99 protein-coding genes and 1 tRNA gene (1 of these 100 only partly in view) are annotated in these 114,632 nt (G+C 43.9%); 64 read left to right on the forward strand and 36 right to left on the reverse strand.

What is annotated here, in order from left to right; genetic code table 11:
• Both F8C76_RS16110 and F8C76_RS16115 read left to right on the forward strand, forming a co-directional pair.
• Nucleotides 1-626, forward strand: partial view of a response regulator transcription factor gene (locus F8C76_RS16110; protein WP_152132643.1) — the 3' portion only. The gene continues 109 nt to the left of window position 1, outside the view; 626 of the gene's 735 nt are visible here — the last part of the coding sequence; its start codon lies off the left edge, out of view; its stop codon occupies nt 624-626.
• A 65-nt stretch (nt 627-691) separates the two neighbouring features.
• On the forward strand, nt 692-3,016 hold the full coding sequence (locus F8C76_RS16115) for a TonB-dependent receptor domain-containing protein (protein WP_170284048.1): 2,325 nt from the start codon (nt 692-694) through the stop codon (nt 3,014-3,016).
• Between the two features lie 4 nt (nt 3,017-3,020).
• On the opposite strand, the gene F8C76_RS16120 is transcribed toward F8C76_RS16115, so the two are convergent.
• Complete coding sequence (locus F8C76_RS16120) at nt 3,021-4,469, reverse strand: pyridoxal phosphate-dependent decarboxylase family protein (RefSeq protein WP_152132913.1); 1,449 nt, start codon at nt 4,467-4,469, stop codon at nt 3,021-3,023.
• A gap of 192 nt (nt 4,470-4,661) precedes the next feature.
• On the opposite strand from F8C76_RS16120, the gene F8C76_RS16125 reads away from it, so the two are divergent.
• The 3 genes from F8C76_RS16125 to F8C76_RS16135 all read left to right on the forward strand — a co-directional run bounded on the left by F8C76_RS16125 (nt 4,662) and on the right by F8C76_RS16135 (nt 6,050).
• Nucleotides 4,662-4,895 carry a thioredoxin family protein gene (locus F8C76_RS16125; RefSeq protein WP_129654711.1) on the forward strand — a complete coding sequence of 78 codons (234 nt, stop codon included), beginning with the start codon at nt 4,662-4,664 and terminating at the stop codon, nt 4,893-4,895.
• A gap of 124 nt (nt 4,896-5,019) precedes the next feature.
• Nucleotides 5,020-5,631: a MarR family winged helix-turn-helix transcriptional regulator gene (locus tag F8C76_RS16130; protein WP_152132645.1), complete on the forward strand. Its 612-nt coding sequence runs from the start codon at nt 5,020-5,022 to the stop codon at nt 5,629-5,631.
• A 2-nt stretch (nt 5,632-5,633) separates the two neighbouring features.
• The gene (locus F8C76_RS16135) at nt 5,634-6,050 is read left to right on the forward strand and encodes a group III truncated hemoglobin (RefSeq protein WP_152132646.1); all 417 of its coding nucleotides are present in this window, start codon (nt 5,634-5,636) and stop codon (nt 6,048-6,050) included.
• Here the strand turns inward: F8C76_RS16135 and gldA are convergent.
• Nucleotides 6,047-6,940 carry a gliding motility-associated ABC transporter ATP-binding subunit GldA gene (gldA, locus tag F8C76_RS16140; protein WP_152132647.1) on the reverse strand — a complete coding sequence of 298 codons (894 nt, stop codon included), beginning with the start codon at nt 6,938-6,940 and terminating at the stop codon, nt 6,047-6,049. The two genes, F8C76_RS16135 and gldA, sit on opposite strands and share 4 nt — an antisense overlap.
• 373 nt (nt 6,941-7,313) lie before the next feature.
• Between gldA and F8C76_RS16145 the strand changes: the two genes are divergently transcribed.
• The 4 genes from F8C76_RS16145 to F8C76_RS16160 are packed head-to-tail and all read left to right on the forward strand — an operon-like array spanning nt 7,314 to nt 11,237.
• A complete protein-coding gene (locus F8C76_RS16145; RefSeq protein WP_152132648.1) occupies nt 7,314-8,144 on the forward strand; it encodes a prephenate dehydratase in 831 nt (276 codons plus the stop codon).
• Nucleotides 8,141-9,283 (forward strand): pyridoxal phosphate-dependent aminotransferase, encoded by a 1,143-nt coding sequence (locus F8C76_RS16150; RefSeq protein WP_152132649.1) that lies wholly within the window; start codon nt 8,141-8,143, stop codon nt 9,281-9,283. The genes F8C76_RS16145 and F8C76_RS16150 overlap by 4 nt, the downstream gene beginning before the upstream one ends.
• A 3-nt stretch (nt 9,284-9,286) precedes the next feature.
• Nucleotides 9,287-10,153, forward strand: coding sequence for a prephenate dehydrogenase (locus F8C76_RS16155; protein WP_152132650.1), 867 nt, complete (start codon nt 9,287-9,289; stop codon nt 10,151-10,153).
• A 1-nt stretch (nt 10,154) separates the two neighbouring features.
• Entirely contained in the window at nt 10,155-11,237 is a 1,083-nt protein-coding gene (locus tag F8C76_RS16160) for a bifunctional 3-deoxy-7-phosphoheptulonate synthase/chorismate mutase type II (protein ID WP_129654692.1), read from the forward strand.
• Nucleotides 11,238-11,312: 75 nt separating this feature from the next.
• On the opposite strand, the gene F8C76_RS16165 is transcribed toward F8C76_RS16160, so the two are convergent.
• Entirely contained in the window at nt 11,313-11,753 is a 441-nt protein-coding gene (locus F8C76_RS16165; RefSeq protein WP_129654689.1) for a hypothetical protein, read from the reverse strand.
• A 93-nt stretch (nt 11,754-11,846) separates the two neighbouring features.
• Between F8C76_RS16165 and rsgA the strand changes: the two genes are divergently transcribed.
• The 10 genes from rsgA to F8C76_RS16215 all read left to right on the forward strand — a co-directional run bounded on the left by rsgA (nt 11,847) and on the right by F8C76_RS16215 (nt 24,263).
• Nucleotides 11,847-12,797: a ribosome small subunit-dependent GTPase A gene (rsgA, locus tag F8C76_RS16170; protein ID WP_152132651.1), complete on the forward strand. Its 951-nt coding sequence runs from the start codon at nt 11,847-11,849 to the stop codon at nt 12,795-12,797.
• Nucleotides 12,797-13,249 carry a D-aminoacyl-tRNA deacylase gene (gene dtd / locus F8C76_RS16175; protein ID WP_152132652.1) on the forward strand — a complete coding sequence of 151 codons (453 nt, stop codon included), beginning with the start codon at nt 12,797-12,799 and terminating at the stop codon, nt 13,247-13,249. The genes rsgA and dtd overlap by 1 nt, the downstream gene beginning before the upstream one ends.
• An 81-nt stretch (nt 13,250-13,330) precedes the next feature.
• Nucleotides 13,331-15,238 (forward strand): DUF3857 domain-containing transglutaminase family protein, encoded by a 1,908-nt coding sequence (locus F8C76_RS16180; protein WP_152132653.1) that lies wholly within the window; start codon nt 13,331-13,333, stop codon nt 15,236-15,238.
• Nucleotides 15,235-17,175: a transglutaminase family protein gene (locus F8C76_RS16185; protein ID WP_152132654.1), complete on the forward strand. Its 1,941-nt coding sequence runs from the start codon at nt 15,235-15,237 to the stop codon at nt 17,173-17,175. Before F8C76_RS16180 ends, F8C76_RS16185 begins: the two co-directional genes overlap by 4 nt.
• A gap of 8 nt (nt 17,176-17,183) precedes the next feature.
• Entirely contained in the window at nt 17,184-19,148 is a 1,965-nt protein-coding gene (locus tag F8C76_RS16190; protein WP_152132655.1) for a DUF3858 domain-containing protein, read from the forward strand.
• Nucleotides 19,149-19,205: 57 nt separating this feature from the next.
• Nucleotides 19,206-19,532, forward strand: a complete 327-nt coding sequence (locus tag F8C76_RS16195) for a nucleotide pyrophosphohydrolase (protein ID WP_129654675.1) — start codon at nt 19,206-19,208, stop codon at nt 19,530-19,532.
• A 70-nt stretch (nt 19,533-19,602) separates the two neighbouring features.
• Nucleotides 19,603-20,832 (forward strand): 3-phosphoshikimate 1-carboxyvinyltransferase, encoded by a 1,230-nt coding sequence (locus tag F8C76_RS16200; protein WP_152132656.1) that lies wholly within the window; start codon nt 19,603-19,605, stop codon nt 20,830-20,832.
• 86 nt (nt 20,833-20,918) lie between these two features.
• Complete coding sequence (queA, locus tag F8C76_RS16205) at nt 20,919-21,968, forward strand: tRNA preQ1(34) S-adenosylmethionine ribosyltransferase-isomerase QueA (RefSeq protein WP_116217355.1); 1,050 nt, start codon at nt 20,919-20,921, stop codon at nt 21,966-21,968.
• Between the two features lie 76 nt (nt 21,969-22,044).
• A complete protein-coding gene (gene rlmN / locus F8C76_RS16210) occupies nt 22,045-23,085 on the forward strand; it encodes a dual-specificity RNA methyltransferase RlmN (protein WP_152132657.1) in 1,041 nt (346 codons plus the stop codon).
• 203 nt (nt 23,086-23,288) lie between these two features.
• Nucleotides 23,289-24,263 (forward strand): polyprenyl synthetase family protein, encoded by a 975-nt coding sequence (locus F8C76_RS16215; RefSeq protein ID WP_129654669.1) that lies wholly within the window; start codon nt 23,289-23,291, stop codon nt 24,261-24,263.
• 108 nt (nt 24,264-24,371) lie between these two features.
• Here F8C76_RS16215 and F8C76_RS16220 read toward each other — a convergent pair whose 3' ends face one another.
• Both F8C76_RS16220 and F8C76_RS16225 read right to left on the reverse strand, forming a co-directional pair.
• Nucleotides 24,372-24,620 carry a zinc-ribbon domain-containing protein gene (locus tag F8C76_RS16220; RefSeq protein WP_152132658.1) on the reverse strand — a complete coding sequence of 83 codons (249 nt, stop codon included), beginning with the start codon at nt 24,618-24,620 and terminating at the stop codon, nt 24,372-24,374.
• A 48-nt stretch (nt 24,621-24,668) separates the two neighbouring features.
• Entirely contained in the window at nt 24,669-25,007 is a 339-nt protein-coding gene (locus F8C76_RS16225) for a 7(1) septoil knot domain-containing protein (protein WP_211372160.1), read from the reverse strand.
• Between the two features lie 105 nt (nt 25,008-25,112).
• Here F8C76_RS16225 and F8C76_RS16230 point away from each other — a divergent pair, with 105 nt between their 5' ends.
• Nucleotides 25,113-25,742 carry a 2OG-Fe(II) oxygenase gene (locus F8C76_RS16230; RefSeq protein ID WP_249042438.1) on the forward strand — a complete coding sequence of 210 codons (630 nt, stop codon included), beginning with the start codon at nt 25,113-25,115 and terminating at the stop codon, nt 25,740-25,742.
• Between the two features lie 5 nt (nt 25,743-25,747).
• On the opposite strand, the gene F8C76_RS16235 is transcribed toward F8C76_RS16230, so the two are convergent.
• Together F8C76_RS16235 and F8C76_RS16240 are read right to left on the reverse strand one after the other, a co-directional pair.
• Nucleotides 25,748-26,056, reverse strand: coding sequence for a phosphoribosylpyrophosphate synthetase (locus F8C76_RS16235; RefSeq protein ID WP_152132659.1), 309 nt, complete (start codon nt 26,054-26,056; stop codon nt 25,748-25,750).
• A gap of 9 nt (nt 26,057-26,065) precedes the next feature.
• Nucleotides 26,066-26,596 carry a flavodoxin domain-containing protein gene (locus F8C76_RS16240; protein ID WP_152132660.1) on the reverse strand — a complete coding sequence of 177 codons (531 nt, stop codon included), beginning with the start codon at nt 26,594-26,596 and terminating at the stop codon, nt 26,066-26,068.
• A 168-nt stretch (nt 26,597-26,764) separates the two neighbouring features.
• On the opposite strand from F8C76_RS16240, the gene dnaG reads away from it, so the two are divergent.
• Nucleotides 26,765-28,738, forward strand: a complete 1,974-nt coding sequence (gene dnaG / locus F8C76_RS16245; RefSeq protein ID WP_152132661.1) for a DNA primase — start codon at nt 26,765-26,767, stop codon at nt 28,736-28,738.
• Nucleotides 28,739-28,799: 61 nt separating this feature from the next.
• Here dnaG and F8C76_RS16250 read toward each other — a convergent pair whose 3' ends face one another.
• Both F8C76_RS16250 and nadE read right to left on the reverse strand, forming a co-directional pair.
• Complete coding sequence (locus tag F8C76_RS16250) at nt 28,800-29,429, reverse strand: response regulator (protein WP_129654660.1); 630 nt, start codon at nt 29,427-29,429, stop codon at nt 28,800-28,802.
• 166 nt (nt 29,430-29,595) lie between these two features.
• On the reverse strand, nt 29,596-30,384 hold the full coding sequence (gene nadE, locus F8C76_RS16255; protein WP_152132662.1) for an NAD(+) synthase: 789 nt from the start codon (nt 30,382-30,384) through the stop codon (nt 29,596-29,598).
• A 65-nt stretch (nt 30,385-30,449) separates the two neighbouring features.
• Between nadE and gldB the strand changes: the two genes are divergently transcribed.
• Both gldB and gldC read left to right on the forward strand, forming a co-directional pair.
• The gene (gene gldB / locus F8C76_RS16260; RefSeq protein WP_152132663.1) at nt 30,450-31,427 is read left to right on the forward strand and encodes a gliding motility lipoprotein GldB; all 978 of its coding nucleotides are present in this window, start codon (nt 30,450-30,452) and stop codon (nt 31,425-31,427) included.
• The gene (gene gldC, locus F8C76_RS16265) at nt 31,428-31,760 is read left to right on the forward strand and encodes a gliding motility protein GldC (protein WP_129654656.1); all 333 of its coding nucleotides are present in this window, start codon (nt 31,428-31,430) and stop codon (nt 31,758-31,760) included. It abuts the gene before it with no gap.
• A 3-nt stretch (nt 31,761-31,763) separates the two neighbouring features.
• On the opposite strand, the gene F8C76_RS16270 is transcribed toward gldC, so the two are convergent.
• On the reverse strand, nt 31,764-32,264 hold the full coding sequence (locus F8C76_RS16270) for a hypothetical protein (protein WP_152132664.1): 501 nt from the start codon (nt 32,262-32,264) through the stop codon (nt 31,764-31,766).
• Between the two features lie 83 nt (nt 32,265-32,347).
• Between F8C76_RS16270 and F8C76_RS16275 the strand changes: the two genes are divergently transcribed.
• The gene (locus F8C76_RS16275) at nt 32,348-32,734 is read left to right on the forward strand and encodes a GTPase (RefSeq protein ID WP_152132665.1); all 387 of its coding nucleotides are present in this window, start codon (nt 32,348-32,350) and stop codon (nt 32,732-32,734) included.
• Nucleotides 32,735-32,761: 27 nt separating this feature from the next.
• Here the strand turns inward: F8C76_RS16275 and F8C76_RS16280 are convergent, their stop codons facing one another.
• From F8C76_RS16280 to F8C76_RS16290, 3 genes are all read right to left on the reverse strand, one after another.
• Nucleotides 32,762-33,487 (reverse strand): pirin family protein, encoded by a 726-nt coding sequence (locus F8C76_RS16280; RefSeq protein WP_152132666.1) that lies wholly within the window; start codon nt 33,485-33,487, stop codon nt 32,762-32,764.
• A gap of 103 nt (nt 33,488-33,590) precedes the next feature.
• Nucleotides 33,591-34,205: a ribosome biogenesis GTP-binding protein YihA/YsxC gene (yihA, locus tag F8C76_RS16285; protein WP_152132667.1), complete on the reverse strand. Its 615-nt coding sequence runs from the start codon at nt 34,203-34,205 to the stop codon at nt 33,591-33,593.
• 2 nt (nt 34,206-34,207) lie between these two features.
• Entirely contained in the window at nt 34,208-34,972 is a 765-nt protein-coding gene (locus tag F8C76_RS16290; RefSeq protein ID WP_152132668.1) for an alpha/beta fold hydrolase, read from the reverse strand.
• A 261-nt stretch (nt 34,973-35,233) separates the two neighbouring features.
• Between F8C76_RS16290 and mraZ the strand changes: the two genes are divergently transcribed.
• From mraZ to F8C76_RS16370, 16 genes are all read left to right on the forward strand, one after another.
• A complete protein-coding gene (mraZ, locus tag F8C76_RS16295) occupies nt 35,234-35,689 on the forward strand; it encodes a division/cell wall cluster transcriptional repressor MraZ (RefSeq protein ID WP_129654650.1) in 456 nt (151 codons plus the stop codon).
• Complete coding sequence (gene rsmH, locus F8C76_RS16300) at nt 35,682-36,584, forward strand: 16S rRNA (cytosine(1402)-N(4))-methyltransferase RsmH (protein ID WP_152132669.1); 903 nt, start codon at nt 35,682-35,684, stop codon at nt 36,582-36,584. Before mraZ ends, rsmH begins: the two co-directional genes overlap by 8 nt.
• A gap of 89 nt (nt 36,585-36,673) precedes the next feature.
• Nucleotides 36,674-36,991, forward strand: a complete 318-nt coding sequence (locus tag F8C76_RS16305; RefSeq protein WP_152132670.1) for an FtsL-like putative cell division protein — start codon at nt 36,674-36,676, stop codon at nt 36,989-36,991.
• 4 nt (nt 36,992-36,995) lie between these two features.
• A complete protein-coding gene (locus tag F8C76_RS16310) occupies nt 36,996-39,005 on the forward strand; it encodes a PASTA domain-containing penicillin-binding protein (protein ID WP_152132671.1) in 2,010 nt (669 codons plus the stop codon).
• The gene (locus tag F8C76_RS16315) at nt 39,002-40,462 is read left to right on the forward strand and encodes a UDP-N-acetylmuramoyl-L-alanyl-D-glutamate--2,6-diaminopimelate ligase (RefSeq protein ID WP_152132672.1); all 1,461 of its coding nucleotides are present in this window, start codon (nt 39,002-39,004) and stop codon (nt 40,460-40,462) included. Before F8C76_RS16310 ends, F8C76_RS16315 begins: the two co-directional genes overlap by 4 nt.
• A gap of 10 nt (nt 40,463-40,472) precedes the next feature.
• Nucleotides 40,473-41,693: a phospho-N-acetylmuramoyl-pentapeptide-transferase gene (gene mraY / locus F8C76_RS16320; protein WP_152132673.1), complete on the forward strand. Its 1,221-nt coding sequence runs from the start codon at nt 40,473-40,475 to the stop codon at nt 41,691-41,693.
• Nucleotides 41,694-43,028, forward strand: coding sequence for a UDP-N-acetylmuramoyl-L-alanine--D-glutamate ligase (murD, locus tag F8C76_RS16325; protein ID WP_152132674.1), 1,335 nt, complete (start codon nt 41,694-41,696; stop codon nt 43,026-43,028). It begins immediately after the preceding gene.
• Nucleotides 43,029-43,031: 3 nt separating this feature from the next.
• Nucleotides 43,032-44,237, forward strand: coding sequence for an FtsW/RodA/SpoVE family cell cycle protein (locus tag F8C76_RS16330; protein ID WP_152132675.1), 1,206 nt, complete (start codon nt 43,032-43,034; stop codon nt 44,235-44,237).
• The gene (gene murG, locus F8C76_RS16335; RefSeq protein WP_152132676.1) at nt 44,224-45,312 is read left to right on the forward strand and encodes an undecaprenyldiphospho-muramoylpentapeptide beta-N-acetylglucosaminyltransferase; all 1,089 of its coding nucleotides are present in this window, start codon (nt 44,224-44,226) and stop codon (nt 45,310-45,312) included. The genes F8C76_RS16330 and murG overlap by 14 nt, the downstream gene beginning before the upstream one ends.
• The gene (gene murC, locus F8C76_RS16340) at nt 45,309-46,658 is read left to right on the forward strand and encodes a UDP-N-acetylmuramate--L-alanine ligase (RefSeq protein WP_152132677.1); all 1,350 of its coding nucleotides are present in this window, start codon (nt 45,309-45,311) and stop codon (nt 46,656-46,658) included. The genes murG and murC overlap by 4 nt, the downstream gene beginning before the upstream one ends.
• A 25-nt stretch (nt 46,659-46,683) precedes the next feature.
• Nucleotides 46,684-47,367: a cell division protein FtsQ/DivIB gene (locus tag F8C76_RS16345; RefSeq protein ID WP_500683482.1), complete on the forward strand. Its 684-nt coding sequence runs from the start codon at nt 46,684-46,686 to the stop codon at nt 47,365-47,367.
• 3 nt (nt 47,368-47,370) lie between these two features.
• Entirely contained in the window at nt 47,371-48,696 is a 1,326-nt protein-coding gene (gene ftsA / locus F8C76_RS16350) for a cell division protein FtsA (protein WP_129654642.1), read from the forward strand.
• A 26-nt stretch (nt 48,697-48,722) separates the two neighbouring features.
• Nucleotides 48,723-50,687 carry a cell division protein FtsZ gene (gene ftsZ / locus F8C76_RS16355; protein ID WP_152132678.1) on the forward strand — a complete coding sequence of 655 codons (1,965 nt, stop codon included), beginning with the start codon at nt 48,723-48,725 and terminating at the stop codon, nt 50,685-50,687.
• Nucleotides 50,688-50,789: 102 nt separating this feature from the next.
• On the forward strand, nt 50,790-51,242 hold the full coding sequence (locus tag F8C76_RS16360; protein WP_152132679.1) for a GatB/YqeY domain-containing protein: 453 nt from the start codon (nt 50,790-50,792) through the stop codon (nt 51,240-51,242).
• A 7-nt stretch (nt 51,243-51,249) separates the two neighbouring features.
• Nucleotides 51,250-51,323 (forward strand) — tRNA-Arg (locus F8C76_RS16365).
• Nucleotides 51,324-51,517: 194 nt separating this feature from the next.
• Nucleotides 51,518-53,233: an FAD-dependent oxidoreductase gene (locus F8C76_RS16370; RefSeq protein WP_152132680.1), complete on the forward strand. Its 1,716-nt coding sequence runs from the start codon at nt 51,518-51,520 to the stop codon at nt 53,231-53,233.
• Between the two features lie 19 nt (nt 53,234-53,252).
• Here the strand turns inward: F8C76_RS16370 and F8C76_RS16375 are convergent, their stop codons facing one another.
• Both F8C76_RS16375 and F8C76_RS16380 read right to left on the reverse strand, forming a co-directional pair.
• Complete coding sequence (locus tag F8C76_RS16375; RefSeq protein ID WP_152132681.1) at nt 53,253-54,329, reverse strand: zinc-binding dehydrogenase; 1,077 nt, start codon at nt 54,327-54,329, stop codon at nt 53,253-53,255.
• 12 nt (nt 54,330-54,341) lie between these two features.
• A complete protein-coding gene (locus F8C76_RS16380) occupies nt 54,342-54,923 on the reverse strand; it encodes a helix-turn-helix domain-containing protein (RefSeq protein ID WP_152132682.1) in 582 nt (193 codons plus the stop codon).
• A 169-nt stretch (nt 54,924-55,092) separates the two neighbouring features.
• Between F8C76_RS16380 and F8C76_RS16385 the strand changes: the two genes are divergently transcribed.
• The 9 genes from F8C76_RS16385 to F8C76_RS16425 all read left to right on the forward strand — a co-directional run bounded on the left by F8C76_RS16385 (nt 55,093) and on the right by F8C76_RS16425 (nt 68,476).
• Nucleotides 55,093-56,364 carry a DUF5690 family protein gene (locus tag F8C76_RS16385; RefSeq protein ID WP_152132683.1) on the forward strand — a complete coding sequence of 424 codons (1,272 nt, stop codon included), beginning with the start codon at nt 55,093-55,095 and terminating at the stop codon, nt 56,362-56,364.
• A gap of 176 nt (nt 56,365-56,540) precedes the next feature.
• Entirely contained in the window at nt 56,541-57,452 is a 912-nt protein-coding gene (locus F8C76_RS16390; protein ID WP_170284049.1) for a metallophosphoesterase family protein, read from the forward strand.
• A gap of 200 nt (nt 57,453-57,652) precedes the next feature.
• On the forward strand, nt 57,653-59,710 hold the full coding sequence (locus F8C76_RS16395) for a glycoside hydrolase family 20 zincin-like fold domain-containing protein (protein WP_152132685.1): 2,058 nt from the start codon (nt 57,653-57,655) through the stop codon (nt 59,708-59,710).
• Nucleotides 59,711-59,872: 162 nt separating this feature from the next.
• Nucleotides 59,873-60,403: an RNA polymerase sigma-70 factor gene (locus tag F8C76_RS16400; RefSeq protein WP_152132686.1), complete on the forward strand. Its 531-nt coding sequence runs from the start codon at nt 59,873-59,875 to the stop codon at nt 60,401-60,403.
• 83 nt (nt 60,404-60,486) lie between these two features.
• Nucleotides 60,487-61,485: a FecR family protein gene (locus F8C76_RS16405; RefSeq protein ID WP_152132687.1), complete on the forward strand. Its 999-nt coding sequence runs from the start codon at nt 60,487-60,489 to the stop codon at nt 61,483-61,485.
• A 178-nt stretch (nt 61,486-61,663) separates the two neighbouring features.
• Complete coding sequence (locus F8C76_RS16410) at nt 61,664-65,113, forward strand: SusC/RagA family TonB-linked outer membrane protein (RefSeq protein ID WP_249042439.1); 3,450 nt, start codon at nt 61,664-61,666, stop codon at nt 65,111-65,113.
• 18 nt (nt 65,114-65,131) lie between these two features.
• Complete coding sequence (locus F8C76_RS16415; RefSeq protein WP_152132689.1) at nt 65,132-66,520, forward strand: RagB/SusD family nutrient uptake outer membrane protein; 1,389 nt, start codon at nt 65,132-65,134, stop codon at nt 66,518-66,520.
• Between the two features lie 23 nt (nt 66,521-66,543).
• Nucleotides 66,544-67,506, forward strand: a complete 963-nt coding sequence (locus F8C76_RS16420; protein ID WP_249042440.1) for a glycerophosphodiester phosphodiesterase family protein — start codon at nt 66,544-66,546, stop codon at nt 67,504-67,506.
• A gap of 13 nt (nt 67,507-67,519) precedes the next feature.
• Nucleotides 67,520-68,476, forward strand: coding sequence for a glycerophosphodiester phosphodiesterase family protein (locus tag F8C76_RS16425; protein ID WP_249042441.1), 957 nt, complete (start codon nt 67,520-67,522; stop codon nt 68,474-68,476).
• Between the two features lie 153 nt (nt 68,477-68,629).
• Here the strand turns inward: F8C76_RS16425 and F8C76_RS16430 are convergent, their stop codons facing one another.
• The 9 genes from F8C76_RS16430 to F8C76_RS16470 all read right to left on the reverse strand — a co-directional run bounded on the left by F8C76_RS16430 (nt 68,630) and on the right by F8C76_RS16470 (nt 82,438).
• Complete coding sequence (locus tag F8C76_RS16430; protein ID WP_152132690.1) at nt 68,630-69,958, reverse strand: Gfo/Idh/MocA family protein; 1,329 nt, start codon at nt 69,956-69,958, stop codon at nt 68,630-68,632.
• Nucleotides 69,959-69,986: 28 nt separating this feature from the next.
• Entirely contained in the window at nt 69,987-70,943 is a 957-nt protein-coding gene (locus tag F8C76_RS16435; RefSeq protein WP_152132691.1) for a formylglycine-generating enzyme family protein, read from the reverse strand.
• 11 nt (nt 70,944-70,954) lie between these two features.
• On the reverse strand, nt 70,955-71,881 hold the full coding sequence (locus F8C76_RS16440; protein ID WP_152132692.1) for a hydroxypyruvate isomerase family protein: 927 nt from the start codon (nt 71,879-71,881) through the stop codon (nt 70,955-70,957).
• 323 nt (nt 71,882-72,204) lie between these two features.
• A complete protein-coding gene (locus F8C76_RS16445) occupies nt 72,205-72,543 on the reverse strand; it encodes an SdrD B-like domain-containing protein (protein ID WP_116217402.1) in 339 nt (112 codons plus the stop codon).
• 26 nt (nt 72,544-72,569) lie between these two features.
• Entirely contained in the window at nt 72,570-74,564 is a 1,995-nt protein-coding gene (locus tag F8C76_RS16450; RefSeq protein ID WP_152132693.1) for a SusD/RagB family nutrient-binding outer membrane lipoprotein, read from the reverse strand.
• 15 nt (nt 74,565-74,579) lie between these two features.
• On the reverse strand, nt 74,580-78,161 hold the full coding sequence (locus F8C76_RS16455; RefSeq protein ID WP_170284050.1) for a SusC/RagA family TonB-linked outer membrane protein: 3,582 nt from the start codon (nt 78,159-78,161) through the stop codon (nt 74,580-74,582).
• 203 nt (nt 78,162-78,364) lie between these two features.
• Nucleotides 78,365-79,513: a FecR family protein gene (locus tag F8C76_RS16460; protein WP_152132695.1), complete on the reverse strand. Its 1,149-nt coding sequence runs from the start codon at nt 79,511-79,513 to the stop codon at nt 78,365-78,367.
• 133 nt (nt 79,514-79,646) lie between these two features.
• Nucleotides 79,647-80,228 (reverse strand): RNA polymerase sigma-70 factor, encoded by a 582-nt coding sequence (locus F8C76_RS16465; protein WP_129654586.1) that lies wholly within the window; start codon nt 80,226-80,228, stop codon nt 79,647-79,649.
• A 272-nt stretch (nt 80,229-80,500) separates the two neighbouring features.
• Nucleotides 80,501-82,438: a peptide-N-glycosidase F-related protein gene (locus F8C76_RS16470; protein ID WP_152132696.1), complete on the reverse strand. Its 1,938-nt coding sequence runs from the start codon at nt 82,436-82,438 to the stop codon at nt 80,501-80,503.
• A 321-nt stretch (nt 82,439-82,759) separates the two neighbouring features.
• On the opposite strand from F8C76_RS16470, the gene F8C76_RS16475 reads away from it, so the two are divergent.
• The 3 genes from F8C76_RS16475 to F8C76_RS16485 all read left to right on the forward strand — a co-directional run bounded on the left by F8C76_RS16475 (nt 82,760) and on the right by F8C76_RS16485 (nt 89,493).
• On the forward strand, nt 82,760-84,280 hold the full coding sequence (locus tag F8C76_RS16475; RefSeq protein WP_211372161.1) for an arylsulfatase: 1,521 nt from the start codon (nt 82,760-82,762) through the stop codon (nt 84,278-84,280).
• A 479-nt stretch (nt 84,281-84,759) separates the two neighbouring features.
• Nucleotides 84,760-88,029 (forward strand): SusC/RagA family TonB-linked outer membrane protein, encoded by a 3,270-nt coding sequence (locus F8C76_RS16480; RefSeq protein WP_152132698.1) that lies wholly within the window; start codon nt 84,760-84,762, stop codon nt 88,027-88,029.
• 12 nt (nt 88,030-88,041) lie between these two features.
• Nucleotides 88,042-89,493 (forward strand): SusD/RagB family nutrient-binding outer membrane lipoprotein, encoded by a 1,452-nt coding sequence (locus F8C76_RS16485; RefSeq protein ID WP_152132699.1) that lies wholly within the window; start codon nt 88,042-88,044, stop codon nt 89,491-89,493.
• 83 nt (nt 89,494-89,576) lie between these two features.
• On the opposite strand, the gene F8C76_RS16490 is transcribed toward F8C76_RS16485, so the two are convergent.
• Nucleotides 89,577-90,614, reverse strand: coding sequence for a helix-turn-helix domain-containing protein (locus tag F8C76_RS16490; RefSeq protein WP_165357415.1), 1,038 nt, complete (start codon nt 90,612-90,614; stop codon nt 89,577-89,579).
• A gap of 126 nt (nt 90,615-90,740) precedes the next feature.
• On the opposite strand from F8C76_RS16490, the gene F8C76_RS16495 reads away from it, so the two are divergent.
• The 9 genes from F8C76_RS16495 to F8C76_RS16535 all read left to right on the forward strand — a co-directional run bounded on the left by F8C76_RS16495 (nt 90,741) and on the right by F8C76_RS16535 (nt 97,917).
• A complete protein-coding gene (locus F8C76_RS16495) occupies nt 90,741-91,850 on the forward strand; it encodes a DUF2911 domain-containing protein (protein ID WP_170284051.1) in 1,110 nt (369 codons plus the stop codon).
• A gap of 25 nt (nt 91,851-91,875) precedes the next feature.
• A complete protein-coding gene (locus F8C76_RS16500) occupies nt 91,876-92,436 on the forward strand; it encodes a hypothetical protein (protein ID WP_249042442.1) in 561 nt (186 codons plus the stop codon).
• A gap of 134 nt (nt 92,437-92,570) precedes the next feature.
• Nucleotides 92,571-93,593, forward strand: coding sequence for a sensor histidine kinase (locus F8C76_RS16505; protein ID WP_152132701.1), 1,023 nt, complete (start codon nt 92,571-92,573; stop codon nt 93,591-93,593).
• Entirely contained in the window at nt 93,590-94,345 is a 756-nt protein-coding gene (locus F8C76_RS16510) for a LytR/AlgR family response regulator transcription factor (protein WP_152132702.1), read from the forward strand. Before F8C76_RS16505 ends, F8C76_RS16510 begins: the two co-directional genes overlap by 4 nt.
• Before the next feature lie 127 nt (nt 94,346-94,472).
• On the forward strand, nt 94,473-94,919 hold the full coding sequence (locus F8C76_RS16515; RefSeq protein ID WP_152132703.1) for a YHS domain-containing (seleno)protein: 447 nt from the start codon (nt 94,473-94,475) through the stop codon (nt 94,917-94,919).
• Nucleotides 94,920-95,025: 106 nt separating this feature from the next.
• Entirely contained in the window at nt 95,026-95,679 is a 654-nt protein-coding gene (locus tag F8C76_RS16520) for a LysE family transporter (protein ID WP_152132704.1), read from the forward strand.
• Between the two features lie 2 nt (nt 95,680-95,681).
• Nucleotides 95,682-96,167: a DinB family protein gene (locus F8C76_RS16525; protein ID WP_152132705.1), complete on the forward strand. Its 486-nt coding sequence runs from the start codon at nt 95,682-95,684 to the stop codon at nt 96,165-96,167.
• On the forward strand, nt 96,155-96,877 hold the full coding sequence (locus F8C76_RS16530) for an NRDE family protein (RefSeq protein ID WP_152132706.1): 723 nt from the start codon (nt 96,155-96,157) through the stop codon (nt 96,875-96,877). The genes F8C76_RS16525 and F8C76_RS16530 overlap by 13 nt, the downstream gene beginning before the upstream one ends.
• Nucleotides 96,874-97,917 (forward strand): ATP-grasp domain-containing protein, encoded by a 1,044-nt coding sequence (locus F8C76_RS16535; RefSeq protein ID WP_152132707.1) that lies wholly within the window; start codon nt 96,874-96,876, stop codon nt 97,915-97,917. The genes F8C76_RS16530 and F8C76_RS16535 overlap by 4 nt, the downstream gene beginning before the upstream one ends.
• Before the next feature lies 1 nt (nt 97,918).
• On the opposite strand, the gene F8C76_RS16540 is transcribed toward F8C76_RS16535, so the two are convergent.
• The 3 genes from F8C76_RS16540 to F8C76_RS16550 form a co-directional block, all read right to left on the reverse strand.
• Nucleotides 97,919-98,905 carry a YpdA family putative bacillithiol disulfide reductase gene (locus tag F8C76_RS16540; protein WP_152132708.1) on the reverse strand — a complete coding sequence of 329 codons (987 nt, stop codon included), beginning with the start codon at nt 98,903-98,905 and terminating at the stop codon, nt 97,919-97,921.
• Nucleotides 98,905-99,564, reverse strand: a complete 660-nt coding sequence (rpe, locus tag F8C76_RS16545) for a ribulose-phosphate 3-epimerase (protein WP_152132709.1) — start codon at nt 99,562-99,564, stop codon at nt 98,905-98,907. Before rpe ends, F8C76_RS16540 begins: the two co-directional genes overlap by 1 nt.
• Before the next feature lie 67 nt (nt 99,565-99,631).
• A complete protein-coding gene (locus F8C76_RS16550) occupies nt 99,632-101,848 on the reverse strand; it encodes a DUF5916 domain-containing protein (RefSeq protein WP_152132710.1) in 2,217 nt (738 codons plus the stop codon).
• A gap of 64 nt (nt 101,849-101,912) precedes the next feature.
• Between F8C76_RS16550 and F8C76_RS19025 the strand changes: the two genes are divergently transcribed.
• Nucleotides 101,913-102,035: a hypothetical protein gene (locus tag F8C76_RS19025; RefSeq protein WP_283016258.1), complete on the forward strand. Its 123-nt coding sequence runs from the start codon at nt 101,913-101,915 to the stop codon at nt 102,033-102,035.
• Nucleotides 102,036-102,058: 23 nt separating this feature from the next.
• On the opposite strand, the gene F8C76_RS16555 is transcribed toward F8C76_RS19025, so the two are convergent.
• From F8C76_RS16555 to rpsO, 5 genes are all read right to left on the reverse strand, one after another.
• Nucleotides 102,059-102,805, reverse strand: coding sequence for a LytR/AlgR family response regulator transcription factor (locus F8C76_RS16555; protein ID WP_152132711.1), 747 nt, complete (start codon nt 102,803-102,805; stop codon nt 102,059-102,061).
• Nucleotides 102,798-103,877: a sensor histidine kinase gene (locus F8C76_RS16560; RefSeq protein WP_152132712.1), complete on the reverse strand. Its 1,080-nt coding sequence runs from the start codon at nt 103,875-103,877 to the stop codon at nt 102,798-102,800. The genes F8C76_RS16555 and F8C76_RS16560 overlap by 8 nt, the downstream gene beginning before the upstream one ends.
• Before the next feature lie 320 nt (nt 103,878-104,197).
• Nucleotides 104,198-105,061: a sigma-70 family RNA polymerase sigma factor gene (locus F8C76_RS16565; RefSeq protein WP_072878578.1), complete on the reverse strand. Its 864-nt coding sequence runs from the start codon at nt 105,059-105,061 to the stop codon at nt 104,198-104,200.
• A 163-nt stretch (nt 105,062-105,224) separates the two neighbouring features.
• Nucleotides 105,225-107,462 carry a polyribonucleotide nucleotidyltransferase gene (locus F8C76_RS16570; protein ID WP_152132713.1) on the reverse strand — a complete coding sequence of 746 codons (2,238 nt, stop codon included), beginning with the start codon at nt 107,460-107,462 and terminating at the stop codon, nt 105,225-105,227.
• Nucleotides 107,463-107,678: 216 nt separating this feature from the next.
• The gene (gene rpsO, locus F8C76_RS16575) at nt 107,679-107,948 is read right to left on the reverse strand and encodes a 30S ribosomal protein S15 (protein WP_129654566.1); all 270 of its coding nucleotides are present in this window, start codon (nt 107,946-107,948) and stop codon (nt 107,679-107,681) included.
• Nucleotides 107,949-108,124: 176 nt separating this feature from the next.
• Here rpsO and F8C76_RS16580 point away from each other — a divergent pair, with 176 nt between their 5' ends.
• The gene (locus F8C76_RS16580) at nt 108,125-109,000 is read left to right on the forward strand and encodes a hypothetical protein (protein ID WP_152132714.1); all 876 of its coding nucleotides are present in this window, start codon (nt 108,125-108,127) and stop codon (nt 108,998-109,000) included.
• A gap of 137 nt (nt 109,001-109,137) precedes the next feature.
• Here the strand turns inward: F8C76_RS16580 and accD are convergent, their stop codons facing one another.
• The 3 genes from accD to tamL form a co-directional block, all read right to left on the reverse strand.
• Nucleotides 109,138-109,998 carry an acetyl-CoA carboxylase, carboxyltransferase subunit beta gene (gene accD, locus F8C76_RS16585; RefSeq protein WP_152132715.1) on the reverse strand — a complete coding sequence of 287 codons (861 nt, stop codon included), beginning with the start codon at nt 109,996-109,998 and terminating at the stop codon, nt 109,138-109,140.
• A gap of 28 nt (nt 109,999-110,026) precedes the next feature.
• Nucleotides 110,027-111,094 (reverse strand): class II fructose-bisphosphate aldolase, encoded by a 1,068-nt coding sequence (fbaA, locus tag F8C76_RS16590; RefSeq protein WP_152132716.1) that lies wholly within the window; start codon nt 111,092-111,094, stop codon nt 110,027-110,029.
• A 61-nt stretch (nt 111,095-111,155) separates the two neighbouring features.
• On the reverse strand, nt 111,156-113,699 hold the full coding sequence (gene tamL / locus F8C76_RS16595) for a translocation and assembly module lipoprotein TamL (protein ID WP_313847409.1): 2,544 nt from the start codon (nt 113,697-113,699) through the stop codon (nt 111,156-111,158).
• A gap of 72 nt (nt 113,700-113,771) precedes the next feature.
• Between tamL and F8C76_RS16600 the strand changes: the two genes are divergently transcribed.
• Entirely contained in the window at nt 113,772-114,488 is a 717-nt protein-coding gene (locus tag F8C76_RS16600) for a TrmH family RNA methyltransferase (RefSeq protein WP_152132718.1), read from the forward strand.
• Nucleotides 114,489-114,632 lie beyond the last annotated feature (144 nt).

Raw genomic sequence — 114,632 nt, forward strand, 5'->3', positions numbered from 1 at the left:
TGGAAAAGGATAGCCTTTCGGATGGGTTAAGTGCCCAAGAATGGAAAAAGTTCAAGTATTTTGAGGACCAGTTGGAGGCTTCTACCTTATCAGCCAAGGAAAAAGAAAACCAATTGGCAGGATATGCCCGGGATTCCCTAAATATTTTAAAAGTAAAACTGGTCGCCATCAAGGTTCTGGATCAAAAGAATCTTTTGGATAGGGATATTGCAGAAAACCTAACATATTATACCTCATTGCTTGCAGATTTTAGGGAAAGCGATATTGCATCAATGGAATACCGCTTCCTTGAAGAGAAATTGGCCTACCTTAATCAGAATGCCCTTGGACGGGAACTATACTGGAGCAGGGGATTGAATGTGGGCCTTGCTTTACTGGTTCTTTTTCTAGGCTTGGCCCTGTGGTTCCAGTATTCGAAGCGGAAAAAAGGGGCCACTCCCCAATTGAGCAAGCAGGAGACTTTGGTACATGGCCTCATTGTGCAGGGCAAGAGCAACAAAGAAATTGCCAACGAACTGTTCATCAGCTTGAGTACCGTTAAAAGTCATATTACCAGTATTTATGGCAAGCTCAATGTGGCCGGAAGACAAGAACTTCTAAAAAATAGTACGGGTACTAGCACCTAATCCATACCCTATTTTCTTTACATCAAATCTTTTGCAAGCTTTTTTTGTCGCAAAAACAAATGGTGTTGAAACATGCAATTTGGTGGGTGCTTCTTGGGGTACAATTCGTACAAGGTCAAGAACAGCTTTCCCTAAAGGGAAAGGTATTTGATGGAAACAAGGTCCAGGTCGATATTGGGGATGTATTGCTTTTGGTTCCCGAAAGTAAGGAGTTGGTGTTTTATACTACCTTGGTCCGAGGGGGATTTGTGTTCAAGGAGGTGCCCAAAGGAGAGTACCTATTGAAAATCTCCGCGTTGGGATATGCCACATTTTCCAAAAGGTATGTGCTCCATGCTTCTTTGGAAGTATCGATTCAACTTGAGGAAGAGACCACTGACTTGGAAAATGTCGAAGTGGTGGCCACCAAGAATCCGATTACCAATACTAATGGAAATTTTAAGATCGATGTTCAAAACCCTGTTTTTTCCACTATGGCGGATCCGTTGGAGGTATTGATGAAGCTTCCCAATATTCAGGTTTCCCCAGACAGGGAATCCATTTCGGTCCTTATGAAAGGAACACCCTTGATTTATATGGGCAACCAAAGAATCAGCTTTGGAGAGTTTGCTGCTTTGTCGGTGGACTCCATTGAAAGTATCGAGCTCATAAACAATCCTTCGCCAAAGTATGAAGCTGAGGGGCGGGCGGTGATTTTGATTCAGCTTAGGAAAAATAATGACAAGGGTACCACAGTTACGTTAGGTGAAACGATTTCCTTCAGACAAAACACCAACAACTATATCAGCACCAACGGAAACCATTCAAACGGGAAATGGAACCTTCGGGGAAACCTTAATTACAATACCATTGGCCAATGGGAGAGCAATACCTTTGCGTTTGCCATTCCTGCGGAGAATATCCGTTCCGATTATTTGGTCCTCATCCCGGATAACAAGCGGATGCAAATGAACAGTGGATTGGGATTCTATTATCCCATCAATACCAACGATTATATTTCTTTGAGTGCCATTTTTCGCCGTCAAACTGATGATGCAGGTTTTGAAACCAGCACTTTTCTTCAAAATGGGAGTGAAACGAATGAAATCACGTCTGAAACGGAGAATGACAACCGAAGGGATTATTTTACTGCCAACTTCAATTTCAACAAAAGACTTAGTGAAAATTTGAACCTTTTTACCGGAATCCAATATTCGTCTTTTGATCAAAAACTGCAAACGGATATTGCAAACAACTACAACAAAGAAGGCTTGGTACTGAACCAAACCAGAAACCAGGATTATAAAATTGAATCCTTGGCGGCCCGTTTGGATTTTGAACAGGTCATTTCCGATAACGTACAGCTTGACTTTGGTGCAAGTTGGAATGAGGCGATGGCGGATGCGTTCAGTCAGATTACACAATATGAATCACTCAATGAGGACGTTGCCGGCTACGATTATAAAGAAAGCCTCTATGCGATGTATGCAAACACCACTTCAAGTTTTGGGGAGAAGTTCAAGGTCAACCTAGGAGCCAGGGTGGAGTATAATCAAGTTGAGGGCCAGCTTGAAAAGGACCTGAAACCTTTGATTGAACGTGAAAACACCCGGATTTTTCCCAAAGTGGGTTTGAATTTCACCTTAGACAGCACCAAAACCCTTTCGTTGAACTACTCCAGAAACATCAATCGACCCAATTTTTCCCAAACCAGTTCGGTGAGGGTGTTCATAAACCCCTTTTTGGAAGCCGGGAACAATGTGGATTTAATACCTGCGATTACCAATGAAATTTCCACTAACTTTCAGATTGGGAACACATCTATTTTTGGAGGTATCTACACGAATAAGAACCCCAGATATTTTATGATCGGGTACCAGGAAAATGATACAGTTGCCCTGCTGGCCGAGAACAATCTGGAAGAAGAATCCGGTTATTATGTTGGATTGACAGTGCCTTTTTCCCATAAAATTTGGTCTTCCACAAATTCGGTAAGTATGACCTATAACAAGATCAAGGATTCATCTGCCGTGTTCACCAAGGCCAAACCCTATCTGTATGTCTACACCAACCAACAGTTGAGGGTAGCGAAAGATACCGTTGTTTCTTTGGGAGGGTATGCTTTGACCCAACGGAAAGAGGGTATCATTGAAAGAAATGGAATGGTGGTGTTGAACGCCTCTTTGACCACCACTTTATTTAAAAAGCTCCAATGTGCCCTGAGGTTCAATGACATTACCAAGGCCATGAATTATGGAGAAAGCTATTCCATCAACGGAGTGGAGGCCCATGGAACCTATTATGTTGACGGGCGCGAAATGGCAGTGGCCCTAAAATATAGCTTTGGCGGAACTACATCCAATACATTCAAAAACAAGGATGTGGATGAGAATCTGGATAGAATCAACTAAGATCCTATCCTTTTGCCAATTTTTCCTCTATTTCTGTAGCAAAGCTGCTGCAGAGTTCCAAGGTTTCCTTCACATCATCCAAGGTGGTTCTGGGATTGATCAAACACATCCGCAATACCACCTGTCCGTGTAGGATGGTGGTGACCAGCAAAGCCTTTCTGGAGGACACCACTTTTTCAGAAATGTATTGGTTGATGCTGTCCAATTCCTTGTCGGTATAATTTTTGGAAATAGGGTTGTACCTAAAATTGATGACCGCCAAAGTGGCCGGGAAAACCACTTCCCAACGTTTGCTCTTGCGTAAAATGCCTTCGGTGGCCTCGGCAAGTTCAATGTTGTAGGTGATGGCATTGCGGAATTCTTGGAGGCCAAAAGTTTTTAGGGACATGTAAAATTTGAGTGCCCTAAACCTTCGGGTCAACTGGATGCCGTGATCGTAAAAGTTGATCTCGGAAGTGTTCCCCTCAATGTCCCTCAAGTATTCCGGTTTTTCGGTAAAGGTGTGGCTCAGGTATTTGTGGTTGCGAACCAATAAACAGCCCATTTCATAGGGTTGATAGAACCATTTGTGGGGGTCTACGGTAAGCGAATCTGCTTTTTCGATGCCCTTCATCATTGATTTTCCTGTTTTTGATAAAATAGCTGCCGCGCCGTAAGCACCGTCTATATGGAACCAGATATCTTCTTTTTTGCAGATATTGGCCAGTTCGGAAAGGGGATCCACAGTGCCCGTATTGGTAGTCCCCGAAGTGGCGATCAGGCAGAAGGGCATCAACCCTTCCAATCGGTCCTTGGCAATACAGTTCTTCAGTTTGTTGACCGAAAATTTAAACTCACTGTCCGTGGGAATAATACGGATCTGTTCCTTTTTGAATCCCAATACGCGAATGGCCTTGATGTTGGAGGAGTGGGCCTGGTCCGAGAGATAAATGATGGCTTTGGAAAAATCATCCCCACATTTGATTCTTCGGGCAGTGGTCAGGGCCGTTAGATTGGCCATGGAGCCCCCACTGGTGAAAATACCACCTCCTTTTTTCTTCGGAAAGCCAAATATCTTCAGCAACCATTGAATGGTAACGATTTCCAACTCCGCTGCAGCCGGTGAGGCTGCCCATCCCCCGGAGAAGATATTATATCCTGTAGCAAGGGTATCGGCCATGGCGCTGATATAATTGCTGGGACCGGGAACAAAGGAATAGGATTTGGGGTGCGACATGAGCGTGCTCTTCGTCATAACCTTTTCCAGTACAAAATTGAGCACTTGGGTGGGGTCTGTTCCCATTTCGGGCGCTTCTTCCAAAAAAAGGGAGTCCATTTCTTCCCGGGACCCAAGAGCCACGGGTAGTTTTTGTTTTTGGGTATCGTGGTGCTCCACTATGGCATCGATAATCTGATAGCCATAGGAGGTCATTTCTTCTTTCGTAAGTTCCAATTGGGAACGATTCTTCTTCATGAGGTTGCTTTTGTTTCCAACCGCAAAAGTACCATATTTTGATTGGGAAGCTAATTTCAAGGAGCGTGGTTTGCGTGTAAGGCCATCCATTAGTATTGGGATAAAAACAAAAAAGTGTGGTAAAAAATTATTTAATAAGGAATCCTAATTATATTTGTATTGCAATAATGCGTTAACCTAAATAAAAGTACAATGCAAAAACCAATTTTTTATCATGCAGGCTGTCCAGTTTGTGTTGGGGCAGAAAGTGAACTTATTGATTTAGTGGGAATTGAAAACCTTGAAATTGTCCATTTGGGCGAAAAGAAGGAGCAAATATCCGCTGCGGAGGATTTTGGTGTGAAGTCAGTTCCTGCCTTGGTAACTTCCAACGGTCATGTGCTTCATATCAACTATGGAGCTTCTTTGGAAGATGTAAAAGCATAACCGAATTTTATGTAGTTAGGAATCCTTATTTTTATTTTTGATGAGATTTAATTAAAACCCATACTACATTTAATTAGGAATGCTAACTTTGCCTGTCGGTTGTTTTCGGCAGGCATGGTTTCTTATGAAAAAAAGTGTTTTTGATCCCGAGTATCAGCAACAAGACCTCTCCAGCAAAATTATTGTTGGTTTGGAACGGGTTTCCCAAGCTTTTAAGGTATTGCTCTGGGAAAAGGCGAAGCAATTGGGGTTGAGTCCCATTCAGATCCAAATCCTAATTTTTGTCGCGTATCATAAATCGGCCTATACTAATGTTAGTTTTTTGGCCAAGGAATTCAACGTGACCAAACCTACCATAAGCGATGCCATTAAGGTTCTGGAGAAAAAAGGGTTGATCATAAAGGATACTTCTTCTTCGGATAGCCGTAGTTATTCCATTTTCTTGTCGGACCAGGGAAAAAATGTGGTTGCGGGAACCGAGGATTTTGCCCAGCCATTGGCTTCGCAATTGAAGCATGTGGCCGCTGGAGAGAAGGAAGCCTTGTTCAAAACCTTGGGCAATCTCATTTATCAATTGAATCAACAGGGTATTCTAACGGTCCAACGTACTTGTTTTGCCTGTACATTTTATACCAAAGATGGTACAGGTCATTACTGTCGCTTATTGGAGCGAAAGTTGCGTCACACGGACATTCGGTTGGATTGCAATGAATTTGAGGGAAAACCAGAATCTTGACCATGGAAAGAAAGGATATTGAGAATAGGGAGGATGTTTCAACATTGGTGCACCGTTTCTATGAGAAGGTTCGCGCCGACACCGAGATAGGCCATTTTTTCAATACGACCATTACGGACTGGCCCGAACATATGGAGAAGCTGACCGATTTTTGGGAGACCAATCTATTCTTCGTTCAAAAATACAGGGGAAATCCATTGCTGGTGCATGCCGAGTTGGACAAGGATAAAGGATATACCATTACGGATTATCACTTTGGGATATGGCTACGCCATTGGATCGCTACTTTGGATACGTATTTTATTGGGCCGAATACGGAGAAGGCCAAGCAGCGGGCCAGAAACATCAGTGTTCGTATGTTCATCACCATTTTTGAACAACGAAAAAGGGACGGGGTCCTAGATCAATCCAACGATTAGCGGGTCAATTCCGTGAACAGACTTTCCAGATTTTTGTTCTTTCGGCTAAGCTGCAACGTTTTGAGCTGATTGTCGTGGGCAAAATCGAATACCGCAGGGCGCATATCGGTTGAAGTGCCAAAGCTGATTTCATAGACAAAGCCTCCCACATTACGTACTTTGGAAACGTGGGGCAGGCGATTGAGCAGTTGTTCCTCCACACGAAAATCGAACTCTACCTCAATGATCTGTTCTTCAGCTTCGCGAAGTTCCTCCAATTTCTTATCCGCAACAAGTTCCCCTTTGTTGATAATGATGACGCGATCACAGACCGCTTCCACCTCTTTCATGATATGGGTGGATAGGAGAATGGTCTTTTCCTTTCCAATGTCCCGGATCAGTTTTCGAATCTCTATCAATTGATTGGGGTCCAAACCGGTGGTAGGTTCGTCCAAGATCAAAACCTCTGGGTTGTGCAATAATGCAGCGGCCAATCCCACACGTTGGCGGTACCCTTTGGAAAGCTGACCAATTTTCTTGTGGGCCTCAGGGGTCAATCCTGTTTGTTCAATAACTTCCTGTATCGTATTCTTGGATACTTGGTATACATCGGCATTAAAAGATAGGTACTCCTTTACATACATTTCCAGATAGAGTGGGTTGTGCTCTGGAAGGTATCCTATGCTTTTTTGCACATCGGTTTCCGATTTCAGTACATCAAAACCGTTTACTTCGGCGTCTCCGCTGTCCGGTTTATAATAGGTGGTCAAGATGCGCATCATAGTGGATTTTCCCGCACCGTTTGGTCCCAAGAACCCTACAATCTCACCTTTTTTAATGGAGAAGGACACATTGTTCAAGGCTTTTTGTGGGCCAAAGCTTTTGGAAATGTTCTGAACAGTGATGGACATGCTACGCTATTTAAGCCTCAAAAATACATTTTTAGACGTTTCCATAAGAGGTAGTCCACTTTTTTTGAAGCCAGTTTTGTGCAAACCATCCAAACCGAAAAAAATAGAATTTGTCAAAAAATGAAGCTTTTTTTAAATCGAAATGCAACAAAAAATCATATTTCAAAAAAAATCGAAAAAAAATGAAGCTTTGCTGTTGGTTTTGGTTTGAATGCCTATATTAGCCCCATATTTATCACAAATGACAACAACGTATTTCTGGAACCGTTTTTATTTTTACTTCTTTTTTCAGGGAGGAACGGGACTATTGTAGATACGCTTAAAGTATATTAACATGATAAAGTCCCGATAAAATCGGGGCTTTTTTTTTGCCATGGGTTTAAAAGTAGCCATTCAGGGAATTAAGGGATCCAACCATCATCAGGTGGCCAAGGATTTTTTTGGGGACGACATTGAATTGTTGGAGTGTCTTTCCTTTGATGCCGTAATAGATCATTTAAAGGATGGTACGGCGGACAAAGGGGTTATGGCCATAGAGAACTCCATAGCGGGGTCTATCATACCAAATTATAATTTGGTGTACCACAATAATATGCACATTATTGGAGAACACTATCTGAGCATACACCATAATCTTATGGTGCTCAAAGGTGGTTCCATGGAAGATATCAAGGAAGTACACTCGCATCCGATGGCTTTGTTGCAGTGCAAGGAGTTTTTTAAGGAGTACCCCCAAATAAAACTGGTGGAAAGTGTGGATACCGCGGAAACCGCAAAACGGATCAAGGAAGGACAATTGTCCCATATTGCTGCCATTGCGCCAAAAATGGCGGCAGACCTTTATGATCTGGACATTATTGCTTCTGAAATCCAGACGATAAAAAATAACGCTACCCGTTTTATCATCCTGAAAAAGAAAAACAAAGTGTTGCCCAAGGAGGAAATCAACAAAGCTTCGCTGCGGTTCATAACCGATCACAAGCGAGGCAGTTTGGCCACAGTGTTGAATGTCATGAGCGATTGCAACTTAAACCTTACCAAGATTCAATCCCTACCCGTGATAGAGACCCCATGGAAGTACGCTTTTTTTGTGGATGTCACTTTTGAGAAGTATGGGCACTTTGCCAAGGCAAAGTCGTTGTTGGATATCATGTCCGAGGACTTTAGGGTCTTGGGCGAATATAAAAATGCATTGTTGGTATGATCACGGCAAATAGACTGAATAGTGTACAGGAATACTACTTCTCAAGAAAATTAAGGGAGGTAAGGGAACTTATGGCCCAAGGGAAGCCTATTATAAACATGGGTATTGGAAGTCCAGATTTGGCGCCATCACCAGAGGTGCTGACCACCTTAAGGGATTCCATAACAGATGCTGGTGCGCACCAATACCAAAGTTATCAGGGCTTGCCGGAACTCAGGGCTGCCATTGCTGCGTTCTATCAGCAAAAATTTGGGGTGAGTATAGATCCGGCCAATGGGGTATTGCCTTTAATGGGATCCAAGGAAGGAATCATGCACATCAGTATGGCATTCTTGAATGTGGGCGATGAGGTATTGTTGCCCAATCCGGGATACCCTACCTATGGTTCGGTGACCCGGTTGGTGGAAGCCGTTCCAAGAACCTATGATCTTTCCGAAGAGAATGGTTGGTTTCCAGACCTTGAGGCGCTTTCCAAAGAAGATTTGTCCAAAGTAAAGCTGATGTGGGTGAGTTATCCACATATGCCCACCGGGGCTACGGCCACCATGGAGCAGTTGAAGTCCTTGATTGAATTTGCCAAGACGAACGATATTTTATTGGTCAATGACAATCCGTACAGTTTTGTATTGTCCAGTAACCCCACCAGCATTTTATCCATAGAAGGGGCCTTGGATTGCACCTTGGAACTGAACAGTTTGAGCAAAACATTCAACATGGCCGGATGGCGTGTAGGAATGGTGTTGGGAAGTCCGGAGAATATCAATGCGGTGCTCAAAGTAAAGAGCAATATGGACTCCGGCATGTTCTACGGTATTCAAAAAGGGGCCATAGCGGCGTTGCAGAGTGGTCCGGAATGGTTCGCGGACTTGGACAAGGTATATACCGAAAGACGAAAGCTCATGTTCCAACTGGCAGACAAATTGGGTTGTGAGTATAGCGAAGATGCAGTGGGTATGTTCGTGTGGTGCAAACTACCGGAAGGTGCTCCATCTTCGGAAACATTTGTGGATGAAGTGTTGTATGACAAAAACATCTTTATAGCTCCAGGTACCATATTTGGGAGCAATGGAGAGGGATATATCCGTTTTTCACTTTGTGTGAAAGAGGAAAAAATAAAAGAAGCCATAGAAAGATTTTAAGAAATGAACGTAGTCGTCATAGGAATAGGGTTGATCGGAGGTTCTTTTGCCAAAGATGTGAAGCAATTGTTTCCAGAGGCCCATATTATTGGGATTGATAAAAACAGTTCTCATTTGGATGAGGCCTTGGAACTAAACCTTATTGATGAAAAAGGGGATTATGGGGTTTTGGCTTCTGCCGATGTGGTCTATGTGAGCATTCCTGTGAACGCCTTGGTACACGAATTGCCTAAGATTTTGGATGCCGTGGGAGACGAGACGGTGGTCATGGATGCGGGATCCACCAAACGCCTGATCTGCGAATCGGTTGCGGAACACCCCAAGCGGAGAAATTATATGGCATGCCATCCCATTGCGGGAACGGAATTTTCGGGACCTTCCGCGGCCATAAACGGTTTGTACGAAGGAAAGACCAATATTATATGTGAGGTTGAGAAAACGGCCTTCAAGCTTCAGGAAAAGGCATTGGACATTTTTCAAAAAATGCAAATGCGCATCAGGTACATGAATCCAGAGGCCCATGACAAGCACATTGCCTATGTATCGCATTTGTCACATATCAGCTCATTTATGTTGGGAAAGACTGTAATTGAGAAAGAAAAGAACGAGCGTGATATTTTTGACATGGCGGGAAGTGGTTTTGAGAGCACGGTGCGTTTGGCCAAAAGTTCGCCGGACATGTGGACCCCCATTTTTGAACAGAACAGGGACAATGTGGTAGAAACTTTGGAGGAGTACATCCAAAACCTTGAAAATTTTAAACAACTCCTTTTGGACCAAGAGTATGGAAAGGTGCATACGGAGATGAGCAATACAAATAAGATAAAACAGATATTAAAAGGAATTCCACTCACAAAAAACAGAACTTAGTATGGAAAACAGTAAGCAAATGAGGAAATGGTTGGATGACATGAACCTATCGCATCCATTGGTGATTGCAGGTCCCTGCAGTGCCGAAACCGAAGAACAGGTGCTGAAGATTGCGCATGAACTTAAGGATACGGATGTAAATTACTTTCGTTCCGGTATTTGGAAACCAAGAACCCGTCCCGGGAATTTTGAAGGTGTTGGGGCCATTGGATTGAAGTGGTTGCAAAAAGTAAAGGAGGAAACCGGTTTAAAAACCGCTACCGAAGTGGCCAACAAAGCCCATGTTGATTTGGCTTTGGAACATGATATTGACCTATTGTGGATCGGCGCGCGATCTACGGTAAGCCCTTTCATCGTCCAAGAAATTGCCGACGCCCTTAAGGGTACGGATAAAATTGTTTTGGTCAAGAACCCTGTAAACCCAGACCTTTCCCTTTGGTTGGGAGCTGTGGAGCGTCTGTATTCGGCCGATATTAAAAATTTGGGGGTGATCCACCGTGGATTCTCAACCTACGAAAAAACCAAGTACAGAAACATTCCGGAATGGCAGTTGGCCATTGAACTTCAGACCAAGTTTCCTGATCTACCTATCATCAACGACCCTAGCCACATTACCGGTAACAGGGATATGATTTTTGATGTGTCGCAAACTGCGTTGGATTTGAATTTTGACGGTTTGATCATTGAGACCCATTACGATCCGGACAATGCATGGAGTGATGCCGCTCAACAGGTAACCCCAAAAACCTTGATACAGATCATGAAAGATTTGCGCATCAGAAAGGAGACCGATGAGGAAGCGGAATACAACAACAACTTGAGCAACCTAAGGGCCCAGATTGATATTTTGGACAACCAATTGGTAGACCTTTTGGGCAAGCGTATGAAAGTTTCCGATGGTATTGGTGCCTTGAAGAAGCAGAAAAACGTGGCCGTACTTCAAAGTAATCGATGGAATGCCATTTTGGGCAACATGATCTTGGAAGGGGAGCAACGTGGATTGAGCGAGGAATTTGTCTTGAAAATGTTCAAGGCCATTCACCAAGAATCCATCAACCACCAAGAGAAGATCATCAATTCTTAGGTAAGGAAAAAGTGATCATGAAAAAAGGCCCAACATTTGTTGGGCCTTTTTCTTTGAACAGAATATGTCCTGGTATTATTTCCTGAAGATGTAACGGGTAATGAAGATACCTTGACCATCACCTTTTCCTCCTTCACTTTCCACGCCACTTACCACAAAGGCAAGTTCCCAGCCATTGGCAATCATATCGTTGATCATGGAAGTGATCACGGCATCATTGGCGGCAATGTTCTGAAAGCGGATTCCTCCCAAGTTGTAGAAGTTCAGCAATTTGGTTTCCTCAAAATTCTTTACCCGGATATCGCCTCGGTCTGATTTGTTTCGGGTATTGTCTTCTTCGGTCTGTACACTGGTGTACTCCCTATAATCCTTGTCTTCCAATGCGTTGATGATCCTAGATCTACCCAAACCATTGGGTACAATGGATTCTACACTGGTAATTACCTTGTATTCTTGGGCATTCATGCTGCACAGGGAAACCAAGGCAATCGCAACGGTAAAAAAGATTTTTTTCATAATGGATACGAGATTGATTGTTAAAACTGTAGACAAAGATATACGCACAAAAACAAGGATTATTGTTTCTTTGCAGGGAAATATGAACAAATAGTGAACGGAACTGTCTATAAATCTACCGGAAGTTGGTACACCGTGAAAGCGGAGGATGGGGCTTTTTATGAGTGTAGGATCAAGGGCAAGTTTCGGACCCAAAACATAAAAAGTACCAATCCCATTGCGGTGGGGGACCATGTTACCTTTAATTTGGAAAATATTGGGGATGAAACCGTGGGTGTGATTTCTGAAATAGGGGAGCGGAAGAACTACATCATTCGAAAGTCGGTGAAACTCTCCAAGCAAACCCACATCATAGCGGCCAATCTGGACCAAGTTTTCTTATTGATCACCCTGAACAACCCCACTACCTTTACCAGTTTTATAGATCGTTTTTTGGTTACGGCCGAGGCATATGACATCCCCGTGGTACTTTTGTTCAATAAGATGGATGTTTATGACTCCGATGAGGTGGCAGAGATGAAGTATTTGATGGATCTGTATCGGAAAATTGGGTACCTCTGTGTTGAACTTGCCGCCAAGGAAGGAAAGAATGTTGACTTGGTAAAGGATTTGATGAAAGATAAAACCAGTATGTTCTCTGGCCACTCCGGGGTGGGAAAATCCACTTTGGTCAATGCTTTGGAACCTGGACTTCGGTTAAAGACTGCGGAAATATCAGAGCAACATCTTCAGGGGCAGCACACTACTACTTTTGCGGAAATGTACGACTTGTCGTTTGGGGCAAGGATTATTGATACGCCCGGAATAAAGGGATTTGGTATTGTGGATATGGAACCTGACGAGATTGGCGACTATTTTCCCGAGTTTTTTGAGCTCAAATCCCAATGCAAGTTCAATAATTGTCTGCATATGGATGAACCCAAATGTGCCATAAAGCAAGCCTTGGAGAATGACCAAATTGCTTGGAGCAGATATAGAAGTTACGTACAGATGATCACCGGGGAAGAAGAAAATTACAGAACGGATAACTACAGGGAACGTTAATGAGAGCGGTTATACAACGCGTGTCCAGCGCAAGTGTCACGGTAGATGGAGAAAAAACAGCAAGTATAGGCCAAGGTCTTCTGGTGCTGTTGGGTATAGAAGATGCCGATGGCAAGGAGGACATTGAATGGCTATCCAAGAAAATGGTCAATCTCCGGATTTTCAATGATGATGATCAAGTCATGAATCGCTCCGTTCTGGATGTTGGGGGAGAGGTCATTGTGGTAAGTCAGTTTACCTTGCACGCCTTGACCAAAAAAGGCAACAGACCCTCTTATATCAAAGCCTCCAAGCCTGATGTGGCCATTCCCATCTATGAAGCTTTTGTGAAAAGACTGGAGCAGGACCTTGGGAAAGAGGTAGGTACGGGTATTTTTGGCGCGGACATGAAGGTGGAGCTTCTAAACAACGGTCCCGTGACCATCCTTATAGATACAAAGAACAGGGAATAACGATCTTTTGTCGATTTAGGTTTCCATTTTTGTAAGAAATTGGTCATATTGCTATAGTAATATAACCGATCAACCTCATCAATGCGTGTTCTTTTCCAATGCCTTCTGATTCTTAGTGTCCATTTTTCGTTTTCCCAAAACTATAGCTATCATACTATTCCAGCAGAGCTGATGGAGAATGCTGATGCGGTGGCCCGGCTTGATGAGATTGACATCCGAATTGAGGCCATGGATAAGATGACCTATACAGAGAAAAAAGTGGTCACGGTGCTTAACAAATCTGGCGATGCTTTTGCCAGAACACGGGCGTTTTATGATAAGGAGAAAAAAATCAAGAAAATTGAAGCCGTGGTCTATGATGCTTCAGGAAATGAGATTCAACGGATCAAGCGTAGGGATTTTAATGATATAGCCGCAGTGGACGGCTTTTCCCTTTATTTGGACGATAGATTGCTATATTATCGATATGTGCCCGTTCAATACCCATATACATTGGAATTTAGTTATGAGGTTGAAACTTCGGATACGGGCATTTTGCCTCCATGGTATTTTTTGTCGGGATATGATATCAGTGTGGAGGAAAGTAGATATGCGATCAGTTACGTTTCCAATGGTTTGAAGCCGATTATAGAGGAATCAAATCTTGTCGATATCACTGTTGAGAAGGATGAAAGTCAGGGAAAAATAAGTTATATGGCCAAAAACATCCCGGCCTTGACGGCAGAAAGCCTTAGCCCGTCTTTCACTGCCATATGTCCAAAATTATCGGTAAGGTTACCCAATTTTCATTATAAGGGTTTCGACGCCAAGGTGGATAATTGGAATGATTTGGGACTCTGGATTCAAACGGAGCTTTTGTCCGGTCGTACAACCCTGGAAGATGCCACGATACAAAAGGTAAGAGGGCTTGTGGAAGGGGTGGATGACGATATCGAAAAGGCAAAGATCGTCTACCAATACATGCAGGACAATACGAGATATATCAGTGTGCAGATAGGAATAGGAGGCTTTCAACCTATTAGTGCCATTGAGGTGGATAGGGTAAAATATGGCGATTGTAAAGGGCTTTCCAATTATACCATGGCCTTGTTAAAGGCTGTTGGGGTGGAATCGTACTATACCGTGGTGGAGGCAGGGGGAACCAAGGTCGATTTCAAGGAAGATTTTGCAGATCTTTCCCAAGGGAACCATGCCATTGTTGCCATTCCCTACCAAGGAGAATATTATTGGATAGATTGCACATCCCAGGTACATCCTTTTGGATTTATCGGGGACTTTACCGATGATAGAAAAGTTTTGATCGTAAAGCCCGGTGGTGGGGAAATTGTTACCACTACTTCCTATGTAAATGAAGAAAACCTGATGCGGATGAATTCCACCTATACAATTCAGGAGGACCTTTCCCTTGAGGCCGATGTCACCATTGAAACCATGGGGGTTCGTTACGACAACCATTTTGGTTTGGAGGGGAATAAGAGGGAGGATGTCATGGAATACTACAAAAACTTTTGGGGCAACATCAATGGGTTGTCCATCACTGATTTTAGTTTCGAAAACAATAAGGATGATGTGGTCTTTACGGAAAAAGTACAGTTAAAGGCCCACGATTTTGTGTCAAAGAACGGAGATGATTATTTATTGACTTTGAACGTGTTGGATAACAGTTCTTTTATTCCTCCCAGGTATCGGAACAGAAAACATTCATTTGTGATCCAACGGGGATATTTGGATGAGGATGAGTTTACGATCCAATTGCCCAAGAACTTCGCATTCACTTTTTTGCCGGAGAAATACAAGGAGGAGACCAAATTTGGAACCTATGAAGTTGAGGTCGTAAAAAAGAGCGATACGGAGTTACTTTACAAGAGAAAGTTTCTCATAAAAAAAGGCAATTATCCCAAAGAGGAGTATAACAAGTATAGATCTTTTAGAAGGACCATTGCCAAAATGGACAACCAAAAAATTGTTTTAAAACGTCAAGACCTATGATACGAAAAATCGCGTTACTGATTGCCTTGGTTTCGGTCTGTGTGCAAGGACAGGAACTGAAATTTGGTAAAATTTCCAAGGAAGAACTTATGGAAGCCACCCATCCCAAGGATACATCGGCAGCTGCCGCTTATCTATTAAAGAAGAGGGAATCTTACTATACCTATAACAGTGCGGTGGGGCTTAATTTGGTAACGGAGGTGCATGAGCGAATAAAAATATATAATGCGGATGGGTTTGATTACGCGACAAAGACCATTGATCTTTACGAAAGTGGGGCGTCGGATGAAAAGGCCACTTCCATCAAGGGGTATACCTATACCTTGGAAGGGGGTAAGGTTGTTGAGACCAAGCTGGACAAAGGCAGCATCTTTAAATCCCAACAATCAAAAAATAGGAACCAGGTTAAGTTTACCATGCCCAATGTAAAAGCGGGTTCTGTTGTGGAATATCAATATAGGATAACATCACCCTTTGTTCAGAATATAGATGAGTTCGTGTTTCAACATTCCATTCCCATTAAAAAATTGGAGGCCGAAATGAGGATCTTGGAATACTTTAAGTTTAACCAAAGACAGAAGGGCTTCCTTCCCCTTGTTCCAAAAGTGGATAAAATCAGGGATGCCGGGTTGGGCATGGAAGTGACAAAGGTTACCTATGGCTTACAGGATGTTCCGGCTCTAAAAGATGAAAAGTTTGTTCCCAACATTACCAATTTTAGGTCTGGAGTCACCTTTGAGATCATGTCCTTGGAAATACCCGGGTCTACCTACGATGTATATTCCAAAACATGGGATGATGTGGCCAGGACGGTGTATGAAAACAGCTCTTTTGGCGATGAGATGAAACGAAGCAACTATTTTGAGGAAGAGCTCAATATGGTCCTTCAAGGCGCCAGTGAACCTCAGGAAAAGGCCAAAAGGATATTGGCATTTGTCAAGGAAAAAGTAAAATGGAATTCCTTTGTAGGGTACACTTCCGATGAAGGAACCAGAAAGGCATACAAGGAGGGAACGGGAAACAGTGCGGACATCAACCTGATGCTGGTATCCATGCTCAACCATGCCAATATTCCGGCATACCCCGTTTTGGTGAGCACGCGCGACAATGGGATTCCCTTGTTTCCAACCCTTCAGGGGTACAACTATGTAGTGGCAGTGGGCAAAATAGATGGGGAATATCATTTGTTCGATGCCACCAATGTTTTCACCACCATGGACGTATTGCCCACCAGGACACTGAACTGGTTTGGACGAATTATTTCGGAAAATGGAAACTCTGAAGAAATTGACCTTATGCCCAGAAAAAGCTCCATGGATGCCATAATTATGACTGTTGACCTTAACGATGACGGTTCCGTGGATGCCAAGTGTAGACAGCAGTATACCAATCACAATGCATTGCTGTTCAGGAATTTGTACAATGGAGGTACAGAGGAGACATTTCTGGGGAATCTGGAAAAGGAATTGGGAGATATAGAGATTTCCGACTATGATTTGCAGAACAATCTGGATTTGGACAAGCCCGTGGTTCAGAATTTCAACTTTTTTAAGGAAGATGCCTTTGAATCCATTTCAGGAAAATTGTATCTCTCGCCCATGTTTCATTTGGCCGTAAGTGAGAATCCCTTTAAGTCGGAGGAAAGGGAGTATCCAATAGATTATGGATTTCCTTGGCAAGACCGATACATGATCACCATTAACATTCCCGAAGGATATAAGGTGGAGCACTTACCTGAACCCGTGGCCATGGCATTGCCCGATAATTTGGGACAATTCAAGTACAATATATCCTCTAACCAGGATTTTATAAATGTTCGTGTTGAACTGAGCATGAATACGGCCGTTTTTCCGCCAAATTATTATTTGGGACTTAAAGAGTTTTATCGTCAAGTAGTTGAAAAGGAATCGGAAAAAGTGGTTCTCTCAAGGATTTGATCTGTCCAATGTTGTATAAGAGGGTGGCTTTATGGGTGGTACTTAGCCTTCCGGGGCTGCTCTTTGCCCAGCAGACAAATGAGTTTGGGATATTGGACCAGTTCGAAAAAGACTTTAAGTCTTACGAGAAGGATACCACCGCCGCTGCCATCTATCTCTATGAAAAAGGTGAAAACTATTTTGAGGCGAGGCAAGGGTATATTTGGTTGATCACAACCTACCATGCAAAAAAGAAGATACTTAAGAAACAAGGTTTTGACGAGGCAGAGATCATCATCCCGTACTACCGTGCCAAGGCGGGGAGGGAAAGAGTCAATGCGATAAAGGCAATCACCCACAACGGGAATAGAAAACAAGTGGTTGCCAGCGACAAGATTTTCGATCTGGATGTGAACGAACGGCTATCCCAAATAAAATTCACTTTCCCAAGTGTAGAGGTGGGTTCGGTTTTGGAGTATAGCTATGAAATCCAATCTCCTTTTTTCTATAATCTTTCGGGCTGGGAATTCCAAAGTGCGATTCCAAAACTGTACTCAGAGTATAATGCCAAAATCCCCGGGAACTTTAAATACAATAGATCCTTGATTGGCGAAATAGGTCTGGATGTAAACGATGCCACTATCAAGAAGAGTTGCTTTAGTGTGCCGGGTATTTCCCAAAGGGCGGATTGTGAGGTGTTGAAGTATGTGATGAAAGATGTACCTGCTTTTAAAGAAGATGAAGAATACATGCTTTCTTCGGATAACTACAGGTCCACGCTGGAGTTTGAGCTGTCGGAATACGTATCATTGGATGGTATCAAACAAAAGTTTACCAAGACTTGGAGGGATGTGGATAAGGAGTTCAGGACCGATAAGGATATTGGCGGACAATTAAGGAAGAAGAATTTCTTTGAAAAAAATGTTTCACTGGATCTGATCATTGGAGGTGAAAGTGATTTGGAAAAGGCTAAAAACATCTATAGGTTCGTTAAGGAGCACTATACCTGGAACAACAAATACAGCATTTTTAGGAACAATAATGTAAAGGATGCCTTTGATAGGAGAACAGGAAATGTGGCGGAAATCAACATTACCCTTATCAATCTGCTCAATGCTGCCGATGTAAAGACAGACCTCATGGTACTTTCTACCCGATCCCATGGTTTGCCCAAACGTAACCATCCGGTACTGTCCAATTTCAACTATGTTGTGGCCAAGACCACCATTGATGGAAAGGAATACCTGTTGGATGCCACCGAGAAGGAAATGCCCTTTGGGATGCTGCCCTATCGCTGTTTAAACTATTATGGAAGGGTCATGGATCTGGATGGGGAAAGTTATTGGTACGACATCCTTCCGGAAAAAAACAACAGTCGAAGCATACAGGTCAAGACGGAATTGAAAGATGGTAAGGCTGTGGGGACATTGGATGATATCACCATGGGCTATGAGGCCTTTTTTAAACGAGACCAGGTAGCCAAGACCTCTGAAGAAAAATACCTGGGAGAAATGGAAAGGGAGTTGGATGATGATTTTGTCATTCAAACCTATGAAACCAATTCGGAAAAGTCGGATGAGAGAACTTTAGTGGAACATTTTGAGTTTGAGTTGCGGAACATCAACATGGATGCCACTGTTTTTCTCAACCCTTTTTTGGTCCGTTTTTTTGCCGCCAATCCTTTCAAATCGGAACAGCGGTACTACCCAATTGATTTTGGTTTCCTAAGAAATTATAGGTACATGGCAAACATAAAGATTCCTGAGGGGTACAGGGTTAAGGAGTTTCCAGAGGTGGTTAACTTGGCCTTGCCGGACCAAAGTGCCTTGCTTCGGTTTGAGTGCAAGGAATATCAAGGGGTGATCAACGTATATTTCAACTTTAAGCTCAATTCAACACAATACAACAGTGAAGGTTATGCTTACATAAAAAAGTTTTTCGAAAGGGCGGTAAATGTGCAGAACCAAAGCTACTTGGTGTTGGAAAAACTATAGGATTAGCCCAGAGCGTATTAAATTTGTACCAGATTTGGTAACCTAAATAACATCAACGTGGATATACAAAATGCGCAATTGGCCGTAGACGAATGGATCAAGAACCATGGAGTGCGTTATTTTAACGAGCTCACCAACATGGCCCAGCTCACCGAAGAGGTGGGGGAAGTGGCCCGGATCATAGCCCGGCGCTATGGGGAACAAAGTGAAAAGGAATCCGATAAGGCCAAGGACCTTGGGGAAGAATTGGCCGATGTACTTTTTGTGGTCCTTTGCCTAGCCAACCAAACAGGCATTGATCTTCAGGAGGCTTTTGATAAAAAATTGGAGATAAAGACCAAACGGGACCACGATCGTCACCAAAACAACAAAAAGCTTAAATAAAGTTGTCCTGCTAAACGGCCATTAGGTGCGTTTTTTCTAGTTTTGGACTTTCTATCAAACCACAATTATCTTGAGACTCCAACTTTCCGCTCCGCAAGACAAAAAACTGCAAAAAACCATTCAGATAACGGGTTCCAAAAGTGAGACCAACCGATCACTATTGCTACAGGCTCTGTTTCCCAATGTAAGGATTGAAAACCTTTCCAATTCCGATGATGGTCAGGTCATGCAAGAAGGATTAAAGAAGACAAGCGGGGAGGTCGACATTCACCACGCAGGCACCGCCATGCGTTTTTTAACAGGTTATTTTGCTTCGCAAGAAGGCAAAGAGGTTATTTTGACAGGTTCCCAACGTATGCAGGAGCGTCCCATCAAGGTTTTGGTGGAGGCCCTCAGAAATTTGGGCGCCCGTATCGAATATGTAAAGGAAGAAGGGTATCCGCCCATAAAAATTTCTGGAAAAAAATTGGACAAAGACAAGGTTTCCTTGCCGGCCAATATTAGTAGCCAGTATATTTCATCCCTACTTTTAATTGCCCCCAGTCTTAAAAATGGACTGGAGTTGGAGCTTGTGGGGAAGATCACTTCCGTACCCTATATCAAAATGACGCTGTCCCTTTTGGAGCAGATAGGGGTTAGCACGTCCTTTGAGGGAAACACCATCAAGGTAGAGCCCAAAGAAGCCGTCCGGGACACCACCCTTGTGGTGGAATCGGATTGGAGCTCGGCCAGCTATTTTTATAGTATTGTGGCCCTTTGTGAAGTGGGTACAACCATCCAATTGTCATCCTACAAAAAGAATTCGTTGCAGGGCGATAGTGTCATGGCGGAAGTTTATAAAGATTTTGGGGTGGAGACTACCTTTGGTGACCACACCATCACCTTGACAAAAACAACCGATGAGATTCCTGAAAAGGTGGAGTATAATCTATCCAATGCCCCGGATACCGCCCAAACCATCTCTGTTACCTGTTTGGGATTGGGAATAGGGTGCCATCTTACAGGATTGCATACCCTCCCCATAAAAGAAACCGACCGTTTGGCGGCCATGCAAACCGAGTTGACAAAATTTGGGGCAAAAGTGGAGATTGATGCCGAGAGCTTAACGTTGCAACCTACTTCAATTTTGAAATCCGGTGTTGCGGTAGATACGTATAACGATCACAGAATGGCCATGGCCTTTGGTCCCTTGGCGGTTAAAACTTCCTTTAGGGTCAATGATGCCGAGGTGGTTTCAAAGTCCTACCCTGATTTTTGGAACGACCTATCCACCCTAGGTTTTGGGGTTGCCGAAGTGTAATGGGCATTTAATCACCAAATTACTTGACATCCCCCTACACGAGGTTGTATATTTGCCCCTCTTAAAAAAATCGAAAAAAAGCTTAGATGAAATTATCAAACTTCAACTTTGAATTACCCAAGGAATTATTGGCCGAGTATCCTGCTGAAAACAGGGATGAATCCAAACTTATGGTAGTTCATAGGGACACTGGAAAAATTGAACACAAAATGTTTAAGGACCTTATCGATTATTTTGATGAAGGTGATGTAATGGTCTTGAACAATACCAAGGTGTTTCCAGCACGACTTTATGGAAACAAGGAGAAGACCGGTGCCCGTATTGAAGTTTTCTTGCTCAGGGAGCTTAACCAAGAACAACGGTTGTGGGATGTTTTGGTAGATCCGGCCAGAAAGATTAGAATTGGGAACAAGCTCTATTTTGGTGAAGATGAAAGTTTGGTGGCAGAGGTCATCGACAATACAACTTCCAGAGGGAGAACGTTACGTTTCCTTTATGATGGTTCATATACCGATTTCAGGAGAAAACTCCGTGAGTTGGGCGAAACACCACTTCCCAAATACATCAAAAGAAATGTTGAGCCAGAGGACGAGGAGCGATATCAGACCATCTATGCCAAATATGAAGGAGCCGTTGCGGCACCTACTGCCGGATTGCACTTTTCCAAGCACTTGTTGAAGCGTTTGGAGATCAAGGGAATCGATTTTGCCGAAGTGACCCTTCACGTTGGTTTGGGAACTTTTAACCCAGTTGAGGTAGAGGATTTATCCAAGCACAAGATGGACAGTGAGGAGTTGGTCATCGATGAAAAAGCCACCGAAGTGGTAAATTCGGCCAAGGATGATAAGAAGAAAGTATGTGCTGTGGGTACTACGGTAATGCGGGCCTTGGAGAGTGCCGTTTCCTCTGAGCACACCCTGAATACTTTTGAGGGATGGACCAACAAGTTCATTTTCCCTCCTTACGATTTTAGTATAGCCAATTGCATGATCACCAACTTCCATTTGCCAAAGTCGACCTTGTTGATGATGGTATCTGCGTTTGCGGGTCATGACCTGATAAAGAAAGCATACAAGCAGGCCATTTTGGAAGGGTACCGTTTTTACTCTTATGGGGATGCCATGCTTATCCTTTAGGATAAAACTTTAAATAGATAAGAATCCCGTTCGGTTCAACGACCAGCGGGATTTTTTTCTTGATTATCTTTAAACTGTGGAAACAAAGAAGAAAGACATACGGGCCTTGACCAAGGAGCAACTGCGGAATTTTTTCGTGGAGTGCGGCGATAAAGCTTTCCGGGGCAACCAAGTGTATGAGTGGCTCTGGCAGAAATCGGCGCACACCTTTGATGCCATGACCAATGTTTCCAAAGAAACCCGGCAAATGTTGGAGGAGCACTTTGTGATCAATCACATCAGGGTGGACCAAATGCAGCGAAGTTCCGACGGGACCATAAAAAATGCCGTGCGCCTTCATGATGGTTTGGTGGTGGAATCCGTTCTTATTCCCACGGAGACCCGTACCACGGCCTGTGTGTCCAGCCAGGTGGGATGTAGTTTGGACTGTAGGTTCTGCGCCACGGCACGGATGAAACGCATGCGAAACCTCAATCCGGATGAAATCTACGATCAAGTGGTGGCCATAGACAATGAAAGCCGATTGTATTTTGATCGCCCCTTGAGCAATATTGTTTTTATGGGAATGGGGGAACCCCTCATGAACTACAATAATGTGTTGAAGGCCATTGATATGATCACTTCACCAGAAGGATTGGGCATGTCCCCAAAGAGAATTACGGTTTCCACATCGGGGGTTCCCAAGATGATTAAGAAAATGGCCGATGAGGAGGTGAAGTTTGGTCTGGCGGTTTCCCTACATTCCGCCATTGATGAGGTTAGAACCTCCATAATGCCTTTCAATGCCACATTTTCTTTGGCCGATTTAAGGGAGGCTTTGGAATATTGGTACGGTAAGACTAAAAGCAGGATTACTTACGAATATGTGGTCTGGGAGGGCATCAACGACACTCAGGAAGCTGTGGATGCCTTGGTCAAGTTTTGCAGGTTCGCACCATCTAAAGTCAACCTGATTGAATACAACCCCATTGATGATGGTGAATTCCAACAAGCATCAAGTGCCGCGGTGGATATGTACCAACGCACTTTGGAAAAAAATGGAATTACCGTTACCGTGCGCAGGTCAAGAGGCAAGGATATTGATGCTGCCTGCGGACAGTTGGCCAATAAGGCGTAGTTTTAGATGCCCGATGCCCGATGCCCGATGCCCGATGCCCGATGCCCGATGCCCGATGCCCGATGCCCGATTTCTGACGATTAACTATCATCCAATCATCGAGCATTTGGTTCATCTGTCCTAAAACTTACTCCTTCCTATGACCAACTCTGGCATTTTCGCTACTTTTAGGGTTTTAAATCAAATTCGCCAAACCTAACGCATTGAAAATCGTTTCTCAGATTAGGGAACCCATTGAAGATGAGATGGAACTTTTCGAGGAAAAGTTTCTGAAATCCATGTCATCCAAGGTGGCTTTGTTCAATAGGATCACGTATTACATTGTCAATAGAAAAGGTAAGCAAATGCGGCCCATGTTTGTCTTCCTTACCGCAAAATTACTCAATGGTGAAGTCAATGAAAGGACCTATTGCGGGGCATCCATCATTGAGTTGATCCATACGGCCAGTTTGGTCCATGATGATGTGGTGGACGATAGCAACAAAAGGCGTGGTTTTTTCTCCATAAATGCCTTGTGGAAAAACAAGATTGCTGTTTTGGTGGGCGATTTTCTATTTTCCAAAGGACTTTTGGTAGCCTTGGAAAATAAGGATTACGATTTACTTCATATTATTTCCAATGCGGTTCGGGATATGAGCGAAGGAGAGCTCCTTCAAATTGAGAAAGCTCGACTTTTGGATATCACCGAGGAGGTCTACTACGATATCATTCGCCAAAAAACAGCCACCTTGATCGCAGCCTGTTGCAGTATGGGAGCCTGTTCCGTCCGCCCAGATTCTGAAGAAGTGGAAACTTTCCGGAAGTTTGGAGAGTTATGTGGTATGGCGTTCCAAATTAAAGACGACCTCTTTGATTACGGTGCGGAAAAGATCGGAAAACCCACAGGTATCGATATCAAGGAACAAAAAATGACCCTGCCATTGATTTATGCCCTTAACCAAAGCGATAAGGAAAAGAGAAGTTGGCTCATCAACTCCATTAAAAAGCACAACAAGGACAAGAAAAGGGTGAAAGAGGTCATTGCCTACGTGAAGGAAATGGGTGGTTTGGAATATGCCGTGGAGAAAATGTTGGAGTTTAAGGATCAAGCCCTTGCTTTGCTGGACAATTATCCTGATTCAGATTACAAAGCATCTCTCACCTTGATGGTGAACTACGTTGTGGACCGTAAAAAGTAGTGTTCGTATCAGGGGACGAGTTCAAGCTCAAATTCAAGTTCATTCAGTTGTCAGTTCGAGCGCGGTCGAGAACGATAAAATAAGCTTTACACGATTTTCCAAGAGCCTCTATGTTGAAGATGTCAATGCCTGTTCTATCTCAGGGGTAAACTCTTCTTTGTAATAGACCCGTTTACAATGTGAGCATTCTGCATAACTGGTATTGTTTATGGTAAAAACGGGAATCCAGAATACATGGGCCTGATTGGACTGGCGTACAGCGGTCAAAGTACCGGTTTGATGGCAGTGTGGACAAGCCACGTGATGTAGGGTCTTGGCTTCCTTTTTTCCTGACTTTGTTCCGAAGAAAAGAATCATACAATCTATTTTGTATTGCAAAGATACCGTGTTTGCTTTACTCGTGTATCAATAGGTCAATTTCATTTTTAGGGAATTGTTACGCCAACCGACCCTATAATCTGAGCCAACAAAGAACACCTTCAAATCGGCTTGATATTCCCTGTCGACCATGAAAATGGTAAAATCAGCCTGATACTCCCTGTCGGTAAAATACCAAAGCCCCTCGTTACCGCGTACTTTGTAGTCCCGATCCACTTTATAAACCAAAAGATCGGCTTTGTAGTCTCGGTCCACTTCAAAAACATTGTAGTCAGCTTGATAATCTGCATTGGTTTGGAAAACCCTTTGAGACATAAGGCTTTGTGATAGAAATAGTAGGGCAAGAAGAGCTAGGGTATTTTTCATAATCACCTTTTTTTAATGGAATGATTTGTTTGAAATCAAATACCTTACCAATAATTGATTTTCCGTTTTTAAATATTTTCTACATTCGCGGACAGTTTTGAAAAATTGGAAGCCTATCACAGCGTAGAGAATTGGTTGTCCTGGATGGATGATATCTCTGATAAGGATTATGTGATTATTGATCGTTTTCTTCGGGATGAGCTTTATTCCGGGATTCGGTCATTTTTTCTCTCCAAGTTGCCCAATTTTAAGGAAGCGGGGATTGGAACCGACACCGATAACCAGATAGATAGCAACATACGGGGCGACTTCACTTATTGGTTGGACCGAAAAAGAGATGTGCAACTTGAACCTTTTTGGAACGTGGTGGATGAGATATTGCACATGTTCAACCGCTACTGTTTTTTGAGTCTTTCCGGATACGAATTCCATTTGGCCCATTACCCATCTGGTGGGCATTACGATAAACATTTAGATCAGTTTGAAAACCGGAACAACCGGATGATCTCCGTGGTGATTTATCTCAATGAAGGTTGGCAAAACGGGGATGGGGGAGAATTGGAGATTTTTGATAAAGATGGGTCTAGCTTTTTGGTGGAACCTGTGGCCGGTCGTTGCGTGATGTTCAAAAGTGCCGAGGTTCCCCATGCGGTGCTTCAATCCCACAAAAGCAGATTTAGCTTAACCGGATGGCTATTGTACCAGCCTTCGGCCTTGGGACAGTTTTTTGGGTAGATCGATTACTTTTCTTGACAGGGTATTTTTTGGATCAAATCCACATTTTGGTTATGCTCCGCACTGTTGGACATGACCAAGGTGCCATGAATGCCATCCTTGGCCCTTATGGCAAAAACCGTGGCTTGATCACTGGGGTTGGTCATACCTTCAAAACGATACGATGCCAAAATGATCAGTTCGTTGGGCTGATATTCCTTTTTGGAGTATAGGGCCTTGATACAATCGTCCTTGGCTTCAAAGTCTTCTTTATAACCCTGTTGAGTCAAGGTGTTCACGGCTTCGGAAAGGGTGTCAAAATTATAGTTGTCCATAACGTTAAGTTAATCAATATCATTGATAAATCCCAAAATGGTCGTTTTCACTTTACCCCAATCCGTATACTCGTGGTCTTTGTCGGTGTCAGTGGCACCGCCCTGTTTCTTGGCGATCATGCGCATGATCAATTTTTTGAAATAATCATATTGGGTATAGCGCAATGCCCCAGCAATCTGCCAAACGGTTCTGGTTTGCCAACCGGTCTGTTCCAAAAAATCCTTGGAAATCTTTTTGGCTTCCTCATGCTCTTCCGGAATGTTGGAAGCCACGGCCATGCTTACCGAGAAAAAGGCACTTGGTTTACCGTTCAGTATATCCACATGGTTGATAATGTATTGTTTGGTGGCATTGTTGTATTTGTGCATATGGATGGAACTACCCACAAAAACCACATCAAAATTGGAAGGAGCGGGTGGTTCTTCCATGGCATTGGAAATGGTAACATGGTGTCCGGCTTCTTGGAGGACTTCTTCCATAAATCGGGCAATCTTTCGGGTCTGCCCTTCAATGGTCCCATATATGATCAAGATTTTCATGACTGTGTTGTTTTTTATTGTGATGCCCCAAAGTCACGAAAATAATCCGATGTAGTCTATGATAATGGTCAGGATGGGGATGATACCTTTAAGATGCGAAATCTTAGAGTGCAATTGGCCAAGATTTTGTTTTTTAGCTACCTTTAAAGGCTGCAAAGAAGAATTCCATTGATTTCAAAAACCACCATAGATCAGGTATACGAAACGTCTCGGCTAGAGGAAGTAATCGGGGATTTTGTACAGTTGAAAAAATCAGGATCCAATTTTAAGGGATTGAGTCCCTTTACCGATGAGCGCACCCCCAGTTTTATGGTGAGTCCCGTAAAACAGATATGGAAAGACTTTAGTAGTGGGAAAGGAGGTAATGTGGTGGCCTTTCTCATGGAGCACGAACACTTTACCTACCCTGAGGCCATTAAATACCTGGCCAAGAAATACAACATAGAGATAGAGGAAACCGAGCAGACCGATGAGCAAAAAGAGCAGGCCAATGAGCGGGAAAGCATGTATCTGGTCTCGGAATATGCCCAAAAGTATTTTTCCCAGACCCTGTGGGATAGTGAACCGGGAAAAGCCATAGGTCTAAGCTATTTTAAGGAGCGCGGTTTTACCGATGAGACCATAAAAAAATTCGGATTGGGCTATAGTTTGGACCAGTGGGAAGCGTTTACCCAATCGGCATTGGATGAAGGGTATCAACTGGAATTTTTGGAGAAGACCGGTTTGACCATAGTAAAGGAACAGGCTGGGGGAGAGACCAAAAAGTTCGATCGGTTCAAAGGAAGGGTCATGTTTCCCATCCATTCCATGAGTGGCAGGGTGCTGGGATTTGGCGGTCGTATCCTTACCAATGATAAAAAGGCGGCCAAATACCTTAATTCCCCAGAAAGTGAGATTTATCACAAGAGCAAGGTGCTTTATGGGATTTACTTTGCCAAGCAGGCGATAGCCAAGGAAGACAATTGTTTTTTGGTGGAAGGCTATACCGATGTCATCCAGATGTACCAACGTGGGGTGGAAAATGTGGTGTCTTCCAGTGGAACGGCCCTTACTCCGGAACAGATTCGGTTGATCAATAGGCTTACCAAGAACATTACCGTACTTTTTGATGGTGATGCGGCAGGTTTGCGGGCTTCGCTTCGCGGAATAGACTTGATCTTGGAGCAAGGCATGGACGTTAAGGTCTGCACCTTCCCGGATGGGGAAGACCCTGATAGTTTTGCCAAGAACAATACGTATGAGGATTTGGTACTCTATTTGGAAGAGAATGCCAAGGATTTTATACAGTTCAAAACTTCGATTTTGGCCAAGGAAGCGGCCAACGATCCCATAAAGCGGGCCGATACGGTCAGGGATATTGTGAACAGCATCAGTAAGATACCCGATCGTATTAAAAAGGAGATTTACATTCAGGAATGTGCCAAGATGATGGAGATTTCGGAGGCTGTCCTTTACAACACCTTGGCCCAGATTGATAAAAAAGAGGCGACCGACGTCAATAAAAAACTCAAACAAGAGCAAAAAGCCTTTCAAGTGGTCAAAAATGACCCTGTAGTGGAAAAGGTGGATGTGCAATATGAGCTGGAGCGAAAAATCATCGAGATGCTATTGCTTTACGGAAACCAAAAGCAAGAGTTTGAGGACTTGGTATTAAAAGAGAACGAGGAAGGAGAGCTGGTCTTGGAACCCGAAGTCGTTGAGGCCAAAGTGTATGAAAAGGTCTATTTGGACCTTCAAGAGGACGAGATTGAACTCACCAATGCACAGTTTAGGGCCATCTATTACAAACTTATTGAAAGCCTGAACGAGAATGATGATTTTGCGGTCAATACCTTTTTGTCCGAGTTGGATCAGGAAATCATTTCTGAAGTGTCTTCCATTTTAATGGAAGAAGAACAATATGTCCTGCACGATTGGGAGCGAAAGGACATCTATCCAAAAGAAAAGCAATCCGGGGTTGCACAGCTGGTGGGGGAGACCATCTTGACCTTACGCTGCAACCTTATAAAAAACCGGATACAGAAATTGCAGGAACACACCCAGGACAACAATGGGGATAACAGCGAAGTTCTGGAAGAAATCATGAACTACCTACAATTGAACAAACTTCTGAACGCCAAACTGAATAGGGTACTGTCCTAAAAAAGAAATCCCGGACAAAATGCCCGGGATTTACCAGCTTTAGTTTGTTTGGGTTGGTTATTTAATAAAGTTCTAAAGCTTTTGCTTGTTGTAGTAGATCCACCAAGTTGTCCACATTTAACTTCTTCATTAAACGGGCCTTATAGGTGCTTACCGTTTTTTCATTGAGGTTGAGCCCTTCAGCTACCTCTTTGTTGCGTTTTCCACTGGCCAAAAGCTTTAATACCTCAACTTCCCTGGATGATAGCTTCCTAAAGAACCTTCTTGGTTTTTGGGTGCCCTCATCAAAGGCAAGGCGCTGGGCAAGTTCATTGGTGATGAACATATTGCCTTCACTCACCTTTTTTACAGCTGAGATGATGTAGTCCAAATCGGCAGTTTTGGACAAATAACCAAATGCACCGGCACGGATGGTGCTCAGGGCGTAGACATCCTCAGATTGTCCACTGTACATTAGGGTCTTAATGTCGGGGAACTCCAATTTCATTTTTCTTAGGGTGGCAATTCCATTGATTTCAGGAATATCCATTTCCAGCATCACCACATCGGGGGTAACTTTGGCAAGTGTCTCAAATAATTCAGAGGTTGTGGAAACGTCTGCAATGATCTCTATATCTTGACTGGATTCAAGCACTTGCTTAATGCCAAGTCTGACAATCGGGTGATTATCAGCAATCAATACTTTTATCATTTGGTTTGAGTTTAGTATAATTAATTAGTTGGTTAGTGACTAATTTACCTACATGGTATGGCAGGCAAGATAACAATTTGATGACGTAAAACTGTAATTTTTTTCTTAAAACCATAGAATTTCTATGGTTTTTTTCGTCTTAATTTGGGATTTTATGGTCAAAAGGTCATTTCAGGTCGCTTGGAATCTCACAAATGGGTATAGGAATCATCTTATGTTTATTTGCGGTATTGAACCTTTTATAAATGGTGAAAACCTCTTTTTCCCTACCAGAGAAATCAGCTGCTGTTTTTCCTTGGTCATCCATTTTCATGGCCCATTCCAATTCGGGATATGACGCGCCTATTTGGTCCTCATCGGTTCGGCTATCTCCCCAAAGACCATCGGTAGGCGCTGCTTCCATAATATCTTGGTTCACCCCAAGTACTCGTCCCAATTCATAGACTTCGGTCTTTACCAAATCGGCAATAGGGCTCAAATCTACCCCTCCGTCACCGTATTTGGTGTAAAAACCTACTCCAAAATCCTCTACTTTGTTTCCGGTGCCAGCAACCAAGTAGCCTTCCAGTGCCGCAAAATAGTATAACGTGGTCATCCGAAGTCGCGCACGGGTATTGGCAAGCGACATAAAGCGCTCTTCTTCATTTTCAACTTTTGGGAATGCATTGACGAGGCTATCAAAGACAGGGGTCAGGTTTACCGGTTGGCGGGATACATTGGAGAAATTCTCCATAAGCCAGTCAATATGCCGATCCGCACGGGTAACTTGGTTTTCACCTTGGTGGATGGGCATTTCCAAACACAAAAGATCAAGACCTGTTTTGGCACATAGGGTAGAGGTCACAGCCGAGTCTATTCCTCCAGAAACCCCGATCACAAAACCTTTGCATTTGGCATTTATGGCATATTCTCTAAGCCAATCTACTATATGGTCTATTACCTTTTCTGTTTGCATATCCTATTTTAAAATTCTATAAATTACCTTTGTGCCCTGTAAATTTAAACGCTGTTGCCTTAAAAATGAAGCGCTTGCCTAAATACTTTCTTTTTTACATTTTGTGTGGTTCCCTTTTTTTAATGTTGGGGTGCGAGGAAACTGATAAACGGGAGGATGAAATTGCCCAAATTCCTGTTGATCTTGAGGTATTTCGGTTTGATCGCGAATTTGCCGAAGCGAAGCCCCAAGATATCCCGGGGTTAAAATCCAAATATCCGTACTTGTTCCCTGAACAGTTTCCGGATAGCATATGGGTGGCCAAGTTGACCGATACCCTTCAGGTTGAGCTTTCAGGGGAAGTGGATAAGGCATTTGGGGATTTTGGGCAGGAGTCGGAAGATTTGGAAGGACTTTTTAAGCACATTAAATATTATTTTCCCAATGTTGGGGTGCCTAAGGTGGTGACCCTTACTTCGGATGTTCGGTACAATGACCGTATCATTCTCACGGATACCCTTTTGCTGATTGGTTTGGACAATTATTTGGGGAAGGACCATCATTTTTATGGAGGCATTCAGCGGTATATTGCAGAAGGACTCGATAAAAAATTCCTGACTTCGGATGTGGCCAGTGCCTTTGCCAAGAAGGTGCTCAACTATCCCAGAAACCGAAGTTTTCTGTCGCGAATGGTGTATTATGGGAAGGAGCTATATCTGAAGGATAGATTATTGCCTTCCATTACCGATGCACAAAAAATAGGATATTCCCCAGAAGAAATGGATTGGGCCAAGGCCAATGAGGAACAAATGTGGAAGTATTTTGTGGAGCGCGAACTGCTTTACAGTACCGATTCACAATTGGATAGAAAGTTTTTGGACCCGGCACCCTTTTCCAAATTCGGTCTGGAGTTGGACAATGAGTCGCCAGGTCGTTTGGGGCGGTATATGGGATGGCAGATCGTGAGAGCGTTTATGGAGAAGAATCCTGTCGGTCTGCAACAACTTTTGGATATGCCGGCCGATGAAATATTGAAAAAATCAAATTACAAACCCAGAAAATAAATGGCAGTAGAACATACTTCGGAAATAAAATTGACGGTAGGATTGGATGAGAACAGGGTTCCCGAGGAGCTCAGATGGTCGGCGCAGGACGGTGGTGTGGAAAATGAGGAGGCCAAAGCCATGATGTTGTCCGTTTGGGATAGTAAAAACCAAGAATCGTTAAAGATCGATCTTTGGACCAAGGATATGCCGGTGGATGAGATGAAACTGTTTTTCCATCAAACTTTGGTGACCATGGCGGATACCTTCATGAAAGCTACGCAAGATGAAAAAATGACGGCGACCATGAAGGATTTTTGCGATTACTTCGCTGAAAAAATGGAGCTGAAATAAGCACTATTCCCCCAAAGGTTGGTCATACCGGTTGAATTTTGATTTTTCTTCGCCCCGAAGATCGAGGTGACGCTCAACTTTGTCTCTTGTAGGTCTTTGGAGAAAAAGATAGAAAATCAAAAAAGCGGCAATGATCAAGTAAGCAAGGTTTTGGGTGTTGTGGAAAATCACGATGCCAAATAAGGCCGGGCCCTCCAAAAAAGCATACTTAATGATACTGGCAGTTTGAAACCGAGCCAGTTTTTGGCGTAGATCAAGATCTTTGGGAATGCTTCTTATCATTTTATTGAAAATAAAGCCTCCAAGAAAAATTCCGGTGATAGCTATAAGGGGAATGATAGCCAAAAAAGCATCTCCCGAATCTGAAAAATCCAAATGGGAATTTTGCACCTGGGTGTAAAAGAAAATACCCAAAATCACAGGACCGGCCATGATGCCCATGTGTAAAAAGGATAGGGTTTTAATAAAACTATTGGGAGTGATCGGGGTGGTGGCGTTTTTCATAATTTGGTTTGTTGTATAAAGAAACACAAAATACCGACAAATGTAAAGACCTGCAATTTTTCAGGTGTATTGGAACCTAAACTATGAAAAGCGAAATACCACGACTTTTGTTGGTCTATAATGCCGATTCAGGCACCCGAAATGCCATTTTGGACAGCATGCATAAAGTGATCAGTCCGTCTACTTATGCGTGCAATCTCTGTGATATTACCCACGGCTTGGTTTCAGAGAAGAGAGTCTGGAAAAAATTCCGAAAGGAGAGAGGTGGGCAATTGGAGTTTTTGCACAGGGATGAGTTCAAAAAGCAGTATGCCAGTAAGTTTGGGGCCAAGTTCACATTTCCCATTGTCTTGGTGGAAACCCAAATGGATTTGGAGGTGTTCATCTCTACAAATGAGTTGAATCAACTTCAAACGGCCGATGAGCTGATTGACCTGGTTGAAAAGCGCTTAAAAAAAACGCCCCTTTAAAGGGGCGTGGTCAAGTGGTCTTGTAAATTATCCTATGGCTTCAAGAGCCATGGGGACTTCCATCAATAGTACCCTGCTATCTGTTAAGGCGGTAAGGTCAAAAGAATTGGTTTCCCATAGACCAAAGCCATCGCGTTTCTCCAACCGCTGTCCGTTGATTTCAACTTCACCTTCCAAAACAAAGACATACACACCATTCCCCTCCTTTTTTAAAGTATAGGTGTCCGAGGAATTGGGTTCAAATTTGCCCAAATGGAACCAAGCGTCTTGATGTGCCCAAACGCCATCATCTTCTGGGTTGGGTGAAAGCACTTGATAGAAAGCATTTTCCTTGGCGATATCCCGAATGGAAATTTGGTCGTATCGGGGCTCCACATTTCGTTGGTTGGGAAATACCCAGATTTGGAGAAACTTCACGTCCCTGTTATCATTTTTATTGTATTCGCTATGGAAGATACCGGTCCCGGCACTCATTATCTGTACATCACCTTCTTTTATGGTAGTGGTGTTCCCCATACTGTCCTTGTGTTCCAAATCACCTTCCAAGGGAATGGAAATGATCTCCATATTGTCGTGGGGGTGGGTGCCGAAGCCCTTTCCGGCCGCAACCTGATCATCGTTCAAAACACGGAGTACTCCAAAATGCATCCGCTCTGGATTTTGGTAGCCTGCAAAGCTAAATGTATGGTGACTGTTGAGCCAACCGTGGTCGGCGTGGCCTCTTGTAGCTGCTTTGTGCAATACGGTTTTCATGGTGTTAACCTTCTTGATTTATTAAATACTCAGTTATCCAAAGTAAGTCGTAAAAGGCAAAGTTGACTTACAGAACTTGCAATAGTGAAATGGGCGGAAACGGCTAAGAATTGTTACTGAAAAAATCCTGATTGATTTGATCAATGAACCCCAACAGTTCCTCACGTCCCATGCGGTTGGAAGAGGAAGTGGTAAAATGTGGAGGGACTTCTTCCCATGCGCTATCCAGTAACTTTTGGAGATAGGCATTGGCCTGTTTCTCTATCACATTGGGTTTAAGCTTGTCCGCTTTGGTGAAAATTATGGCGAAGGGAATCTGATTGGTTCCCAGCCATTCCATAAACTCAAGGTCAATGGGTTGGGGGTCGTGCCGAATATCCACCAATACAAAACCGCAGACCAATTGTTTTCTTTTCTGAAAATATTCGGTAATATACTTTTGAAAGGTCTTTTTGTCCTTTTTGGAGACCCGCGCATAGCCATACCCGGGCAAATCCACCAAAAACCAATTGTTGTTGATCTTAAAGTGGTTGATGAGTTGCGTCTTTCCAGGTTTCCCGGAAGTTTTGGCCAAGCCTTTGCGGTCCACCAACATATTGATCAAGGACGATTTTCCAACATTGGATCGTCCAATAAAGGCATATTCGGGCAACGGTTCATTGGGGCACTTGGCCACACTGGAGTTGCTCATGATAAATTCCGCAGAAGTGATTTTCATGCTTAGAAGTTACGCTTTTTCAGCCAAGCCTCAAGGATGCGATTAAAGTCCTCGGGATGCTCCATCATGGGAGCGTGCCCACATTTTTCAATCCAAAACAGGTCGGAGTCGGGTAGTAGTTCGTGGAATTCCTTGGCCACGTTGGGAGGGGTCACCGTATCGTTTTCTCCCCAGATAATGCAAGTGGGCGTGTCCATATGCGGAAGGTCCTTGGACATATTGTGCCTAATGGCACTTTTGGCAATGGCCAGGGTCTTTACCAATTTCATACGGTCGTTCACCGTGGCGAACACTTCATCCACAATTTCCTTGGTGGCTACTTCAGGGTCATAAAAGACATCCTGGGCCTTCTTTTTTATGAATTCGTAATCGCCACGTTTCGGGTAACCATCGCCCATGGCACTCTCATAGAGGCCTGAGCTACCGGTGATGACCAATGCCTTGACTATTTCCGGATACATTTTGGTGTGCAATAAACCAATATGTCCTCCAAGTGAATTCCCCAATAAAATGACATCCTTAAGTCCTTTATATTCAATAAACTCCTCCAAGAACTTGGCAAAGTTCTTCACGGTGGTTTTGAGTAGGGGCATTTCGTAAATGGGAAGTTCGGGAATCAGTATCTGATAGCCCTTTGATGGGAAAAATTCGGATACGCCTTGGAAGTTGCTCAATCCTCCCATAAGCCCATGCAAGATAATCATAGGGGTTCCTTCACCCATTTCTATGTATCGGTACTTGCCGTCCTTGATTATATGCTCTTCCATCAATAGTCAGTTGGTCGAGGGGCAAATATAGGCATTTCATATAACACAAAATCCAGCTTATGTTATCTCTAAATCATGTTTTTTCAATTCAACCGCATATGTATGCCCATGGCTGGAATTTTTTGCAGGATGTATTTAAGGTCAAATCATGGGCTTTTTATCGAAAAGTGGGGAATTTATTAACAAAAGTGTCTTTAAGTGGAGAAATGTGGAAATAAAATCAATATATTTGAGTTGTATTAAGTAACCAATTGATTTCTAGTGACCCATATCATCGGACAACATGATTGTAAGGCAGATTCAAAAGGAAGGGTTTTGTTGCCCATTTCCTTGAAGAATCAGCTTTTGCCTGTTTTGAAGGATGGGTTTGTGATAAAACGATCGGTTTTTCAGCAATGTTTGGAGTTGTATCCCAAGCAGGAGTTTGATGTCTTGATGCAGAAAGTCATGAAGAAGAGCAAGATCAACCGCAAGTACGATGCCTTCGTCCGAAACTTTGTGGCCGGTATGAAAGAAGTGGCCATTGATGGGGATTCGGGAAGGCTTCAGATACCAAAAAATCTGGTGGATTTTGCGGGAATTGAGAAAGAAGTAGTACTCAATGCGGTTTTCGACAAGATAGAGATCTGGGACAAGGACAAGTATGAAAAAGTCTTGGCCGAGGGAGAAAAGGATTATGCCGATCTAGCGGAAGAGATTTTTGCAGACGATGAGTAGTCCGTACCATAATCCGGTGCTTTTGCACGAGTCGGTGGACGGATTGAACATAAAACATGATGGAGTGTATGTGGATGTCACCTTTGGTGGTGGCGGGCACTCCAGGGAAATATTGAAAAGGCTTGGCGATGAGGGAAGATTATTTGCGTTTGATCAAGATGAGGATGCCCTGCAGAATGCAATCGACGATGGACGGTTTCAATTGATCAATCAGAACTTTCGCTATCTCAAGCAGTTTTTAAAGTTCTATGGCATTCGGAAAGTTGATGGAATCTTGGCGGATTTTGGGGTTTCTTCCCATCAGTTCGATGAAGCCGAACGTGGCTTCTCCATCCGTTTCAATGCGGATCTGGACATGCGGATGAACCGCAGCAATGAATTGTCGGCCTACGAGGTGGTCAATACCTATTCCCAGGAAGATTTGGCGTCGGTTTTATACCAATATGGTGAGTTGCGAAATGCAAGGGCCATGGCAAAAACGATTGAAGCGTCCCGGTCGGATGCGCCGATCAGGACCACGGACGAGCTCAAGACAGTTTTGGCCGGTTTTCTGCCCAAGATGAAAGAGAACAAGATCCTGGCCCAGATTTATCAGGCTATCCGGATTGAGGTCAACCAAGAAATAGAGGTGCTCAAGGAGTTTTTGTTGCAAGTGCCCGATATGTTGGAAAAAGGAGGAAGGTTGAGTATGATCAGTTACCACTCCTTGGAAGATCGATTGGTGAAGCGCTTTATCCGGGCCGGAAGATTTGAAGGGGAACCTGAAAAGGATTTTTATGGGAATATAGATGTTCCCTTGAAAAAAGTGGGAGGGCTCATTGTGCCATCAGCAGAAGAAATAGCAAGGAACAATAGGGCGAGAAGTGCAAAACTCCGCATAGCGGAAAGAATATAGGGTGTTGTGGAAATGTCATCTTGAGCGCAGTCGAAAGGTGACTTGTGAATGGATTTCCGCTTTCGAGGGAATGATAAATTGAAAATGAAATGAGAAAAGGTTTGTTGGACATATTAAAAGGAAAGTTTTTGGTGAGCGGGGATGCTCCCAAGAACTGGATGTTTTTGTTGTTTGCCTCTTTTCTGGCAGCCTTGATGATTTCCAGTAGCCATAATGCCGATAAAAAAGTACTCGAAATAGCAGCCTTGAACGAAGAAGTCCGGGAGTTGCGAAGCGAGTTTGTGGAAGGGCGTTCCCATGTACAACAATTAAAATTGGAATCCACTTTAAGGAAGACTGTGGCAGAAAAAGGGCTTTTGCCATCAGAAAACCCGCCCAGAAAAATCATAGTTAAATCAGCGGAATAAGATAGTGGCGATCACCGAAAAAAATATCATGAACAGACTGTACCTCGTTGCCGGGGGACTTTGTGTATTGGCCATAGCGGTGGTGGTAAAGCTGGTGGATATCCAAATGGTGCGCGCAGAGGAGTACAAAGAACTGGCCCTGAGCAAAACCGAAAAGATGTTCACTATTGAGCCCAATCGGGGAAACCTGTATTCGGAAGATGGAAGCTTGTTGGCTGCATCCGTGCCCAAGTATGAGATTCGGTTTGATGCCAAAACGGTTTCCGAGAAAAATTTCCAGAACAACGTGGCTGCACTTTCCGATTCGTTGGGGAAAATGTTCAACAGGCCATCATCGTATTATAGACAACTGTTCAGAAAGGCCAGGGCCAATGGTAACCGATACAAGTTGGTGGCCCGTAATGTGGATTATCTGGATTATGTACGCATAAAACAGTTCCCTTTGTTCAAATTAGGACCTTACAAAGGTGGTTTTATTGAGACCCACCGCGTGGTGCGGGAATATCCCTTGGGAAAAATGGCAGCTCGAAGCATTGGTTATGAAAGGGTTGATGAAAATGGATATTATACCCGTGTGGGGCTTGATGGTGCCTTTGGAGAATCTTACTTGAGAGGCAAAGAAGGCAAGCGCCTGAAACAGAGAATAGCAAAAGGACAGTGGAAACCTGTTGGGTTGGATAATATAGTGGAGCCTCAGGATGGATTGGACGTGGTTTCCACGATTGACATCAATATTCAGGACATTGCACATCACGAACTTTTGGCCCAACTGGAGAAATATAAGGCAGACCATGGCTGTGTGGTGGTCATGGAAACCAAGACCGGAGAGGTAAAGGCTATTTCCAATCTAGGTCGTACATCCGAAGGAAAATATTACGAAAAGTTGAACTATGCTATTGGGGAATCCCATGAGCCCGGTTCTACTTTTAAATTGATGTCTTTGGTGGCAGCCCTTGAAGACAAGGTGGTCGATACCAGTACCGTAATCGATACCGAGAAAGGAAGATACCGTATTTATGATGGGGTGGTGCGGGATTCCAAATGGGGTGGCTATGGCAAGATTTCAACGGCCAGGGCCTTTGCGGTTTCCTCCAATACGGCATTTGCCAAGATCATCAATGAAAATTACAAGGAACAGCCTGAAAAATTTGTCAATCGATTGATGAATATGGGGCTACATAAAAGATTGGGGATACCTATTAAAGGAGAGGGAGCCCCCGTAATCAGATATCCTGGGGACAAAGGGTGGTCCGGAATCTCCTTGGGATGGATGTCTTACGGATATGAAGTGTCCTTGACCCCCATGCAGACTTTGGCTTTTTACAATGCCATTGCCAATGATGGGGAGTTGGTAAAGCCAAGATTGATAAAAGAAGTAAGGGAAGGAAGTAAGATCATTAAAAAGTTTGATAAGCAGGTGCTGAACCCATCCATCTGTTCCGAAGAGACTGTTTTGAAGATGCAGCAATTGATGAAGGACGTGGTGGAAAAAGATTATGGAACAGGACATAAACTGTACTCCAAAAACTTTTCCATGGCAGGAAAAACAGGAACCTGTCAGAAAAACTATGAAACCAAGGACCCGGATAAGCTGGCCTATATATCCACTTTTGCGGGTTATTTCCCTGCGGACAATCCCAAGTATTCCTGTATCGTGATCATTCATGAGCCGGATAAAAGTGTAGGCTATTATGGTGCGGATGTTTCTGGTCCGGTTTTCAAGTCCATGGCGCAGAAAATCCATGCCATCTCACCTTTGGTGGATGAAGTGGAAGAAAGAATGCCAGAGTACAATGTCTTGGATGAAGAGTACCAGCATTACTTCGCACAAGCCCAGAAAAAATACAACACCATTCCCAATGTAAAGGGAATGAGTGGAATGGATGCCGTTTCCCTTTTGGAAAATTTAGGATTGGAAGTGGAGGTACATGGCAATGGAAAGGTAAAAGGGCAGTCCATAAAGCAAGGAACGGATATCAAACAGGTTAAAAAAATAGTACTGGAACTTTCATGAAGTTGTTGAAGGACATATTATATGGGGTAAGCCTTTCAGCGGTAAGTGGCGACACCAATGTGTTGGTGAACCAAATCCATTTCGATTCCAGAAAGGTAGAGATGGATGATGTGTTCGTGGCCGTTCGGGGAACCATTACCGATGGTCATGAGTATATCCAAAAGGCAGTGGAATCCGGTGCAAAGGCCATCGTATGTGAGGAGCTTCCGGAATTGTTGATCAATGGGGTCAGCTATATTAAGGTATCCGATTGCAACAGCGCATTGGCCATTATGGCGGCCAATTTTTTCGATAATCCCTCTAAAAACTTGAAGTTGGTAGGGGTAACGGGAACCAATGGAAAGACTACGGTCACCACCTTGTTGTACAATCTGTTCAAAAAGGCAGGATATAAGGTTGGGCTTATCTCCACGATCAAGGTAATGGTGGACGATAAGGAGCATCCTACCAGCCATACTACTCCAGATGTAATGACCATCAACACCTATCTCTCCCAGATGAATCAGATTGGTGTGGAGTTCTGTTTTATGGAGGTCAGTTCCCATGGTATCCACCAGAAAAGGGCAGAAGGACTCCATTTTGCAGGGGCCATTTTTACCAACCTTTCACACGATCACTTGGATTACCACAAAACCTTTGCGGAGTATCGGGATACCAAGAAAAGACTGTTCGATGGCTTGCCCAAGAGCGCCTTCGCCTTGGTGAACATAGACGATAAGAACGGATTGGTCATGTTGCAGAATACCAAGGCCAAAAAATATACCTACGCCTTAAAATCCTATGCAGATTATAGGGCCCAGATTTTGGAAAAGCAGTTCAATGGACAGTTGTTGAAACTGGATGATAATGAGCTGTGGTCCAAATTGATTGGGGATTTCAATGCCTATAACCTATTGGCCATTTATGCCACGGCGGATATTTTGGGCTTGGAAAAAATGGAGACCCTACGGTTGATGAGCGAGTTGGAGAATGTGGATGGTAGGTTTCAATACTATATATCAAAAGATAAAATAACGGCTATTGTTGATTATGCCCATACGCCGGATGCACTAAAAAATGTGTTGGTTACGATCAATGCATTGAGGACTGGAAATGAAAACGTCATCACCGTAGTGGGGTGTGGTGGTGACCGTGATAAGTCTAAGCGTCCGGTTATGGGTCATATCGCATCCGAAATGAGCAATCAGGCCATTTTTACCTCGGATAATCCGAGAACGGAATCCCCAGAGGCCATTATTGCCGATATGGAAGCCGGGGTAGAGGCCCAGAACACCAAAAAAGTATTGTCCATAGAAAACCGGAGACAGGCTATAAGAACAGCTTGCAAGCTGGCAATGACCAACGATATCATCCTAGTGGCCGGAAAAGGACATGAAACCTATCAGGAAACCAATGGGGTCCGTGTGGATTTTGATGATTTTAAAGAAGTTAAAGAGGCTTTGGATAGCCAAAATTGATTTGTAGCCCATGCTATATTATTTGTTCGAATACTTGGAGAAACAATACCAACTGCCCGGGGCGGGACTTTTTCAGTTCTATACCTTCCGTGCCGCCATGTCGGTGCTGCTTTCTCTGTTGATTGCCATGGTTTACGGAAAACGTATCATCCAATACCTGCAGAAGAAGCAGATTGGGGAGACGGTCCGTGATTTGGGATTGGAAGGACAAAAGCAAAAGGCCGGAACCCCTACCATGGGAGGGCTTATCATTATTTGGTCCACCCTGTTGCCGGTGCTGCTATTTGCCGATGTGCAAAACATCTACATCATCCTTTTGATAATTACCACGGTATGGATGGGCACTATTGGTTTTGTGGACGATTACATCAAGATTTTCAAGAAGGACAAAAAGGGGCTCAAGGGCCGGTTCAAGGTATTGGGGCAAGTAGTTTTGGGATTGATTGTTGGCGCTGTGCTCTATTTCCATCCCGAAGTAACCATTAAAGAAAAGGATACCACCCAAATCAATGAAAATTTTAGGGTAGAGAGGGTGTTTGGTGAAGAGACCAAGGCGGTCCGTACCAATGTTCCCTTTTTTAAGGACAACGAATTGGATTATGCAGATTTGATTGCATGGACCGGTGATGGTATGGAGCAATACGCTTGGATAATTTTCATCCCGGTGGTCATTCTTATTGTAACAGCGGTGTCCAATGGGGCCAACCTCACGGACGGAATAGATGGGTTGGCCGCAGGCTCTTCGGCCATAATTGTGCTGACCTTGGGGATTTTCGCCTGGGTTTCGGGCAATGTGCAATTCTCCAACTACTTGGACATTTTCTATTTGCCCAGAGCAGGGGAGTTGGTCGTGTTCATCGCGGCATTCGTAGGGGCCTTGGTTGGATTTTTATGGTACAACGCCTATCCGGCCCAAGTGTTTATGGGAGATACGGGAAGTCTCACCATTGGTGGGGTCATTGCCGTAATTGCCATCATCGTAAGAAAGGAACTGTTGATTCCCATTTTGTGCGGAATCTTCTTTGCCGAATCCTTATCGGTCATGTTGCAGGTGGGGTATTTCAAACATACGAAGCGGAAATATGGCGAAGGAAAACGCATATTCTTGATGGCGCCATTGCACCATCATTATCAGAAAAAAATGTATCACGAGAGCAAAATAGTCACCCGGTTTTGGATCATAGGGATTTTGCTCGCCATTGTGACTATTGTCACCTTAAAGATTCGATAAATGGGTCGTTTGGTGATATTGGGAGGAGGAGAAAGTGGTGTGGGAACCGCCATTTTGGGAAAACAGAAAGGATTTGAAGTCTTTGTTTCGGATAAAGGTGAAATAAAGGAAACCTATAAAAAAGTTCTTGAACATTTTGAGATTGAATGGGAGTCGGGCCAGCATACCGAAGCCAAGATCCTGAATGCCGATGTGGTCATGAAAAGCCCCGGGATTCCGGACAAGGTGCCCTTGGTGAAACAATTGGTGGCAAAAGGTATTCCGGTGATTTCGGAGATTGAATTCGCTTCAAAATATACGGATGCAACCTTAATTGGAATCACAGGTAGCAATGGCAAGACCACTACCACCATGATGACCTACCATCTGTTGAAAGAAGGAGGGTTGAACGTGGGTATGGCCGGAAATATTGGCGATAGCTATGCCAAAATGGTGGCGGAAAAGGATTATGATCAGTATGTGTTGGAAATCAGCAGTTTTCAACTGGATGGAATCGTGGACTTTAAACCCCACATTGCCGTGATCACCAATATTACCCCCGACCATTTGGACCGATATGACTATCAATTTGAAAATTATATCGCTTCCAAATTTCGTATAGCGATGAATCAGGATGAAAAAGATTATCTGATTTATGATGCAGATGATGAAGTGATTGTGAATTGGCTAAAAAAGAACCCCGTTCGATCCAAATTGGTTCCATTTTCCTTAAAAGTGAAGGTGGACGAAGGAGCTTGGTTGGAAGACAAAACGATACATATAAAATTAGAACATAAAACCTTGGAGATGAGTACAGATATTTTGGCCTTGGAAGGGCAACACAATGTAAAGAACACCATGGCCGCCAGCATGGCTGCCCTATTGGTGAAAGTGAGGAAGGAGACCATACGTCAGAGTATCCAGTCGTTTCAAGGGGTGCCCCACCGATTGGAGAAGGTGTTGAAGATCAACCATGTGGAATATATCAATGATTCCAAGGCCACCAATGTGAATGCTACCTACTATGCCCTTGATGGCATAAAGCGACCCATAGTTTGGATCGTAGGCGGAGTGGACAAAGGCAACGATTATTCCGAATTGATGCCATTGGTTCGGGAAAAAGTCAAGGCCATTGTCTGCTTGGGAATGGACAATTCCAAGCTGAAGTCGGCTTTTGGCAATGTCATTGATCTTATGGTGGAGACCTATTCCATGGAAGAGGCCGTAAAGGTAGCCTACAAGATTGCTGAGCGCGGAGATGCCGTGTTGTTGTCTCCGGCCTGTGCCAGTTTCGACTTGTTTGAGAACTATGAGGACCGAGGAAATCAATTCAAGGAAACCGTAAAAAATCTATAAAGCGTGAAAACCGTGTTCAAAAATTTGAAAGGAGATAAAGCCATTTGGGGCGTAGTGGCCCTGTTGGCCCTTTTCTCATTTTTGCCGGTCTATAGTGCCAGTACCAATCTGGTCTACGTAAATGGCGATGGAACCACCTTGGGTCATTTGGTAAAGCATGCCGTACTCTTGTTTTTGGGATTTGGGATCATTTATGCAGTGCATCGCATACCAACCCATTACTTTAAGGGACTTTCCATAATTGCGTTGCCCATTGTGTTGATTTTGCTGGGTTATACGCTTACCGTGGAGACAGAGATTGGAGGGGTTACTGCAAATCGCTGGATCAAGATTCCGTTTGTTGGGGTCAACTTCCAGACATCGACTTTGGCATCGGTGGTCCTTATGATCTGGATTGCAAGGTATTTGACCAAGATTAAGGATACCCAAATTACCTTTAAGGAAAGTATTTTGCCCTTGTGGTTACCCACCGCTCTGGTGGTATTGTTGATATTGCCTGAAAACTTTTCAACCGCAGCCATCATCTGTTTTTTGGTGTTGGTGCTGTGTTTTTTGGGCGGATATCCCCTAAAATATTTGTTTGCCATGGTGGGTGCGGGAATCGTATTGGCGGGAATGTTCCTTTTTGTGCTGTTCAAGGCCCCCGATGCTTTGCCCCAACGGGCAGGCACATGGAAATCCAGGATAGAGACTTTTATCCACCCTGAACAGGCGGATAAAGATGACCTGCACCAATTGACCTTGGCCCAGATTGCCATTGCAGAAGGTGGTGTTGTAGGTAAAGGTGCAGGGAAAAGCGTCATGAAGAACATGCTGTCCCAGAGTACTTCGGATTTCATTTTTGCCATCATTATCGAGGAATATGGATTGTTGGGTGGTGGAGCATTATTGTTTTTCTATTTGTTGCTATTGTTCAGGATCGTGGTAGTGGCCCATTCGGCCAAGACCGTGTTTTCAAAATTACTGGTGATAGGCGTTGGACTGCCCATTGTTTTTCAGGCCTTCATCAATATGGCCGTGGTGGTACAGTTGTTTCCGGTTACGGGGCAACCTTTGCCACTCATCAGTATGGGAGGTACCTCCATTTGGATGACCTGTATGGCGATTGGCATAGTGTTGAGTGCAAGCAACAAGAAAGAGAACTTAGAGGAGCAATCCTATGATATAGATGAGACCAACCCTTTAGAAGTATTGAGTGGACAGATATAGGTTTATACTTTCTGGAGGAGGAACTGGCGGCCACATTTATCCGGCCATAGCTATAGCCAATGAGCTGAAAAAAAGGCATCCCAATGCGGAATTTTTGTTCGTGGGTGCCAAGGATAAAATGGAAATGGAAAAAGTACCGCAGGCCGGATACGAAATTAAAGGCTTGTGGATAAGTGGAATACAACGGAAACTGACATTGAAGAATCTCATGTTTCCCTTTAAATTGATAAGTAGTTTGTTGGCAGCGCGCAAAATAGTGAAGCAATTTCAACCCCATGTGGCCATTGGCACTGGAGGGTTTGCGAGCGGACCATTGTTACGGATGGCCGAAAGCTATGGCGTTCCCTGCGTGTTGCAAGAGCAGAATTCCTTCGCGGGGATCACCAACAAACTATTGGCAGGGAAGGCCAAAAAAATATGTGTGGCCTATGACGGTATGGAGCGGTTTTTTCCAAAGGATAAGATTGTGAAGACCGGGAATCCCATCCGCATGGATTTGGTGGATTTAAAATCAACCAAAGATGGAGCCAGTGCATTTTTTGGGTTGGACGCCACGAAAAAAACGGTTTTGGTGTTGGGAGGCAGTTTAGGTGCGCGTCGCATCAATCAATTGATTGAAAAGGAGCTCGATTTCTTTGAAAAAAGAGGGTTGCAGGTACTGTGGCAATGCGGGAAACTGTATTATGAGGAGTATAAAAAATACGATTCCGATATGGTGAAAGTGTTGGCTTTTGTCAATCGGATGGATTTGGCCTACACTATGGGAGATGTGATTATTTCCCGAGCTGGTGCTGGTTCGGTATCAGAGTTGTGTCTGGTGGGAAAACCAGTGGTTTTTATTCCATCGCCCAATGTGGCCGAGGACCATCAAACCCAAAATGCAAAGGCATTGGCAGTAAAGGATGCGGCCATCATGCTCAAGGAGGATGAACTGGACGGCACATTTGAAAACACGTTCTCTAGCCTGTTGGATTCGGAAGCAATGCAGCTAAAGCTGGGAACCAATATTAAAAAATTGGCCATGCCCAAGGCTACGGAACATATTGTTGATGAAATTGAAAAGTTGTTGAAGTGAATGTAAAGGACATCCATAGCGTCTATTTTATTGGAATCGGAGGTATAGGTATGTCCGCCCTGGCTCGGTATTTCCATTTTATTGGGAAAGATGTAGCCGGATACGATCGTACATCGACCCCGATTACGGATGGATTGGTGGAAAAGGGTATTGCCGTACATTTTGAGGACAATGTGGAGGTCATCCCAAAAAACTTCAAGCAAGAAGGAACCCTTGTGGTGTATACTCCTGCAGTGCCTAAAAGTCACTCAGAACTGCAGTTTTACCAGAACAATGGCTTTGAGATCAAGAAGCGCTCCGAGGTATTGGGAATCATTACCAAGGATACTTTTTGCCTAGCGGTCGCCGGAACACACGGAAAGACCACCACATCCTGCATTTTAGCACATTTGCTACGAGAATGTGGCTTGCCCTTCACCGCATTTTTAGGAGGTGTTTCGGAAGACTTTGATAGCAACTTTGTGCTAGACGGAACGGAGTATTCTGTGGTGGAAGCCGATGAATTTGACCGTTCCTTTTTGCAATTGTTCCCCAATGTGGCCTGTATTACCTCCATGGATGCCGATCACTTGGATATTTATGGGACCAAGGAGCAATTGGAAGATTCTTTTCGGGCATTTGCAGGGCAGCTTAAACCGGGGGGCACTCTTTTTGTACGCAACGGATTGCCCATGGAGGGCATTACTTATGGCATAGAGGATGACTCGGCCTATTGTATAGAAAATATCAAAACTGAACAGGGGACTTACATATTTGATTTGGTCACCCCTTCCGGAACAATTTCGGATGTGAAGTTCAATAAACCGGGAAGGCACAATTTGCTCAACGGATTGGTGGCTTTTGCCATGGCGGAGCAGACGGGCTGTTCGCCAAAACAGCTGGCCAAGGCATTGGAAAGTTTCAAGGGGGTACAGCGCAGATTTTCCTATCAAATAAAGGAAAAGGATTTTGCCTTTATAGATGATTATGCGCACCATCCCACCGAAATTGAAGCGGTACATCAAGCCATACGGGAAATGCATCCAGGTGAAAAGGTTACGGCCATATTTCAGCCCCATCTTTTCTCAAGGACCAAGGATTTTGTGGATGATTTTGCAACCAGCCTATCCAAGTTTGATGAGATCTTGTTATTGGAAATCTACCCAGCGCGGGAAGAACCCGTTCCAGGGGTAAATTCGACTTGGTTGTTGGAGAAAATCGGCAATCCAAACAAGAGACTGGTTTCCAAATCTGAACTGATTGATGAAATAAAAAAATATAGAACAGGGGTCTTGGTCGCCATTGGCGCGGGGGACATAGGATTGGAAGTGTCCAAGATCAAAAAAGAACTGACCTATGCGAGTTAATTGGAATTACATAAAATTGGCATTCTTGTCCATTTCACTGGTTGCCCTTTATGGTTTTGCCGATATGCGGAGCAAAAAGAGGGAGGTGAGTGATATATCCATTAAGTTTCTGGGGGACAATAGTTTATATATTACAGAGGACGCAGTTAATAAATTGTTAATACAAAATTACGGACCTGTAAAAAATAGGCCTAAAGAACAGTTAGTTTTGAATACCATAGAGGAGGTAATTCTGTCCAACGATATGGTGAAAAGCGCCCAGGTCTATCTTACTGTGAACGGAGAACTTATCTCTAAGATTGTTCAGCGTAAACCCATTGGAAGAGTGGAGGGAATCTCTAAATTTTATTTGGATGATCTAGGGAAGCGCATGCCGCTTTCCAAACATCATTCGGCAAGGGTGCCTATAATCACAGGTGAGATTACAGGTAAGACCCTTGAAGATGCTTATGAGATATTGAACTATATCAACGAGGACGATTTTCTACGGAAAAACGTCATCGGGATACATATTGAAGAAGAAGGAAAGTACCAGTTAAGGTTCCGAATGGAAAACTTTGTGGTGAATTTGGGAGGGGTGGACAATCTCAACGGGAAGTTCAAGAATTTCATGGCCTTTTATGTGAAGGCGACCAAGGACAATTCCTTGGAGAGTTATGCAATAGTGAGTTTGGAATATAGCAATCAAGTGGTTTGTACCAAAATTTAAGATATGGCACAGGGTAATTATTCAGTTGGTTTGGACATTGGAACTACCAAGATCGTAGCGATCATTGGAAGGGAAAATGAGTATGGTAAAATTGAGATTTTGGGTTCAGGGAAAGCCAAAAGCTTAGGAGTGCATAGAGGTGTGGTCAATAATATTACACAGACCATTTCCTCCATTCAGCAGGCCGTGGAACAGGCAGAGGTCAACTCTGGTCTAAAGATTGGCTCTGTAGTGGCAGGTATTGCCGGACAGCATATCCGCAGTCTACAGCACAGTGATTATATCACCAGGCCAAATTCCGAAGAAGTCATCAACAATGATGATCTGGACAAACTTTGCAACCAAGTGTACAAATTGGTCATGCTTCCGGGTGAGGAGATCATCCACGTATTGCCACAAGAGTACAAAGTGGACGGTCAGGCCGAAATCAAAGAGCCCAGGGGAATGTATGGCGGCCGATTGGAGGCCAACTTCCATGTGGTAGTAGGGCAGGTTTCCTCCATCAAGAACATTGGAAGATGTATCAAAAGCTCAGGATTGGAACTGGGCAATATTACCTTGGAACCCTTGGCATCCGCAGAAGCGGTTTTGAGCCAAGAGGAAAAAGAAGCCGGTGTGGCACTCCTCGATATTGGAGGTGGAACCACCGACCTTGCCATTTTTAAGGACGGTATCATTCGCCATACCTCGGTGATTCCCTTTGGCGGAAACGTCATCACCGAGGATATCAAGGAAGGATGCTCCATTATAGAAAAACAAGCTGAACTGCTTAAAATGAAGTTTGGTTCCGCTTGGCCAGGGGAGAACAAAGACAATGAAATTGTTTCCATTCCCGGATTGCGCGGTCGTGAACCCAAAGAAATCACCCTAAAGAACCTCTCCAAGATCATTCATGCCCGAGTAGTGGAGATTATAGAGCAGGTATATGTGGAGATCAAGAACTACGGGCACGAGGAACAAAAGAAAAAACTGATTGCGGGTATCGTCCTTACCGGAGGGGGAAGCCAATTGAAGCATTTGAAACAATTGGTGGAATACATTACCGGAATGGACACCCGAATTGGATACCCCAACGAGCATTTGGCGGGCGATTCCGATGAGGAAGTGGCAAGCCCACTGTATGCCACCGCAGTTGGACTGTTGATGAAAGCATTGGAAACCAAGACAATTCCTGTTGAGGCAGACATGGATGGAATGGACGAGGAAGAAAAAGTCTTGGTGGGACAAGAACAAATGGCGGGCACCAATACGGTGTCGCACAAGGAACGAAAATCCATTTTTGACAAATGGTCCGAAAAGTTGAAGGATTTTTTGGACAACGCAGAATAATAACCCCATAAAGAAACACAACTGTCATGAGTAAGAACACTGAATTTGACAACATCGCTTTTGATTTGCCCAAGAACAAGAGCAACGTAATCAAGGTAATTGGAGTTGGTGGAGGAGGTAGCAATGCCATCAACCACATGTTCCAAGCAGGGATCAACGGAGTGGATTTTGTAATCTGTAATACCGATTCCCAAGCTTTGCAGAACAGTTCCGTTCCCAATAAAATTCAATTAGGGGTATCCCTTACCGAAGGACTGGGAGCTGGGGCCAACCCTGAAGTTGGGGAACAGGCCGCCTTGGAAAGCATGGAAGACATCAAAGGTATGCTGGAGCGTACCACCAAAATGGCCTTTATCACTGCGGGTATGGGAGGTGGAACCGGTACAGGGGCCGCTCCTGTCATTGCAAAATTGGCCAAGGAGATGGATATTCTTACCGTGGGTATCGTTACCATTCCCTTTCAGTTTGAAGGGGCCATGCGTAACAAACAAGCGCAATTGGGGATTGAAAAACTGCGCTCCAATGTAGACTCGTTGATCGTGATCAACAATAACAAACTTCGTGAGGTGTACGGCAATCTTGGGTTTAAGGCCGGCTTCTCCAAAGCGGATGAAGTGTTGGCCACTGCGGCAAGGGGTATCGCAGAGGTAATTACGCACCACTACACACAGAACATTGACCTTAGGGATGCCAAGACAGTGCTTTCCAACAGTGGAACCGCCATTATGGGTTCTGCAACGGCATCAGGCTCTGCGAGGGCAAGTGAGGCCATCATGAAAGCATTGGATTCCCCATTGCTGAATGATAACAAGATCAACGGGGCCAAAAATGTATTGCTGCTCATTGTTTCGGGCTCACAAGAAATCACCATTGATGAAATTGGGGAAATCAATGACCACATCCAGATTGAGGCCGGTCACGGAGCCAACATCATCATGGGGGTTGGTGAAGACGAGAACTTGGGTGATTCCATTGCCGTAACCGTTATTGCTACGGGATTTAACGTGGATCAGCAGGATGATATCGTAAACACAGAGTCCAAAAAGGTGTTCTACACGTTGGAAGACGAGCAGACTGCACAACAAGAGTTGAGGCCAGAGGCCACATCGGTACAGGAGGTTCCTGTTAAAAGGGCACCAGTTCAACCTGAACCTGAACCAGAGATTGTAAAGCACACTTTGGAGGTGGAAGAGGAAGAGGTGAAGCCCAAGATCCAAGAGATGGACCTTATCCCGACCACAAGCTATATCCGAAACTTCAATGTGTTTTATGACGAGGTAGTTCCGGAAAACGTGGATGATGATTTTATCATCATTGAGGCCAAGAATATCATCAACGAAATTGAAGTGGTAGATCCTGAAGTGGTTTCACCCAAAAACAAGGATAACGAAGATCAGTTTGCCTTGAGTTTTGATATGCCCCTCAACAATACCATAGAAGAGGAAGAAGATGAAAAGGAGCATACCATTACATTCAATCTGGATGATGATGTAAAAGACATTGATGTGAACCACTATGTAGAGGTAAAACCTGTTCTGGAATATAAGAACCAAGGTGAGACCCGATACAATTTGGAAGAATACATGGAGTTGGAAACCAAATTGACAGGGGCAACATCCAAAGCGGAGACCCATGAGCCCAAGTTGGTGGAAAACGAGCTGGTTTTTGAAAAGAAAACCGTAAAGGTCGAATCCAAGTTGGAAGAGGAGAGTACCGCCAGCATGGATCCCTTTAACAGTTCCATAAGCGATATTTTAAAAGATCGGGCCGACGAGCGCAGGAGAAAGCTGAAGAATTTCAACTATAAATTCCAGAACAACCGGAACAGTATAGATGAAATAGAAAAGCAGCCCGCCTATAAAAGACAAGGAGTGGACCTGAATGACGTTCCCAAGGAGCAGAAAGTTTCCAGGACCACATTGAGTGAGGATAGCAATGACGATTTGCAATTGCGTTCCAACAACTCATTTTTGCACGATAATGTTGATTAGTAGTGTTTAAAATCGATATCCATTTTTAATGGAAATCATGAACCCGGAAGTTAATAGACTTTCGGGTTTATTTTTTATCTTCGCAGCCCAAAATAAGTTCAAATGGATTTGCAAGAAAAGGTGATGACAGAAATGAAGGCTGCAATGAAGGCCAAGGACACTGTTGCCCTGGAATCATTGCGAGCCATTAAATCGGCAATTTTGTTGGCGAAAACCGATAAAGGAGCTGGTTCCGAGCTTTCCGAGGAAGAGGAAGTGAAGTTGGTCCAAAAGCTGGTAAAGCAGCGTAAGGATAGTGCTGCCATTTTTCAGGAGCAAGGCCGGGAAGATTTGGCCGGGCCCGAATTGGCACAGGCAGCCATTATTGAAAAGTTCCTACCGGAACAACTTACGGAAGAGGAAATAGAAAAAGTGGTGGTACAGACCATTGATTCTGTTGGAGCTTCAGGAATGCAGGATATGGGTAAGGTAATGGGTATGGTTTCCAAGGAATTGGCCGGTCAGGCAGACGGAAAGACCATCTCAAATATTGTAAAGGCAAAATTAAGTTCATAAATACCAAGGCCGCGTAGTTCAACTGGATAGAATATCAGATTTCGGCTCTGAGGGTTGGGGGTTCGAATCCTCCCGCGGTCACTAAAAACTACACGTTTGAATTTGAAAAGCCTGAGACAAATGTCTCAGGCTTTTTTTATAGCTTTTAATGGGTTTTTCTTTGGATGCCCTTCTGATCCCCAATTGATTTAATACAAACTCGGTGGTGGCCAACTCTTCAGAAAGGTATTTTTGACTATATTTCGTAGGATATATAACCCCACTTAAAGCGAAATATGAAGAGACGAAGTTTTTTGTCCTCGGTTTCTGCCGGAACTAGCGGAATATTACTGGCGGGACCTATGGTTTCCAATGCAAAATCACCCAAACAAGCTCATACTTTTACAGCGGCCAAGGAATTGAAGGCTGACGTAGTCATTGCTGGGGGCGGATTGGGAGGCTGCGCAGCAGCTTTGGCAGCTTGTAGAAATGGGCTCAAGGTCATTTTAACCGAAGAAACCGATTGGATAGGTGGTCAGGTATCCCAGCAGGGTGTCCCCCCGGACGAGCATAACTGGATAGAAACCCATGGAGCTCCTGCCTCTTATCGTGAATACCGAAATCGAATCAGGGAGTATTATAAGCGAAACTATCCGCTCACGGCGGATGCAAAAGGTCGTTCCCATCTGAATCCCGGGGATGGTTCAGTCTCACGAATTTGTCATGAACCCCGGGTGACCGTGGAGGTTTTGACGGAGATGCTGCTTCCTTTTATCAGTTCCGGAAAATTGACGCTTCTGACTGAACATAAGATCGATGCTGCCGACGTTACCGGTGACGATGTAAAGTCCATTCAAGCCAAGGATTTGAAAAGTGACCGTACTCTGGTTCTTCATGCCCCCTATTTTATAGATGCCACGGAATGTGGGGATTTACTCCCACTCACAGGCACCGAATATGTTACTGGGACGGAGTCCAAAAGTCAGACTGGGGAATTGCATGCTCCAGAAGTGGCCAATCCCAAAAACAATCAGGCATTTACCTTGTGCTTTGCGATGGATTACCAACCCGGGGTCAACAATATTATTGATCGGCCAAAAGATTATGATTTTTGGAGCAACTATGTTCCTCAAATGGATACACCTTGGGCTGGCAAATTATTGGAGTTGAACTATTCCGATCCCCGGACGCTGAAACCCAAAAACCTGGGATTTCATCCCGAAGGAAAGAAAACCGGGGAAATGCTCAACCTTTGGTTGTATCGTAGGCTCATCAGCAAGGCCAATTTTGTTTCGGGCACGTATGATGGGGACATCACGGTGGTCAATTGGCCGCAAAACGACTATTTTATGGGCAACTTAATCGATGTCAGCGAAGAAGAATTTCAAAAACATATGGAAGGCGCACGGCAACTCAACCTTTCTTTATTTTACTGGCTTCAGACGGAAGCCCCAAGACCTGATGGGGGACAAGGATGGTCAGGTTTAAGACTCAGAGGGGATGTGATGGGCACCGAAGACGGTATGGCCAAATATCCCTACATCCGCGAGGCCAGAAGAATCAAAGCAGAGTTTAGGGTACTGGAGGAGCATGTTGGTGCGGAAAACCGCCGAATGGTGGCAGGGAATGATGCGGGGAAAACCTCTGCCGATTTTTACGATAGCGTCGGAACCGGATACTACCATATTGATTTACATCCTAGCAATCAGGGAATCAACTATGTGGACTTTGGGTCATTGCCTTTCCAGATTCCTCTGGGCGCATTGCTTCCACAACGAATGAACAATTTACTTCCAGCCAATAAAAATATTGGTACCACCCATATTACCAATGGCTGTTTTCGACTGCATCCCGTGGAGTGGAGTATTGGAGAGGCAGTTGGGATGTTGGTGGCTTTTGCCCAACGGAAAAATGTACCACCTCGAGCGGTTCGGGAACAGAAAAATCTACTTTCGGAATTTCAAGATTGGATCAGGACCCAAGGTCTTGAAACCCATTGGCCCAAGGGTTGATGGGAACGGTCATCCGTTCTTACGGGTGGATGCCCACCCGATAGTAAGTGCCCTTATGGGCCAATTCAAAGGCATCATCCAATTGATGCAGTGGAAATTCAGCGCCCACCAATTCCCTAAAGGGGTATTTTTTGTGGTTCTTGGATAAAAAATCAATGGCAAATCGCAAATCGTCATGGGCGTAGTTGTGCAACCCTTTCAAGGTTAAAAGTTTTCGAACCATATGTTCCGCATTGATGGCTAGGTCCCGTTGGGTATACACTGCACCGACCATGACACAAACCCCTCCAATATTCAAGATGGCCATACTTTTTTCAATTGCGGAGGGAACACCACTGGTCTCAATTACTACATCGATTCCCCCTTCTTTTGCCACAAGATCCAACACTTCGGAGGCGGTCAAGACAGCATCCAATCCTATGGAGGCTCCAAATTTTGTACTATGGGTGAGCCTTGATTCGTCCACATCCATGGAGAAAACAGTTTTTGCTCCCAATTCCTTGGCCATGGCGCAGGCTGAAAGGCCCAACATGCCAACGCCGTTTACCAGAACATTTTTTCCGTTTAAATCGCCCGCCAAGCGCATGGCTCCAGCCATGGTGGCATGTGTGCAGTTCAAGGGGGCGGCTTCCTTTTGACTCAGGCTTGACGGTAATTTAAAGAGTGTGGACCCATGCCTTAAATGGCAATGGGTGGCAAAACCGCCGTTCAATGGGTTGTGGCCGGTCATGGGCTCGTGTCCATATTTAAAAAGGTCGCCGGACTTTTGCGGAATACCCTTTTTGGCCATAGGATCGTTTTTGTCATGGGCATACACCGACCAAGTGACCCAATCCCCAATCTGAAGAGAATGACCATGGTAATCTTGGATGCCTTCTGTAGGTATTTTTACGATGGTTCCCATAATCTCATGTCCCAAGATACTGTGGCAAGCTCCCCCTCTTTTTCCGTAAAAGGTGTGCAGGTCGCTGGTGCATATGGTAGTGTAATCTATTTGGATGAGGGCTTCATCGGTGTTGAGCTCTGGCAACTCCATTTGAATTTGGGAAAACGGTTGTCCGACCGCTTCAAAAACCATTGCTTTTGCTTTTGACATGATACGATTTGGTTAAAGTTCTGTGATAAAATAAACGACCAATAAAATGGCTTCCGACTCCAGATTGTTCTTTGGCACGTGGGGCAGGCGTCCATCAAAGTATAACGAGTCTCCTTCCCTTAAGTGGAATGTTTTGTTGTCCAAAACGTAATTGATATCCCCTTTTACCAAGAAGATGTACTCAAAACCGTCCGTGGTCAATAGTTCCCGTTCTGCGCCTTTGCTAAGGGTCAACAATGAAACTTCCAACGAAATACCGCTCAAGCTTTGGGTTAGAATGTTCTCATACCGAAAGCCAATGGAATCCTCTTTGGTGATTTCGGTATAGTCTTCCCTTTTGTGGAATATGTAGCCTGGAAAATCAGTGTTCATGGACATGTCCTCAAAAAAGGCGTTGAGGTCTACCTCCAAAGTTTTCAGTACACGGAGTAAAGTAGGGAAGGTGGGGTATACCCTGCCATTCTCTATTTTGGACAACATGGCCATGCTTATTCCGGATTTTTCCGATAACTCCCCAAGCTTCCACCCCCTGCCCATTCGTAGGTTTCGAATCTTGGAGCCCATGTGCTTTAAAATGTGTTTGCTCTCGTCCACCTGCTAAAATTTATATCAAAGGTAAATTGAAATATTTTCTTTAGAGGAAATAAAATTCATCATAAAGAAAAATTAATGGTTGTTTTACATTTACTTCACAGGAAAGAAAAAGTCCAAACCTATTTTTGATACATCCTATTTCGTAAACCTTAAAGATTGAAAAAATGCCATGGCAACACACATGATCAATAAAAAATGGTTGCATACTTCTTGGTTGATGGTAGCCGGATTTCTGTGTTACACAGGGATGTATGCCGTACGGAAGTCCTTTTTGGCCGGGCAGTATGTGGATTTGGCCTTGGGTTTTAAGGCAGATCCCAAGACCGTATTGGTCATTAGTCAGGTGTTGGGGTATATGCTTTCCAAGTTTATTGGCATCAAGATGATTTCGGAGATGGAGTCTTCAAAACGGGTACAGTGGTTGATTGGCTTAGTGAGCTTTGGATTGGTAATGCTTTTGGTGTTTGCCATACTGCCCCCACAATTAAAGATCATTGCACTTTTTTTGAACGGACTTCCCTTGGGAATGGTCTTTGGGGTGGTTTTGTCCTATTTGGAGGGGCGGAGGAATACCGAGTTGCTTGCAGCGGCTTTGAGTGCCACTTTTATTTTTTCGACTGGTTTGGTGAAAACCGTGGGGGTGATATTGATCCAGGAATATGGAATTGATGAATACGTTATGCCCTTTGCTACCGGATTACTGTTCTTTCCTGTTTTTTTACTGTCCGTATGGATGCTCAATCGTTCCAAAAAGCCCAGTAGTGAAGATATGGCCGAGCGTACAGAACGTATGCCCATGGATGCCCAAAAGCGCAAGACCTTTTTAAAGCAAAATGGCCTTGGGTATTTGGGACTTGTGTTGATTTACATATTTCTGACCATCATCAGGGATTTTAGGGACAATTTTGTAGTGGAATTTTGGTCAGAACTTGGCTATGCCCAAGAGCCGGAGCTCATTACCCTTACCGAAATTCCAGTGGCCTTAGTGGTGTTGGTATTGGCTGCCATGGGTATTTTGATTCGTAACAATCAACGGGCCTTTAACATGGGTATGTGGCTTACCTTGGCCGGTACGGCCACCTTGTTGTTGTCCACTTTTTTGTTTCAGGAATCCCTTATTTCTCCCATTGTTTGGATGATTAGTACCGGTATGGGGGTGTATTTGCCTTATATCCTGTTCCATTGTCTCTTGTTTGAAAGGTTGATTGCTTTGCTTCATTATAGGGGCAATGTTGGCTTTTTGTTCTATACGGCGGATGCTTTGGGGTATTTGTGCAGCGTGGCGGTTCTATTTTTAAAGGAGATTATGGACTACCGGGGTACCTGGACAGGGTTCTTTGTCTCCTTGAATTTTATTTCTGGGTTGTCCATAGCTTTTTTGGTGTTGATCACTATTTTTTATTTCAGGCGAAGGGTGTCTCAAAATAGAAGTCTGGCTTAAGTCATGCATGGGATACGGATGTTGCATTATTTTGATTTATATTTCACTTAATAACAGTTGATTAGTTTATAAAGTTGAAGATGGAAAAGATTATGGAAAAACAGATGAAGGGTATTACCCGTAGAGATTTTGTGAAGGGCACGGCCTTATCTTGCTTGGCTTTTTCGTTGCCAAACATGGCATGTTCAACTTTTAAGGGCCAGGCTCCCGTCAAAATCGGGTTAATTACGGACTTGCACCAAGACATTATGCATGACGGGTTGCAGCGCATGGAGGCCTTTGTTGAAGAAGTGAAGGTGCAACGGCCGCATGCCATCATGCAGTTGGGGGATTTTGCTTATCCCGGGGACAAGAACAAAGAGGTAATCCAACTTTTTAACAATGCCCATGAGGAAGCACTGCATGTAATTGGCAACCACGATACCGATTCGGGATATACCACGGACCAATGTCTTTCTTACTGGGGCATGCCTGCACGCTACTATGCCAAAGAGGTGGAAGGCATCCATTTCATTGTTTTGGATGGCAATGAGAAAGGGTCGCCCACGCATCAGGGAGGGTACGCATCCTATATCGGAAAGGAACAGCAGTCTTGGTTGGCACAACAATTGAAAACCGTGGAAGGGCCTATTGTCATTGTTTCCCATCAACCTTTGTTGGGACCATCGGCTGTGGATAATGCCAGGGAAATACAAAGTATTCTTTCGGCTGCAAAAGGGAAGATTTTATTTGCCATGAATGGGCACACCCATATTGATATGCTTTTGGAAAAGGATGGGATACCCTATCTCCATCTTAACTCTGCATCCTATTTGTGGGTTGGAGGGGATTATCAGCACCAAAGTTATACCGAAAAAATCCATGAAGATCATCCATGGATTTCCTACACCTGTCCTTATAAAGACTCATTGTTTGCATTTATGTCCATTGACCCCGAGACGCAAACGGTCACGCTGACCGGAAAGAAAAGTGAATGGCAAGGGGAATCACCTGCCGAATTGGGGGTTGGTAATTATCCTACCCTGACCATTGGCAATGAGATTGTACCAAGTATTTCTGATCGGAAAATCCTAAAATCAAAAGGATAAAAAGGGATATTGGTCCCAGCTGTAGGGTTGTTGTTTCGAATGCTGTTGCAGATTTTCACTAAAAATTCCCAGAAAATTTTCCAATTTTCATGAGATTTAGTAGTTTTAAAGAAAAGATTAAGCAAGTATTTTTCTTTTGAATACCTTTTTTTGAATATAAAAACTTGCGAAATCTTTCTAAATTTTAAAACTAGACGTAAATGATCAATAGAGTAGTGTACTGCCTGATGGCCGTGGTCATGGTGGCCTGTGGCGAGAAATCAACACCCTTGGGTGAATTTCACATATTACCTTCTCCCGATTCCTTTGAAATCTCAGGGGTAAGCAAGATTGAACCCCAGAACATCCAAACCTATGGGGGTTCTTTTACAACGGAACTCCAAATGAGTGAATACCTTAATTTGAAGGAACAGGCAGATGATGCAGATGTCACTATAACCATTGATGAAAATCTGGATACCAACGCTGAAGGGTATTCCTTGGTGATAGGGGAGGAAACCATTGAAATTGTTGGAAAGGACCAGGCGGGTGCTTTTTATGGAATGAAGACCTTGGAGCAGTTGATCCAGGATGCCAAAGATCAAAAAGTGAATTTGCCCCTTGTTAAGATAACCGATGCGCCCAAGTTGGCCTATAGACCCATCCATCTGGATGTAAAACACCACTTGGATACCTATGATTACTACCTCAAACTGATCAATGAGCTTGCCGATTATAAAATCAATGCCATCATTATTGAGATAGAGGATAAGCTTAAATATACCAGAAGACCCATAGTGGGATCCAAAGATGCCTTATCAAAGGAGCAATGGAAGGAAATCAGTGCATATGCCTTAAAGCGCAACATCAGGATCAGTCCATTGGTACAGGGGTTGGGTCACGCATCTTTTGTCTTGAAGCATAAAGCCTTTGAACATTTAAGGGACGACCCTAAAAGTGACTGGGCCTTCAATCCCTTATTGGATGAAACCTATGAAGTGCAGTTTGATCTGTACAGGGATGCCTTGGAGGCCTTCCCACATGGCAAATATCTGCACTTGGGAGGGGATGAGGTACATACCACTGGAGGGAATAGCGGTAGGTCGAGCTTGGACCTGCAATTGGAGTGGTTGGAGAAGGTTTCCCAATTTGCTGAGGAGCAAGGCCGCATTCCAATTATGTGGGATGATATGCTGTTCAAGGAAGTAGGGGTGTATAGAACCATGCACTACGATGAGTACACCAAAGAACAGGTAGATAGTCTTTGGGCCGTCAAAGAAACCGATTTGAACCAATTTTTGGATGATTTTCCTAGAAACACCATCTATATGAGATGGAACTATAGGTCGCCCCAGATTTACGGTAACAAGAAGGCCATGAAATGGTTTGAAGATCATGGACTAAAAGCAATTGGGGCTACGGCTGGCCAAACCAGATGGGTTTTAATGCCGCAGAATGAGAGCAATATTGAAAATATCCGAAGTTTTGCCCTAAGTTCCATTGACAATGGGTTGAATGGGTTGTTATTGACCTTATGGGATGACGATTCGCCCCATTTTGAATTGTATAAGAGAGGTATTTTAGCCTTTGCCGAATACGCTTGGGCTGGTGACAAACGCTCAAAAGAAGAGTTTAAGGATGTTTTTCGTTTTCGATATTTTGGTGACACGGCCATGGATGGGGAGTTCGCCTTTATCGATGCATTGGAAGACCCGGTTGCCAAATGGAAAAATATTTTACTCCAAGGGAACCAACGCAATTACTTAAAGACCATGGAATCTCCTTTGGAGAAAGGAGTGATGGATTTACCGGATGCAAACAACCCAGGCAAATGGACCGAGGCCAATTCGGAAAGAATAGCCCATGCAAAAGAAATCTCTGCCACGGGAGAACAGGTGTTGGGTGTTATAGATTCACTTTCCCAAGTTGCGGACAGGAACACCTATACGTTGGAGGTGTACAAAGAGGTAGCTGGTTTGGTCGTTTTCTCAGCAAACCTTGTCGAGGAACTGGCAAAGGTGGATGCATTACCGTCTGTGGAAGAAAGGAAAAAGGGACTACAGGAAATTCTTGCCCAAAAAAAGGCTTTTGCCCAACTGCGTAAGGGATTGGAAACAGTGTATTCAAAAACCCGGATATTGCAGAAACCCAAAGACTATATTTTGGATCAGGACCACCATGTGCACCTGGCCAACCAATCCTTGAATTTTGATTGGCAGTTTTTGGCAGAAATGAAGTTTTTTGAAAAATTGGAAGATACAATCCAATCCTTTGATTGACAGTAATTTTATGCGTATGGGAAATTCATGCCCTACAGGTGTTGATTTGGTGGTTTTGGTGTTTTTGGGATGTATCTTGTTAAGGAATATCCCAAAAATTAAAGTTTAATTAATACTGCATTTAAGTATTCTAAGTAGTATTGTACCACATCACAAAACTATATGGATACCTCTGATGCCCACCTATTAGTATTGTCCCAACAGGACAACGGACTTGCCTTCCGGCAGCTCTATGATAGGCATTGGAAGAGGCTCTATCTTTTTTCCCTTAAGCTTTTAAAGGACGAAACGGAAGCAAAAGATGTGGTCCAGGAAGTATTTTTTACACTGTGGTCCAAAAGAAAGGAACTCCAGATAAAGGATACCAAAGCATACCTGTTTGCTACCACCAAATATAGATGTCTGGAGTCTTTGAGACGGAAAAGGTTGGATACCACTTTTTTGGATAAGGCTCATGCTTTTTTAGGGGAAAACAATGTGGAAAAGGAGATACACTTCAAGGAAACCCAAAACACCTTGGCAAAGCGTATAGAATTATTGCCTTCCAAGACCCGCCAAATCTTTAAAATGAGTAGATACGATGAGCTTACCAACAAGGAAATCGCTTATCAATTGAACATTTCCACAAAAACGGTGGAGTATCATATTACGCAGTCCATTAAGCAGTTACGAGGTACTGTGTTGGTTTCCTAAACCTTTTTTTTAAAAAAAATCGAAATCTTTTTTAGGGTTCTCCTTCATTTTTCCCTCTTATAGGGTAGAGGCCACAGTGAAGAATGAACGAAAAAGAAATCAAACACCTTATCGATAAATATTTGGAGGGTACCTGTACCCAACAAGAAAAAGAACTTTTGGACAGGGTTCTTGACTCTTATGATGGTCAAGAAGAAGACGAGGTTTATTTTGATGGGGAAAAGGAAATCAAGGAAGAGATATACTTGGGCTTCGCAGAAAAGGCAGGAATTGTCCGAGAAACCAAAAAAGCTCCCACCCCTTTTTACAATTACTGGGTAAAGGTGGCTGCTTCCCTCCTCATATTGGTCGGTTTGGGTTCTGCCGTCTATTTGGAGTCCAAGACACAGCCAGAGCAAGAATTGGCACAGTCGATTATTACCAAAACCACCGAATGGGGGCAAAGAAGTGATATTGTGTTGAGCGATGGGACCCAGATAACCCTGAACGCAGGTAGCAGTATTGAATTTCCAGAAAGTTTTGAGGGAGCCCCGGTAAGGGAAGTGACCTTGAACGGGGAAGCCTTTTTTGAAGTGGCCAAAAATCCAAACAAACCTTTTCTCATCAAAACCGAAGGAGTCACCACCAAAGTATTGGGAACTTCATTCAATGTAAATTCCTATGCCTTCAATGACCATATTTCCGTTACAGTGAAAACCGGAAAAGTACAGGTACAGTCCACTTCAAAAAATGGTCAAGTTAACACGGTATATCTATTGCCCAACGAAAAGGCCGAGTACAGTAGGGAAAAGGATGTGATCACAAAGTCAAAACTGGACAACGATAATTATCTCGATTGGAAAAATGGTATCATCCGCTTTAATGATATTACGTTTTTGGAAGCCTCAGAAATGCTGTCCAGATGGTATGGCATTCATGTTGACTTTGAAAACAATAAACTGAAAAATTGCCATGTCACGGCACGGTACGAAAATGCCAAACTACAGGTGGTCCTTGAGAGTATCAAGTATGCCACCAAGGGTATGGATTACCAATATATAGATCAAGAAAATATCCTTTTTAAGGGTTTTTGCAAGAACTAAACTCAATGAAAATAAAAAGAACAAAGCCTATGATATAAGACCCCTAGAACAAAAAAGCAGTCTGCGACACTTTGGCGAGGATCAACAGACTGCGGCCATTTAACGATTAAAAAATAACCATTAAACATTTTGTGAAGTTATGAATTCACTAACGATAAAACAATTTATAGCGTTGACAATGAAAATTTCTTTCCTTATTGTGATTGTTGCGCTTCTGAACCCAATTTTTGCATCAACGGTAAAGGCGCAAAAGTTGGACCAAGTTTCGGTCGATATATCGGTCAAAAATGCCTCGATTGAGGAGATTCTTAGCAATATAGAAGAACAAACCACTTTCAATTTTGTATACGGACGTGGTATTTCCAGATTAACAAATAAGTACAGTCTAACATATCGCAATGTTTCCTTGAGGTCTCTGTTGGAGTTGTTGGCCAAGGATGCGGGATTGGCGTTTAGGCGCATTGATGAGAACATCTCAATTGACAAAAGACCCAATGCCCCACAAAAAGTGGTGGAAGTAGCCTTTCAAGAGGTTACAGGTACGGTCATGGATGAAAATGGAGATCCCCTTCCGGGTGCATCGGTTGTTGAAAAGGGAACTATGAATGGAACGGCTACAGATTTTGATGGCCATTTCACGTTGGAAGTGGGTCCAGAGGCTATTTTGGAAGTCTCCTACATTGGTTACACCACCGAGCAAGTGTTGGTAACCGGGGAAAGCGGGCTTATTGTTCAGTTGCAATTGGCCTCTTCAGCATTACAGGAGGTGGTACTGATCGGTTACGGACAGCAGGCACGCGCCAAAGTGGTGGGTTCTGTTTCTGAAATCAAGAACGAGGAACTTGAAAATGTCACCGCTGCCACGGTAGACCAGCAATTGGCCGGAAAGCTTTCAGGGGTAATCGTTAACCAGTCCAATGCGCAACCGGGTGCGGACTCCCAAATCATTATCAGGGGTACAGGTACCCTTACGGCAGGGACAAATCCATTGATTGTGGTGGACGGTTTTCCATTGACAGAGGGCAGTGCCCTCAGCTCAGTGAATCCTAATGATATTGCAGAGATCAACATTCTTAAAGATGCAGCTTCTGCTGCCATTTATGGGTCAAGGGCTGCCAATGGGGTTATTTTGATCACGACCAAAGCCGGTTCCTTTTCCGCGAATCAAAAACCTGTGATTACTTTGGAAACCTATGGGGGTGTTCAGCAACAAAGTTCAGGGGTAGAATTGGTGGATGGCTATCAATTTGCCCAGTTCTTGACGGAGGCCCGCAACTGGGGCTATGTGTCAAAAGACCCCGCCAACCGAAGTGAATCTGACCCCAATGCGGTACGGGTGACCAAACTTATCAATGGAAAACAGATAGATGGGCGGGAATTGTTCTTACCAGAACTGCTGCCATACCTTAATGGAGAATCTGGCCTCATCAATACGGATTGGGTGGACGAAGGATTTAGGACCGCCCCCATTTCCAACTATGCACTTTCGGTTTCAGGAGGAAATGAGAAGACCAAATATTACACTTCCCTAGGCTATTTTGATCAAGAAGGAGTAGTTATAGGAACCGACTTTAAGCGCTATTCCGCTTCTGTAAACTTGGAAAGTAAGATAAATGACAAGATCAAGTTTGGGATCAACCTTAAACCGTCTTACTCCATTGAGAATTCCGTGGATCAGGGGAGTCGTAGCAACGGTGTTTTGGGCTTGATTCCTTTGAATTTTCCATTTTATAGCCCTTACAATGAAGATGGCAGCATAAATATCAGCGAACAATTGGTGAACGAACAACATGAAATAGAAGGGGTTCGCATCAATGGTACACCAGTTGAAAATCTTGTGGCGACATCGACTTTGGTGACAGACAAGAAACAGCGTTTTAGAACTTTTGGAAACTTGTTCTTGGACGCCAAGATTCTGGAAGGGTTGACTTACCGATTGTCTTTGGGTGGCGATTACGACACCTATGTGAGGGATTATTACTACCCTATTGGAGTGGGATCTTACCGGACCCCGGCACCGAGGGCCGATGCCGATTCAGATCAGTACAAGCAGAACAAAGTCAATTATCTCATTGAAAATACCCTGACCTATGACAGGGATTTTGGCAAGCACCATTTTAACCTCTTGGGTGGGTATACTTTTCAAAAGGAAAGAACGGATTATACAAGGGTCACTGGAACAGGTTTTGCCGATGATAACATTCAAAATATTGCAGGGGCCAGTGCCTATACAGCGACGGCCAGTATAGGAATATGGACCTTGGAATCGTATCTGGCACGTTTGCAGTACGACTTTGATTCTAAATACCTCTTCTCTGCGGCTATCAGACGTGATGGTTCCTCTAGGTTTGGTGTCAACAACAGGTGGGGTAATTTCCCATCCGTTTCAGGAGGTTGGGTGTTCACAAGGGAAAACTTCTTCCCAAGCAACGATATCGTAAGTTTTGGAAAGCTTTCCGCCAGCTGGGGACAGACCGGGAACAATCAGATTGGGACCTATGGCTCCAAAGCTTTGGTAACAGATTCCAATTATGTGTTTGATAGTGGAATTGCCCCAGGGTATATTACCACTTCGGCACCCAATCCAGATTTGGGCTGGGAAGTGGCCTCATCCTTGAACATTGGTCTGGATTTGGGTCTCTTCAACAATAAGTTGAACCTTAATATGGCCTATTACAAGACCAATACCAAAGATCTTTTATTGGATGTTCCTGTTCCTCAACAAACCGGATACGACAATGTTCTGGCCAATATTGGGGAAATGGAAAACAAAGGTTGGGAATTCCAAGTCATTGGTAATGGTTTTGCCATTGGAGAGGTAGGGGTTGGATTCAATGCTAATTTTACTTCTTATGAAAACAAAGTATTGGCACTTGGACCAGGTCAAGATAGAATTGCCACAGGTAGGGATCAATTGTTCGTGACCCAGATAGGTCATCCCATTGCGGAAATCTACGGCTACAAAGTTGATGGGGTTTTTAAAACACAGGAAGAAATTGATAGCTATCCCCATTTGGACGGAACCCTTACCGGGGACCTTAGAGCGGTGGATGTGAATGGAGATGGTGCCATCAATGATGATGATAAAGTGGCAAAAGGCACTTTTGCTCCTGATTTCACTTACGGCTTTGGGGCAAATCTAGATTATAAGGGATTCACCTTGAGCTTCAACTTTGTAGGGGTCGAGGGTAGAACTTTGTTGGATGGTGACTTAAGCTCATTGACCGAGGCTGGGGAAGGTTTTGCCCTACCTACCACCTATTACTTCAACAATAGATACCATCCAGAGAACAACCCTGATGGATTTTTGGGACAGCCCAATTTTGGAAACTTTTCTAACTCCAGAAAGATTTTAAGAAGTTCTGTGACCGTGGAAGACGGCAATGGGGATTATTTAAGGTTCAGGGATTTGCGCGTAGGATATAGTTTCCAGAAAAATTTCTTGGACAAGATCAAGCTGTCAAGCCTTCAAGTCTATCTCTCCGGGAACAATTTGTTTACTTCCACAAAGTGGAGGGGCTGGAACCCAGACGGTACTTCAAGTGATATCCTTACCTCGGGATACAACACCGGTGGTAATTATCCTATAGCCAAAACCTACACCGTAGGCTTAAAAATATCTTACTAAAAAATCAAAGCTAGTACAATGAAAAAGTTTTCATACCTATTGATCGCTGTTTTGGCCATGGTCACAACAGCGTGCGAAAAAGAGCTTATACAAAATCCTAGGACCACCAAGGTTGCGGATAATTTTTATACCAATGAGGCCGAGTTGGAAGAAGCTGTAAATGCGGTTTTTGCAACCTTACAGTTCACTGGGGTGTACGATACCGCAATGCCTGCCGTGGGAGAACTGCCCGGTGAGGATGCCTATGATGAGACTCCTGCCAATGATGGTGGGGTGTACGGTATGTTGGATGACTTTAACGTGATACCCCAAAGTAGCCTAATAGCCAATGTTTGGGAAGACAGTTATAAAGGGATTCAAAGGGCCAATATTGTCATCAATCGTATTCAGGATATTGATTTTGAAGATGCAGCCACCAAGAATACAAGGATTGGGGAGATGCTCTTTATCAGGGCCATGCTCTACTTTAATTTGGTGCGTACCTTTGGTGATGTTCCCTTGGTGACCGATGAGGTGACTAATCCCCAAGAGTATTTTGGCCAAGTTCGAACTCCCGTTGGTGAGGTATATTCACAGATTATTGCCGATTTGGACGAAGCCATAGATCTATTGCCTGTTCGGAATGACAGCAACAAAGGAAGAGTGGTGAAAACCGCTGCACAGGCCTTGCTGGGAAAAGTACACCTTACCCTGAAGGACTATACCAGTGCCAAATCAAGTCTTTTGGATGTGGTAAGTTCCAATGTGCATGATTTGGTTGTGGTGGACGAGGTGTTTTCCTTGGAAAATGAGTTGAATGAGGAATTGATTTTTGTGGTACAGTATGCCTCTGGGATCAATTCCAATAGTGAAGGTTCCGATGCCTATAGAATGTTCAATCCTACGGGACGACAAGATGGAGGGTTGGCCGGAACAAAGGGTCATGGAGTGTTGAAACCTGATTTTTATGCCTTGTATGCTGATGACGATGCACGAAAAGGGGTCTATGTGGGTGCCTTGGAGTCTGGACTGGCCTATACCAACAAAATTACTGTTCCCTCTACCGTAGTGGGGGATTCCGGTAGTGATTGGGTGGTACTGCGCTATGCCGATGTACTGCTCATGCTGGCTGAAATTGAAAATGAGATGGACAATCCGGATGAGGCCATATCTTATTTGGACCTGGTTCGGAACAGGGCCAATTTGGGTGACTACACTGGTGCAACCGACCAACAATCGGTCTTTGAAGAAATTGATCTTCAAAGAAGGTTGGAGTTGGTTTGGGAAGGGCATCGTTGGTTTGACCTTTTAAGGCAGGACCGCGCACAATCCATATTGGGTATTACGGATACCAATAAGTTGTTGTTGCCTTTACCGGCCAGTCAGATAGCGGCAGATCCCGCTTTACAACAAAATCCGGGATATTGATTTTAAATCCATCAATAAGAATTATGGACACTCACCAGTATAAAATTATGGGTTTGGTCATATGGTTTTTAGTGGTTAGTTTGCATGGGGTTGTGGGCCAAGAGGCCCACGGCCCTGAAACTAGCAGAGCGGAGCAGATATTGCAGCACCTTAAAAATCCTTCCGAAGACTATATTGTGGTCATTTCCCATAGGGGGGATTGGCGGTATGCTCCGGAAAACTCCTTAATGGCCATTCAACGTTGCATCGATTTGGGTGTAGATGTCATAGAACTGGATTTTCGACTTACCAAAGATGGCCATCTGGTGGCCATGCACGATTACACAGTGGATCGCACTACCAACGGAAAGGGCAAGGTAAGTGAGCTTACCCTAGAAGAAATCAAAAGCTTTCGATTAAAGAATGCGGCAGGGGTAAGGTACTCAGGGCAACAAGTGCCTACTTTGGAAGAAGTAATGCTATTGGTCAAGGGTAAGATCATGGTGAATTTGGACAAGACCGAAAGTAAATGGGTTCGGGAAGCTTATGAGGTGTTGCAACGGACAGGTACGGTGGGTCATGCCATTTTTAAGGGAAATGATGACGTAAAAACCATGAGGGACAAATATGGCAGTTTGATGGATAGCATCATTTACATGCCCAAGTTATGGCCGGAAAATCCAGATGTGAAAAACTTCCATCAAGACTATGAGGATGACCTTGACCCTTTTTACTATGAAACCATTTTTGATACCGAGGATGCCGAACCCCTTTATATTGCAAAGACAATCATGAAGAAAAAAGGTGATGGTTTTTTGGCCATTGCCCTTTGGGATGAACTATGTGCGGGAAGGACCGATGAAAAGGCCTTATTGGAAGGGCCGGATAGTGCATGGGGGTGGTTGTTGGAGCAAGGAGCCAATGCCATTATGACCGACCGGCCTGAGGAGTTGATAGGGTACTTGAGCGGCAAAGGGCTCAGAAATTTTGACAGTTTAAAAGAGTAAATACCATAACCATATGAAAAAGTACATTTTTATTACCACAATGAGTTTGTTGGGCTTGGCTGGATGCCGGGAAAACAAAGTCCAAGAACAAGGCAATGACCCTGTAGAACCACAAGTTGTGCAATCGGATGCAAACCCGGTTTCCATTGATGAGCTTATTGCCAACCTTGAAGATTCCCATAACGATCAAGTAATTGTGGTGGCCCATAGGGGAGATTGGCGAAATGCCCCTGAAAATTCCTTGCAGGCCATACAAAACTGTATTGATATGGGCGTGGATATGGTAGAGATAGATGTTCGGCAAACCAAGGACGGACAGTTGGTGTTGATGCATGATGTCACAGTGGATAGAACCACCACTGGGACTGGTAAAGTATCGGAACTGACTTGGGAATATTTGCAGAGCCTACAATTAAGGGATGGTATAGGGCATAGTACTCCCCATAAAATTCCAACCTTGGAAGAAGCCCTGGAAGTATGTAAGGGAAAAATCTTGGTAAATCTGGATAAGAGCTATGACATTTTTGATAAGTGTTATGAGGTCATGGAGAAAACGGGAACACAAAATCAGGTGGTTATCAAAGGAGGTATTCCCTACAGTCAGGTAAAGGAAGAATTTGGTTCCTATTTGGATAAGGTGTTCTTTATGCCCATTGTTAGATTGAACGACCCCAAGGCCAAACAGCATATTGATGAATATTTGGAACAAGCTATACCAGTGGCCTTTGAATTTACCGTACCCCAAGATACCATTTCCCTTATTGGGGATTTCGATGACATTCGTGAAAAGGGAGCCTCCGTGTGGGTTAACTCTTTGTGGCCACAGCACAATGGGGGGAATGATGATGAGAAAGCGGCTTTGGACCCTTCCGTATATGAGTGGTTCTTGGAAAACAACATCGATATGATCCAAACAGATAGGCCACAGATTCTCATTGACTTTTTAAGAAGTAAAAACCTTCACAGATAATCAAGCGAGCACAGCAAAAGTATTGAACTTACTTAGTTTGTTTGGTAGATGGAAAGGCGCAGTAATCAGCTAAGGCTGCGTCTTTTTTCAATTTAAAAAGCCCGGAAATGTTGGTTTCCGGGCTTTTTGTCTTATGATGAATAGGGGTGTCCTTTAAACAACAATCGTCTTGCCGGGGATGGGAACAGGATACTTTCCTTCCGCATTGGGTTGGGTAGGGGGTTCGGAATTCCAGGTCATTTCTTCGGGTACCAGTCTAATTTCAGAATTAATGGCATCATCCCAGTTGATGACTTTTCCGCTATAGGTGGCCATTCTTCCCAAGATGGCGCTCATGGAGCTTTTGGCCCCATATTCCGCATTATTGATCACACCCTTGTTTCTGATGGAAGCAAAAAGCCTGTTGTGTTCCTCTTGATAAGGATTGTGTCCTTCGGAATTGGATATGGTCTGTATTTCGTTGCCCGAGAGGTCGAATAACTTTGCGGTTCCGGCATCATTGGTGCTTACAGAGCCCTTTGTTCCTTGGAATACCTCTCCAACCCTGTTCATGGTGTTGGGCTGATGGCGGCATTGACTGGCCACAACGGCCCCGCTGGGATAGGTAAACTCCACAAAGTGGTGGTCGAAAATTTCCCCATGGTCCTTGCCGTTTCGAACCAGTCTTCCTCCCATACCCTGTGCGGAAACGGGATACTCACCAATGAACCAGTTGGCCACATCTATATTATGGATATGTTGCTCCAAAATATGGTCGCCACATAGCCAGTTAAAGTAATACCAATTGCGCATTTGGTACTCCAATTCGCTCTGACTGGCCTCTCTTGGACGCACCCATACCCCGGCACTGTTCCAGTAGACTTGCCCAGATACAATTTTACCAATATCACCAGCTTTTATCCTTGCCAGAGTGTTTAGATAGTTTTCTTGGTACCTTCTTTGTAGACCCACCACAACATTGAGTTTTTTTGCCTCGGCCAGTTTTGCTGTCTCCAAAACTTTTCGGATTCCTGGGGCATCCGTGGCCACAGGCTTTTCCATAAAGACGTGTTTTCCACTTTCCACCGCATAGGCAAAATGATAGGGCCTAAAACCTGGAGGGGTGGCCAAAATGACCACATCTGCCATATCTATGGCTTTTTTATAGGCATCGAACCCATAAAATTTATTGCGATCCTTGACATTGACCTTACCGGTACCTTCATATTTTTCGCTTAAGCTGCCAAGGCTACTGTTCAATCGGTCCTCAAAGGCATCGGCCATGGCCACCAATTCTATATGGTCATCCGCCTCAAGCGCTTGGTTGGCAGCGCCTGTTCCGCGCCCGCCACAACCGACCAAAGCGAGTTTTAGTTTCTTTTCGTTGAAAACATTGGCCATGGCCCCAATTTCCATGGTGGGCAATAACAAGCCTGTGGAGAGCAACGCGGTGCCCTTTACAAAATTTCTTCGGGATTCCTTTTTGGTGTTTTGGTTTTTCATCTCTTAGATTTTTTCTTCAAATGGGTCGTTAATTTTTATGTATCCAGTATAGGTGATAGTCTTCTGGGGGAGGAGGGTTCATCGGCCGCACAATCCTGAAGCCCACAAAAGGGGCGTCGGTATGCCACCATTTGCTGCGCGGAAACTGTGGGTCCCTTTGTTTCCAAAGCGGTTTTGATACTTTTCGGGATGCACTTCGCAGCTCTGTAGCATCATCCTTGAATGAGCCTCCCCGTACCACCACCGGGTATTCTTTTTGAATAGGTTGAAAGTACGCGTTCTTGTCTTGGTAGGCATCAGGGAAATATTGGTCCAAAGTCCATTCGGCCACATTACCATAAATGTCGTACAACCCCCAAGGGTTGGGTTTTTTTTCACCAACCGGATGGTAGGTGTCATCACTATTTTGACTATACCAAGCATATTCATCAAGGTTGTCGCCTTCAAAAAAATAAGGGTCCTGGCTTCCGGCCCTGGCGGCATATTCCCATTCCGCCTCGGTGGGAAGTCGGTAAAAATGCCCCGTTTTGGCCGACAGCCATTCACAAAATTTAGAGGCCGCCAATTGGGTTACATTGCCAATGGGAAGCCCAGATTCCGTACCCATGCCCAAGCTCATGTCCACATAAGGAATGGTTGCCCCGGTCACGGCATCTACGTCCAGATTTACATCGGAACCTTTATGTTCTTCCATAATTTGGTCTATGCTGCGTTGAAGAAATAGATTGTACAATTCCCAGGTTATTTCGTATTGGGACATCCAAAAACCTGGGATGTCCATGTTTCGTTGGGGACCTTCGTCTGCATTTCTTCCATGTTCCCCCTCAGGGCTTCCCAACATAAAAGTACCTTCAGGGATGGCTACCATATCGATACTTAAATCAGTTCCGGTAAGCTCTTGTACGTAGGCATCCTTGTCTTGTGCTTGTCCTAGGGTTATCCCAAGGCACAAGAGTGCGGGAATCAAATATTTTTTAATGCTCATTAATTATTCCTTCAAAAAGTATCACTTTTCTTATACGCTTCGATTACGGCCAGTTCCCCTTCTTTTCCTTGAATGGAATTGCCATGCTCCATACCCAAGATTCCTTGGAATCCTTTGGAATGGATATGTTTGAAGACATTCGTATAATTGATTTCGCCAGTGGTGGGTTCGTTTCTCCCAGGATTATCACCTATTTGGAAGTAACCTATTTCATCCCAACAAGCATCTATGTTGGGTATAAGATTGCCTTCCTGTATCTGTTGGTGGTAAATGTCGAATAGAATTTTGCATGAGGGGCTGTTCACCGACTTGCAAACAGAGAATGCCTGCGGACTTTCTGACAGGAACAGACCGGGGTGGTCCCTAAAATTTAGAGGCTCCAAAACCATGGTGATGCCGTGGGGCTCCAAAATGTCCGAGGCCCTTTTCAATGATTCGACCACATTGGTGGTCTGGTAGGCCATATTCAAACGAGGGGCTATATGTCCGGGAACAACCGTCATCCATTTGGCATTGACACGTTTGGCCACTGCAACACTTTCTTGGATTTCTTTTAGGAACTTTTCCCGAAGGGCTGTGTCGCCATTGGTTAAATTGGGCTCTTTCCAGAAAATCTCGTGTGCCACAAATACACCCATGGTCATATTGCGTTTGGCCATGGTGCTGGCCATTTTTTCTTGGGTTTGAATAGACCGCCCCTTCATGCCATTGTCCTCAAAGGCTGTAAACCCTTGATCGGCCATAAAGTTAAGCTGGTCCACTGGGTCATCCCCTGCATGGTTTTTGAACATCCCTAAATGGGGGGCGTATTTTAATTGGAAGGTATTTTTTAATGGGGGAGTACCAAGTTTCTGTCCAGCAGTACCCAGACTTATTCCACCTAATCCCAAGGCAGTGGTGGCCATAAGTTTTTGTTTGACAAATTTTCTTCTGTCCATTATAACGACTTGTAATTGTTTGGTTTAGACTGTAATGGTTTTCAAGTTAAGAAAACACCTGTTAAGGTAGGTGTATTTGTATTGGATGGCTAATACAAAATTTGCCTCTAGCGTTGTTTTTTTTGCCCTATAATGGATTTGACCCGACATTAGGCAAATAGAATATGTGTTTGGGAGGGAGAGCTTTGGCCCATAAAAAAGGAATGCCGACCTAAAATAGGTCGGCAATCCCGCGACTATACTAACTCAAAACAAATCACTACCCATCCATTGTAAACAATGGATTTGCATCTTTATCCAAGATTTTCACTTGGTACGAGTTCTTATTTTTGGTTCAATGTCAAAGCTACCTCTTTAACGATTTCGTCACTAACATAAACCAACTGTGGTGTATTTCCTGTGTCCCAGACGTTTCCCTCAATGGTCACGGTGGCCCCCACATAGTAGTTGCCGGCTTCCAGTCCGGTAAAGGAAAAATTTCCTTCACTGCCGGTAGTGGTACTTTCTACCAAAGAAGCACTTTCGTTATAGAGTTTTACCGTGATTCCTGAAACAACATTCCCATCATTGGCGCTAGCCGTACCTATGATCGAGGCACTGTCATCTTTGCTACAGGAAATAAATATGGTCAAGGAGAATACTAATAACAATATTCTTTTCATTTCTTTTAGGTTAAAGGTTAATAATCTTATTCCAAAACATTTTTCCACTTCGTCTGGCGACCTGTAAACCAAATAGGTAGGTTGTAATCGTCATGTTGACTGATCCGTGCCCAATTCTCTGGGTCGGTTGCCTGAATACTTGGATTGTAAAGGAACCTTTCCTTCCATTGGAACACCTCATACGGAGCCCCTGGATTGTCGCCCAAGTAGCTGATCAAACGACGGGCGTTGGTATAAGGGGTCTCAAAGTTGAACATGTTGTAGTGCAACTGCAACTGGTTGAAGATAGACCTTACTTTTTCCTCATCGGTCAATCCGTCAAATCGCTGCGCCTCATATTCGGCATATGCACTTTCGTTATACTCCATATCGGGACGGTCACGGTCTATCCTGGACTGGTCCATGTTGCTTGGGAACGATGGTGTGGTCTGCTTTGAATAGGCGTTTGCCGTATTCATTTGGTACCAATACTTGCAGGATAGCTCAATGGCCCTTTTGTAATGGTCACGTGCACTTCCACTTACGGCACCAAGTCCCCTTACGGCAGCTTCCGCCAAGGAAAGCTCGGTTTCCACTGCGTGAAGGGTGGGATAGCGTATATCGAAATTGAACTGCGGACGTACGTTGTATTCCGAGATCATGTTTTTATCGGTACCGATTGTCCAACCAATATCAAGATATTGTCCACAAAAGGTTCTAAAAGCATCCAAAAGAAATGCCTCTCTCTTGGTAAGGTCGGCAGTAGCTTCATCATTTAGTTTGATGGTGTGCTCATTTCCAGTGGCGCCAAAGGTAATTTCGGTAACGGCCAAATCTGTCATGATGGGGTGGTTGATATAGTACCCCCTCATGGCTTTGCTGAAATAGCTATTTGGATCACTTCCATTATCAAAGTCTGTTTCGGCACCTATATATCTACCCAAAATGTCCTTGGAGAACAAATAGGCAACCCTTGGGTCTACCGTACCATTGGCAAGTCCTTCCTCTGCATTGTCACTGTCGTAATAGTAAAGGGTCTCCCCGTTTACCACCACGCTTTTCTCTTCAGGGATACAGTGCATCACATCTTGCAAAAACCTTTTTGGGGCACGGGCCTCATCGGCACGTTCCCTGAAAGCTCTTGTAATACCCAGTTCCACCTGAAGTCGATAAGGCTCCACGATGGCTATATCTGCCAATCCAGCCACATCGGTGGATTGATCGAACATGGGTTTTCCACTCAATTCCGCAATTACCGTTGAGGTAATGGTAGGCATGACTTCACTGACATTCATGGCCCAACGCAGTCGCAAGGAGTTGATGTACTTTCTCCATTGGGTGATGTCGCCGCTGAAAATTACATCCTGTTGTTGAAATGAGGTTTGCGTGGCATCGTCCAAGGTTAAATTGGCCAAATACGCTTCAATCTCCTTCAATTCTTCAATGATGATGGGATAAATTTCCTCTTGGCCCAAGTATTCTGCCTTTTCCCCATCCAAGGCCCCGGCGGAACCAGTTTGGAAATAGGGAACCTCGTCATAAAGGTCAATGGCCCTTTGATATCCATAGGCTTTCAATACATGCAACAATCGCATATAAAGTTCGTCTGATTGGGTTCTTTGGTCTTCCGGAATCTTGTTGTATTCCTTCTGGCCCCATAGTACCTGCTTGATCCATGGACTGTTGATGTTGTTGAACACCGTCCTGTTGAACGAATTGGAACCCCAATCGTTTTCAACATCATACAAGGCGTATGCGTATCCGTATGCATTGGTGGTGTAATATAATTGAACACCGGTTCCCATGATACGCGATCCACTCCTTAATTGGTGGTAAGCGGACCCATAATCACCCCGAAGCAAAAAGCCGCGGGTCAATTGTGAGGTAAAATAACCTGCTATGATACTTACACCTGCCTTGTCCGCCTGGGTTTTGGAAAAGCCATCGGGATCTTGGTAGAGTTCCTCCAGTTCACTTTGACATCCGTTTGCCCCAAATACAAGAAGCAAGGATAGTAGGGTTTTAATTACTGAATTTTTCATAGTTATGTTTTTTGATTAAAGCTTAGCCTTTATTGACAATCCTATTGAACGTTGCGATGGCAGTGCCGTGGTTCCATAGGAACCTTGTGCCCATCCTGTACCATTGGTAGATTCAGGAATGGTGTTCGGAGCGGCCTTGTAGATATAGGCAACATTGTTCGCAAAAACGGAAAGTACGATATCCCGTAGTCCTATCTTATCCGAAAGGTCTGGGAGCCTATAATCCAAGGCAATGTTCCGTAAGGCTATATAATCGCTTTTAAACAGTCTATCTTCAGGGAAGAAACCGTTTGAAAAGTAAGAGGATCCATAATATTCTTCGGCAGATACCACTTGCGCGTTGGGTGTGCCGTCTGCACGAACACCGTTCAACAATACCCCATCGTTATAGGTTGCCCCATTGGGGTTGGTACCACCTACTTTCTGACCTTCATCGTTCAAGTAGTAAGGAATACCTCCACTTGCTGCATCACGGTAGGCCAAACTTTCGTTAAGTACCCCGGCAGCCATCATGTAGGTTTCCGCTTCATTGATGAACGTGGCCCCAAAGGAGTAATCCATATTCACGACCAATCCGAAGTTTTTGTAGTTGAACCTTGTAAAAAGTCCTCCGGTTACGTCTGGAAGCAATTTTCCGACTTTTTTGTTGCTTCGGGTAGAATAAGCATAGCGTTGTCCGTTACTGTCCACAACAAGCTCCCCGTTGTTGGGGTCGCTGTCATCCGATGGGTTGATGTAGCGGTAGTTTCCGCTCTGTTGGACAATAAGTCCATACTCGCCACCCACTTCGGCAACGGCATTCAAGCCATTTCTGCTCCAAAGTGATAAAGAGGTAATGTCACCATCAAGTCTTTTTACCTTGGTCTTGCTCGATGCGAAGGTCATATCCACATCCCACTGAAAATCCTTGCCCACAACAGGCTTGGTCCTCAGGGCAAGTTCCCATCCTTTGTTTTGCACATCACCGGCGTTGATACGGATGTTGTCCACACCCAATCCGGGAGGCGCTGCCACCTTCATGATCTGGTCATAGGTATTGGCATGGTAATAGGAGAAATCTATCCCCAATCTTCTGCCTCGGAAAAAGTATCCTTCAAGACCTACTTCGTATTCACGCTTACGTTCCGGTTTTAAGTTGGGAACGAAGTTTTCGTCGATGGGAGGAAGGTCGTTCGGTGGAGTCAAGATAAATCCACCTCCAGAAGCCGATACGCCTAGGTTTACATTACTGAAATACAAAGGACCTGGTCTACCCACATCGGCCCAAGAAGTTCTCAACTTCAAGAACTGAATGGCCTCAGGAAGCTCAAATGAATTGGAAGCGATCCAAGTGGCACTTGCTCCAGGATAGAAATAACTGTTGTTCCCAGGAGGCAAAATGGATGACCAATCTTGACGGGCCTGGGCCTCTACGTAGATTTGATCGTCCCAATCCACTTGGAATGAACCCAAGAGACTATACAGGATATCTTCACCATTGTCATAGACATATTGTGGTTGTACTCCAGAAGGAAGGTTTGAGAAAGAGAAGAAGTTAGGGATTACAAAACCTCCAATTTTCTCGGCTCCTTTGCTCTCAAAATAGTTGCTTCTGATAACACCACCCACAAACCCGTTGAAACCAAAGTCGTTCCAAGTGTAGTCGTAGTTAAAGGTGGCCTGTCCGTAGGTCTTTCTAATGATCCTATTGGTATCCCTGAACACAGATCCACTGTTGGGACCTATCAAATCAGGGTCTTGCAGCTTTCCTTTGTATATATTGCGTTCAGTGGTGTAATCCAATCCACCTAAAATAGAGGCGCTCAAATTATCATTGAACGTTAAATCCAAAGTAAGGGATTGCAGACTGTGTAAACGGTTAAAGTCCGATACATTCTGGGTCCAGTCCCACAAGGTACTTACCACGGATGATCTACCATTCGAAATGAAATTGCTTCGTCTTTCCGGATTGGCGAAATAGTTAAAACCGTTGTCTGTTACCAAATAGCTTCGCAACAAGTCAACATCAATGTCACTGGAATAGGCCCCTAAACTGGATGTGGCCCCCTGGGCATCAAAAGACCCTTCATAGGAAGCGTTGTAATTGCTGGTAGTAAACAGGTTGCTGACATACTTCAACGAAATGTTATCATTGATTTCATAAGAAGTATTAAGACTGAAGGTGTTCTTGGTGTATTTTGCCCCAGGATAAATAGGGTTATACCTCAAGTTGGTATAGGAAAAACGGATAGATCCTTTTTCACCTCCTGAGCTTAACGAAACATTGGCTGTTTGTTGAGAGCCTGTGCGGAATAACTGGTCATAAACAGACTTGTTGTTGGCAACCCAAGGCCTTCTGGATCCATCCCACCAGTTCAATACCACGCTGGGATCGTATTTGGGACCAAAGGCAGAACCTGCCACGTCCAATGTTCTTTCATTGTTTTCATCCAAGAAGTAACCTTGGTCATCGGTTTGGGAAGTACTGGCACTTCTACCTGTCCCGTATTGGTTTTGCAACTCGGGCATGAAAGCACTTTCTTCCATGGTAGTGGTAAAGGAAGCTGATATTCCCAATCCGCGGTTTCTTGAACCACTTTTGGTGGTGATCAAGATTACCCCGTTGGCCCCTTCACTACCATAGAGTACGGATGCTTTTGCACCTTTAAGGATTTCAAAGGATTGGATGTCGTCAGGGTTAATGTCGTTGATACCCGTACCATTGTCCCTACCTGTTCTTGCATTGGCTGTAATGTTGGTGTTCTCATCGTGAATTGGAATACCATCCACTACGATCAAGGGACGGGTGGTTGAGTTCTCGTCGAACGATACCGCATTACGGATGTTGATTTTCATACCTCCTGAAGGGCCGGTGGCGGTTGAGGCCACGGTAACCCCTGAAGCGGTTCCGTATAGGGATTGTAGGGCATTCACAGGAGTACCACTGGCCAGAATCCGTTCTTCACCAACTTTGGCCACGGAGTAACCCAAGGCCTTGGCATCTTTTCGGATACCTAGTGCGGTAACAACAACTTCATCCAGTTCGCCAACATCTTCCTGTAGGGTAGTATTGACAGTGGATTGGCCGCCCACTGGGATTTCCACGGAAACAAACCCTAAATACGAGAATACCAATACTGCCGAATCATTGGATATGGCAATACTATAGTTTCCATCAAAATCGGTGGAGGTTCCATTGCCCGTTCCTTTTTCCACGACATTTACCCCGGGCAAGGGTTGTCCGTCTGCATCTACAACGGTTCCAGATACCGATCTTTGTACCGCTGTTTGGGTTTTGACTTCCACAGCTGGGCGATTTCTATCCCTTTTCAAGACAATTTGCTTGTCCAAAATAGAATAGATGACGTCGCTATTGCGGAAAATCCTATCCAGAATGGTCTCAACCTTTTCATTCCTTACTCTGATTGAAACGATCCGTCCCAATTTCACTTCTTGGGTGTCGGCCAAGAATTTAAACTCAGTGTTACGCTCAATCTCGTCGAGCACTTTTTCTACACTGACTTGCTTTAGATTTAGCGATATTTTCGTTGTTTGGGAGTATGAACTAGCTTGGATCTTGAACAACGAAACTATCAGCAAAACTGTAGTGAGTTTCATTTTGAGGTCAAATTTCGGGATGTACCATGCGGACACACCCGAATTAGTTGTTTTTTTCATACTTTTAAAAACGTTATTGTGGTTTTACTTTAGTTAGATCACTTTTTACTAATCGGAGGATGTTCGCCCATTCTCCGATTTTGTGATTTTTGGAATTGTTAGTTTGTTAGTTTGTTAGTTTTCGCTCATGTATTCTCTTGTTTTTAGTTAATAATTATCTGATTATCAGTTATTGAGTAATCTATTGAGTAGTTTTCTTTAAAGGCTTTCATGACCTGTTCTATGGTCTCTATGTCAAAAGAGGCGTTGTAAAACTTTTCATCCAATGCCTGATTGTTGTTGATGATGGTAACGTTATAGCGTCGTTCCAGTTTTTTACGAATGTTTTTGAAAGGGATGTTCTTGAAAATTATCCTTCCACTGGTCCATGAGGTATAAATGTCGGTTTCGACTTCCTCTATGGTCATTTTTTCGGAGTTCTTGTCCCATGACGCTTTTTGGTTGGGGACAATGACAAAGGAATCATCCAAATTGGACTTGTCCTTGTTTGTCAATTGTACCGAGCCTTCCACCAGAACGGTTGAGATGTCATCGTCCTCAGGATAGGAGGAAACATTGAATTTTGTACCCAGTACCTCAACTTGTACGTTATTGGCGGTCACCAAGAAAGGATGGTTCTCATCTCTGGTAACATCAAAGAAGGCTTCTCCCCAAATCTCCACCTCCCTGTTATGACCTTCAATGAATTGAATGGGATATTTAATGGTGCTCCCGGCGTTGAGCTTTACGGAAGTGCCATCGGAAAGAACCAAGTCGAACCGTTTACCCAACGGAACGGTCAATTCGTTGTAAACCAATTCCTTTTGCTCTTTTTTCTCTTGGGCATAGGTAATGGTGTTTCCGGTTTGGACCCCTACCACGTTTCCTTGGGAATCCGTAATGTTTTTACGGTCATTTTCAGAAATCACATCGGTGCTCCCATTATCCAACTTCAACACGATACTGTTTTCCGGTTGAAGTAGGGGCAGGTCCGCTTTCTTATGGTCATCAATTTCAAAGAACAGATATGTTGAGCCAAGTAAAATGGTGATGCCAGCCGCATACTTTAAAAACTTTTGGGAAGGGAACCGCTTGGGAATCCTATTTTTTGACTTTTCCTTGCCTATATTTTGAAGTATTCCATCCAAAATATCTCTTTTGAGTGCTTCAGAATTTCCCAATGCTGAAGGCCATTCATCATCGTGTTGGTTCTGGAAACTATCCAGATAGTTCAATAGCATTTGCTCTTCTTCAGGAGTGGTGGTACCATCCTGATATCTCTCCAAAAGGGATAAAAAATTCTTTTTGTCCATTGTTGCTATGTGGATCCAATTAGGGTCCTTCAGTTATATAGTGTTGGTAAAAGCAAACATCCCCTAGTCCAAAAAGGGATTTTTTTGTTTTTTCTCGTTTATGGTTGAAAAACAGAGGGTTTGTCGTAGGTAATTATCCGTGAAATAGAAGCAATATGGCCAAAAGATAGGTGCCTACCGAACTGCGCAATACTTTAAGGGCCTTGGTAATATGGTTTTCAACGGTCTTTGTGGAAATATCCAAAAATTGGGAAATTTCAGCATGGCTAAGCTGCTCCTCCCGGCTAAGGGTGTATACTTCCCTGCACTTTTGTGGTAAGCTCTCCACGGTGGTACTTATTCTTTGTACCAGTTCTTGATAGAGATACTCGGACTCGGGGGAATTATAGTGCAACCGTTGGTCCAGATTTTCAAAAAGATGGGAGCCAAGGCTTTTTTCCTTTTTTCGTATTTGGGCAAATATCTGGTAACGGGCACTGGAAAAAAGATAACTCTTGAATGTAGAAGTAACATGGAGTTTTTCCCTTCTTTTCCATAGGTCCATGAATAAATCTTGCACAATGTCCTTGCACACCTCTTTGTCCCTAAGTACGTTATATGTGTAAAGATAAACTGGGTTCCAATATCTGTTGTACAGTTCGGTCAATGCATTTTCATCGTTGTTTCGCAAACGATTCAGCAAAACCTCATCTGTATGTAGAAATAGTCCTCCCATAGGTTTTTGGGCTTGTCGTTATAAATTATTTTATAAAACAATACCCAAGACTAAAAGTAAATAAAATTTAAAGCGGAATTTGCTTTTTTTTAACAGATGATGATATTTTTTTTGCTCTATTCCTGTTTTTTTGTCATTTGTTGAATAAAACTATGTGTTTTTTGCGCTTTTACTCCCTTTGAAAGCGGTGGGTTTTGTAAAAGTTCTGTTAATTCCTGTAGATGGTACACTTTTGACTCCCAAGCCAAGGTGCAGCCAAGGCTTGTTTTCTGCTATTGCTGTCGCGTTTGTTTGGATATACGCTGCTTTAATTTGGATTCACCATTCAGAAACAGCTCTATTACATAACGACCGTCCTCGTACTGGGTCATATCAATATCAAAAGTGGTGTCCTGTATTTGGGTGAACGGAATCTTCTCTTGTATATCGCCGTCTTTCAAGATATGGATTTCACCATCCATGGGTTTTTCCAGTTGCACAAACAATTGTGTTTGGTCTTGTATCCTTCTGGGATGAAGCTTCAATAAACTTTGCTCAACGGTATCATCCAGTTTGGGGTTGTTCTTTACCGTAAAATCCAATTGTTCGCCGATTCCACAATCACTTTCAAAACGGTGCAGTACCCTTCCGTCCATGTCCGATATCTGCAAATAACCAAACCCTTGTTGCGGCATGAACCAAAACTCCAATCCATTGTGGCCGGAGTCTTCCAAGTTCATTCGATAGTGTCCCAAACCAAGGTCAACAGTGTCTTTATATAGCGTATCTTTCTTAACCGTATTGGGGTCTTTTTCATAGACAACCCTATTGGCTTCATCCACTATGCGAATCATGTTTTCCTCTGGAGTGTTGTTGGATTTATAGGATATCACCACTTGTTTGGGCATTTCTTTGGGAGACATGAACATGGATTCCCTTTGGTTGTCTGCCTGCCAAGCGTCCGTTTGACCGTTTGGTTTTTTCAGCTTTACATAAAATGTGTTTTCCCCAAAGTTGAAATCAATGGCCCCGGGAAGTACAAGAATGGCTTCTTCATAAAACTTTAGTGAACCAGTCCATTCAAAAGTCTTCTTTTCAAAGCCTTTTGTACCATATTCAATGGTCAATGCGGTCAGGGTTTCACTGCCCAAGTTTTTAACAACGATTTTTGGTTCAACGATCGAGGGGTTAAAGCGGTTCAGTTCCGGTGCGGCATTGGGAACCAGTATTTGGTCCAGGGATACATCAAATTTTTTGTTGGGTGTTCCATATTGAAAGAGCACTGCACTGATGCTCTCATTGGCTTGGATATTTTCGGTGGCCGTATAGGGTTCCAACTCAAAATCTATGGTATGGGAAGTGTTGGTTACCGGGAAATCAATGATGTCCGGAGCCTGAAGGTCGCCCGGGCACCAATAGGCGCGATCAAAAATCCAAGTTCCACCTTGCGGATATAGGTTGTTGTCCGCACATTCCTTCCACATATCCCTTCGATCAATGGGCTGTCCATCTACCAAAACCTCCCGCCATCTACTACAAAACTCACTGCAGCCTTTGGGCTGATCATAGCCATGCCCGGTATGCAATATCCGCAGCCTGCTGAATGCAGCTCCTTCTTCCATGGCTATGTTTTGGGGAGTAAGCGACTCTTCAATGGGATTTTCAGGGTCACCATAATTAAACCTGCCGTCGTATACTTCGTTGTACATAATCGGTTGGGCTACGGGGTCTCCCAATTCCATATCAAAACTAACGGTAAGGTCCCAACCCACACTGGTGGCTTCATAGCCGGTGTGGTTGTATTCAATCTCAACACTGTCCCTTAAAATGCTCGCGAAATCGGTCACATCAATCCGCCAATGCCAACGCCAATCCTTTTTAAAATTACTGCCATAAGGAGTCAACATTTTACCAATTTCCAAGTCCAATGTATCCCCTTTGATGCCACCGATACGGTTGATTCGGATAGGGTCCAAATAGTCCCAATGCGCAATGTTGATGGAATCCGGGTGTCCCAAAGCCACCTCCATAAAAATGCGTCGTATGGATTCATCCTTGCTTGGAAAAACGCCCCAAGCCGCAAAAGGATTGTTTCCCTTATTGGGGTTACAGACAATGGTGGTGTGGTCATGGGTGACAACCGTGTGTATTTTTCTTTCTTCAGGGGTGTTCTCACATCCAGTCAAGAAGATTGAAATCAATAGTAGGGAAAGGAAGAGGTTGGATTTCATGTACGCGTTTTTTGAAAATTGTAAGGGGTTATGGGGCGTAAAAATATATTTTTTGGAAAGACTTGACCCAAATTCAGAAAAAAACGGGTGTTTTTGGTAAGCCGGCCTCTATGCCTTAATAAGGTCTTCATTTTTTAAGGGGATAACGGAAAAACCCATATTTAACTTGGTTTTGAATCAAATAAATACCCGCTTGGGGAGGAGAAAGTTTTGGGTGGTTCCGAATAGTTTCTATTTTAGGGGGCAATAGCCATAGATGATATTATGAAACCAACATTCCAAACCGCGAAGTTTTTATACGTATGCACTGTATTTCTGCTGATGCTTTCTTGTAAGCAGGAACCAAAACCGTCCCAACCCGTTCAAAAGCCCAATATCATATACATCTTGGCGGACGACCTAGGGTATGGAGAAGTGGGAGCCTACGGTCAGGAAAAAATTGAAACTCCCAACATAGATGCACTGGCCAAGGACGGGATGCGCTTTACACAGCATTATACCGGGGCCCCGGTCTGCGCTCCGGCCCGTTACATGTTGCTCACGGGCAGGCACGCCGGACATGCTTTCATCCGGGGAAATGATGAATGGCGTGAACGGGGCAAAGTCTGGGATTACAGAGAAGCCATTAAGGATTCGACCCTTGAAGGACAACGACCTGTACCGGATTCCACCCTATTTTTTCCAAAATTATTGCAACAAAAGGGATACACTACAGGCATCGTTGGAAAATGGGGGTTGGGGGCACCGCATACCCATTCCGTTCCCAACAATATGGGATTCGATTATTTCTTTGGTTACAACTGCCAAAGACAGGCCCATACCTATTATCCCGTCCATTTGTATGAAAACAAGAATAGGGTATACCTCAACAATGACACCATTGCTCCCAACACCAAGTTGGCGGAAGGTGCGGACCCCCATGACCCGGAGAGCTACAAGAACTATAATCTGAATGATTACGCCCCGGAGCTGATGTATGAAAAAATGATGGACTTTATTCAGGGGAACAAGGAGAAACCTTTCTTCTTTTACTGGGCATCACCTATTCCCCATAATCCTATCCAGGCGCCTCAACGATGGGTGGACCATTACAAGCAAAAATTTGGGGAAGAAGAGCCCTACTTGGGGCAAAAGGGATATTTTCCCCATCAAAATCCGAAAGCGGGCTATGCCGCGATGATTTCCTATTTGGATGAAAACGTGGGCAAGCTGGTAGCGTATTTGAAAGCAGAAGGGCTCTACGATAATACCTTGATTATTTTTTCATCGGACAATGGAGTTACCTTCACAGGCGGAACCGATGGGGCCTATTTTAATAGTTCGGGTCCGTTTGGCGAGGCGTATGGACAAGGCAAGGGTTTTGTTTACGAAGGCGGAATACGGGTTCCCATGATTGCCTCGTGGCCGGCAAAAATCAAGGCGGGTACCACATCCGATCATATTTCCGCCCATTATGATGTCATGGCCACCTTGGCCGATGTTGTGGGCTATGAAACTCCTCAAGATACTGATGGAATCAGCTTTTTACCCACTCTGTTGGGAGCAGAGGGGCAGCAACAGCACGACTTTTTGTTTTGGGAATTTCCCGAATATGGAGGACAAGTGGCCATCAGAATGGGAAAATGGAAAGTGGTGCGCCAACATTTAAAAGACAAGGAGGCTCCCACTTTGGAGTTGTATGATCTGGAGCAAGACCCAGCAGAGAGCAACAATGTTGCCAAAGACCATCCCGAAATCCTTCAGAAAGCGGCGCAAATCTTTGAGCAAGAGCATACCAACGCGGAAACGGAACGGTTCAGAATTCCTTTGATAGAAAACAACCTATTGGCCGAACAAGAGTAAGAGGATTGCCACATCAAGAAAAAGCCTCCCTTATGGGAGGCTGGCTAATTCAAAAAATCATAAAATGAGAACAAAGCTCATGTTTATGTTGGGCCAAAAGTAGTCCCAACCACCCTTCATTTTTTTTATTTGATATGAAACCCCAAGATTCTGATACCTGCATCTTGGCACTAAGGTCCTTTCCAAAATTTTAAGGAATCATACAGCCGTAAACAAGCCATATGCACTAGGTTTTTAGTGCTTCAGGTTGGTGTATATCACTATTGGATATTGGTTAAGATTCAAACTTTTCAAGCTTAGCATCAAACTTTTCAGGTTTTATATCAAAGCCCAATGGGATGTCATTGAATTGGGTTGTTTTACGCGTCAGCTTGGTAGGAAGTAGGAAATGGGAGTCCAATCCCTGTTCTGGGATAACTTCTTTCCGCACTTTGCCAGCTGCAGTAACTCAAATAATTCTAACATTAAAACCTAACTAAATGAAATTCAAAAATTGCGGCTACGCATTAGTGCTGTTCATGGCATTTTGTCCATTTATTTACGGACAGACCAAAACCATTTCGGGTACTGTGACAGACCAAAATGCAACTCCATTACCGGGAGTGTCCATTGTGCTGGTGGGTACTTCCACGGGCACCCAGAGCGACTTTGATGGAAACTATACCATTCAGGCAAGTGAAGGGCAACAATTGCAGTTCAGTTACATTGGATTTGCAACGGTTACCATGAGGATCGGTGGTACCAATGAGATCAATGTGGTTTTGGAAGAGTCCAATGAGGCATTGGAAGAAGTGGTGGTGACCGCCTTGGGGATTTCCCGGGAGAAAAAGTCGTTGGGATATGCCACAACGGAACTCGATGGGGAGCAGGTCAATGTGCCGGGACAGAACAACGTCATTAATTCCCTTTCCGGTAAAGCGGCGGGGGTGAACATTACAAGGAACAACAACTTGGGTGGGTCCAGTAATGTGGTCATTAGGGGGATTACCTCCATTAATGGGGACAATCAGGCCCTTTTTGTTGTGGATGGGGTTCCCATAAACAATGAACCGGGCAACTTGGATGTGACCTTCGGAAACGGAAACAATGATGTGGCCCGGGGAAGGGGTGGATATGATTATGGAAACCCGGTTTCTGACTTGGATCCTTCCGTAATACAATCCGTGAACATTTTGAAAGGTGCGGCGGCAACGGCCCTGTATGGTTCCCGTGCTGCGAATGGGGCCATCATCATTACTACCAAAAAGGGGGAAGGAAACAAGAAGCTGGGGATTACCATTAACTCTGGAATTACGGTTGGACATTACGATAAGAGCACCTTTATCAGATACCAGAAGGAATACGGACAAAGTTATTTTGGGGATTTGACCACCGCTTCGGGCAGTTTTACCAATGGTTTTAGGACTACTTTGGACCTAGATGGGGATGGTTCCATAGATTTATTGCCCAGATATAATGATGATGCATCCTTTGGTCCAAGGTTTGATCCAAATATCAATGTGTTCCATTGGAATGCACTGGTGGAAGAATTGCCCACATACTTGCAAAAGGCCCCATGGGTTGCGGCCAAGAACGATCCTTCCAGTTTTTTCAAAACCTCGTATAGCTATAACAATTCGGTTTCATTTGCGGGGAGTGATGAAAAGATGGACTATAGGGCAACCTATTCCAATAGTATCCAACGGGGTATCATACCCAATAGTGAGATTGTACGGAACAACCTAAGTATAAACCTAGGGAACAATTTGTCCGACAAACTAAGGGTTTCAACCAGTGCCAACTATACCAATACCCGGGGTAAAGGAAGAAATGGAACAGGGTATGATGGGGCCAATGCCAGAAACCTGATGACCAGTTTTAGGCAATGGTGGGCCGTGAATGCGGACATGGAAGATTTGCGCGAGGCCTATGAATCCACTGGAAGAAACATTACGTGGAACTGGAAAACCCCTGATGCACAACAACCCGAATACTGGGACAACCCCTATTGGACCATAAACAACAATATCGCGGAAGACCAACGAAACCGCTTTTTTGGGAACATTGCCCTGAATTACGCCATGACCGATTGGTTGTCTGCCAATGTACGGGCATCTGTTGATCATTTCAGTGAATTGAGGGAACAAAGAATTGCCTCCGGCAGTGTGGGGGTTCCCAGCTTTTCAACATTCAATAGAAGATTCAGTGAGTATAATTATGATGCGACCCTAAACTTCAACAAGACCTTTTGGGAAGATTTAAGCGTAACGGCCTTGGCCGGTCTCAACATTAGAAGGACCTCCACGGAGACCATCTTTGCAGAGACCAATGGTGGGCTCATAGTCCCTGGAATCTATGCGTTGTCCAACTCGCTTAGTCCCATCAACCCTCCTTCAGAGGATTTTAGCAAGATTGGTGTGGATGGTGTTTTTGGGTCCATATCATTGGGCTATAGGAACTTCCTATATTTGGATTTGACCGGTAGACAGGATAAGGCTTCAACCTTGCCCCTGGAAAACAACAGCTTCTTTTATCCATCGGTTTCCACATCCTTTGTTTTTTCCAGTTTGATGGATGCAGATTGGCTGAATTTTGGAAAGGTTCGATTGAATTATGCCGAAGTAGGGAACTTTGGAAGGGCGCAAAGTTTGGTGAGTCCAGTACTGCTCAATGGCCAGGGGTCGTTTGGGGGTGCCAACTTGGCATCGATAAGTTCCACCTTGAGAAACCCAAAGCTAAAACCCGAAAGCACCAAAAGTTACGAGATTGGTCTGGAATCTTCTTTTTTCCGGAGCCGCTTAGGGTTTGACATTGCTGCCTATAAAACCAATTCCATAGACCAGATTATTGATGTGGCCGTATCCACGGCTACCGGATATAGCAGAAAATTTGTGAATTCTGGAGAGATTGAGAACAAGGGGTTGGAAGTCTCCCTCTTTGGAACTCCGATTAAAACTACGGATTTCGAATGGAATGTAAGGGCCAACTGGTCCAAAAACCAGAGCGAGGTGTTGTCCTTGTTCGATGGGGCCGACAATTTTGAGGTGCAATCCTATCAATCCGGTGTTACTTTCAATGCCACTGTGGGCAGACCGTATGGGACATTGAGAGGTTCAAATTTTGTGTACTTGGATGGTAAGCCTGTGGTTGATCAAGATACTGGGGCGTATTTACATTCCGATACCAACGAGGAAATTGGGGATACCAACCCCGATTGGATAGGAGGAGTGTACAATGGGTTCAGATATAAAAACGTCTCTTTTAATTTCCTCATTGATGTGAGAAAAGGAGGCGATGTCTACTCTTTGGATACCTACTACGGTTTTGGAAGTGGCCTCTATCCTGAGACCGTGGGTACCAATGCTTTGGGCAACCCCATTAGAAACCATTTGGAAGACGGTGGTGGATATGTATTCCCCGGAGTGGCTCCAGATGGCTCACCCAACACGGTATTGGCGGATGTAAGTGATGCGGTTTATTCGGGAGGTCTTTTTGGTGATCTGCCCCAAGCGTATCACGTGGAAGATGGTTCCTATGTGAAACTACGGGAAGTGGCCCTGACGTACAATGTGCCCTCCAAGCTTACGGATAAATTGGGAGTGGAAGGGTTGTCCTTTTCATTTACGGGATCTAACCTGTGGATCATCCATAAAAACCTGAAATATAGTGATCCAGAGGCAGGGTTCAGCGCCGGAAATGCCCAAGGGGTACAAATTGGGGCCTACCCAACCACCAAAAATTATGGTTTGAACATTAAAATGGAATTTTAAGACAATATCACAATGAAGAAATATATAATTACAGGCCTGATAGGATTTACAATTTTGGCGTCTTGTACCAAGGATGAAAAATTGTCCGACCTCAATAATGATCCCAAGAACCCGACAGCCAATGTTCCGGATGAGCTTTTCTTTTCCAATGCCCAACGGGAGTTGGTGGATGCAAATTCTTCCATCAATATCAATTTGAATATTTTTAGGTTCCTGACACAATATGTGTCATCGCCAATTTATACCCAGCAAAGTCAATATAATTTTCAGAGTAGGACCATTCCAGGGGTGTATTGGAGGACTTTGTACAGGGATGTACTTACGGATTTTAGGGCGGCCAAGGAAGAGTTGAACAATTCTGCTTCCTACGTCACTTCTTCCGAACTAAAGGTCAGGGACAATAGACTGGCAGTTTTAGGACTTTTGGAAGTTTACACCATAGGACAATTGGTGGATGCTTTTGGAAACATTCCGTATAGTGAGGCATTGGATGGGGAAAATTTGACTCCGGCCTATGATGATGCCCTTGAGATTTACAAGGACCTGTTAAATCGCATAGATAATGCCATTTCGAGCCTTGATACAGGTTTTGAGAGCTTTGGGACAGCAGATCTAATGTATTCCGGTGATGTTGAAAAGTGGCTGAGGTTTGGAAATTCCCTTAAGCTTAAGTTGGCCATGACGCTTGCCGATGTTGAGCCGGCACTTTCAAAAAGCTTGGTAGAGGCAGCAGCTCCAAACGTGTTCCAGTCCAATGCAGACAATGGGGTTATGGTCTATTACGCCAGTCCTCCCGCCAATAATCCGCTATGGGATAATCTGGTACAGAGCGGTAGGAGCGACTATTTTATGGCCAATACCTTTGTGGATGCCCTTAATGGACTCAATGATCCAAGGAGGGATATATTTTTCTCCAATCCCATTGATGGGGAATATGTGGGGGGTGAGTATGGTGCAGGAGGCGATTTTGATACCACCTCGCATTTTGGGGAGGCTTTTGTACAGCCAGATCTTCCCGGAAACCTTCTGGATTATGCAGAAGTGTCGTTCCTGTTGGCCGATGCCTCGGCAAGGGGATATAGTGTGGGGAGTACTCCTGAAGAGTTTTATAATGAAGCGATTCGTGCCTCTTTTGAGTACTGGGGTCTGACATCTGGGGAGGCAGATATATATTTGTCCAATCCAGAAGTGGCCTATGCCACGGCTGCGGGGGACTTCAAACAAAAAATCGGTACCCAGATGTGGATAGCACTTTTTAACAGAGGCCAGGAAAGTTGGTTGCAATGGCGCAGATTTGATTATCCCATCTTGAATGCGGCACCGCAATTGACCTTGGACGACATACCGGTGCGACTGACCTATCCCATAGATGAGCAGAATAGGAACAATGCCAATAGGGAAGCGGCCGCCAGTGCCATTGGGGGTGACCAATTGACCACCAAATTGTTTTGGGATATGGAGTAGTCACCAGGTTGACGTTTTTTTGATTCGATTGATGAAAAGGGGGCAGTCTGTTTTGGATTGTCCCTTTTACTTCAAAAACAGGATTACTTTTTTGAATAAACAAGATTTGGGTCGGAAAGGACTTCTGCCTGTATTTTGGATGGGGTTTTCTGAAACTCCGTCGGGTTCATTCCCGTGAATTTTTTAAAAGCGGTGTAAAAAGTGGAGGGCGTGTTAAAACCCGCTTCATAGGCCAAGGCCTCAATTTTTACATTTTTCCCCCTACCATTGGACAAGGCGGAGGCCACTTGTTGTATCCTGCAATAGTTGATGAGTTCGGGAAAGGTCATTCCGTATTCCTGCTTAATGATTCTGGAGATCAGATAAGTAGGTCGATTTAATTTTTTGGCAAATTTATCCAAGGTAAGTGAGGGTTCCTGGTAGATTTTTTGGGCATTGAGTTCGGATTTGATACGATTGATAAGGGAAGCATCAACCGCAATACTTTTCTTTTTTGAAGGAAAGAGCACGGGATTGTTCAGGAGAAAGACCAAAAGCACAAAGACCATGATTGCGGCAACCACTGCCCCCATGGCATAATTGAACATGGTATCCGTATAAAATTGAAAAAGAAAGATACCTCCAAAACATCCCACAGTGAGAATCAAAAGGGAGTTCCATCTATGGAAAACGGTTTTGGTTTCGCCATACTGACGAAACTTGAACCAAGAGGTCAATACATAGATGAAAAGTCCATAAGTGGTATAGAGATAGTAGATGCTGGCCACGGGGTTCTCGGAGAAGGCAATATGGACCGTACCTATAAGAGCGGGTAAAAAATGCAACAGATCCTTGGGTGCCAATCTTTGGGTTTCAACATCAAAATACTTGAAGTATAACCAAAGAAGTGGGCCAATACACGAAAGACCCAAATACCCAATGGCCACGGCAAGATTGGGAATCTCACCTGAAAAGAACATAATGGACTTTACAATTCGGAGGGAAAGGGCCATAAAAAGAAAACCCAGAAACTTTAGTTTAAAGCGCTGTTCGCTTCGCACAAAAAGGAGATAAAAGGAAATCAGGAAACCCAAGGCTATGGCAATACCTGAAAAGAAGGCCAAAAAAAGAAAATCTTTCATAAAAAACATCTTCGGAATTCGAAAATCAGGAATCAAAAAAACCAAAATCGAACTAAGCTTGCACAATATAAGCCATTCAATGGGTTAATGGCAAGCCAATTAATGTTAACGATTATAAAGTTGAAAATGAGAAACATAATGCTAAGACTTTTTGTATGTGCCCTGTTACTAAGTGCACCTTTGGGAGCGTTTGCCCAATTCCATACCTTAAAAATCCCGCAGACGAGTAATCAGGTCACCGAAACCCAACAATTGGCCGTGACCGATATTACCATAAGCTATGGTAGTCCATCCGTGAACGGTAGGGATGTATGGAATAATCCCAACATTATCCCCCAAAAAGGGGAACCCATTGCTTGGCGCGCAGGGGCCAACATGAATACTACCATCAGTTTCAGTACAGATGTGCTCATTGAGGGACAACCCCTTAAAGCGGGAACCTATGGGTTTCATGTTGTTCCGGATGAAAACAATTTTGAACTCCTATTTGCGCATAGCCATAACCAATGGGGAAGCTACTATTTGGACAGGGAAAATGATATCAGCCTAGCAGTGAATGTCACCGGCGAGACCTGTGAATTTTCCGAAAAATTGGACTATGAGTTTTTGGATTGGACACCAAATTCGGTGACTATCGGATTGGAATGGGCAGACAAGCGTATTCCATTTAACGTGTCCGTGGATTTGGAAACAACCGTGGTGGAAAGTTTTAGAAGCGAGCTCCGGGGAATCAATACCTACCACTGGCAGGCCTGGAACGATGCAGCCCGGTGGTGTTTGGAGCACAATACCAATCTGGAAGAGGCCTTGCAGTGGGCCAATAGGTCCATTAATGGAGGATTCAATGGCTTTGCGGCAGACAAAAACCTGACCAATATGTCCACCAAAGCATTGCTTTTGGAGCAATTGGGTAGATCGGATGAGGTGTACACGGTCTTGGATGAGGCTTCTGGAATGGTGGACAATGCCATGGAGGCCAATAGTACTTCCATGCTGATGTTACGGTTGAATCAACCAAAAAAGGCATTGGATTTTGTCGGTTCCAAGATCAAGGAATATCCAGAAGCTTGGTTCCTGAAAATCAATAAAGGGATAAGCCACTATTTTTTGAACGATTCCAAACGGGCCGTAAAGGAATTGGAATCGGTTTTACCTGAAACCCCAGAGCAGTTTCAGCCAAGGGTAAAAGAGATTATAGGTGAGGTGCAATCGGGTACCTATCGACTACCTTTCTAGATAATCATTTTAAGATAATCAATCCATGAAAAAGAAATCTATTCCAGTTGTGTTGAAAAACCAGCTACTTGTTTTGGCCACGGTTCTGATGGCATGGACCAACACAACCTGCGCACAAGCTGTATTGGATAAGAAGTATGGGGAAAAAGTAAAAACCTTGGATAGTACCATAGCCACATTGTACTCGGTAATTTCCGGTGAAAAGGGAGAGGAAAGGGACTGGGAACTGTTCCGGTACCTCTATTATCCAAGGGCACAAATGGTGGCCAGTGGAAAGAACCCAGAGGGACAAGTGGGGGCGCGCTACCTCACCCCGGGAGAATATATTTCAAATTCTGGGGATTGGTTGTTGACCAATGGATTTTTTGAGGATGAAATCCACAGGACTACGGAACAATTTGGGCCTATTGCCCATGTGTTCAGTACCTATGAAACATTTCATAGCAGAACGGAGGCTGAACCGTTCATGAGGGGAATCAACAGCATCCAGTTGTTGTATACCGGTGAACGTTGGTGGGTCATGAACATTTTTTGGACCCAAGAAACCGAGGAAAACCCTATTCCAAAAGAGTATTTGCCCAATTGATATAAAATAAGGCAAGTATGATGCAAAACATGAAAACTTTGCGATGAATCTCCATAATCTAAGTTAGCAACACCATCTTGTTCAAGGGCACAACACATCATAAAGAGCTACATTGGGATTCATTTTTTCTCAAGATGAACCGAACAAAGTGGATCATTGCATTATGGAGTCTTTTAGGGATATTGACCCTCATTCAACTTACCGCAATGAGGGTGCTTTATCCTGAGAGCATTATGATGATTGAAGTTTTTGTTTATCCATTGGGAAGCTTTGTAACCGGTGTGTTATTGCTTTTCATGTACTTGATCCCACTATTTGATTATTGTACCAGGTTCAAGGTAAGAAAGCGACTTGTTTTATTGGCCCTGTTTGGGGTGGTGTACGTTTTGTTGTATGTCCTTATAGTGGTTTGTATTTATGCGCTTTTCATTGTAAGGTCATTTGATGATTTTGAAACCGCATTCATGGGATTCATGCTATCAAATTTCAGCCATACCTTAAAGAATTACCTATTTCAGATAGCGATTATCTATGCCTATGAGTTTGTGTATAATTTACGGGTAGAGATTACCAGAAAAAAGGACCTTGAAATTAAATTGGGGATATCCAAGCTACAGCTTTTAAGAAGTCAACTGCAGCCCCATTTCCTTTTCAATTCGCTCAATAGCGTGGTTTCCATTATAGACGAGAACAAGGTAAAGGCACAGGAAATGCTCATCAACCTAAGTGATTTTCTAAGAATCACCTTGAATTCGGATTTTAAGAAGTTGATTACTTTGGAGGAGGAACTGGAAAACGTTGGAAAGTATTTGTCCATAGAAAAAATAAGGTTCGAAGATCAGTTGGAGTACAGAATACACATGGACGATGGGGCATCAAAACTACGGGTCCCCAGTTTTATTCTTCAACCGATAGTGGAGAATGCAATCAAACATGGGTTTCAAGGAATACCGGAGAAACTTACTATTCTACTGGAAATAAATACAGTTGACAGAATGATCAGGGTAAAGAACAATGGCAAAGCGCTTACCAATGCTGTTGAAAATCATGGCCTGGGCAATGTGAGAAAACGATTGGAGCTCTATAACCCCAATGGTCGAGACTTTAAATTGTACCAGAAAGATGGGTGGGTCATCAACGAAATACCGATAAGATGAAAAAGCTTTCAGTGGTAGTGGTGGATGATGAAGGCCCCGCATTGCGCAGGGTCGTTAAAATGGTAAACGAGCATCCCTTGTTGGAATTGATGGGAACCGCCATGACCGCGGGAGACGCAACACGTATTATTGCCGAAACCAAGCCCGATCTGTTGTTGCTGGACATTCAACTCAAGGACGCCACTGCATTTGACGTTCTTGAAAATTTGGAAGAGGATACATTTAAAGGCAAGGTCATATTCATAACGGCCTACGACCACTATGCCATAAAAGCATTTGAGCTTAGGGCTTTGGATTATCTCATGAAACCATTCAAACCCGAACGTTTCCATGAGGCCATCGAAAGAGTGGTGGGCAATGACAAGGTTGGGTTCCATAAGGTGAGGGATATTATGGAAGGTCTTAAAAAGTCAAACACGGAACTCGTTGTAGTTCCCGAGGGCATAAAGAATTATTTTCTCAACAGAAATTCCATCCAATATATTTATGCGGAAGGGTATTATGCCAATTTTGTCATGGATGATGATAAAAAACTTTTGCGGATATCTCTAAAAAAGTTGGAAAGCCTCTTGCCCCATAGCTTCGTTAGGGTCAATAAATCCGCTATTGTAAACTACAACCGGATTAGTGAATTGGTGAATAATAAGAGCACCATAAAATTGATCATGGAGGATGGCAACGAGTTTCAGGTCTCGGACGCCTTTTCCCATGGATTCAAGAAAATGATGCACGAACTGCTCCATACTTATTAAAGAAGGTTTTTTTGACACTATTTTTCTTTTTCTGAAAGGAAGTCCCTTTTCTATGGACTAACAAGAACAAATAAGGTGGTATCTATATCAAGGAACCAACATTTTTGTAACCTTCAACACAATCAACATGAAAAAAATAGTAGTAGTACTGTTCCTTTTGATGGGAACTTTTCTTCAGGCGCAGTCCGTGGATTACAACCTTAAAAAAGGGTATGCCGCCAACGGATACGACGTGGTGGCTTATTTTGATGGTAAGGCCAAAGAGGGCCTCAAAAAATTCTCTACGGAGTACGATGGTGTAAAGTTCAAGTTCCACAATCAGGAAAATCTGGACAAGTTCAAGGCAATGCCCAATAATTATCTCCCCCAATACGGAGGATATTGTGCGTATGGCGTGGCCGTATCAGGGACAAAAGTAAATGTTGATCCCAAAACGTTCGAAATCCGGGACAATAAATTGTACCTGTTCTACAATTCCGGAAATACCAACACCTTGAAGCTTTGGCAAAACGAATTCCCGAATAAATTAAAAGCCAAGGCTGATAAGAATTGGAAAAAACTGAAAAATCGGTAACTTTTTGGTTTTAAGGTAGTCCAATCAATAAGGTAATTTGTCTTTGGTGGTTGTAGCGTAGTATTTTAGGGTATTGCTTTTTACAGCCAAGAGGCCATTTTTTTACATGACACACGATTTTAAAGTTGCTTTTTCCGGTCTCCTCATTAGTTTTTTGGGTGCTTTGCCCTTGGGGACACTAAATCTTACAGCTTTTGAAATAGCTGCCTCCCAAGGACTGCTTTCGGCCGTTTGGTTTTGCATTGCTGTTGTACTTGTGGAGCTCGTAGTGGTCCGATTGACCCTATTCGGGAATGAAAGGCTACCATTGAAAGGCAAAGTAATGGATTATCTGCTTCCACTGGGAATTGTATTGCTGATGTACCTCTCTGTGTCCCATTTTATGGATTCGACAAGGATGGGCGAAGTGGATTCCAAAATTGGATTATTGCCCCGATTCAAGTCCACTTTTGTGCTTGGATTTTTACTCAGTGCCTTGAATCCCTTGCAGATTCCCTTTTGGATGACATGGAACAAGGTTTTGGAAAGCAAGGGTATTTTGGAAAACAAAAAAGGGGATTATGCCTTCTATATATCAGGAATAGGTACGGGTACCTTGATCGGACTGGGTGCCTTTGTACTGGCAGGGAAGTATATTTTTACCAATTACAACGACTACAGCAAGGTGACCAATCTCCTTATGGGATTGCTGTACCTTGGATTTTCTTTCTATCTTATGTACCTATTCATCAAAAAACGATTTAAATATAAAACACAATGAGTATGTTCAAATCTTCCGTGGACACCATTGAGCAGTTCAAGCAAATCCTCCAGCAAATCCCCGAGGAATGCTACTCCAAATTATGCACTGTTCTTTCCGACTCAACCATTGGTCAGCATACCAGACATATTATTGAACTTTATTTATGTCTGCTGAAGGGATATGACCAGGCTGATGTTTCCTATGATCGTAGGGAACGAAATCAACGAATTGAATTAGAACTATCCTATGCCTTGACACAGTTGGAATTTATTCAAGCCCACTTGGAACGTCCCAACAAGACCATCAAGGTCACGTATGAGTTATGCGGCTCAGAAACCTGTTTGGATTCCAATTATTTTAGGGAGGTCATGTACAATTTGGAGCATACCATCCATCATCATGCGCTCATCAAAGTAGGCATACAGCATTTTACCCAAATGGAGTTGCCGGAATCGTTCGGTGTGGCTCCTTCCACCATACAACACAGAAACGCATGTGCACAGTAAGTTTCATTTCCAAGAAGGGAAAATATTTTATGACCTCCAATCGGGATGAGCATGTGTCGCGCCCTTTGGCTTTTGAACCCAAGGAAGAGACGAGAGGTTCGGTCAAGGTGTTGTTTCCCAAAGATCCCAAGGCAGGAGGTACTTGGTTTGCCCTCAATGAACTGGGCCATGTTGGCGTTTTGCTGAATGGTGCCTTTGTTCGGCATCAGCATAAAGGACCCTATGCCAAGAGTAGGGGGTTGATATTATTGGATGTCATAGCTTCCATGGAACCCGAACTACAGCTTCAAAAAATGGATTTACACCAGATAGAACCCTTTACTTTGGTGTTGCTCAATGGAAATCTTTTGGAGTTTCGCTGGGATGGCAGTCAGAAGTATTTTAGGCCATTGGACAAGTTCAAAAACCATATTTGGTCTTCGGCGACCCTCTACAGTGATGAGGTGATTGCCCGCAGGGCGAGAATGTTCGATGATTTCTTAAAGGAGCAAGATCAAATTCAGGCTTCTGACGTGGTAGACTTCCATTCCAACAATCATGAGGATTTTGAAAATGGCTTTATCATTGATCGTGAAACGGGGCTCAAAACGTTCAGTGTTACCCAAGCGGTCATTGACCAAGAAGGGATGTTATTACGGCATTTTGATTTAATTGATGACAAAACCTATGAAATGCCCTTTTCCACCCTATCTACAGTATCCATAAAATGAGCAGCTTAAAACTAAAATGGCATAAGCTTACCCATTGGGAGTACTGGCCACTCTGGGCCATTTACTATCCATTGTTTCCGGTTTGGCTGTATTATTCCATCAGGGCACGTTCCTTTTTCTTTTTCAATGCCGCAAACCCGGCCATGAAGAACGGGGGTATGGCCATGGAATCCAAAATGGAGATCTATAAGATGATTCCCCAGCAGTTTATCCCCAAAACCGTGTTCATTGGAAAAAATGAATCTTCCAAGCTAGCTTTGGAAATGATTTTGGATGCGGATATTGGCTTTCCCTTTATTGCTAAACCAGATATTGGGATGAAGGCCTTTGGGGTTGATAAAATCCACAATAAAGATGAATTTAAAAGTTACCTAAAACGTACCCCGTCCCATTTTTTGGTGCAGGAACTCATTCCGTATACCAAGGAAGTGGGTATTTTTTATGTGCGTATGCCGGGAGCTCAAAAAGGTAGGGTAACAGGTATTGTGTCCAAAGAGTTTCTTTCGGTCATTGGAGATGGAACAAATACCATTGAAGAATTGATCAAAAAGGAGTATCGAAGCCATTTACAGTTAAAGGCTTTGGAAAAGAAGTTCGGGGAAACGTTAAAGACAGTGCTAAAGGAAGGTGAGGAATTTATTCTGGTGCCTTATGGAAGCCATACCCGAGGCGCAAAATTTGTGGATATCTCCCATAAACTGAATGATGATTTGGAAAGTGTCATTGATGGAATCTGTTCCCAGATGAAGGAATTTCACTATGGACGTTTGGATGTGCTGTACCACTCTTTTGAGGAACTTTGCCAAGGGAAAAACTTCAGTGTGATCGAGATCAACGGTGCAGGGGGAGAGGCCACCCACATTTACGACCCCAAGCATTCCCTATTTTTTGCATGGTGTGAAATCACCAAGCATTGGGGCTATTTGAACCAAGTGAGCATCCTCAATCACAAAAAAGGGCATTCCTATCTAAGCTTTAGGGATGGTAGGGCCATGCTCAAGGCCCATGAGGCTCTGGAGTCAAAATTGAAAGTGATATAATTTAGGATTCCTTATCCGCAGCGGCCATTTTATTTTTGATGGCATTGATGATGATGGGAGCATGGATACGGGAATTTTCAATGAACCATTTGTGGGTTTCCATCCCTCCACAGATTACACCGGCCAAAAACAATCCAGGGACATTGGTCTCCATGGTTTCCGGGTCATAAGCGGGTAGTCTTTTACCGTCATCGGAAAGCTGGATACCGAGCTTTTCCAAGAAATTAAAATTGGGCCTATACCCGGTCAGGGCCAGCACAAAATCATTGGCCAAGGTAACTTCACCTTGAGGGGTGTTTATAACGATTTCACTTTCCGTGATTTCTTTTACGGTGGAATTATAATACGCTTTTATGCTACCTTCCTCAATTCGATTGACGATATCGGGACGCACCCAGTATTTTACCCTTTGGCCGACCTCTGGACCTCGAATGATCAAGGTGACTTCGGCCCCTTTCCGCCAGCATTCCAGAGCGGCATCAATGGCAGAATTGCTTGCTCCCACCACGGCCAATTTTTGACTGGCATAAAAATGGGGGTCCTTGTAATAGTGGGAAACTTTGGGCAAATCCTCTCCCGGGACATTGATTTTATTGGGCAGATCATAGAAGCCAGTGGCCACAATAACATTTTTGGCCTTGTAGGTATCCTTGTCCGTTTTTATATTGAAGAAAGCTTTTTTTTGCTCCACATCCAGTACTTTTTCAAAAAGATGGATGTTCAGTTGGTTGGAGGTCACAATTCTTCGGTAGTACTCCAACGCTTCATTGCGTTTGGGTTTAGCTTCCTTACTGATGAAGGGAATGTCGTCTATTTCCAACTTCTCAGATGAGGAAAAGAATTGCATGTTCATCGGATAATTGAACAAAGAATTCACAATGGGCCCTTTTTCAATGATCGCATAGGTAAGTCCTTGCTTTTTGGCCTCAAGACCACAAGCGATGCCAATGGGTCCACCTCCAACAATGACAACATCAAAATCCTGCATTACGCAATTTTTTCTTTTAGCTTCTTAATGGTTTGGCTTGGATTATCGCTTTTAAAGACAAAGCTACCGGCTACCAAAACGTCCGCTCCGGCATCTACCAGTTTTTTGGCATTGGCATCATTTACACCCCCGTCAATCTCAATAAGGGCACAGGAGTTTTTTCGTTCGATGAGCGCCTTGAGGTCCTTTACCTTTTGATAGGTGTTTTCGATAAAGCTCTGCCCACCAAAACCGGGGTTGACACTCATCACAATGACAATATCGATATCTTGGATGATATCTTCCAATAAGCTTACAGGGGTATGCGGATTAAGGGCCACACCCGCTTTCATGCCCTCGGCCTTTATGGCCTGAAGGGTTCTATGCAGGTGGGGACAGGCCTCATAGTGCACGGTTAAATGATGTACTCCCAGTTTCGCAAAGGTTTTGATGTAGCGATCGGGATCAACGATCATCAGGTGCACATCCAAAGGTTTTTGGGCATGTTTGGCCATGGCCTGTACCACGGGCATTCCAAATGAAATATTGGGTACGAACACACCGTCCATGATATCCAAGTGAAACCAATCGGCATCACTTTGGTTCACCATTTCAATATCACGCTGTAAATTGGCAAAATCCGATGCCAATAGGGAGGGAGCAACTAATTTTTTCTGCATTTGATCATTAAAAGCTGATACAAAAATAAGCAAATGATCTGGCTTTATGGGATCAAACCCCGATTTGCTACAACCAATAGGTAACCTTCAGTACCATGGACCTGTTTTTTATACCCAATCCTTCGGTGTCATGGTTCTCGTTGTATATCAGGAATATATCGGACATGGGGCTGTAACGCCACTGTAATCTGGAAAATGCACTGAAGTTATTGTCGCGGGAGTTGTATTGGACCACATTGGTGAGAAAAAGCTTGTTGGAGAAGCTTATGTTTCCATTGAATCGGGCCAAATGCAGATTCTTTTTCCCATACCCCTCGGCCAAGCGGATGTCGTTATAGTCATAGGTGAGGCCAAAGGTGCCCCAAGGCCTAAACCGCAACGAACCCTGTAACATGGCCCCTAAACGGGTGCCATTAAAGAATTGGCCATACCCCACATTGGTGTTCCATACAACGGTTTTGCGAACATCGGAGCTGTATTGTACATCAAATCTGGAAAAGGAATAATTGCCCACAGGAATGGGAGTGAATTCATCCCCGATCAATTCGGTGGGGAACAGCAAGTCCACTTTCTGGTATCGACCGATCAAGTTGAGTCTGGCGGTATTCCGATATTCAAAATCGTAGGCAAGGTTATTCTCCAGTTCGTTAAAACTGCCATCGGAGTTGAGATAGAGATTGTTCCAGGTCCGTAGTCCATGATAGTTTAATTTACTGTTCTCTCCTTTGGGAAAGAAGAGATAGCGTACCCAAGGATTGAATAGGGTATATCCCAATCTTACGGTTTCTTCGGTCAACGCATTGTAGTTTTCCAACCGAGGATTTATCCCAAGTTCCGTGATATAGTTTTCGCCCACTACGTTGAGCAACCACCCTGTTCTGAACCGCTTGGTAAGATAATTTCCAGTAAAACCATAAAAATGGGTGTCCTCCAGATTCTCTGGGGTCAGGGAAGTATGGTACATAAAGGTGTTGTTGAGCTTGCCACTTTCCGAAATATAACTGAACTCCAACCCCGCATTTCTGGAATACTCCATCTCCGAAGTGGCACTGGTGGCTTGTCTGTTGATGAACAAAGCCTTGATGGCGGAACGCTGCAATACCTTTTGTTGAAAAGCTGCGACACTGTAGTTCTGTGCTGCAAATTCATCGGTGCGACGGGTCTGCACGTTCATGACCCCGACCCGAAGATTCTGGGTGATGTTCCCGGTTAGCCTGCCCCCAAAGTCAATGGGAATGGCTTCGCCATCCATGATACCGATCCTTCGGGAAAAGAAGGGTTTAATATCATAGGTGCCGAAATTGGAGAAAATGTCATTGTTCTCCAGAAAGAAATTGCGCTGCTCCGGTAAAAAAATATCAAAGCGGGTAATGTTGGTCACTTGCTGGTCCACATCGGCATTGGAAAAATCGGGAAATAGGGTAAGGTCTAGGTTCAAACTACTGGTCAAGGCCACTTTTACCTCCCCTCCCAAATCGTTGTTCAACTTGGCTTCTTTCTGTTCGCTATCCTCAAAGTCGCGAATCGAGGAACTGGTAACATACGGGTTCAAAATAAAGATTCCCTTGGCCTTTTCAGGGCTTTGGTCCCACTCCAAGGTTCCCATGTAGTTAATGCTCACGCCATTGAAGTTTACGGGAAATTGGGTCCAAGTGGTATAAGCGTTGTTCTGTTTGTCGCCTCGTATAAAATTGACGCCCCAATCCCGTTGGTTAGGGTTGTAGCGAAGGGTTTTGAGAGGAATGGCCATTTCTGCTACCCAGTAGTCCGAGTATTGGGTGGTCTTGGAAGACCATTTGTTGTCCCAATTTGGGGACATCCATGTTTGTCCATCTTCAATGACCAAACTGCCTTCAATTTCCGATCCTCCCGCAGTAACCCCGAACAGCAATCCGCTTTGTTTGGTATTTACAGGGTCCAGGACCACCGAAAAGTTGTCACTTCCCCAATAATCATCGTCATTGTCGCGTACCAGTGATTGTATAATACGTCTACCTGTATCATAGCATTTGGCCATGATATAGACATTTTCATGGTCATACGTCACTCGTACTTCAGTTTGATTCTGGGCCTGTCCCTCGTCATTGGGCCAATGATTGAAGAAATTGGTTGCTAGTTGATGTGGCTCCCACTCTTTTTCCCCAATGGTTCCGTCCAGTACAATAGGCTCTGCGGCTTTTCGGATTTGATACTTGAACAAAGCCCTTGTATTGCCACCCCCATTTTGGGATACGGTTACAAGTGGGACCAATGCTAGTAAGGACGCGGCCCAGAATCTTCTCATGAACTGCTCGTTTTTTGATGATGGCTTCAAAGAACAGTAATGGTAACATCAATATCAAGAGATATTGGGGAATGCCTTGGCATGGTCCGTAAATGTCGTTGAGAGAGCGTTTGATGCCGAAAATGTAGCGGAACGGGTCGAAAACGGTATTTTGGGAACCTTGACCCGCGATTTAAGGAATGCTTAACAGCATTGACCCATAAAAGCTTTCTAATCGGATGTGTTTTGAAGGATGTCCAAAACGTGCGATCGGTAATTTCTGCCAATGGGGAGTTCCTTTCCATTGATTTCCAACATAATGCTATTGAAAGCGGATACTTTGTCCACGGCAATCATGAATGAACGATGGATTCTAATAAAACGTTCCTTGGGGAGCTTTTCGGAAAAATGGCCAATCCTTTGCGAAGTGGTAATCTCATTATCCAGGGTATGGATGATGACCTTGTCATTCAAGCTTTCCAAATAGGTAATGTGGGACAGGTCCAATTTTATGATCTTACGTTGGGTCTTAATGTGCAACGGCTCTGGTTCGGCAGAAGTGCTTGTCTCCGAAGCGGCTTTTGATGGTTGTTGTGGTTGGGAAATGGACTGTCCGGACAAGTATTTATTGGCTTTGGCTATGGTTTTCATGAACCGGCCCATGGAAATGGGTTTTAGGAGATAGTCAATGGCATCCAGTTCAAAAGCCTTGATGGCAAATTCCCGGTAAGCGGTGGTAAAAACGACCAAGGGGGCCGGGTTGAGGGATTCCAAAAGCTCCAGTCCATTGATTTTTGGCATTTTAATGTCCAAAAAGACCAGATCAATATTTCCTTTTTGGAGATGACAAAATGCATCGACCGCATTGGCACAAACCGCTACCACCTCCAATTGGTCAATCTGCTCCGTGTGTTTCACCAGAACTTTTCGGGCCAGGGGCTCATCATCCACTATAATGCACCGAATCTTTCTATCCATAGGTGGTCTGCGAATTAATGTCACTCAAGTCGATTTCCAAACTTACCAAAAAACGGTCAGGTTCTTCTTGGATGTTCAATTGATGTTTCTCTGGAAAGAAAAGCATCAATCGCCTTTTTACGTTTTTCAGTCCTATGTTCTTGTCTGTGTCCAGTCCAGTGGTTTCCTGGGTGGAAGATTTGCTGTTTTCCACCACAAAGTGGAGTTGCTGGTTCTTTAGTTTTAGATCAATGGAAATATAAGAGTCGTCTATGAGGGTATCGGCCCCATGTTTAAAGGCGTTTTCTACAAAGGGAAGCAACAATAGGGGAGGGATGAACGTCTCGCTGCTATCATTTTCAATATGGGTGGATATGGTAAGCTTGTCCCCATAGCGCAATTGTTCCAAAGCCACGAGGTTCATCAGTTCTTCCCACTCTTTTTCCACGGTGATGAAGCGGTCATTGCATTCGTAGAGCATATAATCCAAAAATTTGGACAGCCCCAAAACCGCATCGGGGGTCTTGGAGGATTTTTCCAAGGAAAGCGCATAAATACTGTTCAGCGTGTTAAAGAGAAAATGGGGATGGATCTGTGCTTTTAGAAATTTGAGCTCGGTTTCCATTTTTTCCTTTTCCAGCGCTTTGTTGATCTGTTCCTTTTGATAGAAAAACCGCTGTAATTTGATGGCCATGGCCACAAAAACAGGCGTGTAAACGGCAATAATGGAATTCAGCACCTTGGGCAGGTACAGGACTGGGGTTTTCCAATGTTCCTCTTCCGGATAGAACCAGTGGTATAGATACCGCCAATTCATATAGCGGTCTATCAGGGCCATACTCAGAGCCAAGAAAATGGACAACACAATGTACGGTACCATTTTTTTGGGATATAGGTACTTGGGCATCAAATAGTAGAGGGTAATGTAGGTAGGAATGATCTTCCAAGGCAGTAAAAACAGCAATTGTAGAAACTGGTCCCAATAATTATCCTCATAACTCCCCCACAGAACGGTGTAGAACAAGATATAGCCCAACCAAAAAAGGATATGGTAGGTTATTCTGTTCTGGCTGCTGAGTATCCTTTCAATCATGTCGATATACGTTTTCTCCGAGGGTATTTTATTCAAAAATCCCTTGGAGCAAGGCCATTTTAATGATGAAAGTACAAAATAGGGGGCAGGTGTATGCTAAACCTCCCGTGGATAACCACTTTTTGGCGGTAAATACCTTTTGTAGGCTGATAAAGAAAGGGGTATAAATGAAAAAACTCCGGTAATCAGCCGGAGTTTATTCATCAATCAAAAAACGAACAGTCATGATAAACTGTTGTAGGTTTACAAATTACAACTTTCTTGCCAAAAAACAAATTTAAGGTTTGTTTAACTGTATTTTGTTGGTATAATCTTACGTTTTATCCCAAATACGTCTTCAAAATCTTACTTCTGGAGGTGTGTTTCAAGCGTCGGATTGCTTTTTCTTTTATCTGACGAACCCTTTCCCTAGTAAGGTCAAAAGTCTCTCCGATTTCCTCCAAGGTCATGGAGTGCTGTCCGGCCAAACCAAAGTAAAGTCGTATAACATCAGCTTCCCGGGGAGTCAAGGTTTCCAAGGCACGTTCAATTTCAGTGCGTAGGGATTCGTGCAATAGCTCCTTGTCAGGGTTAGGGGATTCACCACTACGGAGTACATCGTAAAGGTTGGAATCCTCACCATCGATCAATGGGGCATCCATGGATACGTGACGACCTGAATTTTTTAGGGATTGTTTTACATCTTCCACGGTCATGTCCAATTCTTTGGCAATTTCCTCGGCAGATGGGGTACGCTCATGGGCTTGCTCCAAGAACGCAAAAGTCTTGTTGATCTTATTGATGGATCCAATTTTGTTCAAGGGCAAACGCACAATACGCGATTGCTCGGCCAAAGCTTGTAGGATGGACTGACGAATCCACCATACCGCATAGGAAATAAATTTGAATCCACGGGTTTCATCAAAACGTTGTGCGGCTTTGATCAATCCCAAATTTCCTTCATTGATCAAATCAGGTAGGGTCAATCCTTGGTTTTGATACTGTTTTGCAACAGAAACCACGAATCTAAGGTTGGCTTTGGTCAATTTTTCCAAGGCCACTTGATCTCCCGCTTTTATACGTTGTGCAAGTTCCACCTCTTCATCGGCGGTAATCAAATCCACCTTGCCAATTTCCTGTAAATACTTGTCCAACGATGCGGTTTCCCTATTGGTAACCTGCTTTGTAATCTTTAACTGTCTCATCTAAAATTTCTCCTTCAAATTAAATTTGTGAACCGAAGCTCATTAGGTTATACGTAGAAAAAAAGGAAAAGTTACATTTTGATGCGTTTTTTTTGTAAAACATTTCTTAATAATGCAAAAACCCCGGAATATCCGGGGTTTTATTTTGATAAAGGATTGTGTATTAATCCCTTCTTGGTTTTCTGTCGCGATCACCGCCTCTACGGTCACCACCTCTACGATCACCACCTCTGCGGTCACCACCTCTATCATTTCGTGGCGGTCTTTCGGTATATCCCTCAGGTTTGGGCAACAAGGCCTTTCTGGAAACTTTTTCCTTTTTGGTCCTTGGGTCCAAGCCAAAATACTTTACATCAAGTACATCGCCTAGATTGACTACATCCGTTACATTGTCTGTGCGTTCCCATGCCAATTCAGATACGTGCAGCAATACTTCGTTACCAGGGGCATCGGTATATTCCACAACGGCACCAAACTCCAAGATTTTGATGACCTTGACCTCATAAACGCTACCTACTTCAGGCTTGAACATAAGCGCATCTATCTTGGCCAATACCATATTGATACCATCTTGATCGGTACCCAAGATTTCCACGATACCTTCTTCGGTATCTGGATCTTCATTGATCACGATCGTAGTTTTGGACTTCTTCTGTAGATCTTGGATTACCTCACCACCTTTACCGATCAATGCTCCAATGTATTCACCAGGAATGATTCTGGTAATGATTTTTGGTGCGTAAGACTTCACATCAGGTCTTGGCTCGGCAATGGTTTCAACCAATTTGCCCAAAATGTGCAATCTTCCGTCCTTGGCCTGCATCAAAGCTTTCACCAAGATTTCATAGGAAAGACCTTTTACCTTGATGTCCATTTGACAAGCAGTGATACCATCTTCGGTACCGGTTACCTTAAAGTCCATATCCCCCAAGTGATCTTCATCACCCAAGATATCGGAAAGTACGGCATATTTACCGGACTCGGTATCGGTGATCAATCCCATGGCAATACCGGAAACAGGTTTTTTCAACTGGATACCGGCATCCATAAGGGCCATGGTACCTGAACAAACCGTGGCCATGGAAGAGGAACCGTTGGATTCCAATACTTCGGATACCACACGAACGGTATATGGACAATCTTCAGGAATCATACCCTTAAGGGCGCGTTGTGCTAAATTTCCGTGTCCAACCTCTCTACGGGAAGTACCACGAATAGGTCGTGCTTCACCAGTGGAGAAAGGAGGGAAGTTATAGTGCAAATAGAAGGTTTCTTCACCTTCGTAAGATGGCATGTCAATTTGGTTGGCCTCTCTTGAGGTTCCCAAAGTAACGGTTGCCAAAGCTTGGGTCTCACCACGGGTAAAGATGGAAGAACCGTGTACACTTGGCAAATAATCCACTTCACACCAGATAGGACGAATGTCTGTAGTCTTACGACCGTCCAAACGAAGTCCTTCTTCCAAGGTTAGGTTACGAACCGCCTCTTTTTCAGCTTTGTGGTAGTATTTGGAAACCAAACCACCAATTTCTTCCAATTCTTCCTCGGAGAAAGTAGCTTTGATTTCTTCCTTGATTTCTTCAAAAGCAGCACTACGCTCGTGTTTTGCAGAACCTGCTTTGGCTACGGCATATACTTTATCATATGCCAAGTCATAAACCTTCTTCTGAAGGTCTTCGTCCTCTACTTCAGGTTCGTACTCACGGGTTTCTTTTTTACCGAAAGCTTCGGCCAATCTAACCTGTGCGGCACATTGTACTTTAATGGCTTCGTGGGCAAATTTGATGGCTTCCACCATTTCCTCTTCGGAAATTTCACTCATTTCACCTTCTACCATCATTACGGAATCTTCAGAAGCACCGATTACCATATCGATATCGGAACTTTTCAACTGCTCCATGGTTGGGTTGATGATCAATTCGCCATCGATACGACCTACGCGAACCTCGGAAATTGGACATTCAAAAGGAAGGTCGGACAATTGAATGGCTGCAGAAGCGGCCAAACCTGCCATGGCATCGGGCATTACGTTTTCGTCGTGCGACATCAATTGGATCATCACCTGTGTTTCGGAGTGATAATCTTTGGGGAACAAAGGTCTCAAAACCCTGTCCACCAAACGCATGGTCAATACCTCGCCATCGCTGGGTCTTGCCTCACGCTTGAAGAATCCGCCGGGATAACGTCCTGCAGCGGCAAATTTTTCGCGATAGTCCACGGTAAGTGGTAGAAAATCGACATCGCTTTGTTTGTAGTTGGAGACAACGGTACATAGTAACATACATTTGCCTGATTGGACTACTACAGAACCATGGGCCTGTTTCGCCAATTTTCCAGTTTCAATAGAGATTTCCCTACCGTCACCAAGGTCAATGACCTCTTTAAAAGTTTTTGGAATCATAAGAATTCGTCTTACCCGTCAAAAAAGATACGGGTCGTTAAACATTTGGTCTACCGTCATCCGGACGGTCGGGTTGTGTTGTTGTTGTGTTTGCCTCTCGGCACTGACCAATGAAAAACTATTTGAAGCTTTTTGTGTTTGCCCATTAATGGGACTTTGTGTCGTTGGAGCCCGTCCAACTAAAACAAAGGGGAAGCCAAAGCCTCCCCGTCGTTTTTATTTTCTGATGCCTAATTCCTTGATCAAGGAACGGTACTTTTCAATATCTTTTTTCTTTAGGTAATCCAAAAGACTACGTCTTTTACCTACCAACGCCACCAAAGAACGCTCGGTGTTGAAATCTTTGTGGTTCCTTCTAAGGTGTTGTGTCAAGTGGTTGATACGGTGCGTGAACAATGCAATTTGCCCTTCCGTAGAACCAGTGTTGCTCTCTGAGCCGCCGTGTTTCTTGAAAATCTCGGCTTTTACTTCTTTTGTTAAATACATTCCAATATTTATTTAAATGATTTTTATGTATGGATTGACAGTTCCCCTGGCTTTCAGGGGACAAGCAATCAGCGTGCAAAGATAAGTTCTTTTTTTGAATCTATGAATTTTGGCAAGATTTTAAACCTTTTTGGCTTGAACGGGTCAAAGCACCAAACCATTTAAATTCAATCATTATGAAAAAGAGTCCTATTCCAATGCGCTTAAAAAGTTATGCTCCCGTTGTTGGTCTGCTGATATTGTCGGTTGTATCCTGCAGTACCGATGGGTCCAATGGGGAGGAACTTTCCAGTGAAGAAGTCATTTCTTCCACAGAGTTGAAATTCAGTGATGAAACCGAAATGATTTCCGAGGAGGTTACGGCCATTGCAGAAGAAATGTATGCCACTGACGAAATTTCGACCACTTCCAAAATAGACTACAACTCGGGGTATTTGCCAGATTGTGCCACCGTAACAGTAGAACTTACCGAAACCACCAAAGAAGTGACCCTTGATTTTGGTGAAGGTTGTGAAATGCCCAATGGGAATATCTTGAGTGGGGTTATCTATCTAAGCTATGCTTTGGATTTGGAGGCAGCCACAAATACCATTGAGTTCAACTTGGAGAATTTTATGTTCAATAGTGTGGCTGTGGAAGGTTCGGCGAGTATTGTTCGGACGCGTTCCAACGAAAATGGAAACCCGCAAGGGGTGGCCAATACCAGTTTTTCAACCACTTGGCCCGATGCAACAACGGCATCGTATACGGGGACGCGAACCCGGGAGTGGATCGAGGGGTTTGGAACCGGTTTTTGGGGAGACAATGTATTCTTGATCACAGGCAAAAGGACTTATGTGAGTAGGGTGGGCAATGAGTTTGTCAAGGAGGTGATCACTCCGTTGCGAAGGGAACTTTCCTGTAGGTTCATTGTAAGTGGTGCCATGGAAATTTCACGTTTGGGCAATACGGTACATTTGGATTTTGGGGACGGCAGTTGCGATGCAAAGGGTATGCTCACATATTCTGATGGAACAGAAGAAGAAATATTTTTACGCCGGTTTAAGAACTAGCTATGGATTGGAAATAAAAATGCTGAATGTCACATCGAGCGCAGTCGAGATGTATTCAGTAGCTTAAACTCAACAAAAGGTTCTCGACTGCGCTCGAACTTACATAAAATAAAAAAGCCCCGATTTCGGGGCTTTTTTTATTTTCTTATAGGTTGATTGGTGATCAAGTCTATATATTGGTTCACTTTCTTTTTTAAATCCCTACGATGGGAGATAAAATCCAAAAATCCATGTTCTTTCAAAAACTCGGAGGTCTGGAAACCTTCAGGAAGGTCTTTCCCTACGGTGTCCTTTACTACCCGGGGTCCGGCAAAACCAATCAACGCACCTGGCTCCGCAATGTTAATGTCCCCCAACATGGCATAGGAAGCTGTGGTTCCTCCTGTGGTGGGGTCGGTACATAACGAGATATACGGTATTTTGGCTTCGGCCAATTGGGCCAACTTCGCCGAGGTCTTTGCCAATTGCATGAGGGAAAGCGCGGCTTCCATCATACGGGCCCCACCTGATTTTGAAATCATCAGAAATGGGATCTTCTTCTTTTTTGCCTCATCTATGGCGCGGGAAATCTTTTCTCCTACCACACTACCCATGGATCCTCCAATAAAACCGAAGTCCATACAGGCAATAACGATATCCTTGCCCATGGATTTTCCAACAGCGGTACGAACGGCATCCTTAAGGCCTGTTTTCTGCTGTACGGTCTTTAAACGATCGGAATATTTTTTGGTATCCACAAACTTTAGCGGGTCCTTGGAGGTCATGTTGGCATCAAGTTCCTTGTACTTGTTGTCATCAAACAGAATCTCAAAGTATTCCTTGCTGCCTATCCTAACATGGTAATCATCCTCGGGACTGACATAGAAGTTTTTGGCGAGGTCTTCGGACTCTACAATCTTTCCAGTAGGGGATTTATACCATAACCCCTTGGGGGTGTCCTTTTTTTCCTCGGTGGTGGTCTGTATTCCTTTTTCCTTTCTTTTAAACCAAGACGACATGCAATCAAAATTAAGTTAAACGAAAGTGTTATAGGGTGTTTATATTGTTCAAATCCTCAAAGGCTTTTTTCAATCGATTTGAAAAAGTCTTCTCCCCTTCACGAAGCCATACTCTGGGATCGTAGAATTTTTTGTTGGGCTGGTCATCTCCTTCAGGATTTCCGATCTGTGCTTGAAGGTAGGTGGATTTGTTTTGGACATAGTCCCGTACCCCTTCCAAAAATGCATATTGCAAATCGGTGTCAATGTTCATTTTAATAACACCATATCCAATGGCTTCCCTGATTTCCTCTACAGTGGAACCGGAACCTCCATGGAATACAAAATCGATGTGGTTTTCCTCAACACCATATTTTTTGGTGATGTATTCTTGGGAGTTTTTCAAGATCTTGGGGGTTAATTTTACGTTCCCCGGCTTGTATACCCCGTGTACATTTCCAAAGGCAGCGGCTATGGTGAACCTGTGGCTTACTTTGGACAATTCTTCATAGGCGTATGCCACTTCTTCGGGCTGGGTGTACAGCTTGGAATCATCTACATCGCTATTGTCCACACCGTCTTCCTCACCCCCGGTAATTCCTAGTTCTATCTCCAAGGTCATTCCCATTTTGCTCATGCGCTCCAAATAGGTCTTGCAGATTTCAATATTTTCTTCAATGGGCTCTTCCGAAAGGTCGATCATGTGCGAACTGAACAAGGATTTTCCTGTGGCCTTGAAATGTTCTTCACTGGCATCCAAAAGTCCATCTACCCAAGGCAATAGTTTTTTGGCACAGTGGTCTGTATGAAGAATTACAGTGGCACCGTATGCTTCAGCCAATTGATGTACATGTTTGGCTCCGGAAACGGCCCCTAGAATGGCAGCTCTTTGGTTTTCGTTGGAAAGTCCTTTTCCTGCATTGAACTGACCTCCGCCATTTGAAAATTGTATGATGACGGGGGAATTTAGCTCAGCAGCTGTTTCCAATACGGCATTTATGGTATTGGACCCGATTACGTTCACTGCTGGAAGGGCGTAACCGTTCGCTTTTGCATGATTGAAAATAGCTTGTACTTCGTCACCGGTTGCAACACCGGGCTTAATATTGTGGGACATAATTATTGTTGATTACGATTATTAAGTTGAGTCAGGCCACAAAAGTAATAAAATATTTACTCTAGAAAGGATAATTGATCCCGATGTTGAAAACGGCATTTTTCAGGTTGTATCCACTGAACCAACGGTCTGATCCCTGCCGGGCAGGGTCGTAGGCCTTGAACCCAACATCCAATCTGAACACAAAATAGGTGAAATCATATCGAAGTCCCAGACCGGTACCCAAGGCAATATCGGCCAAGGAGGAGAAGCCGGTAAAGATGGCATCGGGGTTGTCCTCATTGTCAAACACGTTCCAAATGTTCCCTGCATCTGCAAACAGAGCACCCTTGACATCCCCGGCTATGGGAAACCGATATTCCAAGTTCAGTGCAAGCTTCAGGTTGGCTTCGTTGAAATCGTTAAGGTTGTTGGTCTTTCCGGGACCCAGTTCGTAGGCGTTCCAAGCCCGGTTGTCGTTGGAGCCCCCGCCAAAGTAGCTTCGTACAAAGGGAATGTTGTCCGAGTTTCCATAGGGAACCGCAAGGCCAAAAAAGCTTCTAAAGGCAATGACCTTGGAGTCATCCACATCCCAGTGCCTGATAAAATCGAACTCTGTTTTAAAGTATTGCGAAAAGGGAACACCAAATACCAGAAGTTGGTCGCGGTCATTTTTGTTGTACGGGACCACATTGGAAATCAAGGAAAGGAAATTCCCGGCCCCTTCCAGTTTTATCCTGAACTGATAAAAATTGTTGTCGTTGATATCAACCCTACTATTTTTAAAAAAGGTATAGTTGGAGGCAAAGATGAGGTTGTTCTCGGTCAATCGCTGTCTGCGTTCATTGATTCGGTTGACTTCGTTCAAATCATCTGGGTCCAGTATGATGTTATTGTTGAGAACGGTATCTACAAATTTATTGGCTCCTTCGGGGATGGTCAACTGAAAGGGGTCATCTTCATTGTCCACTTCCTCAAAGAAATCGGCAAATGCCGGATCTTGTTCAAAGGCATCGGCTATATTGTCCAGATTTCTGTACGTATTTCGATATACATTGTAGAAGTTGTCGGGGTTGGTGTTGCGCACAAATTCCACATTCAACAATTCCACATTATGCTTTAATTGGGTGGAAGGAGACCAATTGTAAGACAAGATGGAATTCAGGGACTGTTTGTCCAACCCAATGTTCCGTTGAAAGTTGGTACCTGCCGACAACCTACTTTGGGGAAGCATATAGTACGGAATGATCTTCTCAGTATTGAACGGGAACCAAATCCTGGGAAAGGTAATGTTCACATCTCCACCAAGCTCTGAGGTAAAGGGTTCATCAGAGAAGAGGGAGGCGTCGCTCAAAAGGCCTATGGAACCCCTTGCGGAAATGTTCAGGGTTTCCGCACCACCAAAAACGTTTCTTGTAATGACCGATGTGCTGAAGGCAGTACCTACCTGTTGTATGTTGGAGTGGGTCACATCAAAGTCGAGGTTCAATGAAAACTTGGGCCTTGGCGCCAAATACACATTGGAAATCAATTGGGTTTGGGTGGTGTCCGGAATAAATTCAATGTTCGGGTATTTGAATGTATTCAGGTTGGTAATCTGCCGATAGGTACGAATGCGGTCCAAATCCCTGTAAATGCTGTCTTTTTGGAAAAAGATGGCATCGGTCAATGCTTTTGGATTATACCTGAGCTTGTCCTTGTAATAAATAGTGTAGTTGTCATATTCCAAGGATTGTAGGGAATCGGTTTCTCCGCCAATTACATAATCGGCATAGATATTTATTTTTTTCAGGTGATGGATTCTATACGGACTGTTGACATCCGTACTGTCCGAGGTGCTTCTGAATTTTTTGATGTTAAGCTGTACGTCCATCAATTGGTCATCGGCCAATTGGGTGGTATCACGAAGAATATCGTAGCTGATGGAACTCTCCTGAAAGTTGTAGACCCCAGAGTTTCGGAACAAAGTGGTCAATCGTTCCCGTTCTTGATTAAAATTGGCCAGATCAAATTGGTCCCCTTCTTTGACCAAGGTCAAATCCAATGAAGCGTCGTAAATGGAATCCAGTTCAGGGGAGCTTATGTTTTTTTGGACCGTGTCAATGATAAAAGGCTTTCCCAGATTGAGTTTGTATTCCAACTCGGCCCTTTTTTTTCTTTTTCCTTCCAAGATGCCGTAGTTTCCGGAATTGTTGAAATATCCCTTACTTCTATAATACGCCTCCATTCTTTCCAAGGATTTACGGGTAAGTGCGGTGTCGATTACCACAGGGGGTTCTCCAATTCTTTTTAGAAAATCACTGGCTCCTTTTACGATAAAGGATTCTTGAAGACGGTTTACCTGTTTTTGGGAAAGGAGATTGTTCAATCTTTTTTCCCGCTTTTCCTTGCGGTGGAGCCAATCCTGAAAAGAAGAGTCTGGGTTTTCCTTGGCCAAATTATAGAGGTTGAGGCGCAAGGGGTATCCAAGGACATTACTGTTGGGTTTTTGGGTGATAAGGCCTTTGATTTCACTATCGCTTACCTTTTCCTCATCCACATAAATGGAGTTCTTGGTGAGCAATAGTTCATCATCTCCCACCTTTTTGAGGGTATTGCAACCAGCCGCACTCAATATAAGCAACAATAACCCTATTTTTGTCACGTTGCGCATTAGACCTAAAGAACCCCTCATAGACGCCAAAAATACACGATTTAGATGGTTACAAAAAACCAAATTAAACTAGTTGTAAACCTAAAGCAAAAAAAGTACCGAACTCAACACGGTTTGTTTGTCGTGGAAGGCGAGAAGACCGTTTCGGAGCTGTTGAACGCAGGCGCGAAGCCCTTTGGGCTGTTTGTGGATGCCGTTGAAAAAGGGGTGGAATTTAACAATCCGGAATTGGTGTCGAGTTCCATATTGAAACAAATGAGCAGCCTGTCCAGTCCCAATGGGGTGCTGGGAGTTTTTCATATTCCCGTTCCTAAATCCATTGATGGGGCAGATTGGGTCGTTGCTTTGGACGCCGTCCGGGACCCTGGGAATTTAGGGGCCATTATTAGGTTGTGCGACTGGTTTGGGATACCGAATCTGGTCTGTTCCCAAGATACCGTGGATTGTTTCAATCCCAAGGTACTGCAGGCTACCATGGGCTCCATAGCCCGGGTGAACGTGACTTATGTGGATTTGGAAGCCTATTTGAAAAAAACGGCTTTGCCTATTTATGGAGCGTTTATGGATGGGGACTCGGTATATCAGCAAAAATTGCCACCCAAAGGAGTTCTGGTTATGGGCAATGAGGCCAATGGCGTTTCAGAAACCGTTGGTGGATTGGTCACATCGCGGATTTCCATTCCCCAATACGGAAAAACAACAACCGAAAGCCTGAACGTCGCTACGGCCACGGCCATTCTTCTCAATGAGATCAGAAGATAGCTTTTTGAATTTAGGGACGATTGGATTTCTAGATTCTTGGATTTTTTTAAACTTCACTATCCAACTATCCAACTATCCAACTATCCAACTATCCAACTATCCAACTATCCAACTATCCAACTATCCAACTATCCAACTATCCAA

It is taken from the genome of Flagellimonas olearia (genome assembly GCF_009184425.1).
Classification (GTDB): domain Bacteria; phylum Bacteroidota; class Bacteroidia; order Flavobacteriales; family Flavobacteriaceae; genus Flagellimonas; species Flagellimonas olearia.

Bases quoted from the DNA above. Each gene is read 5' to 3' on its own strand.
- nadE (WP_152132662.1), bottom strand. From the start codon at position 30,384: ATGCAAACAGAAAAGGTAATAGACCATATAGTAGATTGGCTTAGAGAA.
- F8C76_RS16540 (WP_152132708.1), bottom strand. From the start codon at position 98,905: ATGCAGGATTTTGATGTTGTCATTGTTGGAGGTGGACCCATTGGCATC.
- F8C76_RS16275 (WP_152132665.1), top strand. From the start codon at position 32,348: ATGAAAAGCGAAATACCACGACTTTTGTTGGTCTATAATGCCGATTCA.
- F8C76_RS16410 (WP_249042439.1), top strand. From the start codon at position 61,664: ATGAAAATTTCTTTCCTTATTGTGATTGTTGCGCTTCTGAACCCAATT.
- F8C76_RS16435 (WP_152132691.1), bottom strand. From the start codon at position 70,943: ATGAGCATTAAAAAATATTTGATTCCCGCACTCTTGTGCCTTGGGATA.
- gldC (WP_129654656.1), top strand. From the start codon at position 31,428: ATGGCAGTAGAACATACTTCGGAAATAAAATTGACGGTAGGATTGGAT.
- F8C76_RS16550 (WP_152132710.1), bottom strand. From the start codon at position 101,848: ATGAGAAGATTCTGGGCCGCGTCCTTACTAGCATTGGTCCCACTTGTA.
- F8C76_RS16520 (WP_152132704.1), top strand. From the start codon at position 95,026: ATGACACACGATTTTAAAGTTGCTTTTTCCGGTCTCCTCATTAGTTTT.
- F8C76_RS16405 (WP_152132687.1), top strand. From the start codon at position 60,487: ATGAACGAAAAAGAAATCAAACACCTTATCGATAAATATTTGGAGGGT.
- F8C76_RS16360 (WP_152132679.1), top strand. From the start codon at position 50,790: ATGGATTTGCAAGAAAAGGTGATGACAGAAATGAAGGCTGCAATGAAG.
- F8C76_RS16280 (WP_152132666.1), bottom strand. From the start codon at position 33,487: ATGAAAACCGTATTGCACAAAGCAGCTACAAGAGGCCACGCCGACCAC.
- F8C76_RS16290 (WP_152132668.1), bottom strand. From the start codon at position 34,972: ATGGAAGAGCATATAATCAAGGACGGCAAGTACCGATACATAGAAATG.
- ftsZ (WP_152132678.1), top strand. From the start codon at position 48,723: ATGAGTAAGAACACTGAATTTGACAACATCGCTTTTGATTTGCCCAAG.
- F8C76_RS16440 (WP_152132692.1), bottom strand. From the start codon at position 71,881: ATGGACAGAAGAAAATTTGTCAAACAAAAACTTATGGCCACCACTGCC.
- F8C76_RS16480 (WP_152132698.1), top strand. From the start codon at position 84,760: ATGAAATTCAAAAATTGCGGCTACGCATTAGTGCTGTTCATGGCATTT.
- F8C76_RS16120 (WP_152132913.1), bottom strand. From the start codon at position 4,469: ATGAAGAAGAATCGTTCCCAATTGGAACTTACGAAAGAAGAAATGACC.
- F8C76_RS16515 (WP_152132703.1), top strand. From the start codon at position 94,473: ATGAAAAAAATAGTAGTAGTACTGTTCCTTTTGATGGGAACTTTTCTT.
- ftsA (WP_129654642.1), top strand. From the start codon at position 47,371: ATGGCACAGGGTAATTATTCAGTTGGTTTGGACATTGGAACTACCAAG.
- F8C76_RS16510 (WP_152132702.1), top strand. From the start codon at position 93,590: ATGAAAAAGCTTTCAGTGGTAGTGGTGGATGATGAAGGCCCCGCATTG.
- F8C76_RS16385 (WP_152132683.1), top strand. From the start codon at position 55,093: ATGGCAACACACATGATCAATAAAAAATGGTTGCATACTTCTTGGTTG.
- F8C76_RS16165 (WP_129654689.1), bottom strand. From the start codon at position 11,753: ATGAAAAAAATCTTTTTTACCGTTGCGATTGCCTTGGTTTCCCTGTGC.
- F8C76_RS16145 (WP_152132648.1), top strand. From the start codon at position 7,314: ATGGGTTTAAAAGTAGCCATTCAGGGAATTAAGGGATCCAACCATCAT.
- F8C76_RS16490 (WP_165357415.1), bottom strand. From the start codon at position 90,614: ATGAAAGATTTTCTTTTTTTGGCCTTCTTTTCAGGTATTGCCATAGCC.
- F8C76_RS16190 (WP_152132655.1), top strand. From the start codon at position 17,184: ATGTTGTATAAGAGGGTGGCTTTATGGGTGGTACTTAGCCTTCCGGGG.
- F8C76_RS16150 (WP_152132649.1), top strand. From the start codon at position 8,141: ATGATCACGGCAAATAGACTGAATAGTGTACAGGAATACTACTTCTCA.
- F8C76_RS16370 (WP_152132680.1), top strand. From the start codon at position 51,518: ATGAAGAGACGAAGTTTTTTGTCCTCGGTTTCTGCCGGAACTAGCGGA.
- F8C76_RS16305 (WP_152132670.1), top strand. From the start codon at position 36,674: ATGAGAAAAGGTTTGTTGGACATATTAAAAGGAAAGTTTTTGGTGAGC.
- F8C76_RS16185 (WP_152132654.1), top strand. From the start codon at position 15,235: ATGATACGAAAAATCGCGTTACTGATTGCCTTGGTTTCGGTCTGTGTG.
- F8C76_RS16220 (WP_152132658.1), bottom strand. From the start codon at position 24,620: ATGATTCTTTTCTTCGGAACAAAGTCAGGAAAAAAGGAAGCCAAGACC.
- yihA (WP_152132667.1), bottom strand. From the start codon at position 34,205: ATGAAAATCACTTCTGCGGAATTTATCATGAGCAACTCCAGTGTGGCC.
- rsmH (WP_152132669.1), top strand. From the start codon at position 35,682: ATGAGTAGTCCGTACCATAATCCGGTGCTTTTGCACGAGTCGGTGGAC.
- F8C76_RS16180 (WP_152132653.1), top strand. From the start codon at position 13,331: ATGCGTGTTCTTTTCCAATGCCTTCTGATTCTTAGTGTCCATTTTTCG.
- fbaA (WP_152132716.1), bottom strand. From the start codon at position 111,094: ATGTCCCACAATATTAAGCCCGGTGTTGCAACCGGTGACGAAGTACAA.
- F8C76_RS16470 (WP_152132696.1), bottom strand. From the start codon at position 82,438: ATGAAATCCAACCTCTTCCTTTCCCTACTATTGATTTCAATCTTCTTG.
- F8C76_RS16535 (WP_152132707.1), top strand. From the start codon at position 96,874: ATGAGCAGCTTAAAACTAAAATGGCATAAGCTTACCCATTGGGAGTAC.
- mraY (WP_152132673.1), top strand. From the start codon at position 40,473: ATGCTATATTATTTGTTCGAATACTTGGAGAAACAATACCAACTGCCC.
- F8C76_RS16475 (WP_211372161.1), top strand. From the start codon at position 82,760: ATGCTTTCTTGTAAGCAGGAACCAAAACCGTCCCAACCCGTTCAAAAG.
- accD (WP_152132715.1), bottom strand. From the start codon at position 109,998: ATGTCGTCTTGGTTTAAAAGAAAGGAAAAAGGAATACAGACCACCACC.
- F8C76_RS16465 (WP_129654586.1), bottom strand. From the start codon at position 80,228: ATGGGAGGACTATTTCTACATACAGATGAGGTTTTGCTGAATCGTTTG.
- F8C76_RS16395 (WP_152132685.1), top strand. From the start codon at position 57,653: ATGATCAATAGAGTAGTGTACTGCCTGATGGCCGTGGTCATGGTGGCC.
- gldA (WP_152132647.1), bottom strand. From the start codon at position 6,940: ATGTCCATCACTGTTCAGAACATTTCCAAAAGCTTTGGCCCACAAAAA.
- F8C76_RS16240 (WP_152132660.1), bottom strand. From the start codon at position 26,596: ATGAAAATCTTGATCATATATGGGACCATTGAAGGGCAGACCCGAAAG.
- F8C76_RS16415 (WP_152132689.1), top strand. From the start codon at position 65,132: ATGAAAAAGTTTTCATACCTATTGATCGCTGTTTTGGCCATGGTCACA.
- F8C76_RS16580 (WP_152132714.1), top strand. From the start codon at position 108,125: ATGAAAAAGAGTCCTATTCCAATGCGCTTAAAAAGTTATGCTCCCGTT.
- F8C76_RS16555 (WP_152132711.1), bottom strand. From the start codon at position 102,805: ATGGATAGAAAGATTCGGTGCATTATAGTGGATGATGAGCCCCTGGCC.
- F8C76_RS16135 (WP_152132646.1), top strand. From the start codon at position 5,634: ATGGAAAGAAAGGATATTGAGAATAGGGAGGATGTTTCAACATTGGTG.
- rpe (WP_152132709.1), bottom strand. From the start codon at position 99,564: ATGCAGAAAAAATTAGTTGCTCCCTCCCTATTGGCATCGGATTTTGCC.
- F8C76_RS16250 (WP_129654660.1), bottom strand. From the start codon at position 29,429: ATGATAAAAGTATTGATTGCTGATAATCACCCGATTGTCAGACTTGGC.
- F8C76_RS16155 (WP_152132650.1), top strand. From the start codon at position 9,287: ATGAACGTAGTCGTCATAGGAATAGGGTTGATCGGAGGTTCTTTTGCC.
- F8C76_RS16530 (WP_152132706.1), top strand. From the start codon at position 96,155: ATGTGCACAGTAAGTTTCATTTCCAAGAAGGGAAAATATTTTATGACC.
- F8C76_RS16560 (WP_152132712.1), bottom strand. From the start codon at position 103,877: ATGATTGAAAGGATACTCAGCAGCCAGAACAGAATAACCTACCATATC.
- F8C76_RS16125 (WP_129654711.1), top strand. From the start codon at position 4,662: ATGCAAAAACCAATTTTTTATCATGCAGGCTGTCCAGTTTGTGTTGGG.
- F8C76_RS16420 (WP_249042440.1), top strand. From the start codon at position 66,544: ATGGACACTCACCAGTATAAAATTATGGGTTTGGTCATATGGTTTTTA.
- F8C76_RS16525 (WP_152132705.1), top strand. From the start codon at position 95,682: ATGTTCAAATCTTCCGTGGACACCATTGAGCAGTTCAAGCAAATCCTC.
- F8C76_RS16130 (WP_152132645.1), top strand. From the start codon at position 5,020: ATGAAAAAAAGTGTTTTTGATCCCGAGTATCAGCAACAAGACCTCTCC.
- F8C76_RS16455 (WP_170284050.1), bottom strand. From the start codon at position 78,161: ATGAAACTCACTACAGTTTTGCTGATAGTTTCGTTGTTCAAGATCCAA.
- F8C76_RS16500 (WP_249042442.1), top strand. From the start codon at position 91,876: ATGAAAAAGAAATCTATTCCAGTTGTGTTGAAAAACCAGCTACTTGTT.
- queA (WP_116217355.1), top strand. From the start codon at position 20,919: ATGAAATTATCAAACTTCAACTTTGAATTACCCAAGGAATTATTGGCC.
- F8C76_RS16390 (WP_170284049.1), top strand. From the start codon at position 56,541: ATGGCATGTTCAACTTTTAAGGGCCAGGCTCCCGTCAAAATCGGGTTA.
- rpsO (WP_129654566.1), bottom strand. From the start codon at position 107,948: ATGTATTTAACAAAAGAAGTAAAAGCCGAGATTTTCAAGAAACACGGC.
- F8C76_RS16315 (WP_152132672.1), top strand. From the start codon at position 39,002: ATGAAGTTGTTGAAGGACATATTATATGGGGTAAGCCTTTCAGCGGTA.
- F8C76_RS16505 (WP_152132701.1), top strand. From the start codon at position 92,571: ATGAACCGAACAAAGTGGATCATTGCATTATGGAGTCTTTTAGGGATA.
- dtd (WP_152132652.1), top strand. From the start codon at position 12,797: ATGAGAGCGGTTATACAACGCGTGTCCAGCGCAAGTGTCACGGTAGAT.
- gldB (WP_152132663.1), top strand. From the start codon at position 30,450: ATGAAGCGCTTGCCTAAATACTTTCTTTTTTACATTTTGTGTGGTTCC.
- F8C76_RS16425 (WP_249042441.1), top strand. From the start codon at position 67,520: ATGAAAAAGTACATTTTTATTACCACAATGAGTTTGTTGGGCTTGGCT.
- F8C76_RS16400 (WP_152132686.1), top strand. From the start codon at position 59,873: ATGGATACCTCTGATGCCCACCTATTAGTATTGTCCCAACAGGACAAC.
- murD (WP_152132674.1), top strand. From the start codon at position 41,694: ATGGGTCGTTTGGTGATATTGGGAGGAGGAGAAAGTGGTGTGGGAACC.
- F8C76_RS16460 (WP_152132695.1), bottom strand. From the start codon at position 79,513: ATGGACAAAAAGAATTTTTTATCCCTTTTGGAGAGATATCAGGATGGT.
- F8C76_RS16570 (WP_152132713.1), bottom strand. From the start codon at position 107,462: ATGATTCCAAAAACTTTTAAAGAGGTCATTGACCTTGGTGACGGTAGG.
- F8C76_RS16235 (WP_152132659.1), bottom strand. From the start codon at position 26,056: ATGGACAACTATAATTTTGACACCCTTTCCGAAGCCGTGAACACCTTG.
- F8C76_RS16485 (WP_152132699.1), top strand. From the start codon at position 88,042: ATGAAGAAATATATAATTACAGGCCTGATAGGATTTACAATTTTGGCG.
- F8C76_RS16375 (WP_152132681.1), bottom strand. From the start codon at position 54,329: ATGTCAAAAGCAAAAGCAATGGTTTTTGAAGCGGTCGGACAACCGTTT.
- F8C76_RS16225 (WP_211372160.1), bottom strand. From the start codon at position 25,007: ATGAAAAATACCCTAGCTCTTCTTGCCCTACTATTTCTATCACAAAGC.
- F8C76_RS16160 (WP_129654692.1), top strand. From the start codon at position 10,155: ATGGAAAACAGTAAGCAAATGAGGAAATGGTTGGATGACATGAACCTA.
- F8C76_RS16600 (WP_152132718.1), top strand. From the start codon at position 113,772: ATGGTTACAAAAAACCAAATTAAACTAGTTGTAAACCTAAAGCAAAAA.
- F8C76_RS16450 (WP_152132693.1), bottom strand. From the start codon at position 74,564: ATGAAAAATTCAGTAATTAAAACCCTACTATCCTTGCTTCTTGTATTT.
- F8C76_RS16270 (WP_152132664.1), bottom strand. From the start codon at position 32,264: ATGAAAAACGCCACCACCCCGATCACTCCCAATAGTTTTATTAAAACC.
- F8C76_RS16445 (WP_116217402.1), bottom strand. From the start codon at position 72,543: ATGAAAAGAATATTGTTATTAGTATTCTCCTTGACCATATTTATTTCC.
- F8C76_RS16495 (WP_170284051.1), top strand. From the start codon at position 90,741: ATGAGAAACATAATGCTAAGACTTTTTGTATGTGCCCTGTTACTAAGT.
- F8C76_RS16565 (WP_072878578.1), bottom strand. From the start codon at position 105,061: ATGAGACAGTTAAAGATTACAAAGCAGGTTACCAATAGGGAAACCGCA.
- F8C76_RS16430 (WP_152132690.1), bottom strand. From the start codon at position 69,958: ATGAAAAACCAAAACACCAAAAAGGAATCCCGAAGAAATTTTGTAAAG.